Origin of the sequence: Amycolatopsis sp. FDAARGOS 1241, from assembly GCF_016889705.1 — a bacterium.
In the GTDB taxonomy this organism is placed as follows: domain Bacteria; phylum Actinomycetota; class Actinomycetes; order Mycobacteriales; family Pseudonocardiaceae; genus Amycolatopsis.
The window spans coordinates 4,234,176-4,345,435 of the sequence record NZ_CP069526.1; the positions used below are offsets into that span (position 1 = coordinate 4,234,176).

109 protein-coding genes and 10 pseudogenes (2 of these 119 cut by a window edge) are annotated in these 111,260 nt (G+C 71.8%); 44 read left to right on the plus strand and 75 right to left on the minus strand.

Annotation, left to right across the window (positions count from 1 at the left end):
- Positions 1-824 carry the 5' portion of an RNA polymerase sigma factor gene (locus tag I6J71_RS20810; protein WP_204096223.1) on the minus strand. It extends 529 nt beyond the left edge of the window, so the window shows 824 of its 1,353 coding nt (coding positions 1-824); its start codon is at positions 822-824; the stop codon falls past the left edge of the window.
- Between the two features lie 106 nt (positions 825-930).
- Positions 931-1,692 (minus strand): TetR/AcrR family transcriptional regulator, encoded by a 762-nt coding sequence (locus tag I6J71_RS20815; protein WP_204096224.1) that lies wholly within the window; start codon positions 1,690-1,692, stop codon positions 931-933.
- A 303-nt stretch (positions 1,693-1,995) separates the two neighbouring features.
- On the opposite strand from I6J71_RS20815, the gene I6J71_RS50890 reads away from it, so the two are divergent.
- Together I6J71_RS50890 and I6J71_RS50895 are read left to right on the plus strand one after the other, a co-directional pair.
- Positions 1,996-2,409, plus strand: coding sequence for a hypothetical protein (locus tag I6J71_RS50890; protein WP_370542172.1), 414 nt, complete (start codon positions 1,996-1,998; stop codon positions 2,407-2,409).
- Between the two features lie 50 nt (positions 2,410-2,459).
- A pseudogene (locus I6J71_RS50895) lies at positions 2,460-2,555 on the plus strand (SNF2-related protein); the annotation flags it as partial.
- A 294-nt stretch (positions 2,556-2,849) separates the two neighbouring features.
- On the opposite strand, the gene I6J71_RS20825 reads toward I6J71_RS50895, so the two are convergent.
- Entirely contained in the window at positions 2,850-3,632 is a 783-nt protein-coding gene (locus tag I6J71_RS20825; protein ID WP_204096225.1) for an SDR family NAD(P)-dependent oxidoreductase, read from the minus strand.
- Positions 3,633-3,870: 238 nt separating this feature from the next.
- Here I6J71_RS20825 and I6J71_RS48535 point away from each other — a divergent pair.
- Both I6J71_RS48535 and I6J71_RS48540 read left to right on the plus strand, forming a co-directional pair.
- Positions 3,871-4,044, plus strand: a pseudogene (locus tag I6J71_RS48535) (pyrroline-5-carboxylate reductase); the annotation flags it as partial.
- A 242-nt stretch (positions 4,045-4,286) separates the two neighbouring features.
- Positions 4,287-4,604 carry a hypothetical protein gene (locus tag I6J71_RS48540; RefSeq protein WP_239155665.1) on the plus strand — a complete coding sequence of 106 codons (318 nt, stop codon included), beginning with the start codon at positions 4,287-4,289 and terminating at the stop codon, positions 4,602-4,604.
- Here the strand turns inward: I6J71_RS48540 and I6J71_RS20835 are convergent.
- The 5 genes and pseudogenes from I6J71_RS20835 to I6J71_RS49810 all read right to left on the minus strand — a co-directional run bounded on the left by I6J71_RS20835 (position 4,601) and on the right by I6J71_RS49810 (position 8,155).
- Complete coding sequence (locus tag I6J71_RS20835) at positions 4,601-5,254, minus strand: bifunctional 2-polyprenyl-6-hydroxyphenol methylase/3-demethylubiquinol 3-O-methyltransferase UbiG (protein ID WP_204096226.1); 654 nt, start codon at positions 5,252-5,254, stop codon at positions 4,601-4,603. The two genes, I6J71_RS48540 and I6J71_RS20835, sit on opposite strands and share 4 nt — an antisense overlap.
- Positions 5,255-5,304: 50 nt before the next feature.
- Positions 5,305-6,921 carry an acyl-CoA dehydrogenase family protein gene (locus I6J71_RS20840; protein ID WP_204096227.1) on the minus strand — a complete coding sequence of 539 codons (1,617 nt, stop codon included), beginning with the start codon at positions 6,919-6,921 and terminating at the stop codon, positions 5,305-5,307.
- Positions 6,905-7,510: a TetR/AcrR family transcriptional regulator gene (locus tag I6J71_RS20845; protein ID WP_204096228.1), complete on the minus strand. Its 606-nt coding sequence runs from the start codon at positions 7,508-7,510 to the stop codon at positions 6,905-6,907. The genes I6J71_RS20840 and I6J71_RS20845 overlap by 17 nt, the downstream gene beginning before the upstream one ends.
- Before the next feature lie 164 nt (positions 7,511-7,674).
- Positions 7,675-8,033 (minus strand): annotated as a pseudogene (locus tag I6J71_RS50900) (WYL domain-containing protein); the annotation flags it as partial.
- Positions 8,030-8,155 (minus strand): hypothetical protein, encoded by a 126-nt coding sequence (locus tag I6J71_RS49810; protein ID WP_255570892.1) that lies wholly within the window; start codon positions 8,153-8,155, stop codon positions 8,030-8,032. The gene I6J71_RS49810 and the pseudogene I6J71_RS50900, both read right to left, overlap by 4 nt.
- A gap of 255 nt (positions 8,156-8,410) precedes the next feature.
- Here I6J71_RS49810 and I6J71_RS20850 point away from each other — a divergent pair, with 255 nt between their 5' ends.
- Positions 8,411-8,800 (plus strand): VOC family protein, encoded by a 390-nt coding sequence (locus I6J71_RS20850; protein ID WP_204096229.1) that lies wholly within the window; start codon positions 8,411-8,413, stop codon positions 8,798-8,800.
- 100 nt (positions 8,801-8,900) lie between these two features.
- Here the strand turns inward: I6J71_RS20850 and I6J71_RS20855 are convergent, their stop codons facing one another.
- The 4 genes from I6J71_RS20855 to I6J71_RS20870 all read right to left on the minus strand — a co-directional run bounded on the left by I6J71_RS20855 (position 8,901) and on the right by I6J71_RS20870 (position 11,563).
- Entirely contained in the window at positions 8,901-9,524 is a 624-nt protein-coding gene (locus I6J71_RS20855; RefSeq protein WP_204096230.1) for an aldehyde dehydrogenase family protein, read from the minus strand.
- Positions 9,524-9,697 carry a hypothetical protein gene (locus I6J71_RS20860; protein ID WP_204096231.1) on the minus strand — a complete coding sequence of 58 codons (174 nt, stop codon included), beginning with the start codon at positions 9,695-9,697 and terminating at the stop codon, positions 9,524-9,526. The genes I6J71_RS20855 and I6J71_RS20860 overlap by 1 nt, the downstream gene beginning before the upstream one ends.
- A gap of 307 nt (positions 9,698-10,004) precedes the next feature.
- Positions 10,005-11,147, minus strand: coding sequence for an RNA polymerase sigma factor (locus I6J71_RS20865; RefSeq protein WP_204097168.1), 1,143 nt, complete (start codon positions 11,145-11,147; stop codon positions 10,005-10,007).
- Between the two features lie 8 nt (positions 11,148-11,155).
- Positions 11,156-11,563 (minus strand): YciI family protein, encoded by a 408-nt coding sequence (locus I6J71_RS20870; protein WP_204096232.1) that lies wholly within the window; start codon positions 11,561-11,563, stop codon positions 11,156-11,158.
- Between the two features lie 702 nt (positions 11,564-12,265).
- On the opposite strand from I6J71_RS20870, the gene I6J71_RS20875 reads away from it, so the two are divergent.
- Complete coding sequence (locus I6J71_RS20875) at positions 12,266-13,261, plus strand: tyrosine-type recombinase/integrase (protein WP_204096233.1); 996 nt, start codon at positions 12,266-12,268, stop codon at positions 13,259-13,261.
- A 22-nt stretch (positions 13,262-13,283) separates the two neighbouring features.
- Here I6J71_RS20875 and I6J71_RS20880 read toward each other — a convergent pair whose 3' ends face one another.
- Complete coding sequence (locus tag I6J71_RS20880) at positions 13,284-14,891, minus strand: AMP-binding protein (protein ID WP_204096234.1); 1,608 nt, start codon at positions 14,889-14,891, stop codon at positions 13,284-13,286.
- 82 nt (positions 14,892-14,973) lie between these two features.
- Entirely contained in the window at positions 14,974-15,330 is a 357-nt protein-coding gene (locus I6J71_RS20885) for a hypothetical protein (RefSeq protein WP_204097169.1), read from the minus strand.
- 90 nt (positions 15,331-15,420) lie between these two features.
- Here I6J71_RS20885 and I6J71_RS20890 point away from each other — a divergent pair, with 90 nt between their 5' ends.
- Complete coding sequence (locus tag I6J71_RS20890; protein WP_204096235.1) at positions 15,421-16,209, plus strand: glycerophosphodiester phosphodiesterase; 789 nt, start codon at positions 15,421-15,423, stop codon at positions 16,207-16,209.
- A gap of 80 nt (positions 16,210-16,289) precedes the next feature.
- On the opposite strand, the gene I6J71_RS20895 is transcribed toward I6J71_RS20890, so the two are convergent.
- Positions 16,290-16,988, minus strand: a complete 699-nt coding sequence (locus I6J71_RS20895) for a transglycosylase family protein (protein ID WP_204096236.1) — start codon at positions 16,986-16,988, stop codon at positions 16,290-16,292.
- Between the two features lie 257 nt (positions 16,989-17,245).
- On the opposite strand from I6J71_RS20895, the pseudogene I6J71_RS20900 reads away from it, so the two are divergent.
- The 3 genes and pseudogenes from I6J71_RS20900 (at position 17,246) to I6J71_RS20910 (ending at position 19,999) form a co-directional block, all read left to right on the plus strand.
- A pseudogene (locus tag I6J71_RS20900) lies at positions 17,246-18,645 on the plus strand (MFS transporter).
- A gap of 34 nt (positions 18,646-18,679) precedes the next feature.
- Positions 18,680-19,426: a thymidine kinase gene (locus I6J71_RS20905; protein WP_204096237.1), complete on the plus strand. Its 747-nt coding sequence runs from the start codon at positions 18,680-18,682 to the stop codon at positions 19,424-19,426.
- 225 nt (positions 19,427-19,651) lie between these two features.
- Positions 19,652-19,999 (plus strand): RNA polymerase-binding protein RbpA, encoded by a 348-nt coding sequence (locus tag I6J71_RS20910; protein ID WP_204096238.1) that lies wholly within the window; start codon positions 19,652-19,654, stop codon positions 19,997-19,999.
- Between the two features lie 214 nt (positions 20,000-20,213).
- Here the strand turns inward: I6J71_RS20910 and I6J71_RS20915 are convergent, their stop codons facing one another.
- The 3 genes from I6J71_RS20915 to I6J71_RS20925 are packed head-to-tail and all read right to left on the minus strand — an operon-like array spanning position 20,214 to position 24,254.
- Positions 20,214-20,978 carry a polyprenol monophosphomannose synthase gene (locus I6J71_RS20915; RefSeq protein WP_204096239.1) on the minus strand — a complete coding sequence of 255 codons (765 nt, stop codon included), beginning with the start codon at positions 20,976-20,978 and terminating at the stop codon, positions 20,214-20,216.
- A gap of 23 nt (positions 20,979-21,001) precedes the next feature.
- On the minus strand, positions 21,002-22,627 hold the full coding sequence (gene lnt / locus I6J71_RS20920) for an apolipoprotein N-acyltransferase (RefSeq protein ID WP_204096240.1): 1,626 nt from the start codon (positions 22,625-22,627) through the stop codon (positions 21,002-21,004).
- A gap of 10 nt (positions 22,628-22,637) precedes the next feature.
- Positions 22,638-24,254 (minus strand): amidohydrolase, encoded by a 1,617-nt coding sequence (locus tag I6J71_RS20925; protein ID WP_204096241.1) that lies wholly within the window; start codon positions 24,252-24,254, stop codon positions 22,638-22,640.
- Between the two features lie 213 nt (positions 24,255-24,467).
- On the opposite strand from I6J71_RS20925, the gene I6J71_RS20930 reads away from it, so the two are divergent.
- The 3 genes from I6J71_RS20930 (at position 24,468) to helR (ending at position 29,797) form a co-directional block, all read left to right on the plus strand.
- Positions 24,468-25,886 carry an FAD-binding oxidoreductase gene (locus I6J71_RS20930; protein ID WP_204096242.1) on the plus strand — a complete coding sequence of 473 codons (1,419 nt, stop codon included), beginning with the start codon at positions 24,468-24,470 and terminating at the stop codon, positions 25,884-25,886.
- Between the two features lie 130 nt (positions 25,887-26,016).
- Positions 26,017-27,408 (plus strand): KamA family radical SAM protein, encoded by a 1,392-nt coding sequence (locus tag I6J71_RS20935; protein WP_204096243.1) that lies wholly within the window; start codon positions 26,017-26,019, stop codon positions 27,406-27,408.
- Positions 27,409-27,622: 214 nt separating this feature from the next.
- Entirely contained in the window at positions 27,623-29,797 is a 2,175-nt protein-coding gene (helR, locus tag I6J71_RS20940; protein ID WP_204096244.1) for an RNA polymerase recycling motor ATPase HelR, read from the plus strand.
- A 147-nt stretch (positions 29,798-29,944) separates the two neighbouring features.
- Here the strand turns inward: helR and I6J71_RS48545 are convergent.
- From I6J71_RS48545 to I6J71_RS20955, 4 genes and pseudogenes are all read right to left on the minus strand, one after another.
- Positions 29,945-30,127: pseudogene (locus I6J71_RS48545) on the minus strand (peptidase S12); the annotation flags it as partial.
- A gap of 195 nt (positions 30,128-30,322) precedes the next feature.
- Positions 30,323-31,054 carry a serine hydrolase gene (locus I6J71_RS48550; protein ID WP_239155112.1) on the minus strand — a complete coding sequence of 244 codons (732 nt, stop codon included), beginning with the start codon at positions 31,052-31,054 and terminating at the stop codon, positions 30,323-30,325.
- Positions 31,055-31,617: 563 nt separating this feature from the next.
- Positions 31,618-32,238 carry a hypothetical protein gene (locus I6J71_RS20950; RefSeq protein ID WP_204096245.1) on the minus strand — a complete coding sequence of 207 codons (621 nt, stop codon included), beginning with the start codon at positions 32,236-32,238 and terminating at the stop codon, positions 31,618-31,620.
- A 108-nt stretch (positions 32,239-32,346) separates the two neighbouring features.
- Positions 32,347-33,579 carry a S8 family serine peptidase gene (locus I6J71_RS20955; RefSeq protein WP_204096246.1) on the minus strand — a complete coding sequence of 411 codons (1,233 nt, stop codon included), beginning with the start codon at positions 33,577-33,579 and terminating at the stop codon, positions 32,347-32,349.
- A gap of 424 nt (positions 33,580-34,003) precedes the next feature.
- Here I6J71_RS20955 and I6J71_RS20960 point away from each other — a divergent pair, with 424 nt between their 5' ends.
- The 3 genes from I6J71_RS20960 (at position 34,004) to I6J71_RS20970 (ending at position 36,883) form a co-directional block, all read left to right on the plus strand.
- Positions 34,004-34,351: a YciI family protein gene (locus tag I6J71_RS20960; protein WP_204096247.1), complete on the plus strand. Its 348-nt coding sequence runs from the start codon at positions 34,004-34,006 to the stop codon at positions 34,349-34,351.
- The gene (locus I6J71_RS20965; RefSeq protein WP_239155113.1) at positions 34,352-35,569 is read left to right on the plus strand and encodes an RNA polymerase sigma factor; all 1,218 of its coding nucleotides are present in this window, start codon (positions 34,352-34,354) and stop codon (positions 35,567-35,569) included.
- Between the two features lie 234 nt (positions 35,570-35,803).
- Positions 35,804-36,883 (plus strand): GDSL-type esterase/lipase family protein, encoded by a 1,080-nt coding sequence (locus I6J71_RS20970; RefSeq protein WP_204096248.1) that lies wholly within the window; start codon positions 35,804-35,806, stop codon positions 36,881-36,883.
- A 6-nt stretch (positions 36,884-36,889) separates the two neighbouring features.
- On the opposite strand, the gene I6J71_RS20975 is transcribed toward I6J71_RS20970, so the two are convergent.
- The 3 genes from I6J71_RS20975 to I6J71_RS20985 are packed head-to-tail and all read right to left on the minus strand — an operon-like array spanning position 36,890 to position 37,714.
- Positions 36,890-37,189 (minus strand): hypothetical protein, encoded by a 300-nt coding sequence (locus I6J71_RS20975; protein WP_204096249.1) that lies wholly within the window; start codon positions 37,187-37,189, stop codon positions 36,890-36,892.
- Positions 37,176-37,403: a hypothetical protein gene (locus I6J71_RS20980; RefSeq protein ID WP_204096250.1), complete on the minus strand. Its 228-nt coding sequence runs from the start codon at positions 37,401-37,403 to the stop codon at positions 37,176-37,178. Before I6J71_RS20980 ends, I6J71_RS20975 begins: the two co-directional genes overlap by 14 nt.
- A 20-nt stretch (positions 37,404-37,423) precedes the next feature.
- A complete protein-coding gene (locus I6J71_RS20985; protein ID WP_204096251.1) occupies positions 37,424-37,714 on the minus strand; it encodes a hypothetical protein in 291 nt (96 codons plus the stop codon).
- An 833-nt stretch (positions 37,715-38,547) separates the two neighbouring features.
- On the opposite strand from I6J71_RS20985, the pseudogene I6J71_RS48555 reads away from it, so the two are divergent.
- From I6J71_RS48555 to I6J71_RS48560, 5 genes and pseudogenes are all read left to right on the plus strand, one after another.
- Positions 38,548-38,619 (plus strand): annotated as a pseudogene (locus I6J71_RS48555) (hypothetical protein); the annotation flags it as partial.
- Between the two features lie 473 nt (positions 38,620-39,092).
- Positions 39,093-39,161: pseudogene (locus I6J71_RS50905) on the plus strand (hypothetical protein); the annotation flags it as partial.
- A gap of 232 nt (positions 39,162-39,393) precedes the next feature.
- Positions 39,394-39,855 (plus strand): annotated as a pseudogene (locus I6J71_RS50910) (transcriptional regulator); the annotation flags it as partial.
- A 39-nt stretch (positions 39,856-39,894) separates the two neighbouring features.
- Positions 39,895-40,536, plus strand: a complete 642-nt coding sequence (locus I6J71_RS21000; protein ID WP_239155115.1) for a hypothetical protein — start codon at positions 39,895-39,897, stop codon at positions 40,534-40,536.
- Between the two features lie 108 nt (positions 40,537-40,644).
- Positions 40,645-40,860 carry a zinc-binding dehydrogenase gene (locus I6J71_RS48560; protein WP_239155117.1) on the plus strand — a complete coding sequence of 72 codons (216 nt, stop codon included), beginning with the start codon at positions 40,645-40,647 and terminating at the stop codon, positions 40,858-40,860.
- 40 nt (positions 40,861-40,900) lie between these two features.
- Here the strand turns inward: I6J71_RS48560 and I6J71_RS21005 are convergent, their stop codons facing one another.
- The 4 genes from I6J71_RS21005 to I6J71_RS21020 are packed head-to-tail and all read right to left on the minus strand — an operon-like array spanning position 40,901 to position 44,027.
- Complete coding sequence (locus I6J71_RS21005) at positions 40,901-41,353, minus strand: Lrp/AsnC family transcriptional regulator (RefSeq protein ID WP_204096252.1); 453 nt, start codon at positions 41,351-41,353, stop codon at positions 40,901-40,903.
- A complete protein-coding gene (locus tag I6J71_RS21010; protein WP_204096253.1) occupies positions 41,350-42,492 on the minus strand; it encodes a Xaa-Pro peptidase family protein in 1,143 nt (380 codons plus the stop codon). Before I6J71_RS21010 ends, I6J71_RS21005 begins: the two co-directional genes overlap by 4 nt.
- Positions 42,493-42,528: 36 nt before the next feature.
- The gene (locus I6J71_RS21015; RefSeq protein ID WP_204096254.1) at positions 42,529-43,140 is read right to left on the minus strand and encodes a CPBP family intramembrane glutamic endopeptidase; all 612 of its coding nucleotides are present in this window, start codon (positions 43,138-43,140) and stop codon (positions 42,529-42,531) included.
- Positions 43,140-44,027 (minus strand): NAD(P)H-binding protein, encoded by an 888-nt coding sequence (locus I6J71_RS21020; RefSeq protein ID WP_204096255.1) that lies wholly within the window; start codon positions 44,025-44,027, stop codon positions 43,140-43,142. The genes I6J71_RS21015 and I6J71_RS21020 overlap by 1 nt, the downstream gene beginning before the upstream one ends.
- A gap of 111 nt (positions 44,028-44,138) precedes the next feature.
- On the opposite strand from I6J71_RS21020, the gene I6J71_RS21025 reads away from it, so the two are divergent.
- Positions 44,139-45,083: a 5'-3' exonuclease gene (locus I6J71_RS21025; RefSeq protein ID WP_204096256.1), complete on the plus strand. Its 945-nt coding sequence runs from the start codon at positions 44,139-44,141 to the stop codon at positions 45,081-45,083.
- A 5-nt stretch (positions 45,084-45,088) separates the two neighbouring features.
- On the opposite strand, the gene I6J71_RS21030 is transcribed toward I6J71_RS21025, so the two are convergent.
- From I6J71_RS21030 to I6J71_RS21080, 11 genes are all read right to left on the minus strand, one after another.
- On the minus strand, positions 45,089-46,303 hold the full coding sequence (locus I6J71_RS21030; RefSeq protein WP_204096257.1) for a GNAT family N-acetyltransferase: 1,215 nt from the start codon (positions 46,301-46,303) through the stop codon (positions 45,089-45,091).
- 39 nt (positions 46,304-46,342) lie between these two features.
- Positions 46,343-46,732 carry a DUF4333 domain-containing protein gene (locus I6J71_RS21035; protein WP_204096258.1) on the minus strand — a complete coding sequence of 130 codons (390 nt, stop codon included), beginning with the start codon at positions 46,730-46,732 and terminating at the stop codon, positions 46,343-46,345.
- Positions 46,733-46,782: 50 nt separating this feature from the next.
- On the minus strand, positions 46,783-47,988 hold the full coding sequence (locus I6J71_RS21040; RefSeq protein ID WP_204096259.1) for a GNAT family N-acetyltransferase: 1,206 nt from the start codon (positions 47,986-47,988) through the stop codon (positions 46,783-46,785).
- Between the two features lie 51 nt (positions 47,989-48,039).
- On the minus strand, positions 48,040-48,894 hold the full coding sequence (locus I6J71_RS21045; RefSeq protein WP_204096260.1) for a DUF4333 domain-containing protein: 855 nt from the start codon (positions 48,892-48,894) through the stop codon (positions 48,040-48,042).
- 178 nt (positions 48,895-49,072) lie between these two features.
- Entirely contained in the window at positions 49,073-51,838 is a 2,766-nt protein-coding gene (locus I6J71_RS21050; RefSeq protein WP_204096261.1) for an RNA helicase, read from the minus strand.
- 67 nt (positions 51,839-51,905) lie between these two features.
- The gene (locus tag I6J71_RS21055; RefSeq protein ID WP_204096262.1) at positions 51,906-52,814 is read right to left on the minus strand and encodes a diacylglycerol kinase family protein; all 909 of its coding nucleotides are present in this window, start codon (positions 52,812-52,814) and stop codon (positions 51,906-51,908) included.
- A 6-nt stretch (positions 52,815-52,820) separates the two neighbouring features.
- Positions 52,821-53,786 (minus strand): twin-arginine translocase subunit TatC, encoded by a 966-nt coding sequence (tatC, locus tag I6J71_RS21060; protein WP_204096263.1) that lies wholly within the window; start codon positions 53,784-53,786, stop codon positions 52,821-52,823.
- A gap of 87 nt (positions 53,787-53,873) precedes the next feature.
- On the minus strand, positions 53,874-54,176 hold the full coding sequence (gene tatA / locus I6J71_RS21065; protein ID WP_204096264.1) for a Sec-independent protein translocase subunit TatA: 303 nt from the start codon (positions 54,174-54,176) through the stop codon (positions 53,874-53,876).
- A 33-nt stretch (positions 54,177-54,209) separates the two neighbouring features.
- Positions 54,210-54,422: a bacteriophage holin gene (locus I6J71_RS21070; protein WP_204096265.1), complete on the minus strand. Its 213-nt coding sequence runs from the start codon at positions 54,420-54,422 to the stop codon at positions 54,210-54,212.
- A 10-nt stretch (positions 54,423-54,432) separates the two neighbouring features.
- Positions 54,433-55,413, minus strand: coding sequence for a YafY family protein (locus tag I6J71_RS21075; RefSeq protein ID WP_204096266.1), 981 nt, complete (start codon positions 55,411-55,413; stop codon positions 54,433-54,435).
- Entirely contained in the window at positions 55,410-56,402 is a 993-nt protein-coding gene (locus I6J71_RS21080) for a YafY family protein (protein WP_204096267.1), read from the minus strand. Before I6J71_RS21080 ends, I6J71_RS21075 begins: the two co-directional genes overlap by 4 nt.
- 122 nt (positions 56,403-56,524) lie before the next feature.
- Here I6J71_RS21080 and I6J71_RS21085 point away from each other — a divergent pair, with 122 nt between their 5' ends.
- On the plus strand, positions 56,525-57,223 hold the full coding sequence (locus I6J71_RS21085; protein WP_204096268.1) for an SDR family oxidoreductase: 699 nt from the start codon (positions 56,525-56,527) through the stop codon (positions 57,221-57,223).
- Here I6J71_RS21085 and I6J71_RS21090 read toward each other — a convergent pair.
- Both I6J71_RS21090 and pafA read right to left on the minus strand, forming a co-directional pair.
- A pseudogene (locus I6J71_RS21090) lies at positions 57,220-58,281 on the minus strand (oxidoreductase). The gene I6J71_RS21085 and the pseudogene I6J71_RS21090 sit on opposite strands and share 4 nt — an antisense overlap.
- Positions 58,282-58,376: 95 nt before the next feature.
- Entirely contained in the window at positions 58,377-59,735 is a 1,359-nt protein-coding gene (gene pafA / locus I6J71_RS21095; protein ID WP_204096269.1) for a Pup--protein ligase, read from the minus strand.
- Between the two features lie 147 nt (positions 59,736-59,882).
- On the opposite strand from pafA, the gene I6J71_RS21100 reads away from it, so the two are divergent.
- Positions 59,883-61,382: a bifunctional phosphatase PAP2/diacylglycerol kinase family protein gene (locus I6J71_RS21100; protein WP_204096270.1), complete on the plus strand. Its 1,500-nt coding sequence runs from the start codon at positions 59,883-59,885 to the stop codon at positions 61,380-61,382.
- Between the two features lie 159 nt (positions 61,383-61,541).
- Positions 61,542-62,732 (plus strand): esterase family protein, encoded by a 1,191-nt coding sequence (locus tag I6J71_RS21105; RefSeq protein ID WP_204096271.1) that lies wholly within the window; start codon positions 61,542-61,544, stop codon positions 62,730-62,732.
- 66 nt (positions 62,733-62,798) lie between these two features.
- Here I6J71_RS21105 and prcA read toward each other — a convergent pair whose 3' ends face one another.
- From prcA to dop, 4 genes are all read right to left on the minus strand, one after another.
- On the minus strand, positions 62,799-63,590 hold the full coding sequence (gene prcA / locus I6J71_RS21110) for a proteasome subunit alpha (protein ID WP_204096272.1): 792 nt from the start codon (positions 63,588-63,590) through the stop codon (positions 62,799-62,801).
- Between the two features lie 67 nt (positions 63,591-63,657).
- Positions 63,658-64,524: a proteasome subunit beta gene (gene prcB, locus I6J71_RS21115; RefSeq protein ID WP_204096273.1), complete on the minus strand. Its 867-nt coding sequence runs from the start codon at positions 64,522-64,524 to the stop codon at positions 63,658-63,660.
- A 156-nt stretch (positions 64,525-64,680) separates the two neighbouring features.
- Complete coding sequence (locus I6J71_RS21120) at positions 64,681-64,875, minus strand: ubiquitin-like protein Pup (protein ID WP_204096274.1); 195 nt, start codon at positions 64,873-64,875, stop codon at positions 64,681-64,683.
- Between the two features lie 89 nt (positions 64,876-64,964).
- A complete protein-coding gene (gene dop, locus I6J71_RS21125; RefSeq protein ID WP_204096275.1) occupies positions 64,965-66,467 on the minus strand; it encodes a depupylase/deamidase Dop in 1,503 nt (500 codons plus the stop codon).
- A 40-nt stretch (positions 66,468-66,507) separates the two neighbouring features.
- Between dop and I6J71_RS21130 the strand changes: the two genes are divergently transcribed.
- Positions 66,508-67,020 (plus strand): NUDIX domain-containing protein, encoded by a 513-nt coding sequence (locus I6J71_RS21130; RefSeq protein WP_204096276.1) that lies wholly within the window; start codon positions 66,508-66,510, stop codon positions 67,018-67,020.
- On the opposite strand, the gene I6J71_RS21135 is transcribed toward I6J71_RS21130, so the two are convergent.
- The 3 genes from I6J71_RS21135 to I6J71_RS21145 form a co-directional block, all read right to left on the minus strand.
- Positions 67,011-67,625 (minus strand): hypothetical protein, encoded by a 615-nt coding sequence (locus tag I6J71_RS21135; RefSeq protein WP_204096277.1) that lies wholly within the window; start codon positions 67,623-67,625, stop codon positions 67,011-67,013. The two genes, I6J71_RS21130 and I6J71_RS21135, sit on opposite strands and share 10 nt — an antisense overlap.
- Positions 67,626-67,694: 69 nt before the next feature.
- Positions 67,695-68,618: an aldo/keto reductase gene (locus I6J71_RS21140; protein WP_204096278.1), complete on the minus strand. Its 924-nt coding sequence runs from the start codon at positions 68,616-68,618 to the stop codon at positions 67,695-67,697.
- Between the two features lie 92 nt (positions 68,619-68,710).
- Entirely contained in the window at positions 68,711-69,046 is a 336-nt protein-coding gene (locus tag I6J71_RS21145) for a hypothetical protein (RefSeq protein ID WP_204097171.1), read from the minus strand.
- A gap of 124 nt (positions 69,047-69,170) precedes the next feature.
- Here I6J71_RS21145 and I6J71_RS21150 point away from each other — a divergent pair, with 124 nt between their 5' ends.
- The gene (locus tag I6J71_RS21150; RefSeq protein ID WP_204096279.1) at positions 69,171-70,112 is read left to right on the plus strand and encodes a DMT family transporter; all 942 of its coding nucleotides are present in this window, start codon (positions 69,171-69,173) and stop codon (positions 70,110-70,112) included.
- Positions 70,113-70,237: 125 nt separating this feature from the next.
- On the opposite strand, the gene arc is transcribed toward I6J71_RS21150, so the two are convergent.
- Positions 70,238-72,040: a proteasome ATPase gene (gene arc, locus I6J71_RS21155; RefSeq protein WP_204096280.1), complete on the minus strand. Its 1,803-nt coding sequence runs from the start codon at positions 72,038-72,040 to the stop codon at positions 70,238-70,240.
- Positions 72,041-72,371: 331 nt separating this feature from the next.
- On the opposite strand from arc, the gene I6J71_RS21160 reads away from it, so the two are divergent.
- Both I6J71_RS21160 and I6J71_RS21165 read left to right on the plus strand, forming a co-directional pair.
- Entirely contained in the window at positions 72,372-73,391 is a 1,020-nt protein-coding gene (locus I6J71_RS21160; RefSeq protein ID WP_204096281.1) for a hypothetical protein, read from the plus strand.
- Positions 73,392-73,401: 10 nt separating this feature from the next.
- Positions 73,402-73,863, plus strand: coding sequence for a hypothetical protein (locus tag I6J71_RS21165; protein WP_204096282.1), 462 nt, complete (start codon positions 73,402-73,404; stop codon positions 73,861-73,863).
- 1 nt (position 73,864) lies between these two features.
- Here I6J71_RS21165 and I6J71_RS21170 read toward each other — a convergent pair whose 3' ends face one another.
- Both I6J71_RS21170 and I6J71_RS21175 read right to left on the minus strand, forming a co-directional pair.
- A complete protein-coding gene (locus tag I6J71_RS21170) occupies positions 73,865-74,695 on the minus strand; it encodes a tRNA (adenine-N1)-methyltransferase (protein WP_204096283.1) in 831 nt (276 codons plus the stop codon).
- Between the two features lie 82 nt (positions 74,696-74,777).
- Positions 74,778-75,935 carry a M50 family metallopeptidase gene (locus I6J71_RS21175; RefSeq protein ID WP_204096284.1) on the minus strand — a complete coding sequence of 386 codons (1,158 nt, stop codon included), beginning with the start codon at positions 75,933-75,935 and terminating at the stop codon, positions 74,778-74,780.
- Between the two features lie 710 nt (positions 75,936-76,645).
- On the opposite strand from I6J71_RS21175, the gene I6J71_RS21180 reads away from it, so the two are divergent.
- From I6J71_RS21180 to I6J71_RS21190, 3 genes are all read left to right on the plus strand, one after another.
- Positions 76,646-77,542, plus strand: coding sequence for a RecB family exonuclease (locus I6J71_RS21180; protein WP_204096285.1), 897 nt, complete (start codon positions 76,646-76,648; stop codon positions 77,540-77,542).
- A complete protein-coding gene (locus I6J71_RS21185; RefSeq protein WP_204096286.1) occupies positions 77,542-78,333 on the plus strand; it encodes a thioesterase family protein in 792 nt (263 codons plus the stop codon). The genes I6J71_RS21180 and I6J71_RS21185 overlap by 1 nt, the downstream gene beginning before the upstream one ends.
- A gap of 63 nt (positions 78,334-78,396) precedes the next feature.
- Positions 78,397-79,329, plus strand: a complete 933-nt coding sequence (locus tag I6J71_RS21190) for a ParA family protein (protein ID WP_204096287.1) — start codon at positions 78,397-78,399, stop codon at positions 79,327-79,329.
- A 279-nt stretch (positions 79,330-79,608) separates the two neighbouring features.
- Here I6J71_RS21190 and hisG read toward each other — a convergent pair whose 3' ends face one another.
- The 3 genes from hisG to I6J71_RS21205 all read right to left on the minus strand — a co-directional run bounded on the left by hisG (position 79,609) and on the right by I6J71_RS21205 (position 81,456).
- Positions 79,609-80,454, minus strand: coding sequence for an ATP phosphoribosyltransferase (gene hisG, locus I6J71_RS21195; RefSeq protein ID WP_204096288.1), 846 nt, complete (start codon positions 80,452-80,454; stop codon positions 79,609-79,611).
- Positions 80,455-80,489: 35 nt separating this feature from the next.
- Positions 80,490-80,753, minus strand: a complete 264-nt coding sequence (locus I6J71_RS21200) for a phosphoribosyl-ATP diphosphatase (RefSeq protein ID WP_204096289.1) — start codon at positions 80,751-80,753, stop codon at positions 80,490-80,492.
- Between the two features lie 64 nt (positions 80,754-80,817).
- Complete coding sequence (locus I6J71_RS21205) at positions 80,818-81,456, minus strand: HAD family phosphatase (RefSeq protein WP_204097172.1); 639 nt, start codon at positions 81,454-81,456, stop codon at positions 80,818-80,820.
- 395 nt (positions 81,457-81,851) lie between these two features.
- Between I6J71_RS21205 and I6J71_RS21210 the strand changes: the two genes are divergently transcribed.
- Entirely contained in the window at positions 81,852-82,766 is a 915-nt protein-coding gene (locus I6J71_RS21210; RefSeq protein WP_204096290.1) for a PAC2 family protein, read from the plus strand.
- 267 nt (positions 82,767-83,033) lie between these two features.
- Here the strand turns inward: I6J71_RS21210 and I6J71_RS21215 are convergent, their stop codons facing one another.
- The 4 genes from I6J71_RS21215 to I6J71_RS21230 are packed head-to-tail and all read right to left on the minus strand — an operon-like array spanning position 83,034 to position 86,636.
- Positions 83,034-83,981: a phosphotriesterase gene (locus tag I6J71_RS21215; protein ID WP_239155119.1), complete on the minus strand. Its 948-nt coding sequence runs from the start codon at positions 83,979-83,981 to the stop codon at positions 83,034-83,036.
- 2 nt (positions 83,982-83,983) lie between these two features.
- Positions 83,984-84,817: a metallophosphoesterase gene (locus I6J71_RS21220; protein WP_204096291.1), complete on the minus strand. Its 834-nt coding sequence runs from the start codon at positions 84,815-84,817 to the stop codon at positions 83,984-83,986.
- Positions 84,781-86,052 carry an MFS transporter gene (locus tag I6J71_RS21225; RefSeq protein WP_204096292.1) on the minus strand — a complete coding sequence of 424 codons (1,272 nt, stop codon included), beginning with the start codon at positions 86,050-86,052 and terminating at the stop codon, positions 84,781-84,783. The genes I6J71_RS21220 and I6J71_RS21225 overlap by 37 nt, the downstream gene beginning before the upstream one ends.
- Positions 86,049-86,636: a helix-turn-helix transcriptional regulator gene (locus tag I6J71_RS21230; protein ID WP_204096293.1), complete on the minus strand. Its 588-nt coding sequence runs from the start codon at positions 86,634-86,636 to the stop codon at positions 86,049-86,051. Before I6J71_RS21230 ends, I6J71_RS21225 begins: the two co-directional genes overlap by 4 nt.
- A 157-nt stretch (positions 86,637-86,793) precedes the next feature.
- Between I6J71_RS21230 and I6J71_RS21235 the strand changes: the two genes are divergently transcribed.
- Together I6J71_RS21235 and I6J71_RS21240 are read left to right on the plus strand one after the other, a co-directional pair.
- Complete coding sequence (locus I6J71_RS21235) at positions 86,794-87,279, plus strand: MarR family winged helix-turn-helix transcriptional regulator (RefSeq protein WP_204096294.1); 486 nt, start codon at positions 86,794-86,796, stop codon at positions 87,277-87,279.
- A gap of 155 nt (positions 87,280-87,434) precedes the next feature.
- On the plus strand, positions 87,435-89,060 hold the full coding sequence (locus tag I6J71_RS21240; protein ID WP_204096295.1) for an ABC-F family ATP-binding cassette domain-containing protein: 1,626 nt from the start codon (positions 87,435-87,437) through the stop codon (positions 89,058-89,060).
- Positions 89,061-89,117: 57 nt separating this feature from the next.
- On the opposite strand, the gene mshC is transcribed toward I6J71_RS21240, so the two are convergent.
- Positions 89,118-90,356 carry a cysteine--1-D-myo-inosityl 2-amino-2-deoxy-alpha-D-glucopyranoside ligase gene (gene mshC / locus I6J71_RS21245; protein WP_204096296.1) on the minus strand — a complete coding sequence of 413 codons (1,239 nt, stop codon included), beginning with the start codon at positions 90,354-90,356 and terminating at the stop codon, positions 89,118-89,120.
- 210 nt (positions 90,357-90,566) lie between these two features.
- Here mshC and I6J71_RS21250 point away from each other — a divergent pair, with 210 nt between their 5' ends.
- Positions 90,567-91,901, plus strand: coding sequence for a cytochrome P450 (locus I6J71_RS21250; RefSeq protein WP_204096297.1), 1,335 nt, complete (start codon positions 90,567-90,569; stop codon positions 91,899-91,901).
- A gap of 78 nt (positions 91,902-91,979) precedes the next feature.
- Here I6J71_RS21250 and I6J71_RS21255 read toward each other — a convergent pair whose 3' ends face one another.
- Positions 91,980-93,938 (minus strand): VWA domain-containing protein, encoded by a 1,959-nt coding sequence (locus tag I6J71_RS21255; protein ID WP_204096298.1) that lies wholly within the window; start codon positions 93,936-93,938, stop codon positions 91,980-91,982.
- Complete coding sequence (locus I6J71_RS21260) at positions 93,938-95,335, minus strand: ATP-binding protein (RefSeq protein ID WP_204096299.1); 1,398 nt, start codon at positions 95,333-95,335, stop codon at positions 93,938-93,940. The genes I6J71_RS21255 and I6J71_RS21260 overlap by 1 nt, the downstream gene beginning before the upstream one ends.
- 100 nt (positions 95,336-95,435) lie before the next feature.
- Between I6J71_RS21260 and I6J71_RS21265 the strand changes: the two genes are divergently transcribed.
- Positions 95,436-96,233 (plus strand): hypothetical protein, encoded by a 798-nt coding sequence (locus I6J71_RS21265; RefSeq protein WP_204096300.1) that lies wholly within the window; start codon positions 95,436-95,438, stop codon positions 96,231-96,233.
- A 57-nt stretch (positions 96,234-96,290) separates the two neighbouring features.
- Here I6J71_RS21265 and I6J71_RS21270 read toward each other — a convergent pair whose 3' ends face one another.
- Entirely contained in the window at positions 96,291-97,142 is an 852-nt protein-coding gene (locus I6J71_RS21270; protein WP_204096301.1) for a helix-turn-helix transcriptional regulator, read from the minus strand.
- A gap of 101 nt (positions 97,143-97,243) precedes the next feature.
- Between I6J71_RS21270 and I6J71_RS21275 the strand changes: the two genes are divergently transcribed.
- Positions 97,244-98,167: an SDR family NAD(P)-dependent oxidoreductase gene (locus I6J71_RS21275; RefSeq protein WP_204096302.1), complete on the plus strand. Its 924-nt coding sequence runs from the start codon at positions 97,244-97,246 to the stop codon at positions 98,165-98,167.
- Between the two features lie 21 nt (positions 98,168-98,188).
- Here the strand turns inward: I6J71_RS21275 and I6J71_RS21280 are convergent, their stop codons facing one another.
- A complete protein-coding gene (locus I6J71_RS21280; protein WP_204096303.1) occupies positions 98,189-99,232 on the minus strand; it encodes a ferrochelatase in 1,044 nt (347 codons plus the stop codon).
- Between the two features lie 85 nt (positions 99,233-99,317).
- Here I6J71_RS21280 and I6J71_RS21285 point away from each other — a divergent pair, with 85 nt between their 5' ends.
- The 3 genes from I6J71_RS21285 (at position 99,318) to I6J71_RS49815 (ending at position 101,527) form a co-directional block, all read left to right on the plus strand.
- A complete protein-coding gene (locus I6J71_RS21285; protein ID WP_204096304.1) occupies positions 99,318-99,902 on the plus strand; it encodes a TetR/AcrR family transcriptional regulator in 585 nt (194 codons plus the stop codon).
- Positions 99,903-99,977: 75 nt separating this feature from the next.
- Entirely contained in the window at positions 99,978-101,186 is a 1,209-nt protein-coding gene (locus tag I6J71_RS21290; protein ID WP_204096305.1) for a Cmx/CmrA family chloramphenicol efflux MFS transporter, read from the plus strand.
- A 125-nt stretch (positions 101,187-101,311) separates the two neighbouring features.
- On the plus strand, positions 101,312-101,527 hold the full coding sequence (locus tag I6J71_RS49815) for a leucine zipper domain-containing protein (protein ID WP_204097174.1): 216 nt from the start codon (positions 101,312-101,314) through the stop codon (positions 101,525-101,527).
- Between the two features lie 61 nt (positions 101,528-101,588).
- On the opposite strand, the gene I6J71_RS21300 is transcribed toward I6J71_RS49815, so the two are convergent.
- The 5 genes from I6J71_RS21300 to I6J71_RS48570 all read right to left on the minus strand — a co-directional run bounded on the left by I6J71_RS21300 (position 101,589) and on the right by I6J71_RS48570 (position 104,924).
- Positions 101,589-101,957, minus strand: coding sequence for an FAD-dependent oxidoreductase (locus I6J71_RS21300; protein ID WP_239155121.1), 369 nt, complete (start codon positions 101,955-101,957; stop codon positions 101,589-101,591).
- A 32-nt stretch (positions 101,958-101,989) separates the two neighbouring features.
- Positions 101,990-102,274 carry a hypothetical protein gene (locus I6J71_RS21305; protein WP_204096307.1) on the minus strand — a complete coding sequence of 95 codons (285 nt, stop codon included), beginning with the start codon at positions 102,272-102,274 and terminating at the stop codon, positions 101,990-101,992.
- Positions 102,271-102,774, minus strand: a complete 504-nt coding sequence (locus I6J71_RS21310; protein ID WP_204096308.1) for a flavin reductase family protein — start codon at positions 102,772-102,774, stop codon at positions 102,271-102,273. Before I6J71_RS21310 ends, I6J71_RS21305 begins: the two co-directional genes overlap by 4 nt.
- The gene (locus I6J71_RS21315) at positions 102,771-103,142 is read right to left on the minus strand and encodes a hypothetical protein (RefSeq protein ID WP_204096309.1); all 372 of its coding nucleotides are present in this window, start codon (positions 103,140-103,142) and stop codon (positions 102,771-102,773) included. The genes I6J71_RS21310 and I6J71_RS21315 overlap by 4 nt, the downstream gene beginning before the upstream one ends.
- A gap of 1,401 nt (positions 103,143-104,543) precedes the next feature.
- Entirely contained in the window at positions 104,544-104,924 is a 381-nt protein-coding gene (locus tag I6J71_RS48570) for an antibiotic biosynthesis monooxygenase (protein WP_239155123.1), read from the minus strand.
- Positions 104,925-105,095: 171 nt separating this feature from the next.
- On the opposite strand from I6J71_RS48570, the gene I6J71_RS21325 reads away from it, so the two are divergent.
- Positions 105,096-105,692 carry a hypothetical protein gene (locus tag I6J71_RS21325; protein WP_204096311.1) on the plus strand — a complete coding sequence of 199 codons (597 nt, stop codon included), beginning with the start codon at positions 105,096-105,098 and terminating at the stop codon, positions 105,690-105,692.
- 5 nt (positions 105,693-105,697) lie between these two features.
- The gene (locus I6J71_RS21330) at positions 105,698-106,087 is read left to right on the plus strand and encodes a helix-turn-helix transcriptional regulator (RefSeq protein WP_204096312.1); all 390 of its coding nucleotides are present in this window, start codon (positions 105,698-105,700) and stop codon (positions 106,085-106,087) included.
- A gap of 536 nt (positions 106,088-106,623) precedes the next feature.
- Here the strand turns inward: I6J71_RS21330 and I6J71_RS50915 are convergent.
- The 6 genes and pseudogenes from I6J71_RS50915 to I6J71_RS21355 form a co-directional block, all read right to left on the minus strand.
- Positions 106,624-107,085, minus strand: coding sequence for an LLM class flavin-dependent oxidoreductase (locus I6J71_RS50915; RefSeq protein WP_370542173.1), 462 nt, complete (start codon positions 107,083-107,085; stop codon positions 106,624-106,626).
- A gap of 31 nt (positions 107,086-107,116) precedes the next feature.
- Positions 107,117-107,230: pseudogene (locus I6J71_RS50920) on the minus strand (LLM class flavin-dependent oxidoreductase); the annotation flags it as partial.
- Between the two features lie 114 nt (positions 107,231-107,344).
- Positions 107,345-107,668 (minus strand): putative quinol monooxygenase, encoded by a 324-nt coding sequence (locus I6J71_RS21340; RefSeq protein WP_204096313.1) that lies wholly within the window; start codon positions 107,666-107,668, stop codon positions 107,345-107,347.
- Positions 107,669-107,738: 70 nt separating this feature from the next.
- Positions 107,739-108,764: an NAD(P)-dependent alcohol dehydrogenase gene (locus tag I6J71_RS21345; protein ID WP_204096314.1), complete on the minus strand. Its 1,026-nt coding sequence runs from the start codon at positions 108,762-108,764 to the stop codon at positions 107,739-107,741.
- Positions 108,761-109,513 (minus strand): iron-sulfur cluster assembly protein, encoded by a 753-nt coding sequence (locus tag I6J71_RS21350; protein WP_204096315.1) that lies wholly within the window; start codon positions 109,511-109,513, stop codon positions 108,761-108,763. The genes I6J71_RS21345 and I6J71_RS21350 overlap by 4 nt, the downstream gene beginning before the upstream one ends.
- Complete coding sequence (locus I6J71_RS21355) at positions 109,513-110,538, minus strand: amidohydrolase family protein (RefSeq protein WP_204096316.1); 1,026 nt, start codon at positions 110,536-110,538, stop codon at positions 109,513-109,515. Before I6J71_RS21355 ends, I6J71_RS21350 begins: the two co-directional genes overlap by 1 nt.
- Before the next feature lie 177 nt (positions 110,539-110,715).
- Here I6J71_RS21355 and I6J71_RS21360 point away from each other — a divergent pair, with 177 nt between their 5' ends.
- A protein-coding gene (locus I6J71_RS21360; protein ID WP_204096317.1) for a helix-turn-helix domain-containing protein crosses the window boundary here: on the plus strand, positions 110,716-111,260 show its 5' portion. It continues 883 nt past the right edge of the window; only the first 545 of its 1,428 coding nucleotides appear in the window; the start codon lies at positions 110,716-110,718; its stop codon lies off the right edge, out of view.

Consider the following 111,260-nt stretch of genomic DNA (forward strand, 5'->3'; position numbering starts at 1 on the left):
GCTTCGCTGTCCCAGCGGCCGCGGTCTTGTTCCTCCAGCGGCACCAGTTCGCCGGTCGCGCTGACGCGGGTGGCGCGGCGAGCGTGCTGGAGCAGCATGAGGGCCAGCAGGCCGGTGACTTCGGGTTCGTCGGGCATCAGGTGGGCGAGCACGCGGGCCAGGCGCAGCGCCTCGGTGGCGAGGTCGGGGCGTTGCAGGTCGGGGCCGGCGCTGGCCGTGTAGCCCTCGTTGAACAGCAGGTACAGCACGCCGAGCACGGCCGCGGTGCGTTCGGGCAGCAGGTGCGCGGGTGGGACGCGGTAGGGGATGCCGGCGGTGCGGATCTTGCGCTTCACCCGCACGAGCCGCTGGGACATGGTGGCTTCGGGGACGAGGAACGCGCGCGCGATTTCGGCGGTGGTGAGCCCGGTCAGGGTCCGCAGCGCGAGCGCGACCTGTGCTTCGACGGCGAGCGCCGGGTGACAGCACGTGAAGATCAGCCGCAGCCGGTCGTCGGTCACGCCGCTGTCGTCGGGTTCGGCGGTGTTCGGCTCTTCGTGGACGTTCATGCGGGCGGCCTCCCGGAGCTTGCCCGCGCCGACGGCGTCGCGGCGCAGCCGGTCGACGGCGCGGTGGCGGGCGGCGGTGGTGAGCCAGGCCCCGGGGCGGGCGGGGATGCCGTCGCGCGGCCAGGTGCGCACGGCGAGGGCGAAGGCGTCCTGGGCGCACTCCTCGGCGAGGTCCCAGTCGCCGGTGACCCGGATGAGGGTGGCCACAACGAGTGACCACTCCTCCCGGAACGCCCGGGCGACCGCGGCGTCGACGTCGGTGTGCCTCTCGTCCACCCCAGCTCCCTTCGGTTTGCCGGCTCGTACCCGCTCGACGAACGGCGTCCGGCGAAACCGACATCCGGCTCGAACCTAAACCGGGGGACCGACAGTCTCCACCGGGTCAGCGGCGCTCGACGAGCTGTTCCACCCCGTCGAGGATGCAGGCGAGCCCGAAGCGGAAGTGGTGTTCGGGGTCGGAGGCGGCGTTGTGGGCCTCGCCGGCGGCGGAACCCACGCGGCTGGCGCGCGGGAAGTTCGCGGCGTCGGCGCGGGGGATCTCGCCGAGGACGGGGGCGCTGCGAGCCCACCACTCGGCGTCGGTGAGGCCGCTGCGGCGCACGAGCCGCACCGCGTCGACCGATCCGCGGGCGGCGCCGTGCACGAACCCGGTCACGAGGGTGACGACCGCGTCGAGCTCGAGGTCGTCCAGGTCCAGCTCGTCGAGCGCGGTGAGCTCGCGTTCGTACTTGGCGAAGGTGTTCGGCCCGAGCGGCGGGCGGCCGGCGGTGATCTGCAGCAGCCACGGGTGGCGGTGGTAGAGCCGCCACTGGTCTTCGGCCACGGCGGTGATCGCGTCGCGCCAGCCGGTGTCGGGCAGTTCGGCGGTGAGCTCACCGTGAGCGGTGTCGAGCATGAGGTCGATGAGCTCGGCGCGGCCGGGTACGTAGGTGTAGATCGACATCGGGGCGACACTCAGCTCGTCGGCGACGCGGCGCATGGTCACCGCGTCGAGGCCGTCGTGGTCGGCCAGGCGCATCGCGGTGGTGACCACCTCGGCGACGGTGAGCTTGGGTTTCGGGCCGCGCCGGGGCGGTCCGGGCACACCCCAGAGCAGCTCGATCGTGCGCCGCGGGTCGCCGCCGCCGGTGTACTCCGTGCTCATCCCCGTATTCTGCCCCGTACTTCGCCGTACGCAGTACAGAGTTTAGGTGTCATCTCGGTACGACGCACGAAAACGGAGCCTTCGGTGATCATGGCGCCGGCAGCGCGGGGACTGTTCGGGAATCCGGTGGGAACAGGGAGTCGTGGGCGGTGCAGCACGCGGCGCCGATGTTCCTGCTGTCGCTGCGCCGGTACGGGAGGGGGCCGCTGAGCGCCGTGCTCGTCGGACCCGGGTCCGTGGTGTTCTGGTGCCGCGCCGGCGGTGGAGGTCGTGCTGCCCGAAGGGCTGCGCACAGTGCCAGCGGTGCGGCTGCCGGTCGCCAGTGCGCTCGCACCGCTGCGCGACCTGCCGGGTGCGTCCGCGCGGTGCTGGGCGCTCGCCGCGGACGAGGGCGCGCAGCTGGCCGAGGTGGGGTGGAACGGACCGCTGGAGCCGGACAAGGAGCGGTGGCTGCGCCGGCTCGCCGACGCAATGCCCTGCATGCGTACGCCGTTCCGCTTCCCGGTGACCTGGCTTACTGAGCAGTTCCCGCTGCTACGGCGGTTCCTCGACGGCGCCGTGAAGCCACTGACACCGCTCGACGCGGTAAGCGCGGTCCTCTCCGGGACGACCGAAGTGGACAGTGCCGAGATCGAGGTGATCAGCTCCGGCCGGCCCGCGGCGTTGCGCGGGCGGCTCACCCGAGCGCCGGACGTGGTGGAACCACCGGCGGGCTGACGGCGACGCTGCGGGACTACCAGCTGCGCGGTCTGCACTGGCTCGACACTGTGACCTCACTGGGGCTGGGCGGCTGCCTGGCCGACGACATGGGCCTGGGCAAGACGCTCACCCTGATCGCGCTGCACCTGCGCCGCGCGAGCGGGTCGACGCTGGTGGTGTACCCGGCCTCGCTGCTGGGCGCGTGGGAGGCCGAGATCCGCCGCGTGCCGCTGCTGCCGGGCATCGGCGACCTCGATCCGGAGTGCGAGCGCCGGATTCGAGCTGACGTGCCGGGGCGCGGCCGCGTTGGACCACCCATTCCTGCTGTCGCACGCGGCCGCACCGAGGTCGAAGTGCCGCCGGCACTCGGTGGCCGGCCGAGGGGGTGCTCGCCGCCGGCGCCTACGCCCGGGTGGTGCCGCCGTTGCCGGACTGGCCGAGTTCCGGCCGGTGCGGCGTCAGGCGTGGGTGCCGCCGTCGATGCGGATCTCGGTGCCGGTGATGAACTCGCCGTCGTCCGACGCCAGCATCGCCACGACGCCCGCGACCGACTCGGGCCGCCCGACCGGGTTGCCGACGGGGGTGGCGAGGTCGGTGGGCAGGATCGGCAGCAGCTTGCCGAACAGCGCCCAGTCGACGTCCTGGGGCATCCAGGTGCCCGCGTTGTCGGTGATGCCGCTCTTCACGCTGCCCGGGGCGACGCTGACCGCCCGCACGCCCTGTTTGCTGTACTCCAGCGCCAGCGAGTGGGTGAAGGCCTGGATGCCGCCCTTGCTCGCCGCGTATGCCGCCATGTAGGGGTGCGCGAACCCCGCCGAGGTCGAGCTGAAGTTGATCACCACGCTCTTCCCGGCGGCAATCAGCGCGGGCAGCGCTTCACGCGTGACCAGGAACGTGCCGGTGAGGTTCACCGCGACGATCTGGTTCCAGAACTGCAGCGACGTCTCGTGCGTGTGCGAGGCCTGCAGGATGCCGGCGGCGTTGACGAGCACGTCGAGCCCGCCGAGGTGCTCCACGGCCTTCTTCGTGCCCTGCACGACCGACTCCTCCTCGGCCACGTCCATCGCGTAGGTCGTGAGGTCGCCGTCGCCGGCGAGCTCGGCTGTGCCCGCGACGCCCTCTTCGGACACGTCGGTGGCGACCACCCGCGCGCCTTCCTCGAGCAGCCGCAGCGTCGTCGCGCGCCCGATCCCGGATCCGGCGCCCGTCACGAGGATCCGGCGTTCGTGCAAGCGGGTCATCGTCCTCCCTTCACTCGGTCCGACGATCACCGTACCGACTTCACCACTGCCTGCCACGCGTCAGTTTCGCCGGTTCCGGCGTCGACACGTCCCGATCCGGGACTGCACGAGGTCTTCGTCCGGAGCGGGCAGGGGGTTCTCGTAGTGCATCGCGTGCACGGCGACCTCTGATCGTCGGCCTCGCACTGCGACGACTCAAACCAGGACGACTCGGCACCGGGAGGCGGGGCATGCAGGCATGTTCATCGGAGCCGGCGAGATCACGGCGGCGATCGTGACCGGGGCTGAGCGAAGGTGTCGCCGAGCCGCCGCAGCTGTTCCTGTCACCGCGGGGCGGACGGTGGGCAGGCAGCTGGCGCAGCGGTTCTCCAACGTGCGGGTCTGTGCCGGCAACCAGGACGCGCTCGACAACGCGACCGTGATCGTCCTCGGGGTGCGGCCGGCGGTGGCGCGCGAGGTCGTGGGGGAGCTGCGGTTCCGGCCCCACACGGGGTTCTCAGCGCACTGGCCGGCATCCCACTGGCCACGCTGGGGGAGTTGGCCGCACCCGCGGAAACGGTGGTGCGGACCATTCCGTCGCCGCCATAGTCTCACCGCGTTCTATCCCGACGATCCGGTCGCGCGCGAGGTCTGCGAGCAGGTACGGGGTGTGGCGTGCCTGGTGACGAGGCGGCGCTGGACGCGTTCAGCACCGCGACGGCGACCTTCGCCGCGCACCTGGACTTCCTCGCCACCATCGCGGGCCGGCTCGCGGACCACGGTGTCGCACCGGAGCTGGCCGACGGCTTCGTGACCGACGCCTTCGGCCAGCTCGGCCAATCGCTGGGCACCGATTCGCTCGCCGCGATGACGGCGAAGCACACGACGCCGGGCGGGATCGGCGAACAGCTCAACACGGTCCTGCGGGAGGCGGGCGTGCCCGCCGCCGTGCGCCACGCGCTCGACGGGTGTGCTCGCCCGCCTCGCGGCTAGTTCTCCTTGGTGGCCAGCAGATACGCTTGCGGGGTCTGGTACGGCGGTTCCTCCTTGGAGATCAGCCGCGCATCGATCGTGAACCCGGCGTCGGTCAGCAGCCCGGCGACGAAGTCGGGGTCGAGCCGGTAGGCGTCGAGCGAGAGGTTGTCGTGGCCGTAGGCGTTGGTGATGTGCCGGCGTTCGGTACCGAGCTGGAACCCCGTGAGCAGCCGGCCGCCAGGCTCCAGCACGCGGGCCAGCTCCGCGACCAGCACCGGCAGCCGCTCCGGCGGTGTGTGGATCAGCGAGTACCACGCGAGCGCACCGGGCAGCGACGCGTCCGCGAGCGGCAGCGCGGCCAGCGATCCGACCTCGAACTCCAGTCCCGGGTACGACTGGCGCGCGACCTCGATCATGCCGGGGGAAAGGTCGATCCCGAACGCGTCGAGCCCGTGCGCGGCGAGGTATCCGGTGACCCGGCCGGTGCCGCACCCGAGGTCGCCGACGCGCGCGCCCGCACCGACGAGTTCGGTGAACGTGTCCAGCATCGCCCGCTCCCACGGGCTCTCGGCGAGGGAATCCATCAGCAGTTCGTGGTAGGAGACGGCAACGGTGTTGTACGCGGTCCGGGTGGCGGACACGTAATCTGCGTCGGAGGAGGTGGTCATGACCGCGCAACCTATCGCGGCCGGGCACCCGTGTCCGCCGAACGCGCCGGCTACACGCGCGCGCGGTCGATGATCGCGGAAGTGTCCGTGCCCGCGGGCAGCGTGCCGAAAGCGATCCCCCAGTCACCGGCGAACCGCGTGGCGCAGAACGCTTCGGCCACCGCGCGGTCACCGTGGCGCACGAGCAGGGATCCCTGCAGCACCAACGCCATCGACTCCACCACGCGCCGCGCCCGGAACTCCAAACCGTCCGAATCGGACAGTTCCTTTTTCAACCAGTCCATGGCGTCGTCCAGCCGCGCGTCCCCACCCGAAGCCTGCTCGACTTCGGTGAAGAATGCCGCCACCGACTCGGGCTGGCGCGCCATGGCGCGCAACGCGTCGAGCGCCGCGACGTTGCCCGAACCCTCCCAGATGGACATCAGCGGCGCCTCGCGGTAGAGCCGCGGCATGCCCGACTCCTCGACGTACCCGTTGCCGCCGAAGCATTCCAGCGCCTCGGCCGCGTGCACCGGCGCCCGCTTGCACACCCAGTACTTCGTCACGGCCAGGCCGAGCCGGCGGAACGCCTGCTCCTGCTCGTCCCCGGGCCGGTCGCCCGCGGCGGCTAGGCGCAGCGCGACCGTCGCGGCCGCGTCGGACTCCACCACGAGGTCGGCCAGGACGTTCGCCATCAACGGCTGGTCCACCAGCGCCTTGCCGAACGCGTGGCGGTGCGTGGCGTGGTGTACCGCGCGCACCGCCCCGAGCCGCATGCTCGACGCGCTCCCGAGCGTGCAGTCCAGGCGCGTGTTGTTGACCATCTCGATGATCGTGCGCACGCCGCGGCCCTCTTCGCCGACGAGCCAGCCCACCGCGTTCTCGTACTCGATCTCCGAGGACGCGTTGGACCGGTTGCCCAGTTTGTCCTTCAACCGCTGCAACCGGATCGGGTTGCGGGTGCCATCGGGCAATACACGGGGGAGCAGGAAGCACGACAGGCCGCCGGGCGCCTGCGCGAGGGTGAGGAACAGGTCCGACATCGGGGCGGAGGTGAACCACTTGTGCCCGACGAGCCGGTAGCTGCCGTCGCCTGCCGGCGTGGCCGTGGTGGTGTTGGCCCGGACGTCGGAGCCGCCCTGCTTTTCCGTCATCGACATGCCCGCGATCAGGCCGCGCTTGGTGCTCGGCTCCCGCAGCCCGAAGTCGTACTCGGTCGCCGCCAGCAACGGCTCGTACTTCTCGGCGAGCTCCGGAGTGGCCCGCAACGTCGGGATCGCCGCGTAGGTCATCGAAATCGGGCACGTGTGCCCGGCCTCCACCTGGCCCCACACATACAGCTTCGCCGCGCGCGCCGCGTGCGCCCCGGCCCGGCTGTCGCGCCACGGCGCACCCTGCAGCCCGTGTGACACGGCGACGGTCATCAGCTCGTGCCAGTACGGGTGGAATTCCACCTCGTCGATCCGGTGGCCATAGCGGTCGTGCGTGCGCAGCACCGGCTCGTTCTCGTTGACGATCCGCCCCTGCTCCTGCGCGTGCTCACTCCCGGCGAGCCGGCCGAGCTCGTGGATCTCCTCGGCCGCCCAGCCCGCGTCCGCGCGATCCAGCGCCGACAGCAGCGCCGGATCGTCCGCGACGTCGTAGACCAACGGCGGCACCTGGTTCGTCACTTCATGCGTGGTGGACACCGCTACCTCCCAAGGCTCGGACGACGAACGTCCGCAACTCACCGACATCACTCACGTCACCACTGGTCAACGGGCCGATCAGCACCTCGGCCGCCGCGCCCACGAGCGCCGCCGCGGTGAGCACCGCGTCCTGCCCGGGCAGGGCACCGGACCGCACACCCGCGGTCACGTGCTCGGCCACCACATCGCGGAACGCGCGCCGGAACTCCAGCCGCTCCGCGTCGATCAACGCGTCCACCGGCTCGGCCAGCAGCGCGTACGCCAAGCGTGGCGCCTTCAACGCGCGCGCCGCGAACGTCTCGAACACCGCCGCCACCCGCGCAGCCGGCTCGCCCGGCCGCGCCGAGGCCGCCCGCACCGCCTCGACCTCCCGCGTCACGACCTGCCGGAACACCCGGACGACCAGCTCGGCCTTGGTGGGGAAGTGGCGGTACACCGTGCCCACGGCCACCCCCGCGCGTTCGGCCACCGCGGCCACGGAACATCCCGCGTACCCGTGCTCGGCCAGCTGCTCGACCGCCGCAGCGACGATTGCGTCGCGCAGCGCGTCGAGGCGCTCCTGCACCTTCGGGGTCCGGCGGTACGGCACGCCAAGAAGTGAACCATCGATTCATTACTTCGGTCAACCGTAGCGCTCCACCAGCTCACGCCCGAGCCGCGCCAGCTCAACCCGCACCTCGACCGGCCACGCCGGCCGGCGATCTCCCGCGCCAGCAGCGCGGCCGTCGGCGCCCCGAGTGACACCCGCACCCGGTCTCCGTGCCCGCCGGCCACCTCACCCATCACCCGGCACTGCCGCCCGAACTGCCGGCGAAGCCAGAGGAGCAGCGCCGGCGCCACGAGCACCCCGATAGCCGCCCGGCCCCGATGCCCTTCCACCTCGGCCACGACCCGCGCCCGCTCGGCCGGCGGATCCCCGGCCTGCCGCGCCGCCGCGTCCGTCACGGTCACCGCCGAGAGCCGGTTCACCCGCAACGTCCGCCGGCTCCGCGCAGTGCCCGCCACGACGTGCCAGACCCCTGCTTGTCCACGAGCCCCCACGGATCGACCAGGCGCTCGACCGGCTCACCACCCCAGCTCACGTACTCCAGCCGAACCTTCCGCCGGCTCACGGCGCCCGCTGCAGCACGTCCACGAACTCGGGCCGGCTCCGCTCACCCGCACCCCACACCCCCGGATCGAGCACCACCGATCCGGGAGCGGCTTCCGCGTCGGCCCGGAACGTCTCCGGCAACACCCCGCACCAGCTTCCGCAACGCCGACCGCACGTCAGGGGACACCCGACCCGCGGACCCCGCCAGCACGAACAACGCCTGCGCCTCGGCCGCCGTCAGCCCGCTCGAATCCATCCACGCCCCATCGACAAGCGCCACCCGCAGCCGCGCCCCGCCTACGGGGACCCGGGAACCCGACGGTGGCTGAAAAAATGCTCAGTGGGTGAGCACGCTTGCCCGGCATCCTGAGTCCACCGAGTCGAGAGGAGCTCACGATGTTGCGAGGCATGGCCACCTTGAACTTCTCCGCCGACGACCTGCCGGCGGCCCAGCGCTGGTACACCGACGTGCTCGGCCTCGAGCCCTACTTCACCCGCCCCGGCTACATCGAGTTCCGTCTCGGTGACAGCCAGGACGAACTCGGCATCGTCGACCGCCGGTACCTGCCCCCGGCACCCGACAAACCCGGGGGCGCCATCGTCTACTGGCACGTCGACGACCTGCCCGGCGCGCTGGACAAGCTCCTCGCAGCCGGCGCCACCGAACTCGACGGCATCCGCGAACGCGGCCACGGCTTCGTCACCGCCTCCATCGTCGACCCGTTCGGCAACATCCTCGGCATCATGACCAACCCGCACTACCTCGAAATGCTCGACTTGGCGTGACGCGGACAGCGCTGTGCCCCGGACCGGCGGTTCGCGGATCCGGGGCACAGCGCTGTCCTGGCACAGGGGAGCGGCAGCCGCCTCTCCCGGGAAGGACAGTTCAAGCGGGCTCGACCACGCGGATCAGCTTCCGGTTGAGGGACTCGCCGATACCCAGCTCCGAGAGCTCCCGGCCGAACCCGGAGTTCTTCACCCCGCCGAACGGCATCCGCGGGGAGTCGAAGAAACACGAGTTGCTGTAGACCATGCCGGACCCGATTCGCGCCGCCACCTCCTTGGCGCGCTCGACGTCGGTGTCGAACACGTAGCCACCCAGCCCGTCCTTCGTCGCGTTCGCCAGCGCCAGCGCCTCCTCCTCGCTGTCCACCACGTAGAACGACAGGACCGGGCCGAACGCCTCGCATTGGTACAGCGGGTTGTCCGGCGCGATGTCGGTGACGATCGACGGGTCCAGGAAGAACCCCGGCCGGTCCACGCGATGGCCACCCACCACGACCCGCGCCCCCGCGGCTGTCGCGTCCGCGAGCTGGTTGAGCAGCGTGTCCAGCGCCCGCTCCATCGCCACCGGACCCAGCTGCGTCGCCTCAGCCTTCGGATCGCCCACCTTGATCGCCGCGAACCGCTCCGTCAGCGAAGCCGGCAGCTGCTCACCCCGCTCCCAGCCGATCACGATCACCCGCTTGATGTTCACGCAGCCCTGCGCAGAGTTGAACGTCCGGCCCATCACGATCTGCTCGGCGCGAACTGCAGATCCGCACCCGGCAGGATCAGCGCCGGATCACTGCCGCCCAATTCGAGCACCACCTTCTTCAGGTTCGTCAAATAGACGACGTATTCATCGCGCTTCTCCGGCAGGATGTCCGCCGCCCGCCCGATGATCCGGGCGCGTTCCGCCACCGGCCGCAGTTTCCAATCTTCTCGATACGCTGATCCGCCGTGGCCAGCGCCGCGAAGACCTCCTCATCCGATTGCAGGGAAAGCTCCTTCACGACTTCCCCCGTCGCCGGATTGACCGAGACGAAGCTCCTGGCCCACTCCTTTGTCCGCCCGTACTTTTCGAAACCCGGCCGCCCCCGAGTCGCACGTGGACGGTGCCGGGGAGCTGTGCCACGAGTATCGCGCCGTCAGCAGCGTCGAGCCTGTCCCTGCTGGGGCACACCACACGCTGCCGCGCCGAAAAAGGGGAGTGGTGCCGTTGTCCCGATCAGTGATCCGGCGCGTTGAACCGCGCCGCCTGCCGCAACAGGTGATCACGCTCGGGCAGGTTCGGCGCGTGCCGCGCCGCTTCGGTGTACAAGCGAGCCGCGGTGACGGGATCACCGTCGCGCTCGTGCAAGTACGCCGCCACCGCCGCATACCTCGGCAGCGCGGAGTCCAGCTCCGCCAACGCCGCCAGCCCGGCCCGGGCCCCATCTGCCTCACCGACGGCCACAGCTCGGTTCAACCGCACGATCGGACTGTCCGTCAGCCGCACCAGCTCGTCGTACCACTCGACGATCTGCACCCAGTCCGTCTCCTCGGCGACCGGCGCGTCCGCGTGCAGAGCCGCGATCGCCGCCTGCGCCTGGAATTCACCGAGCCGGTCCCGGGCCAGCGCCGCCTGCAGGATCTCGACCCCCTCCGCGATCAGGCCCGTGTCCCACAACGAACGGTCCTGCTCCGCCAGGGGCACCAGGCTCCCGTCCCGCGCGATCCGAGCGGCGCGCCGCGCGTGGTGCAACACCATGAGCGCCAGCAACCCGGCCACCTCGGGATGTTCGATCGCCGCCGCGAGCTGCCGTGTCAGCCGGATCGCCTCCGCCGCGAGGTCGACGTCACCGGAGTAGCCCTCGTTGAACACCAGGTACAGCACCCGCAGCACCGTCGCGACGTCGCCGGCCCGCGTCAGACGCACGTCGGCGACCGTGCGCTTGGCCCGGCTGATGCGCTGCGCCATCGTCGCCTCAGGCACCAGGTAGGCCTGGGCGATCTGCCGCGTCGTCAGCCCGCCGACGGCCCGCAACGTCAGCGCGACCGCCGAAGCCGGCGTCAGCGAGGGGTGCGCGCACAGGAAGTACAACTGCAACGTGTCGTCCGCCGCCGGCACCGGCCCGGGCTCCGGTTCCTCCTCCACGAGATCCTCACGACGACGGCGAGCAGCGTCCGCGCGCGTCGCGTCGAGGAACTTCCGCCACGCCACCGTGACCAGCCAGCCCTTCGGATCCCGCGGCGGGTCCACCGGCCACACGCGCAACGCCTCGACCAACGCGTCCTGCACGGCATCCTCTGCCGCCGCGAAGCCCGCCCCGCGGCGGCAGAGGATGCCGAGAACGTGCGGCGTGAGGCTCCGGAGCAAGACCTCGTCCATCGCCGAGGTCACTCCGTGATGGTGGGCGGCTCGGTGTAGAACGGGCGCACCTCGAGCCACTCGTGGATCGGCTTGCCGCCGGCCCCTGGCGCGGCCGACAGCTCCGCCGCCAGCTCGAGCGCACGCTCGTAGCTCTCGACGTCGATCACCATCCAGCCGGCGATCACGTCCTTCGTCTCGGCGAACGGACCGTCCGTGACCGGCGGGCGGCCCTCACCGTCGTAGCGGACGAACGTGCCGTCGGGGGAGAGCGCCTGGCTGTCGACGAACTCGCCGGTGCCTTCCAGCTTCTTCGCGAAGTCGCGCATGTACTGGATGTGGTTCGAGATCTCCTCGGGCGTCCACTGGTCCATCGGCACGTCGTTCACCGCAGCCGGCGCGCCGCGGTAGTGCTTCAGCAGCAGGTACTTGGCCATCGTCTGTCTCCTCAGAGCGGTCCGGCCCATTGTGGCCGTGTTCGCACCGGGGACGGAGCCACTTGGACGTTCTCGACACCGTGTCGCCGAAAAAGTCGGGGGGAGTTTGCGGATGAGCGGGTCCGCGTCAGTTACTTGACATAATGTACATTATCGGCACTTGGCTGACCTGCTGGAGGAAGCCCGGAGAGGGGCTCCGGAGACCCGGACCGGGCGTTGTCGTGACGTCGACGAAAGAGCAGCTCGCGAGGCGCCGCAAACCCTCGGACACTCTCGCCGTCTCGGCTCGTCCGAGCGTCGGATCTCACGCCGGCTGGGATCCTCCGAGGGACTTCGCCGGAGATCCCCGAGTTTCAGCCGTCTGACCTCCCGTCATCCGCGCTCGTTTCGTCACCGTGACGAATTGAACGTGACTGGCCGGACATCGAATTGACACACAACCGAAGTGTCCAGCAAGCCGTTGAGGCCTGGGCGGCGTCCAAGGCCCGCCCGAACAGGTTCCCGCGACCACTCGAACAGATGAACGCATGCCGTTGCACTTGCTCGCCGCGGTGTGAAACACCATCCCGGGCAGGGTTGATCAAGAGTAGAGAGAACCATTGTCCCCCAAGGGGATCCAGCGCCACTCTCGCCGTGTTTCATGCATAATTGCCATTATGCATCATATCGGATAACCATCCGGGTCGCGGAACTGTCGGTGCTGTGCGGTACAAGATCCACATGCTGGTTTCCGAGGCACAGCAAGCGTTCTTCGCGGCACGGCGGCCGCGCAAGGACTCGCCGCACACCACCGCCGCCTACCGCCGCGACCTCGCCGGGATCACCACTCTCCTGCTGGCCGAGCTCGGCCACATGCCGGAAACGCTTGCGGTGCACCACCTCACCGCGTCGGCGCTGCGCGCTGCGTTCGGCGCGTTCGCCGACGGCCACGCGAAGAGCTCGGTGCTGCGGGCGTGGTCGACGTGGAACCAGTTCCTCACCTTCTGCGTGTCCGACGGCTTGCTCGCGGGGAATCCGATGGGTGCTGTGGCGCGGCCGAAGACACCGCCGCTGACGCCGAAACCGTTGCGGGGGGAGGAAACCCCGGAGCGCCTGCTCGCCGCCGCGGCCGACGGTGCGCGGCGGGCGCGGGATCCGTGGCCGGAGCGCGACGTCCTGGTACTCGCGCTCGGGCTCGTCGCGGGCCTGCGGGCGGCGGAGATGCGGGCACTGACGCCGCGGTCGGTCGTGGGGCGCGACGGTGAGCTGCGGCTGCACGTCCACGGCAAGGGTAGCCGGGACCGGTCGATCCCGGTGCAGCCGGTGCTGGCGAGGCTGATCGAGGACTACACGAAATCGTGCCGGCGGCGGTTTCCGCAGGCGCGGTTCCCGGCGTCGGAGCCGTTGTTGCGTGATCGGGCGGGTGAGCCGATCGGGCGCGGAGCGCTGGAGTACCTGGTGAAGTCGTGTTACCGCTGGGCCGGCCTGCACGACCGGGTGCCGGCGGGGGCGAACCTGCACGCACTGCGGCACACGTTCGCGACGCGGCTCGCGGAGGACGGGGCGACGGCGTCGGAGATCATGACGTTGCTGGGGCACGCGAGCCTGGCGACGAGCCAGAACTACATCGAGGCGACGGGGCGGGAGCAGCGGGCCGCGGCGGCGAGCAACCGGACCTACCGCGCGCTGGACGGGCTGGGGGCCGACAGTGGCGGATGAGGGATCGTGGCGGGCGGCCGGTTCAGTGGGCGGCGAGGTAGTGGTCGCGGAGCACGTGTTTGCGGATCTTGCCGGAGCCGGTGAGCGGGAACTCGGTGACGAACTGCCAGACTTTCGGTGTCTTGTGCGGGGCGAGGTGGTCGCGGACGTAGTCGATGAGGTCCTGTTCGACCACGTCGGCGCCCGGGCGGAGCACGATGAACGCGCCGACTTGTTCGCCCCAGGTGGGGTCGGGGATGCCGATCACGGCGACGTCGGCGATGGCGGGGTGCTCGAGCAGGACGTGTTCGATTTCGCGGGGGTAGATGTTCTCTCCCCCGCGGATGATCATCTCCTTCACGCGGCCTTCGATGGTGAGGTAGCCGCGCTCGTTCATGCGGGCGAGGTCGCCGGTGTGGAGCCAGGCGCCGGTGTCGATGGCTTCGGCGGTCTGTTCGGGCATCGCGTGGTAGCCGGTCATGACGTGGTAGCCGCGGGTGCAGAGTTCGCCGGTCTCTCCCCTGGCGGCGACGCCGCCGGTGGCGGGGTCGATGATCTTGACTTCGCAGGCGGGCAGGGGCCTGCCGAGGGTTTCCGCACGGTCGTGGGCGGTGTCGCTGAGGCGGGTCATGGTGATGCCGGGTGAGGCTTCGGTCTGGGCGTAGATGATCGACATCGGCACGCCGAGGGCGGCTTCGACGCGGCGGACGAGTGCGGGTGGCACGGGGACGCCGCCGCTGAGGGCGTAGCGGACGGAGCTGAGGTCGGTGTTCGGGAAGGCGGGGTGGCCGAGCAGGGCGAGCAGCATGGTGGGGACGCCGCCGAAGACCACTCCCCTCTCCTGTTCGATGAGGGCGAGCTGGAGGCCGGGGTCGAACCAGGGCATGAGGACCTGGGTGCCGAGGGTGGCGATCGGGGCGAGGGTGGCGAGTACGCAGCCGGCGGTGTGGAACAGCGGCATGGGGTTGACGAAGTTCTCGCCTGGGCGCATGTCGAGGGTGCGGCAGTAGGAGAGGCGGGCGTTGTTGGTGATGCCGCGGTGGTTCAGGATGGCGCCTTTGGGGACACCGGTGGTGCCGGAGGTGTATTGGATCTGGGCGGGGTCGCCGGGTTCGACGTCCGGGAGGGGCTGGGTGGGGGTGCCGGAGGCGCGGAAGGCGGGCCAGTCTTCGAATAGGACGGCTTCGCGCAGGTGGGGCAGGTCGGCGCGGACGTGGGAGAGGATGTCGGCCATGGGGGTGCCGCGGTAGTCGCGGACGAGGAAGACGCCGGCGGCTTCGGATTGGCCGAGGACGTGGCGCAGTTCGTCTTCGCGGAGTGCGGGGTTGACGGTCACGAGGGTGAGGCCGGCGAGTGCGGCGGCCATTTCGAGGAGGATCCATTCGGGGATGTTGTTGGCCCAGGCCGCGACGTGTTCGCCGGGTTCGAAGCGGCCGAGCAGGGCGCGGGCGGCTTGTTCGGCTTCGTCGAGGAGCTGGGCGTAGGTCCAGCGGCGGCGCGCGGTGGGGTCGGGGACGCCTTCGACGAGCGCCGGTGCGTTGGGTGCCTGGTCGGCGGCGGTGCGGAGCAGGGTGCCGACGGTGAGCTCGTGGACGGCGTCGAGTTCGGTCGCGGGCGTGTAGGCGGCGGGCGCGTCGGTGGTTTCGGGCACGGTAGCCTCCCTCGCTCGGCCGGCGAGCGCGGTCCGCCGGCGTGTCCCCGGGTGACCTTTCGGACTGTAGTCCGCCTGCGGGTCAGCGGAGCTGCTCGAGGTCCTTCGCGGCGAGGGCGACTTCTTCAGCGAGCCGGCTGAGCTCGCCGGAGCCGGCGCCGTCCTGAGCGGCGGTGACGATGTCTTCGGCGGCGCAGCGCAGCTGGAAAAGGCGGTCTTGGAGGGCGGCGATTTCGGTGTCGGAGAGCACGACGGCGTCTTCGGGCAGGCCGCTGCGTTGCAGGGCGGTGCGGCGTTCGTAGGCGCGCTGGCGGCAGGACTGGCCGCAGTAGCGGCGGCGCCGGCCGACGTTGCCGCCTTCGGGCAGGCGGCGGCCGCACCAGCCGCAGTGCTTCGGGGCGCCTGTGCGGCGCGGTACGACGCGTTCGTCGCCGGTCATCGGCTGCTCGGCCAGTTCCCTCACCCGCCGGACTCTAGCTGGCCATCGTGTTCTCATGCCGGGGCCATGCCGGTGGTGGAGACTGTTCGCATGCGCCCACCGTTTCCGTACCTGGCCGATCCGCTCCCCCGTGCGTTCGCCCACCGTGGCTGGCACCTCGACGATCTGGCGGGGATGGAGAATTCGCTGCCGGCGTTCCAGCGGGCTGTCGCCGAGGGGTACCGCTACGTCGAGACGGACGTGCACGCGACGGCGGACGGTGTGGTGGTGGTGCACCACGACGGCACGCTGGATCGCACGACGGATGGTTCGGGGTTGATCGCGACGCAGACGTGGGAGCAGATCAAGCACGTCAAGATCGGCGGTCGGGTGGCGTTGTCCCGGTTGGAGGACGTGCTGGAGGAGCTGCCGCAGGCGCGGTTCAACGTGGACGTGAAGGCGAACAGCGCGGTGGAGCCGTTCGTGCGGGTGCTGGAGCGTACGGGTGCGTTCGACCGGGTGGCGGCGGCGTCCTTTTCGGACTCGCGGCTGGTTCGGTTGCGGCGGCTGGCGGGGCCGAAGCTGCTGACGGCGATGGGGCCGCGGTCGGTGCTGGCGGTGTGGGCGAACGGGTGGGCGCCGTTGCTGCCGTTGGGGCGGTTCGCGAGCGGGTACCTGGCGCAGGTGCCGGTGCGGCAGGGGCCGTTGACGGTGGTGGACCGGTCCTTCGTGAGGGCGGCGACGCGCACGGGGTTCGAGGTGCACACGTGGACGATCGACGATCCGGTGCAGATGCGGCAGCTGCTGGATCTGGGGGTGCACGGGATCGTGACGGACCGGCCGGATCTTCTGCGGGAGGTCTTGGTGGAGCGGGGGGTGTGGCAGCAGCAGGCCGGGTGAGTGTGGCGGTCCGGTGTGGTGGTCGCCGCGGCGACCACCACACCGGCTGAGCCCGTCCTCGGGCGGCGGGCCGAGGCGGGTCAGCGCGGGGGTTTGCCCTGCCAGGCGGCTTTCCACGTCTTGGGGCCGAGGCGGCCGGAGTCGTTGATGCCGTTGGCGCGCTGGAGGGCGAGCACGGCGGTCTTGGTCTTGTCGTAGTAGCAGCCGGTGCCGGTGAAGCCGTAGCCGAAGGCGTTCATGCGCAGCTGGAAGGTCCTGAGCGCGGGGGCGCAGTCGCCGTAGGCGTAGACCAGGCCGGGCCAGGCGGGCATGGGGCCTGAGGACGGTGGCGCGGGCTGGGGTTTGGGGGCCGGTGGGGCGGGCAGGCCGGTGCTGCCCATGTAGGCGGATTCGTCGTAGGACGGGATGCGTTTGCTGCGGGCGTCGGCGTCGCCGACGAGGTTGAGCATGGTGCCGCATTCCCAGGGTTGCCAGCCGCGCATGCGGTAGAGGTAGAGCGCGCGGTAGTCCTGCTCGCGGGGGCTGGCTTGGTCTGGCCTGCCTTGGCCGCCGACGCTGCGCCAGGTGGCGAGGTCGAACTGGTAGGCGCCGTAGTAGCCGTTGCCGGTGTTGATGGTGTAGCGGCCGCTGGATTCGCACATCCGCAGTTTGGCCCAGGCGCTGGAGGAGGGGTCCGCGGACGCGGCGCCGGTGGCGGCGAGCTGCAGTCCCACGACGGCCGCGGCGAGCAGCAGGATCCTCACCGCACTCCGGTGAGCAGTGCGAACGCGGTTGGTCATGGCTTGCACAGTAAGCAGGCGACCCATTGACCACAAGAGTCACACCACGAACACCAGTCTCACATGAATCGTCGAAGAATCACCGGAGCGACACGCGGAGAAGGGGTTCGAGCGCGATTCCGGACGCTGTTCGGCGCAGCCCGGATGATCAGTGGGCGACGAACCGGACACGGTTTACCCGTTCGGCGGTGCCGGGTGCGCCCGCGCCGATAGTGTGCCGCCCGACCTGGTGTTTCGCGACCGATGAGGAGCCGTGGATGACGCTGGCCGAGACCCGTGTCAAGAAGCGGGAACGGTGGGGCTGGTACTTCTACGACTGGGCCAATTCGCCGTTCTACTCGTCGGTGACGACGGTGTTCGGCGCGCTGTACATGAGCACTGTCGCGGCCGCGGACGCGAAACAGAACATCACCCTTAACGGGGACAACGCGTGCGTCGACGCGTCCGGTGTGGACGACAAGCTCCACAACTGCGACGTGTCGTTGTTCGGGTTGCACTTCCCTGCCGGGTCGACGTGGGGTTACCTGCTGTCGGTGGCGACGGTGGTGCAGGTGCTGGTGCTGCCGATCGCCGGCGCGGTGGCCGATCGCAGCCGCAAAAAGCGGCGGATCCTGGGCGCGTTCGCGTGGCTGGGCGCGGCGGCGTCGGCGCTGATGTTCTTCATGGCCGGTTCGAACTGGCAGCTCGGTGCGGCGCTGTTCATCGTCGCGAACATCGGCTACGGCGGTTCGCTGGTGGTCTACTACTCGTTCCTGGTCGACATCGCGGGGCCGGACGAGCGCGACGACGTGTCGGCGAAGGGTTGGGCGTTCGGTTACCTCGGTGGCGGGCTCGCGCTCGCGTTGCAGCTGGCGTTCTACCTCAGCCGCGACGCGCTGGGTGTGGACACCGCGACGGCGGTGCGGATCTGCTTCCTCACGTCGGGCTTGTGGTGGGCGGCGTTCACCGTGCCGACGCTGCGCGCGCTCCCCCGCCGGCACACGCCGACGGCGACGGAGCCGGGGGTGTCGGTGCTGCGGGCGGGGTTTCGGGAGCTGCGGCAGACGGTCGTGGCGGCGAAGGCGTTCCCGCTGACGCTGGCGTTCCTGGGCAGCTACCTGATCTTCGCGGACGGCATCTCGACCGTCGTGGCGTGTCGGCGCAGTACGGGAAGGACGAGCTGCTCTTCTCCGACGAGGTGCTGATCGTGACCGTGCTGGTGATCCAGTTCCTCGCCTACGTCGGCGGGGTGCTGCACGGGCTCGTATCGCGCCGGGCCGGGGCGAAGCGGACGATCCTCGGGAGCCTGGTGCTGTGGGTGGTGGTGCTGGCCGGCGCGTACTTCATCCAACCGGCTCAGCCGCTGCAGTTCTACGCGGTGGCGGTGGGCATCGGGCTGGTGCTGGGCGGGACGAACGCGTTGTCGCGGTCGTTGTTCAGCCAGATGATCCCGACCGGGAAGGACGCGCAGTACTACTCGCTCTACGTCGTGGGCGAGAAGGGCACCTCGCTGCTCGGGCCGCTGGTGTTCGCCGGAGTCGGGCAGGCGACGGGTTCCTTCCGGCTGGCGATCGTGGCGCTGGTGGTGTTCTTCGTGCTCGGGTTCGTGTTCGTGGCGCTCGTGCCGGTGCGTCGGGCGATCGTCGCGGCCGGGAACCGTCCGCCCGCCGTGCTGTGAGGCCCTCCACCCGGGCCGGATAGGGTCGATCGTCGTGACTGTCCTCGAAGACACTGGGCCCGACGACCCCACCGACGCCCTGTCCCCGGTCCCCGCCGTGGAGACCCGGGCCGGGCGGCTGAAGTTCTGCTACGGCCCGATGGACTGCGGGAAGTCGACCCTCGCGCTGCAGATCGACCACAACCACGCGCGCCAAGGCCGGCGCGGGCTGGTGCTGGTGCGCCACGACCGCTCGGGTGCGCCGCAGATCAGCAGCCGGATCGGGATCACGCGGCTCGCGACGGAGGTCGCCGCGGGCACGGATGTGCGAGACCTGGTGCGCGAGCGGTGGGCCGCGGGACAGCCCGTGGACTACATCATCGTCGACGAGGCGCAGTTCCTCTCCCCCGCACAGGTGGACCAGCTGGCGGAGCTGGCCGACGACACGGGCATCGACGTCTACTGCTTCGGCATCGCCACCGACTTCCGCAGCCGCCTGTTCCCCGGCGCGGCCCGACTGTTCGAGGTGGCCGACGAACTGCAGCCGGTGCAGGTCGAGGTGCTGTGCTGGTGCGGCCGCCCCGGCCGGTTCAACGCGAGGGTCCGCGACGACGAAATACTCCGTGAGGGCGACACCGTTGTCGTGGCAGATACCGAACAGTCCGTAGTTGAATCTTCAGCTTCGGCACGTTCCGATGCCGAACAAACTACGGTGCGTTATCAGGTATTGTGCCGCCGACACTTCCGGTTGGGGGATCTGGGCCCGGCGACGGCACACCACGGTCAGTTACGGTTGTCGTGAACGGAGCGTCAGTAGCCCAACTGGGGGATATCCGCACTTGGAAGGCGGTATCCGCGTCACGCCGGAGCGCGAAAGCTCTCCCACTAGAGGAAGCTGATGCCGAAGGGTGACGCAGCTCATCGTGAGCAACGACATGGTTACCCGGGAATCCCCCGGACGCCAGGATCGTTGCATAGGGTGAGCATCACCCTGGCTCCATCCGGAGCTGACTGAAAGGACCCCATCATGGCCGACCGTGTTCTCCGTGGAAGCCGGCTGGGAGCGGTCAGCTACGAGACCGACCGCAATCACGACCTCGCCCCGCGGCGCACCGTGCGCTACGCGTGCCCCAAGAACCACGAGTTCGAGGTGCCGTTCTCCGACGACGCCGAGATCCCGACCGTCTGGGAATGCCGCCTGCACGGCAGCGAGTCCGAGATCGTCGACGGCGGGCAGCCCGAGCAGAAGAAGGTCAAGCCCCCCAGGACGCACTGGGACATGCTGCTGGAGCGCCGCTCCATTCCTGAGCTCGAGGACCTGCTGAACGAACGTCTCGCCGAGCTCAAGGGACGCCGGACCAGCCGGTCCGCGTGAGCTTCGGCCCGTAGCTGGCTCCTACCACCGATCGAACGGCCCCCGCCACCTCCCCCGGCGGGGGCCGTTCGCCTGTCCGGGCCCGCGTGCGGAGAGTCCCGGAGCGGTCACAGGAAGCGGCTCGCCGCTCGTTGGGCGGCGGCGGAAGCGGTCCCCCGGCCACCCGCCGAGGAATCCACGACTACGTCTCGATGCGACCGCCGGTGCGAGTTCCTCAGCGGCGCAGGAGCCGGCGCAGCTGGCCGAAGCGGCGCTGCACGCCCCATTCGGCCACGCGGAAAAACGCCTCCCGCATGATGTCGCCGCTCATCTTCGACTGGCCGATCTCGCGGTCGGTGAAGGTGATGGGCACCTCGACGATGTCGAAACCCGCGTCGGCGGTGCGGCGGGTGAGGTCGATCTGGAAGCAGTAGCCGTGAGAGGCGATCTCGTCGAGCTCGAGCTTCTCCAGGACCGGGCGGCGGTAGGCGCGGAAGCCGGCCGTCATGTCCGAAACCTTCAGCCCCAGGGCGAGGCGCGAGTAGAGGTTCGCGCCGCGGGACAGGAGCTGGCGGCTCAGCGGCCAGTTGACGGTGCTGCCACCCGCGACGTAGCGGGAGCCGATCGACAGGTCGGTGTCCGCGACGGCGTCGAGGATGCGCGGCAGGTCCTCCGGCGCGTGGGAGCCGTCGGCGTCCATCTCGACGAAGGTGGCGTAGCCCTGGGCCAGGCCCCACCGGAACCCCGCGATGTAGGCCTTCCCGAGCCCGGCTTTCTCCGTGCGGTGGAGCACGTGGACGCGCTCGTCGGCCGCGGCGCGTTCGTCGGCGAGCTCACCGGTGCCGTCGGGGCTGCCGTCGTCGACGACGAGCACGTGGACGTCCGGGAGTGCCTTGTGGAGCCGGTCCAGAACCGGGCCCAGGTTGTCCCGTTCGTTGTAGGTCGGGATCACCACCAGCACCGGCTCGATACCTTCGGCCCCCCGCGGCGCCTGCGCCATCCGTCTCCTCCGAATCCGGCGGCTCACCCCGCCGCTTCCCCTGCTGTCGTGCCGGCGCGAGCGCGCCGAGTGCGAAAACGGAGTACGAATCCGCCGGCGACACCGGCGATCGCCAGTGCCAGCAGTCCGTACTCCGTCCACGCACCGAGTCGATCCGACAGCGTAGTCTGCGTCCGCAGCGGCACGCGCCCGACCAGGGCATCTGCGGTGAAAAGGCTGGTGGAGCGGGTGATCGTCCCGTCCGGGGCCACGATGGCGCTCACACCGGACGTCGCGGAGACCACCACCGCGCGCCCGTGCTCCACCGCCCGCAGCCTCGACATGGCCAGCTGCTGGTAGCTCATCTCCCCCGGCCCGTACCAGGCGTTGTTGGTGGGCACGACGAGCAGTTCGCCGCCTTCGTCGGTCGCGTCGCGGGCCGGGCCGTCGAACGCGGTCTCGTAGCAGATGAACACCCCGACCTTGGTGCCTGCGACCGACAGCGCCGCGTTGCTGCCGTCGCCGGGGCGCATGTCGGCGGTGTCGTCGACGAACGGGGTCACCAGCCGCGCGATGTCCCGGGCCGGCACGTACTCGCCGAATGGCACCAGGTCCTGCTTGGCGTAGCGCTGGCCCTGCCCGGTGCGCGGGTCCCACACGATCGCGGAGTTCTGCGCGGTGCCGTCGGGCAGCCGGTAGAGGGCGCCGATGACGGCGGGCACGCCGTAGGCGTTGACCATCTGGTCGAGCGTGGGGTCGTCGCCGTCGACGGCAGTGGCGGTCTCGGGCCACACGAGCAGGTCGGGTTTGGGGACCTGGCCGGTCTGGATCTGCGCCAGCAGCTTCGAGCTCTCGGCGAGGTGGTTCTGCCGCAGGACGTCTCGCCGGCCTTCCAGCGCGATGCCGATGTCGGGTGCGTTGCCCTGCACGGTCGCGACGGTGAGGGACCCGTCCTGCGCGGCCGTGCCGATGGTGGGCCACAGGGCGAGCCCGGCGACGACGGGCAGCAGCGTGCACGCCACAGGCGCGATGAGCCGGCGGTCACGCCACCGGCGCTGCTGCCACAGCCGCGCGGCGAGTGCCGCGAGACCGAACCCGCTCACCACCACGGCGAGACCCACGAGCGGCGCGCCGCCGACGGACGCCAGCGACAGGTACGCGCCTTCGGGCTGGCTGAACGCGACGCGGCCCCACGGGAACCCGCCGAGCGGGAACCACGTGCGAGGCGTCTCGAGCGCGACGAACACCAGCGCGCCCCACAGCGGCGCCAGTGGCAGCCGGGCCACCACGCGGATCAGGAGCGCGCCGAGTCCGAAGTAGAGCGACAGCGTCAGTGACAGGCCCAGCCACGGCCACGGCCCGAACTCGCGGCCCAGGAAGTCCTGCAGCCAGATCAGCAGCGCGAGGAAGAACGCCGCGCCGTAGACGAAGCCGTAGCCGAACGCGCCGCGCAGCGACCGTCCACGAAGGACCAGGGCGAGCGCGGCGAACGCGATCGGCGCGAGCCACCACAGCGGCCGCGGCGCGAAGCTGAGGTAGTACAGGTAGCCCGCGGCGCCGGCGGCGACCAAGCGCAGCAGCCAGGCGCGGGAGATCCGGCGTCGCTTCGGGCGCTTCGAGGTCGTTTCTTGCGGAGCGCCCGGTTCGGGGTCCGCGACAGTCACTGCCACTCCACGAACTCTAGGAGGCCGACGTGAACTCGTCGTGCAGGACTGCCCCGCCGCGCACGGTCCGCAGGCACTTCGGGAGCGGGGTGCCCGGGTCCAGGCGCGGCAGCGGCGGCACGCCGGAGCGCGGGTCGGTGGACCAGCGCTGCACGCGGGTGTCGGCCGTGGCCACGACGAGGTCATGCGCGTCCCAGATCGCGTAGTGCGCGGGCGCGCCGGGCACGAGACTTCCGGTGACGCCGTCGTTCACGCCGGCGGCGCGGTGGCCGGCGCGGGTGTGGGCGGTGAACGCGGCGCGCGCCGAAAGGCGCGCTTCGGGGGTGTGGTGGTGCACGGCCGCGCGGACGGCGGCCCACGGGTCCAGCGCGGTCACCGGCGAGTCGGAGCCGAACGCGAGCACGACCCCTTCGGCGGCGAGCGCGGCGAACGGGTTGAGCCCGGCGGCCCGTTCGCCGCCGAGGCGATCGGCGTACATACCCGACGGGCCTCCCCAGGCCTCGTCGAACAGGGGCTGGGCCGAAGCGACGACACCCCAGCCGGCCAGCGCCCGGGCCTGTTCGGCGGTGACCATCTCCAGGTGTTCCAGCCGGTGGTGGCAAGCGGCTAGCGCGCGCTGCCCCACCTGCTTCTCCGCAAGCCGGAACCCTTCCACGACCTCGGCGACGGCCGCGTCGCCGATCACGTGGAAACCGGCCTGCAGCTCCGCCTCGGTGGCGGCGGCGAGGTGCTCGGCGATCCCCGCCGCGTCGGCGTAGAGCGCGCCGGAAGTACTCGGGTCGTCGGCGTACGGGCTGGTGAGCGCGGCGGTGCGGGAGCCGAGGGCGCCGTCGACGAACAGGTCGCCGGCCACGCCGTGCGCGCCCAGCTCGCGGGCCGTGCCGATGGCGCCGAGCTCACCCCAGTAGCCGACGACCTGCGGCAGACCCGGCTCGTCGGCGAGGGCGAGCAGGCCGGTGAAGTCGTCGCGGCCGGCGATGTCCGGGCCGCCGCATTCGTGCACGGAGACGATGCCGCGGGCGGCGGCTTCGGTGAGGAAGGCACGCTGCGCGGCGCTGCGCCGGCCGGGGGTGATCGCGGCGCGCGCGGCGGCGCGGACGCGGTGGTGGGCGTCGCGGGTGAGCGGGCCCTCGGGCGAGAAGCCCGCGGCGCTGCGGGCCTCGGGAGCGAGGTCGACGAGCGCGGTGGACACCAGGGCGGAATGCACGTCGACGCGGCTGAGGTAGACCGGCGTCGCGCCGGCAGCCTCGTCGAGCTCGGCGCGGCTGGGCAGGCGGGGCTGCTCCCAGCCGGATTCGTCCCAGCCGTGGGCCAGCAGGACCTCGCCCGGCGCGGCGGCGACGGCGGCGCGTACTGCGGCGAGCAGTTCGGCGCCGCTGCGCGCGCCGGTGAGATCGAGTCCGGTCAGGTGCAGGCCGGTGGCGGTGGCGTGCACGTGGGCGTCGACGAAGGCGGGGGCGACGAACGCGCCGTCGAGGGCGACCACTTCGGCGTCCGGGTGCAGGGCGCGGGCCGGCGCGTCCTGCCCGACCCACACGACGGTGCCGCCGGAGACGGCGAGCGCGGTCGCGTCGGGTGAGGACGAGGTGTAGATCCTGCCGCCGAGCAGGAGCGTCGTGCTGTCGTTCGTCACGGTGTCGAGTCTCCCCCGCGCTCCCCGCCGGGCCCGGGCGGGGTCGCGCTCACTCACGGTCCGTCACCGCACACCAGATCTGTGAGCCAGGTCACCTGAACGGATTTCGCCGCTCGGCACGTGCTTGGGCGGTGAAGGGGGCGGCGCCGGCCGGCGCCCGCCACGGGGACGCGCGGCGGGGGCGAACCGCGGCGCGGGAGACAGGGGACTTCGATGAAGCAGAGCGTTGCGAGCCCGGCGACCGGGCTCATCCAGGCCGAAGACATCACCGACCTCGTCGCCGTGACCGACGGCGACGTGTTGTTGCCGGGCGAGCCCGGCTACGCCGCCGAGTGCGCCGGGTTCAACGTCAACAATCCGCTCGAGCCCGCGCTCGTGGTGGCCGCGGCGGGCACGGCCGACGTGCAGCACGCCGTCCGGTTCGCGCGCCGCCGATCACTGCCCGTGGCGATCAAGGCCACCGCCCATCAGGTCGTACAGCCCGCGCACGGCGCGGTGCTGATCACCACGAGCCGCATGACGGGCGTGACCGTGGACCCCGGGCGGCGTGTCGCACGGGTGGAAGCCGGGGCACGCTGGGCGCAGGTCATCGCCGAGGCCGCCCGGCACGGGCTGGCGCCGCTGGTCGGGTCCGCGCCGGGCGTCGGAGTCGTCGGGTACACGCTCGGCGGCGGCCTGAGCCCCACGCTCGGCCGGTCCCGCGGGTACGCGGCCGACCACGTGCGGCTGATCGAGGTGGTGACCGCGGACGGCGTCCAGCGGCACGCGACCGCCGAGACCGAGCGGGACCTGTTCTGGGCACTGCGCGGCGGCAAGGGCAACTTCGGTGTGGTGACGGCGCTGGAGTTCGACCTGTTCCCGGTGACCCGCTTCTACGGCGGCGGCCTTTACTACGCCGGGCAACACCTGGCCGCGGTGCTGCACGCGTGGCGCGAGTGGGTGCAGCAGCTTCCCGAGGACGCTACTTCGTCGGTGATGGTGCAGCGCCTGCCGCCCGCGCCGGAGCTGCCGGAGGTGCTGCGCGGCGCGTTCGTGGTGCACCTGCGCTTCGCCCACCTCGGCTCCCCCGCCGACGCCGAAGGGCTCCTCGCGCCGCTGCGCGCGGCCGCACCGGTGCTGCTGGACCTGATGGCGGACAAGCCGTTGACCGCGATCGGCGACATCCACCTCGACCCGGCCGACCCGCTGCCCTACTACGACCGCACCACCAGCTTGCGCGAGGTCACGGCCGAGACGATCGAGACGCTCGTGGAGCTGACGGGGCCGGATTCGGACTGCCCGCTGCTGGGCGTCGAACTGCGGGCGCTCGGCGGGGCGCTGGACCGGGAGCCGGCCGCGCCCAACGCCGTGCCGGTGCGCGGGGTGCCGTTCGTGGTGTTCGCGCTCGGAGTCGGCGGGCCCGACCGGGCCGGCGAACTGCGCGGGGCGCTGGACACCGTCGTCGGCGCGCTCGCACCGTGGGCGTCGGCCCGGCAGGCGCCGAACTTCCTCTCCGCCGACGAGGGCACCTCGGCCGCGGCGGTGCGCGCGATCTACGGGCCCGAGCGCTACGACCGGCTGGCCGCGGTGAAGAAGGTCTACGACCCGGGCAACCTCTTCCGCGTCAACCACAACATCCGCCCGGCCGCGTGAGACGAGGTGCCCGCGGCGCCCGGTTGCCGTGGGCACCTCGGCCGGCGCACCGTCATCGCGCAGAAAGATTTACGTCGTGGACACGTTGTGACAGGATATTTTTACGTGTTCCCGACGACTTGGAGTACAGATGACTGCGATCCAGGAACCTGTGCCCAGCGCCGCCGACGCTGGAGATCAGCCCTACGAGTACGTGCGCACGCAGCTGGTGGAACCCGACTGGCGCCGTTTCCCCGGCTGGCACGAGGTGACCGACGCCGAATGGCGTGACGCGCAGTGGCAGCGCGTGCACTGCGTGCGCAACGTCAAGCAGCTGCGCGCGCTGATGGGTGACCTGCTGCAGGACCGGTTCTACGAGGACCTGCTCGCCGACCAGCGCGAACTGGCCACGATGTCGATGCTGCTGCCCCCGCAGATGCTCAACACCATGGCGGCCGACGCCGGCAGCGACCCGGTGAAGGTCACCGAGGCGTTCTACGCCGACCCGATCCGCCGCTACATGCTGCCCGTGCGCAGCGACCGCGACCTCGTCTGGCCGAGCCACCCGCATTCCGAGCGCGACTCGCTGCACGAGGCCGAGATGTGGGTCGTGGAGGGTCTCACCCACCGGTACCCGACGAAGGTGCTGGCCGAGCTGATCTCGACCTGCCCGCAGTACTGCGGGCACTGCACCCGCATGGACCTCGTCGGGAACTCCACCCAGCAGGTCGAGAAGCACAAGCTCACGCTCAAGCCCGTCGACCGCCAGGACGCGATGATCGGCTACCTCAAGCGCACCCCGGGCGTGCGCGACGTCGTCGTGTCCGGCGGCGACGTCGCCAACGTGCCCTGGCCACAGCTGGAAGCCTTCCTGATGCGCCTGATGGACATCGAAACCGTCCGCGACGTTCGGCTCGCGACGAAGGCGCTCGCGGCGCTGCCACAGCACTGGCTGCAGCCCAAGGTGGTCGAAGGGCTCGAACGCGTGGCCGTCACCGCCCAGCGGCGCGGGGTGAACCTGGCCATCCACACGCACGTGAACCACGCACAGTCCGTCACGCCACTCGTCGCGGAAGCCGCGCGCACCGCCCTGGAGGTCGGCGTGCGCGACGTGCGCAACCAGGGCGTGCTGATGCGCGGCGTCAACGCCACCCCCGCCGCGCTGCTGGACCTGTGCTTCGCGCTGCAGGGCGAGGCGAACATCCTGCCGTACTACTTCTACATGTGCGACATGATCCCCAACGCCGAACACTGGCGCGTCGCTGTGTGGGAAGCCCAGGAACTGCAGCACGCGATCATGGGCTACCTCCCGGGCTACGCCACGCCTCGCATCGTCTGCGACGTGCCGTATGTCGGGAAGCGCTGGGTCCACCAGCTCGCGGAGTACGACCGTGAACGCGGCATCTCGTACTGGACGAAGAACTACCGCACCGGCATCGAACACGCGGACCCCGAGGCGCTGCGGCGCCGCTACCCGTACTACGACCCGATTTCGACGTTGCCCGGCAGCGGCCGGAAGTGGTGGGCGGAGCAGAACGGCTGAGCGCACGCGCACCCGGCTCCGGTGACCACGAGAGGTTCGGCAGAAGAGCTGAGCTCGGCGAACAGAACACACGCTTCCCCGCCACTATCAACGTATAACGCACCCCGGGGCTTGTGGCAAGACCCGGGTGATGCCGCACAATCACCGTCCTGATGCCCGCGACCTGCGGAAACGACGACCGCAGGAGCGGGCCGGGGTGATGGTGAGGGGTCTGTTGTCCGCTGAGGGGTACGAACGGGAACTGCGGTCCGAACGCGACTACGTCGCCGGGCTGTACGCGCGGCTCGACGCCGAGCGCGCGCGGGTGAAGAACGAATACGAGAAGGCGCTGGGGGCCGACGGCAGCTCGGTAATGGAACGCGACGTGTCCGTGCGCGCGCTCGACCGGGAAGTCCGGCGGCTGAGCGTGGTCGACAACGGGTTGTGCTTCGGCCGGCTGGACACCGTTGAGGGCGAAACGTCCTACATCGGCCGCATCGGGCTGTTCGACGAGGAGGACGAGTACCGGCCCGTGCTGCTGGACTGGCGCGCGCCCGCAGCTCGCCCGTTCTACACAGCCACCGGCGCGACCGCGGAGGGGATGCGGCGGCGCCGGCAGTTCCACACGCGCGGGCGCGCCGTGGCCGGGTTCACCGACGAGGTGTTCGGCCGGCCCGGCGCCGGCGAGGGCGGCGATGCCGCGCTGCTGGCCGCGGTCAACGCGCCGCGCGGCGAGGGCATGCGCGACATCGTCGCCACGATCCAGGCCGAGCAGGACGAGATCATCCGCCTCGAGCACCCCGGGGTGCTGGTGATCGAAGGCGGGCCGGGGACCGGGAAGACGGTGGTGGCGCTGCACCGCGTCGCCTACCTGCTCTACACCCAGCGGGAGCGGATGGAACGCCACGGCGTGCTCGTCGTGGGGCCGAACCCCGCGTTCCTCACCCACATCGGCCGGGTGCTGCCGTCGCTGGGCGAGACCGACGTGGTGTTCACGACGACCGGCGAACTCGTGCCCGGGCTGCGCGTCACGGCCGAGGACACACCGGAAGCCACGCGGCTGAAGGGCTCGCTGAAGATCCTCGACGTGCTCACCGCAGCGATCGCCGACCGGCAGCGGGTACCGGGCGAGCCCGTGCCGATCGACCTCGGCGGTGTCACGGTCCGGATCGACGCCGAAACCGCGCAGTGGGCGATCGAGGAAGCGCGCGCGAGCGGGTTGCCGCACAACGAGGCACGGGCGGTGTTCACCGAGATCGTCACCTACGTGCTCACGGAGCGGGCGATCAACCGCATCGGCCGCGGCTGGCTCTCGCGCGAGGACCGCGACGAGTGGGAGGACCTGCGCCGGACGCTGCTCAAGGAACTCGCCGAGGACACGCGGTTCACCGCGGCCGTCGACGAGCTGTGGCCGATCCTGACGCCGGAAACCCTGCTGGCGCCGCTGTACGAATCGGCCGACCGGCTGCGCGCGGCCGGCGCCGACCCGGCGCTGGGGCGCGCCCACGGTGCCGAGTGGACGGTGGCGGACGTGCCGCTGCTCGACGAACTCGTCGACCTGCTGGGCCGGGACAAGGCCGCCGACACCGCGGCCGAGCGTGCGGCCGAACGGGACCGCCGCGCCGAAGCCGCCTACGCCGACCAGGTGCTGGACCAGCTCAAGCTCGATCGGGAAGAGCAGGACGAGGACGTGCTGCTGGCCGCGGAGAACCTGCTCTACGGCCAGGACCTGGCCGGCCGGTTCGTCGAGGAGGACACGCGGTCGCTGGCCGAGCGCGCCGCGGCGGACCGGGACTGGACCTACCGGCACGTGGTGGTCGACGAGGCGCAGGAGCTGTCCGAAATGGACTGGCGGGTGCTGATGCGACGGTGCCCGGGGCGTTCGTTCACCGTCGTCGGTGATCTCGCGCAGCGCCGGTCGGAGGCCGGAGCGCGCTCGTGGGGCGCGATGCTGGACCGGTACGTGCCGGGCCGGTGGCTCTACCGCTCGCTGACGGTCAACTACCGCACACCCGCGGAGATCATGGCCGTCGCCGCCGGCGTGCTGGCCGGGTTCGCCCCGGGCGCGAACCCGCCGGAATCGGTGCGCGCCAACGGGATCCGGCCCTGGGCCCGCTCCGTCACCGACGCCGGACTGACCGCCGCGATCGAGGAGTTCGCGCACGACGAGGCCGGGCGTGAGGGCACCAGCGTCGTGATCGGTCCCCCGGGGGTGCCAGGCACGACACCGGCGGCCGAGACGAAGGGCCTGGAGTTCGACGCGGTGCTGGTGGTGGATCCGGCGCGGATCCTCGCTGACGGCCCGCGTGGCGCGGCCGAGCTCTACGTCGCCCTCACCCGCGCCACGCAACGGCTCGCGGTGCTGCACCGTGATCCGCTGCCGCCGGCGCTCGCGGCGCTCGGCGGGTAGGGGCCAGGGGCGGGAGGGCAGCACGCCGACAGCGAGCTCGAAGATCTCTCGCAGCCGCCCGAACAGCGGCGGCCCGGTCGTCGGGGTGATCTGCGCGGTGATCGACACCGCGACACCGCCCCGCCCGTCCGGCGTCGCCGCGGTGAACTGCGTGTAGCCCGGGGTGTTTCCGGTGTGGCCGTAGACGGTGCCGTACCGGGTGTCGTAGCGGAACAGCGCCGGTCCCGCGGAGTTCGTGCCCGGGCCCGGCGGCTCGGAACCGCCCGAGCGGAACCGGAACCGGGCCGCGCGGGTCTTGCGGTCGGTCAAGGCGCCGACGTAACCGCGCATGAACCGCACCAGATCCGCCGGCGTCGAGACGACTCCGCCGGAGGCCCAGCTCCACCCGGTCGGCGATCGTGCTCGTCACGTCCTCGGGTGCGCCGGAACCGGTGGTGTCGTAGCCGTGCAGGAACGGCGCCGGCATCGCGGCGCCGCGCGGCAGGATCGTGTCGCGCAGGCCCAGCGGCCGCAGCACCCACCGGCTCAGCACGTCTTCGTAGCGGCTGCGGTCACGGCCTCGCACATGAGCCCCACGACGATGTTGTCGGAGTTCGAATACTCGTACCGGCTGCCCGGCCGGAACGCGAGATCAGCGTCGGCGACGAACGACGGTAATTCTCGCGGCGGCGGCGGATTCAGCAAGTTCGCAACGACGGTGTCGCGGAATTCGCCGGTGCCGCTGAAATCGGGAATGCCGCTCGTGTGGCCGAGCAGCTGGCGAAGCGTCACGTCCGAGAACTGCCGGGGCAGCCCGCGCACCGTACGCCCGATCGTCGCGTCCAGCGACAGCCGGCCGCTGCTGACGAGCGCGAGCACGGCGGCTCCGCTGAACGCCTTGGCCACGCTCGCGACCCGCATGTGGTCCTCTGTCCGGGGTGTGCGCCGCGTGCCCAGCTGCGAAGACCCTGCGGTGTACACCGTCAGCTCCGCGCCGCGCCCGACCGCGACGACGACCGCGGGCTCGTCCGGGCTGTCGTGCAACCGCCGGACCGCACCGCGCCACTCATCGTCGACGCGCGGCCGGCCCCCGGCCATCGCGGCCGGAGCCGCCCCCATCAGACCACCCGCCGCGGCCATCGTGGCACTGGCGAGAACCGCACGCCGGGACATCATCGCACCACGGTAGCCGCGTGAATTGGTCGAGCCAATATGTTTTCTGAATCTCCCGGAATGGGCGCGGAAAGCAGGTGATTGATTCACCGCCTCGGTGAACACGGAAATGCTGATCAGGGCAGCTTCTCGCGGGCGGTCTGCCACATGCTCAGCCGATCTTTGTCCGGACCTTTCCGCACAAAGCCGACGAGCACCCCGACAGGGGCGGTCAGGTTCTTGTGCCACCGCAGCTCTCGTTTCCGGTCGGCCGCAAGCGCACCAACCGGCGGCCAGGGCGGCGGCGACGGCCGGAGCGAGCGACAGCGCAGCGAGAGTGTCGGCAGCGCGGGACTTCGGGTCCGGCGCGGGTCCGACGTGTTCGGCGACTCAGGTGCGCCAGAGCGAAGTCCTGGTATCGCTGCCGGATCCGGCCCGCGGGCACGCGCGTGCCGGCCGCCAGGGCCCGCTTCACCCCCCCACGCCCGCCGCGCCGCGTCAGGTTCGCCGGCGCGGTAAGCGCGCGACGGGGTGGTCAGCCGGACCCGGTCGAGTTCGAGGTGACCGTTGCCGATCGAGGCGCGCGCACGACCAGGTGCGCGGGTCCGGTCCAGCGGGTCACAGCCGTCGGTCACTGGTTCCCACGGCGGGCTCCGGATGAGCCGAGCCCGCCGGTGCAAGAGAACCGCTCACGCCATCTCGGGCACGTTCAGGTGCGCGATTGCCAGCTCGAACTCACGGGTGTCCAGCCGCTCGGCACCGGCTTCGCGCAGGGTCGCCGTGCGGAGCGCGGAAGCCTTCTCGGCCAGGCGGCGCATGGCGTCCGCGCTGTCGTAACCGATCGAAGCCACGCCCCGGCCCGCCGAGCGGTCCAGCATCAGGCTGGCGCTGGCGAACCCGTCGAACTCGGCGAGTGCGGGCAGGGTCGTCATCTTGAAGATGTCGACCACCCGGTCGAGCTGCTCGGGCTTCACGCGCAACCAGGTCGCCCGCACCGCGGCGCCGTCGTGGGCGCGGTGCTCGCGGTGTACGAGACCGATCTCCCACTCCTCCACCGTCGGCTCACCGCCGAACATGTCGACGACGCGCTGGCGCACCACACCCATCGCCTGAGCACTGGCGTGCATCAGCTCTTCCGACCGCCACGCTGTGGTCACGATGCACCGGCCGTCGTTGCGGGAGGCCAGCATCGAAAGGCCGACGCAGCCGTCGGTGGCGAGCGCTTCGGGCAGCACCGAGTCGCGGACGTGCGTGATCGCGTCGTCGATCGACGCCTGCCGGATCTGGATCGTCGTGGAACGCGCGAACACGGTCCACCTCCTGCCGGAAGGGGCGGCGCCCCGGTGACGCCACCGGTACCCCCAACCCTCCTCCGGCACCTCAGGAGGTCACAACGGGCCGAATTTCACCCCGGAACCCTAGAAAGCGCCCGCGCCGTTCGGGGTGCCCAGCCCGGTCGGCCCGTCGTACCCGGGGCCGGCCGTGCACAGGTACGAACCACCGCACTTGCCGTTGTTGCCCGAGACCACGTCGAACAACTCGCCCGGGTGCGCGTACGCCTGGGCTCCGGACGTCACGGAATTCCCGGCCAGCGCGTAGATCGACGCGACGACCGGCGAGGACAGGCTCGTGCCACCGACCTGCACCCAGCCATCGGCGCCCTGCGCGAGCCCGAGCTGCAGCAGCAGGTCGCACGCCGCGCCGCCGCCGCAGCTGTTGTAGGTGTCGTACACGCCGAGGCCGGTCTTCGGGTCGGCCACCGCGGCGACGTCGGCGACAGTCCGCTTCGCGCACGCGGTGTCGTGCTGCCACGCGGGTTTCGGCTCGAGCGCGGAGCACCCGCTGCCGCTGCCCGACCACGTCGACTCGCTCCAGCCGCGCGTGGTGCCGACGGCCTTCGTCAGCGTCGTGCCACCCACCGCCGTGACGTAGGGCGAAGACGCCGGCCAGCTCACGCCGTAGCCCGAGTCACCCGACGACGCGGTGATCGCGATACCCGGGTGGTCCAAGTGCGCGTCCGCCGCCTTGATCGTGGAATCTTCCGCGCCGCCGTAGCTGTTGGAGATCGCCACGACGCCCGGGGTTGCCGCGGCGGTGTCGACAGCCGTCATCAGCGGGTCGGTGTCGGGCGAATCGGCCTCCACCAACAGGATGTGGCAGTCGGGGCAGGTCGCGGACACCGCGTCGAGGTCGAGGCTGATCTCCTCGGCCCACCCGTAGTCCGGCTTCGGCAGCGGGCTCGCCGCGCCGTGCTGGTTGACCTTGCGGAAGCAGCCGTTGGCCGTCGTGCACGGCGACAAGCCACGCGCGGCACGGTAGGTCGCGAGATCCTTCTCGGCGGTCGGCGCGTCCATCGCGTCGACGATCGCGACGGTCCGGCCGCTGCCGTGCAAGCCGGAAAGCCCGTAGGCGGAACGGATTTCCGCCGGGCCGTACCCGACCGGGGTCGAGACCACCTTCGGCCCGGGCCCCTTCGGGGATTTGATCGCTTTGCCCAGGCAGTGCAGCTGCCCGTGCGTGGCGCACCCGAAATCGACCAGGCCACCGGTGAGGCGCGACGTGGCATCCGCGCTGCTCGAGGTGGCCAGGGCGAGCGGTACAGCCAGCACGAACGCCACCAAGACCCGGGTCAGGGACTTCAGTCGCACCATCGCGGCCACCTCCGATCACTCAGTGACAGCGAATGGTGCCACGCAACCCCTTCGGGGTCACCCCTCTGAATGAAAGAAATTTCCACACCGTATCCAGATTGATGCAGACAGCCGTCGCCATGACATGACCCCACACGGCGGCGCGGTTACCTTGGCGTGAACTGCAACGATTCCGACCGGTGGTCCGGGTCGCAGACCGCGCCGCTGCCGGTAGCCGACGAGATTCGGCAGCGTTCGTGCCCGACGGGATTCGGCACCGGTTTCGCCGACGACGTGGATGATCGAACCCGCGTCTTGAGCGACACCGTGAGCCGGCGTGACGGCTCTCCTCGTGGAGGGTCGTCCGGTTTCCGGCCGCACGGTGTCGAAGCGGGCATTCGCCGTTCGTGTAGAGGGCGAACCCACTTCCGGAGAGGATCGAGCCATGAAGCAGTACCTGCTCAGCGTCTACCAGCCCGACGGCCCCACGCCCCCGGCGGACGTGCTCGCCAGGATCAGCGGCGAGCTCGAGGCTCTCAACGCCGAACTGCGCGCCGCCGGCGCGTGGGTGTTCTCCGGCGGCCTCCACGCGGCCGCGTCCGCCACTGTCGTGCGCGCAAAAGACGGGGACGTGCTGATGACCGACGGCCCGTTCACCGAGGGCAAGGAGCACCTCGGCGGCTTCACGATCGTGCGGGCGCCCGACCTCGACGTCGCCCTCGGCTGGGCCGGGCGGATCGCGGAGATCACCACGCTGCCCGTGGAGGTCCGGCCCTTCCTGGGTGCCGAGTAGGTGTCCACTGTGGATGCGGCCGTGCTCGCGCGGGTGTTCCGCGCAGAGTACGGCCGCGCCGTGGCCGTACTGGTGAAGGTGTTCGGCGACGTCGACCTCGCCGAGGACGCGGTGCAGGAGGCCTTCGCCGTCGCGGCGAGCCGCTGGCCGGGCGAGGGACTGCCGCCGAGCCCGGCCGGCTGGCTGGTGACGACCGCACGCAACCGCGGCATCGACCGGCTGCGCCGCGAAGCCGCCCGCGCGGACCGGCACGCCCAGGCCGCGCTGCTGCACGCCCGCGCCGAACCCATCGAGGAGGGACCCGTGCGCGACGAACGGCTCCGGCTCGTCTTCACCTGCTGCCACCCGGCGCTCGCCCTCACCGCTCGCGTCGCCCTGACCCTGCGGCTGCTGGGCGGGCTCACGACCAGCGAGATCGCGCACGCGTTCCTCGTGCCGGAGCCGACGATGGCGCAGCGTATCTCCCGCGCCAAGGCGAAGATCCGCGACGCGGGCATCCCCTACCGCGTGCCGTCCGATGCCGACCTGCCGGCCCGGCTCAGCGCCGTGCTCGCGGTGCTGTACCTGATCTTCACCGAAGGCCACACCGCCACCAGCGGCCCCGCGCTGGGCCGGCCTGATCTGGCCGCCGAGGCGATCCGGCTCGCCCGGCTGCTCGCGGACCTCATGCCCGACGAACCCGAGGCACTGGGCCTGCTGGCGCTCATGCTGCTCGTGGAAGCCCGTCGCCCCGCCCGCACCAGCGAGGACGGCGAAGCCGTGTTGCTGCGTGACCAGGACCGCACTCGCTGGGACACCACGCTCATCACCGAAGGCCAGGACCTCGTGCGCCGCTGCCTGCGCCGCGACCGGCCCGGGCCGTATCAGCTGCAGGCCGCGATCAACGCCGTCCACAGCGACGCGGCCACGGCCGAAGCCACCGACTGGCGGCAGATCACCCAGCTCTACGACCACCTGCTCACCCTCGCTCCGACGCCAGTGATCGCACTCAACCGCGCCATCGCGATCGCCGAGGTCGACGGCCCCGGACCGGCGCTGGCGCTCGTGGACGGGCTGGCTCTCACCCGGTACCACCTGTTCCACGCCGTGCGCGCCGACCTGCTGTCCCGGCTCGGCCGCACCGCGGAGTCCGCCGAGGCCTACACCCGGGCCATCGACCTCGCCGGAAACGTGGCGGAGCGCACGCTGCTGGAACGCAAACGCGCCGCGCTCGGCTGAGCGCGCCGGTCCACCTCGCGGTGTGCCGGCGGCACAGAACCGTCCAGTGTGGACAGGTCACCGCGTGCGCGGCGAGCCGGTGGCGCGCATGCCGTCACCGCGGACCGCCGGCCGCTGCGATCGTCCGTCTCCTGCCCGTGCGCGGCCTCCGCTCCTTTCGGGGTGGTGACCGACGTCCCAGCGTGGGCCAGGGAGCCTCCGGGTTCTCACGGTGCTGGCTAGACTCGGGCGGCGATGCGACGATTCCGGTGGTGGTGGGGGGCGCTGGTCCTGGCCTGCGTGGCGGTGCTCGTGGGCTTTTTCGTGTTCTCCGGCCCCGGCAGCAAGAACGGGCTGCCACTGCCGCGCAAGGGCCCGCCCGGCACGGGCCCGCTGACGGTGGTGGCGATCGGCGACAGCACCGTATCCGGTGAGGGCGCCGGCCACTACACACCCGACACCGACGGCCGCAACGGCGACTGGTGCCACCGCTCGGCCGACGCGTTCGTGCAGAAGGTCCGGATCCCCGGTGTGACGGCACGGGTGAACCTGGCGTGCTCCGGAGCGCCCGCGGAGCAGGTGGCGCTGGGCGGGGTGAAGCAGTGGGGCGAGCCGTCGCAGGCGCAGCAGCTCGCCGCGGTGGTCAAGAACCACCGGGTCGCGGCCGTGGTGATCGCCGTCGGCGCCAACGACGACCCGCAGTTCTCCGCGCAGGTGTCCGCGTGTTTCAAGGCCTGGTTCACCGCGGGCGCGCCGTCGTGCAGCTCGGCCCTTCGAACCACCTGGAAATCCAAAGTGGACGCAATGGTGCCGAAGGTCGTCAACGCGGTCGGCGACGTGAAGAAGGTGCTCGCACAGGCGGGGTACGTGCCGGCCGACTACCAGCTGGTGCTGCAGTCCTACGCCACCCCCGTCGCCCCGGACATCCCGGCGAACCTGCAGAACCTCAACGGCTGCCCGTTCCGCACCGACGACCTGCAGTGGATCTCCACCACGGGCATCACCACGCTGTCGGCCGGCCTGAAGCAGGCGGCCGTGCAGTCGGGCGCGCGGTTCCTCGACCTGGCGCGCGCGGGCGAGCACCACGAAGCGTGCAGCGGCGGCCCCGACCCCGCCTCGGAGTGGTTCACGCGGCTGACGCTGCACCTGAACGACCTGGGTCAGGCGGACCGGGCGCAGCACGCGCTGCAGGAGTCGTTCCACCCCAACGCCGCCGGCCACGCCGCGATCGCCGACTGCCTGTCGGAGTTCCTCGCGGTCCGCGACGGCAACGCCACGTGCCTGGCCGGACCGGACGGCAACCTGCACGCCGTGCCGGAGATCCTGAGCCGCTGACCCCGCTCAGAGGTCCAGCGCGGCCCGCAGCGCGACGTCGATGTGCTCCTGCACCTCGTGGTCGATCTCCGCGATCCGCTCGGCGAGCCACGGCCGGTACAGGCGGGTGAGGTTGAGGGTGGACACCCAGTAGCGCGCATCGATCGCCACACCCAGGATGTCCTGTGGGTCGCGCTCGAGCAGCTCAGTGCCGAGCAGCCAGGGGCGTTCGGACTCGTTGACCCCGTCGGAGGACAGGAGCACCACCGTCCGTTCCCGGGCCGGTTCGGTCGGGGGGTGGTACGTCCAGACTTCACCCCTGCGCACGCATGTCCTTTTCGGCCTCCGAACGCTCCGCTTCGTCCGCCTCGGCCGCCGGCTTCACCGGCGTCCGCTGCGGCGTGTAGCCGGTCCTGACCGCCTCGCGCCGGGCCGCCTTCGACAGCCAGGAGGAGACTGAGATCCCGTGCGCGCGAGCGGCCCGCTCGGCGAACTCGAGGGCACCGCTGTCGAGCGAAAGTGTCACCTTACGTGTTGCCATACCTTTTATCGTACCAGCCGTCAGGCGGTCGGAGGCGCCACGAGGACACCACCTCGCCGGCGCGGGCGGCGTGCAGGGGGTTCGCCCGGGTCGGCCGCTTTGCCGTGCCGCGGTGCGGTGTCGAGCCGGGTGGCCACGCGCAGGCCGGCACCGTCGATGCCGCTGAGCAGTTGGGCGTGGGTGCGCGCGCCGAGGTGCTCGGCGAAGTCCGAGAGCACCAGCCGGCCTTCGCCTCCGGGTGTCAGGTGGGCGCAAAACGCGGTCGGGAACCCGTGCAGCATGCGGCTGCCCGGGTCGTAGACACCTTCCACCAGGGCCGAGACCGGGTTCTCGGGCAGCGACGGCGGGTTGGCGAGGACGAGGTCTGCGCTTCAGGCCGGGTAGAGGGCGGGGGCCGCCACCTCGATCTCGATCAGGTGGGCGAGGCCGAGCCGGGTGGCGTTGTCGCGCGCGCAGTCGAGCGCGCGCGGATTGCGGTCGGTGGCGACGATCCGCCCCGCGCCGGGCCAGCACGGCGGCGAGCGCCCTGGTGCCGGTGCCGAACGCGGTGCCCACCCGCGCGGGTAACGGCGTCCGGGCGACGAGGTCGACTTACTCGCTCCTGATCGGCTAGAAGACGCCGTAGTGGGGGGTAGATTCGCTCGCCCAGCGCTGCGACCGGTATCCCGCGCAGGCGTGCCATTGGTGGGCGCCGAGGGCCTCGAGCAGTTCGCTCAGGGGCAGCGCCGAGGCCCCTCAGCGGGGCCGAAAGCCTCCCGGCACGCTTCGCGGACGTCCGGGCGCGGCGCAGGTCGAAACCGTAGTCCGCATCGAGGGCGACCAGGAGGTGGCTGAGCACCCGGGCGCGGTGCCGGCGCGCGCGGCGGTGCCGGTGGAAGGCCTCGGCCGGGTCGTCGGCCGGGCGGGGCTGGTGCCGGTCGAGGCGGCGGCCCAGGGCGGTGAGCGGCCGTCTCGCGTGGGGGTAGTCGCCGCGCCAGCGCAGGGCGGTGCCCTCGCCGGCGAGACGGTGTGCGGTGGCGTCAGGGGTTGTCGGCGGGCACCAACCGCGCCGGCAGGTGAGCAGGGGGAACCTCGGGCTCCTGGTGTTCGGACGGCGGACACGCTGGGCGGCATCACCCCCAAGACGCTGACCCAGCGGCTGCGGGTGCTGGAGCACGAGCGGATCGTCGTCGCCGACCGCGAGCCGGGGCGGCGCGAGGTCTGGTACGGGCTCACGCCCGCCGGGCAGGAGCTCGTCCCGGTGCTGGAGCAGCTCGCGCGGTGGGGCCTGCGCAACGCGTTGCGGCCACCCGAGCCGGACGAACCGACGCATCCGGAGCACCTGCTGTGGGCGCTGCGGCTCACGCTCGAGGACGCCGGCGCGGCGATCGGCCCGGTGCGCTGGCTGGTGCGCGTCGCCGGTGAAGCCCACGTGCTCGCCTTCGACGGGCGAACGCTGGAGGCTGACCCGGGGCGAGACGAGCGATCCGGACGTGACGGTCACGGCCACCCGGCCGGCGCTGGCGAGGTTCCTGACCGGCCCGCCCGCGGCGCGTGCGGCCGAACAGCCCGGCCTCACCGTGACCGGCGGCCCGCCGCTCTAGGGTGGGTGCGTGAGCACAACCGTCCGTCTGCCGGGACCGGCGCCGCGCCGAGCTGTGGGAGTTCCTGCGCAGCCGCCGCGAGCGGGTCACACCGGCTGACGTCGGTCTGCCCGACGCGGGGCGGCGGCGCACGCCCGGGTTGCGGCGGGAGGAAGTCGCGGTGCTGGCCGGGGTCGGGGTGTCCTGGTACACGTGGCTGGAGCAGGGCCGCGACATCAAGGTGTCCGACGACGTCCTGGGACTCGGTGGCGCGGGCGTTGCTGCTCGACGAGGTCGAGCGGGCTCACCTGTACCGGCTCGCCGGGCTCAACCCGCCGCAGCGGTACGCCGCGCCGTCGGTGCCGCCTTCGCCGCAGCTGCAGCGGCTGCTGGACGCGTGCGCGCCGCGGCCTGGGTACGTGCGGGACCGGCACTGGAACTTCGCCGTGGTCAACGAGGCCGCGCGGGTGGTGTTCGGCTATGGCGAGACCGACCACAGCTGCCTGGTGTCGTTCTTCACCAACGCCCGCTACCGCGCGGTGCACTGGCACTGGGCCGAGACCGCCCCCCAGGTCGTGGCGGGGTTCCGCGCCGACGCCGCGCGGTATCCCGACGATCCCGAGTTCGACCGCGTCGCTGCGGATCTGGCCGAGGTCAGTCCCGACTTCGCCGCGCTGTGGGCGCGCCACGACGCCGCCGCGCACACCAGCGCGGTCGTAACGGTCGACCACCCGCGGGCCGGTTTGCTGGAGTTCGATGCGCCCTTGTTCCCCGTGCCGGCACACCCGGGGCACCACCTGGTCCTGCACGACCCGCGCCCGGGCACCGCCGAGCGCCTCGAGGAACTGATGCGCGCGGTGCCTGGTGGTGGCACACCCACCACGAGCTGACACTGGCTCCCCCGCCGCCGGGACCGCAGGATCAGTGCCATGAACCCCACCACGGCGACCAGCACGCGGATGCAGGCGATCACCATTCCCGAGTTCGACACCGCGCAGGTACTGCGCTTCGCCGAACTCGACGTCCCCCCAACCCGGCCCCGGCCAGGTGTCTCTCGACGTGACCCACGCGGGCGCGAACTTCGCCGAGGTCCTCTGCCGGCGGGGGATGGTCGACGTGCCGCTGCCGTTCGGGTCGCCGGCCGGATCCGCGCCCTCGGCCCCGGTGTCGACGGGCTGCGGGCCGGGCAGCCGGTCGCGGCACTGACCATCGTCGAGGCCACCAGATCCGCCGAAGTGGCGGTCACTTCGGCGGATCTGGTGGTCCCGCTCGACGACGTCGGCCTCTCGCCCGCTCTCGCAGCCGCTCTGCCGTCCAACAGCACCACGGCTTCGCTCGTGCTGGACCGGATCGCGCGGATCGAGCCCGGGGAGAGCGTGCTGGTGCACGCCGCCGCGGGCGGGGTCGGCAGCCAGCCGGGTCAGGCGGCGCGGCTGCTGGGACGGGCCGCGTCGTCGGCACTGTCGGCAGCGCAGCGAAGATCGACGTCGCCCGGGGCTTCGGCTACGACGAGGTCGTGCTGCGCGACCGGCTCCCCGGGGCCGGTGAGTTCGACATCGCCGTGGACATGATCGGGGACGGCACGCGCCGGACGGGCTGGCGCCCCTGGGCCGCCTGGTCGTGATGGGCAACGCCTCGGGCGCCGACGACGTCGGGATGCCGGCCAACGAGCTGTGGTTTTGAACAAGACGGTGTCCGGGTTCAACCTCGCCGCGTTCGCCGCGGCGCGCCCCGTGCAGACTGGGCGCGCGCTGCGCCGCGCGGTGGCCGCCGCTGCGCGCGGGGACCTGCGGGTGCAAGTGGAAACCGTACCCTGGGAACAGGTCGCCGACGTCCACCGCCGCCTCGAAACCGGTGCCACGACGGGCAAGATCGTCCTGGAGGTCGGGCGCTGAGGTGGTGGTGCCCGTACTGAGGAGGGCACCACCACCGTGGCTACAGCGTCGGCGACCGGCCCTCGAACGGGGTCGAGAGGACCACCGTGGTGCGGGTCGAGACCTTCGCGGCTTCCCGGATCCGGCGCAGCAGGTCCTCCAGCCCGAGCGGGGACGCGACGCGCACCAGCAGGATGTAGGACTCGTCGCCGGCGACCGAGTAGCAGGACTCGATCTCGGTGATGTGCTGGATACGTTGCGGGTAGTCGTCCGGTGCGGCGGGATCGTTCGGGGTGAGCGAGATCAGCGCGGTGAGCGGCAGGCCGATCTGCTCGCCGTCGAGGCGGGCGGTGTAGCCGAGGATCACGCCGCGCTGTTCGAGGCGCCGCACCCGCTGGTGGACGGCGGACACGGACAGCCCGACGCGTTCGGCGAGGTCGGTGAAGCTGCGCCGTCCGTCCGCCGCGAGTTCCCGGACGATCGCCTGGTCGAGCGGTTCGAGGGGGCCGCTCATGCGTCGAGCACGACGAGTTCGTGCGGCCGCCTGTTGACGGCCTCCACCCCGGTCTCGGTCACCACGACGATGTCCTCGATGCGGGCGCCCCAGCGGCCCGGCTGGTAGATGCCCGGCTCGACGCTGAAGGCCATGCCCGGTTCGAGCGCCAAGGTGTTGCCGGCGATGATGTAGGGCTCTTCGTGCACGTCGAGGCCGATGCCGTGGCCGGTGCGGTGGATGAAGTACTCGCCGAAGCCGGCGGCCTCGATCACGTCGCGGGCGGCGGCGTCGATCGATTCGGCCGTGGCGCCCGGGCGGACCGCGTCGACCGCGGCCTGCTGGGCCTGCTGCAGCACGGCGTAGGTGGCGGCGACGTCGGCGTCGCGGGGTTCGCCGACGGCGTAGGTGCGGGTGGAGTCGGAGTTGTAGCCCTCGGGCAGGGGGCCGCCGATGTCGACGACGACCACGTCACCACGTTCGATCACGCGCTCGGACACGTCGTGGTGAGGGCTGGCGCCGTTGGGGCCGGAGCCGACGATCACGAAGTCGGCCACCACGTGGCCCTCCTCGACGATCGCGGCGGCGATGTCGGCACCGACCTCGGCTTCGGTCCGGCCGGGGCGCAGCCATTCGCCGACGCGGGCGTGGACGCGGTCGATCGCGGCGCCGGCGGCGCGCAGAGCGGCGAGCTCGGTAGCGTCCTTGCGCATCCGCAGCTCACGCACGACCGGGCCGGCCAGGGTCTGCTCGGCGTCGCCGAGGGCGGCACGCAGCGCGAGCACGTGCAGGGCGGGTGTGAAGTCGCTGACCGCGACGCGGGCGGGCTTGCCGAGCCGGTCGGCCACGAGCCGGTACGGGTCGTCGCCGTCGACCCAGGTCACGACCTCGACGCCGAGGTCGGCGGTGGGGACGTCGCTGTAGCCGGGGGCCTCCAGCTTGGGCACGACCAGGGCGGGGGTGCCGTCGGCGGGGATCACGAGCGTGGTGAGCCGTTCGAACGAGCCGCCCGCCTGGCCGAGCAGGTAGCGCAGGTCGGATCCGGGGGCGATGAGCAGGGCATCGGTGTCCGCGGCGGCGGCCGCCTGCGCGGCGCGGTCAAGGCGGGCGCGGAGCGCGGCGGCGTCCGGAGCGGGCGTGTGGAGGGATCGGCGCGACATGCGGCTGAGCCTAGTACCGGCGTGCGCGGCTGCCCGTCACCCGGGCGCGGCCGGAGTTTCGAACAGCGCCTGCAGCGCGGTGAGCATGAGCGCGGACCACACGAGGTGGGTCAGCAGCGGCGCCTGGATCCCGCCGGTGGCGCGGCGCTGCAGCCCGAACAGTGTGCCCATCCCGATCGACGCGAGCACCAGCGCGGGGTTGCGGGTGGCCACAGTGGACAGCGCGTACACGGCGGTCGACGTGGTGACCGGGGCGCGGGTGACCGAGCCTTGTAAGACGCCGCGGAAGAAGACCTCCTCGGCCGCCCCGGTGACCAGGGCGGCCGCGTAGACCGCCGGCCCACAGCCGCGGTGGGCGTAGGCGAGCACCCCGGACAGGGCGCGCGAGAGCGTCGGGATGCGCCGTGCAAGCAGCGCGCAGCCGTAGAACACGCCGAACGCGCCGGCCGCGAGCGCGACCGGTCCGGCGACGGGGTGGCGGGACCGCCCACGCGGGGGTGGCCCGGCGGCGAAGCCACCCGCGAACCAGGTGGCGGCGACGGCGCCGGTCAGCACCGGGAAACGGCGCGAGCCCGGTTCGGTCGAGAGCGACCAGCCGAGCAGGCCGGTCCCGGTCGCGGTGACCGCGGCCAGCAGCCGGCGGCGCATCAGGCCGCCCGGGCGCGTTCGGCGAGCGCCGCCAGCGCCGCGGAGTCGAAGTCCATGGGTTCGAACGGTACGACGTCGCGGATGGCGTCGTCGCGCACCACCACTTCGTTGACCATCGAGTCGACGAGCGTGCGGCCGGTGGCGACGTCGACGTCGGTGACGAGCGCGAGCCAGTAGGACGAGAGCCGTGGGGTGAGCAGCGGGATCGGCAGGATCACGGGGTGGCGGCCTTCGAGCCGCGCGACGCGGCGCAGCATGTCCAGGTAGGCGAGTTGTTCGCTGCCGCCGATCTCGAACGTCCGCCCTTCGGCCGCGGCGGGTTCGAGCACGCCCGCGAGGTAGCGCACGACGTCGGCGATCGCGATCGGCTGGGCGCGCGTGCCGGCCCAGCGCGGGGTGACCATGGCGGGCAGGTGCTCCACGAGCTGGCGGGTTATCTCCCACGAGATGCCACCGTGGCCGATCACGATCCCGGCGCGCAGCACCGTCACCGGCACGCCGGTGGTGGCCAGCAGGTGCTCGACCTGGCGGCGGCTGCGCAGGTGCGCGGACAGCTGGTCGGAGTCTTGGCCGAGCCCGCCGAGGTAGACGATGCGGCCCACGCGTGCGTCGCGGGCAGCGTGGGCGAACGCGCGGGCCGCGGCGGCGTCGCGCCGTTCGAAGTCGCGCGCGTCGAGCGAGTGCACGAGGTAGTAGGCCGCTTCCACTCCGGTGAGAGCCTGCTCGAGCGAGGCGCGGTCGTCGACGTCGCCGTACACGGCGGCCCCGGCGCCGCGGTAGCCGCCCGGGTTGCGAGTCATGGCCCGCACGTCGTGCCCGGCACCGGTCAGCGACTCGGCCAGGCGGCTGCCCACGAAGCCGGACGCCCCGGTGACCAGTACGCGCACGCCGCTCCCCTCTCCTCGATTCCTGCCGCGGGGATACCCGAGACGGGCGGGCGGAAACCGGGCGGCGCGTCACGTGCCGTGCGCGGTGGCCGGACGTGGCAGGCTGGGCCCGTGACCGGACCACTCGCCCTCCTCGACTCCGCGAGCCTGTACTTCCGCTCGTACTTCGCGCTGCCCGATTCGATGACCGCGCCCGACGGCACGCCGGTCAACGCAGTGCGCGGCTTCACCGACACGCTGGCGCGCATCCTCACCGACCGGCGCCCCTCGCGGCTGGTCGCGTGCCTGGACGCGGACTGGCGCCCGAAGTTCCGCACCGACTTGTTGCCGAGCTACAAAGCGCACCGGGTCGCCGAGCCGGGTGACGGTTCGCCCGACGTGGAGGAGGTGCCGGACACCCTGACGCCGCAGGTGCCGGTGATCCTCGACGTGCTGGCCGCGTTCGGGTTCGCCACGGCCGAAGCCGCCGGCTACGAGGCCGACGACGTGATCGGCGCGCTCGCGACGCGCGAGACCGCCGTGCCGGTCGAGGTCATCACGGGTGACCGCGACCTGTTCCAGCTGGTGCGCGCGACGCCGACCCCGGCCTCGGTCGTGTATGTGGGCAAGGGCTGGGCGAAGGCCGAGGTGCTGGGACAGCGGGAGATCGCCGAGCGCTACGCTGTGCCGGCCGAGAACGCGGGTCCGGCGTACGCGGACATGGCCGCGCTTCGCGGGGACCCCTCGGACGGACTGCCCGGGGTCGCCGGGATCGGCGAGAAGACGGCCGCGAAGCTGATCACGCAGTTCGGGTCGCTGGAGGACCTCGTCGCAGCCGCGGAGTCGGGCGATTCGCGGCTGCCGCTGAAGATGCGGCTGAAGCTGAAGGACGCGGCCGGCTACCTCGCCGTGGCGCCGAAGGTCGTGCGGGTGGCCGTCGACGCTGAGGTGGCGCAGTCCGGGCCGGACGCGGTGCCGGCGAGCCCCGCGGACCCGGACCGGGTCGTGGAGCTGGCCGAGCGGTGGAACCTGGGCAACTCCGTCAAGCGGCTGCTGGCGGCGCTGCCGAAGGAGTAGGCGGCTCAGAAGTAGGTGCCGCACCAGGGACGCAGCCCGGTGGTGAACAGCGTGTCGGCGCGAGTGAGCGCCGCCGGGTCCGCCGCGGTGATGCGCCCGGCGTGGGCCAGGGTCGTCGCGCGCCACTCGCCGAGGTAGAGCATGGCGAGGGTGTCGACGTCCAGCTGGAAGTCCGTGGGGGCGTCGGTGCGTTCGGCGCCTTCGGGACCGACGCGGTAGCGGCCGGCGTTGGCCGGCAGCAGCCGGTCGGCAACGTCGAGGACCACCGGCTGCGCGGCGCCGTAGCTGCGGGCGGCCAGTGCGGCGGGCACGTCGACCAGCCGCACCCACAGGTCGTCTTCGAGGGCGGTGGTGCGGGCGCGCCGGTAGTCGGTGAGCAGGGCCGCGACGGGTTCGTCGGCCGGCCGGTAGCGGGCGCGCACCGTTGCGACGAGGTCGATCGTGAGCACGAACCCCCACAGCGCGGTGATCGCTTCGGGGTTCGCCCCGTGCAGGTCACGCACGTCGAGCAGCGCTCCGCGTTCGGGGTCGGCCGCGGTGGTCTGATCCAGGCTGGTGAACAGCGCGAAGCCGTCGTCGCCGTCGGGTCCGGTGTGGACGGCCACGCGGTAGCCGCCGTCTCGGGTGACGCGGCGGTTGTGCGCGATGGGCCACCACGGTGCGGGGCGGGCGATCATGCCCGGCCGGTGCAGCCCGATCCGGTGGTACAGCGCGGGAATCAGGTCGCGCGCCTCGTCCGGGTCGAGCAGGCGCACGGCCCCGCCGGACGCGGCGCCGTCGCGCAGATGCGCGGGGCGGGTGACTTCGACGGTCGCGCCCAGCGCGGCTGGGCCGTAGCCGAACCGGCCGTAGATCACGGCTTCGCTGGCGTGCAGGCACGCGATGGTAGTGCCGCTCGCCGCGAGATCGGTCAGCTGCGCGGACATCAGCGCGGTGAGCACACCGCGGCGGGTCCAGTCCGCGCGCACGCCGACCCCGTCGACCGCCGTCGCGGACACCGTTGCGCTGCCGGGAACGCCGATCCTGGTGGGGAACCCGCTGGCGATCCCGATCGGACGGTCGGCGGCGAAGGCGCCGAACTTCCCAGGCGCGGCCCAGGAATCTCCGAATTGCGCCCACGCATCGTCCGACGGCAGCGGCGAGTGCAGTGCCTGCAGCAGCAAGTCGAACGTGGGCCGGCGCTCGTCTTCGGTGATCGGCCGGACGGAGAAGTCGCTCATGCGGCGATCCAACCAAGCTCGCCGCGCCCGCGCACGCGGTTATCGCGGGGGGTCGACGCGGTAGTCACCGTCGGTGCCGGTGACCGTGATGGGCACGCTTTTGGGCTCCCCCGCGATCTCGACCACGCAGTGGAACGTGGAGCCGTCGGTGACGGCTTGCCGGTCAGGGCAGCTGACCTCGCCGACGTCTCGCAGCTGGTAGGTGCCGGTGAGGATCTTCGCGACGGCGGCGTCCATCGCCTTCGCGTCGAACACCCGTCCCGGCCCCGTGGCCGACGGCGCGCTGCTGCCGGTGCTGCCCGGCGACGCGCCGGCGGGCGCGGTGACGGTCACGGTTTTCACGGGCGGCTCCGGTTCGGGGCTTGTCGAGCAGCTCGTGGTGAGCAGCAGCCCGAGGCCGCACAGACTCAGCACCGCCACGGCGCGCATGTCCCCGCTCCTCCGCCCCCCGTAGCCCGGTTCCGGGCGCTTGGTCAAGGTCAGAAGAAAGTACCGCACCACGAGGCGCGGCGCGTCCCGAACAGCGTGTCCACGTGCGCCGGGGCGGCCGCGTCGAGGACCTCGATCCGGCCGGTGCCGGCGAGGTCGGACGCGCGCCACGCTCCGAAGTAGAGCATCGCCAGCGAAGCGGCGTCGAGGCGCAACGCGGGTTCGGAGTCGCTGCGTTCCGCGCCGTCGGCGCCCACGCGGTAGCAGCCGTCATTGGCGGGCAGGTGCGGGTCCCGCACCTCGAGCACCACCGGTTCGGCCGGGGCGTAGGTGCGGGCGGTGAGCGCGGCCGGGACGTCGACCACGCGCAGCCACAGCTCGTCCTCCACGCCGGTGACCTTGACCGCGCGCGGGTCGGTGAACAGCAGCTCGGCCGGTTCGTCGAGCGGGCGGGCGATCGCGGAGATCTCGTCGACGAGGTCGACCGACAGCAGGAACCGCCACAGCCCGGCGAACGCGGCCGGGTTGGTGTACTGGAGCTGCAGCACGGTCATCTTCTGGCGGCCCGCGTCGCGGTTCACGTGGTAGACGGCGAAGCCGTCCACGCCGTCCTGACCGCGGTGCACCGCGGTCTCGATCGGGCTCGACTCGCGGCGCAGGTAGTTCTCGTGCGGGGGCCAGTAGTACGGGGGCCGGGTCATCGTGCCGGCGCGGGTCGGGCTCGTGGCGGCGTAGAGGTCGGGCCACTGGATCGCGGCCTGCTCGAGGCCGAACACGTTGACCTCGCCGCCGGCCGGAACGTGTGCCCGCAGCCGGGCGCGGTGGCGGTCGACGGTGAGGTCGCGGCTGAGGGTCGCGACGCCGTAGCCGTAGCGCCCGTAGATGACGCCTTCACTGGCGTGCAGGGTCGCGAGCGTGACACCGCGTTCGGCGAAGTCCTGCAGCTGCGCGGTCATCATCGAGCTGAGTACCCCGCGGCGGGTCCGGCCGGCCCGGACTCCGACGCCGGTGACGGCCGCGAGCGGCACGCGTGCACCGCCGGGCACGACCGTTTCTGCGTCGAACGCGTACACCGTGCCGATCAGCTCGGGGTCGTACGCGCCGAACCGGCGCGACCCCGGGGCCTGGAGCGCATCGGCGACGCGCTCCCATTCCTCGTCGCTGCCGGCTTTGACGTGCAGGGCCGAACGGAACAGGTTCCAGGCCGCGCGGTGCTCGTCGGCGGTCTTCAGGAGCCGTACGGTGTGGTCGCTCATGGCCGGATCATCCTGTGCCGCGCGCGGGGTGGTCCACCGATTTACCGCGGGTCAGCCGGCGGCGGGTGGTGAGACCTCGTAGTTGCCGTCGGTGCCCTTGACGGTGATCTTCACCTGCTGCGGCTTGCCGTTGATGGTCGCGGTGCACTCGAACGTGGCGCCGTCGGCGACCTTCTGCTCGGCCGGGCAGGTGACGCCGCCGACGCCTTCGATCTTGTAGGTGTCGGTGAGCAGCTTCGCGACGTCGGTCTGCATCTGGGTGTTGTTGAAGACCTCGGTCTTGAAGAAGCCCGGCGCGACGAACCCGAGGATCGCGACCACCGCGACGACCACGACGAGCGCGCCGACGCCGATGAACAGGCCCTTCTTCGACTTCGGCTGCTCTCCGGAGCCTCCGGCGGTCTGGGCCACGGCGGTGGCCTGGCCGTAGTCGTACTGGCCGGGTGGCTGCTGGCCGTAGGCGGGCTGGGCGTGCGGGCCGCTCGGGGGCTGCTGGCCGTAGAGCGGCTGCTGCTGCGGCCCGCTCTGCGGGTAGCCACCGCCGGGCTGCTGCCCGTATGGGGGCTGCTGCTGGCGGTTGGGGTCGTAGGGCTGCCCGTACGGCTGCGGGGGCGGCTGCTGGCCCCACTGCGGCTGCTGCGGTGGGGTGAAGCCGCCGGGCTGTTGCCCGTACTGCGGTTGCTGGCCGTACTGGGGCTGCTGCTGGGGTTGCTGGGGTTGAACCCACTGGGTGGGCTGCGAGTCGTAGGTCTGGGGCTGCTGCTGGCCGTACTGCTGCGGGTTGTAGGGCTGCTGCTGTTCCTGCGGCCCGCTCGGCGGGTAGGCGCCGCCCGGCTGTTGCCCGTACTGCGGCTGCTGCCCGTACTGGGGCTGCTGGGGGTCGTTGCCGCCATACGGCGTGCTCATCGCTTGCCTCCGCCTTGTTCTCCTGCCGCAGCAGTTCCGCCCGGCCCGGGAGGGGCTGCTGCCCACGGTGTCGTGCGCGATCCAACCACAGGTCGGGGCCGAGCACACGCGTCCACGCACACCCTGTCCGACCGGTGACCTTCGCGTGCCCGCGAGCGCCTTTCGGGTAACGCGGATTTCACGCGCCACCGGCCGCGACGACGCCGCGGCGCAGGGCGCGCACGGCGTCCGCGGCGGTGGCGCCGACGGGATCGGCCTTGCCGAGGACGTCGCGGATCTGGTCGAGCAGGTCGATCACCTGACGTGACCAGCGCACGAAATCACCGGCCGAGAGCTCCTGGCCGTTGGTCTCGGCGGCGGTGAGGACCTTTTCGAGCGATTCGCCGCGGGCCCAGCGGTAGACCGGCCAGGCGAAGCCGGCGTCGGGTTCGCGGGTGCGCTCGAGGTGGTGGCGGCGTTCGTCCTCGGTGAGGTCCACCCACAGCTTGGTGGTCTCCTCCCAGGCTTTGGGCACGGCGCCGCCGGGCAGCCGCGGCTCCCCCGCCGTGTCGCGGCGGGCTTCGAACACGAGCGTGGAGACCACGGCGGCGAGTTCGGCGGGGCCGAGGTTCTCCCACACGCCGTGGCGGATGCATTCGGCGGCGAGCAGGTCGGACTCGCTGTAGAGGCGGGCGAGGCGGTGGCCGTGCTCGGTGACGCGGTCCTCACCGGTGCCGGGGCCGAGGTAGCCGCGTTCGCCGAGGAGGGCGAGGATGCGGTCGAACGCGCGGGCCAGTGAGTGCGTGGTGGCGGCGACCTTGCGTTCGAGCTGCTCGGTTTCGGCCTGCAGCCGCTGGTAGCGCTCGACCCAGCGCAGGTTGGCCTCGCGTTCGGCGAGGCCGTGGCAGGGGTGGGCGCGCAGGGCGCGGCGCAGCGAGTTCAGCTCGGCGTCGTCGCCCGCGCCGGGGCGGCGGCGCGGGCGGCCGGGCAGGGCGATGCCGGCGTTGCGCAGCGAGGACGCGATGTCGCGGCGGGTTTTGGGCGAGCGCAGCTCGATGTGCTTGGGCAGGCGGATGCGCCCGAGCGGCTCGACCGGCGACGGGAAGTCCGCCACCGACAGCGGGCCCGACCAGCGGTCTTCGGTGACGACCACGGGCCGGGGTTCGCGGATCGGGTCCAGGCCCGGGTCGACGACCACGGCGAGGCCGGCGCGGCGGCCCGCGGGCACGGCGATCACGTCGCCTTTGCGCAGCTTCTCCAGCGACTCGGCGGTGCCGGCGCGGCGGGCGGCGGTGTTCTGGCGTGACAGCGCCTTCTCCCGCGCCGAGATCTTCGCGCGCAGCTCCACGTATTCCAGCATCTCGTCGAACTCGCCGGTGACCGCGCCCGCGTAGCCCTTGAGGGCTTCCTTGTTGCGTTCGATGCGCCGGGCGGTGCCGACCACGGAGCGGTCGGCCTGGAACTGGGCGAAGGACTGCTCCAGCAGCTCGCGGGCGGCGTCGGCGCCGACCTGGGCGACGAGGTTGACGGCCATGTTGTAGCCGGGCCGGAACGACGAGCGCAGCGGGTAGGTGCGGGTGGAGGCCAGGCCGGCGACCTGCTTGGGGTCCACGCCCGGCTGCCACGCGACCACAGCGTGGCCTTCGACGTCGATGCCGCGGCGCCCGGCGCGGCCGGTGAGCTGGGTGTACTCGCCCGGGGTGAGGTCGACGTGAGCTTCGCCGTTGTACTTGACCAGCCTCTCGAGCACGACGGTGCGGGCGGGCATGTTGATGCCGAGCGCGAGGGTCTCGGTGGCGAACACGACCTTGACCAGGCCGCGGACGAACAGTTCCTCCACGGTCTCCTTGAACGCGGGCAGCAGCCCGGCGTGGTGGCCGGCGAAGCCGCGTTCGAGGGCTTCGCGCCACTCCCAGTAGCCCAGCACCCCGAGGTCGCCCTCGGGCAGGTCGGCGGTGCGTTCGTCGATGATCCGGCGGATTTCCTCGACCTGTTCGGGTCCGTTGAGCCGCAGGCCCGAGCGCACGCACTGGGCGACGGCGGCGTCGCAGCCGGCGCGGGAGAAGATGAACACGATCGCGGGCAGCAGCCCAGCCGCGTCGAGCCGTTCGGTGACGTCGACACGGGAGGGCGGGCGGAACCGCGGCGGGCGGGGTGCGCCGCGGCGGCCGCCGCGGTTGCCGCGCAGGGCCGCGGGCGCGAAGCGGCCGATCTCCTCGGTGCGGCGCAGGAGGCCGGGGTTGATCTTCAGCTCGGCGCCGGGGTCGGCTTCGTCCTGGCCGGCGAACAGGTCCAGCAGGCGGTTGCCGACGAGCATGTGCTGCCACAGCGGGACGGGCCGGTGCTCGTCGACGACGACGGTGGTGTCGCCGCGGACTTCCACGAGCCACTCGCCGAACTCCTCGGCGTTGCTCACGGTGGCCGACAGCCCGACCACGCGGACGTGTTCGGGCAGGTGGAGGATCACTTCCTCCCACACGGCGCCGCGGAAGCGGTCGGCGAGGTAGTGGACCTCGTCCATCACGACGTAGCCGAGCTCCGGGATGCTGGAGCTGCCGGCGTAGAGCATGTTCCGCAGGACCTCGGTGGTCATCACGACCACCTGGGCGTTGCCGTTGATGGAGGTGTCGCCGGTCAGCAGGCCGACGGCGTCGGTGCCGTAGCGGCCGACGAGGTCGGCGTACTTCTGGTTCGACAGCGCCTTGATGGGGGTCGTGTAGAAGCACTTGCGGCCTTCGGCCAGCGCCAGGTGCACCGCGAACTCGCCGACGACGGTCTTGCCGGCGCCGGTGGGCGCGCACACGAGCACCCCGTGGCCGTCTTCGAGGGCTTCGCAGCCACGGACCTGGAACTCGTCGAACTCGAAGGACACCTCGCCCGCGAAGCGCGTCAGCTCGGGGTACTTGCCGCGGCGGCGCGAGACCGCATAGGCCTCGGCCGGGGATGGTGAAGGGCTACTGGCCACCCACTCAGGGTTCCACACGGCACCGACAGTCCGCACGCGGCGTGCCGACCGTTCGGTGACCGGCCGGTTACGGGGTCGGTGCGACGACGGTGAGCGCGCCGGGCACGCAGGTGGCGGTGACGGGGGTGCTGCCCTGCGATTCGCCGTCGGCGTAGGCGGGCCAGCCGGCGCTTTCGGGGGTTTGCGGGCCGTCGATGCTGAGGGTGCGGGTGCGCAGGGTGCGTACGGCGGGGTGGTCGAGGTGGGCGCCGGTGCGCAGGCCGGGCAGCAGGCGCAGCAGCTGCAGGCGGCCGGCTGCGCCGATGATCGTGACGTCGAACAGGCCGTCGTCGGGGGTGGCCCGGGGGCAGATGGGGACGCCGCCGCCGTAGTAGGGGGTGTTGCCGACGGCGACGAGGGTGGCGTCGAGTTCGAGGGTCTCCTCGTCGGTGCGGAGGGTGACGGGGCGGGGCTTGAACGCGGCGAGCTCGGCGAGGATGGCGACGTCGTAGCGGAGCGGTCCGGCGGGCCAGCGGAGGCTGTTGGCACGGGCGTTGACCGCTGCGTCGAAGCCGGAGCACAGGACGGTGGCGAACCAGGCGGCGCCGGTGCGGCCGAGGTCGAGCCGGCGCCGGGTGCCGGCCCGCAGCGCGGCGGCAAGGGCGTCGGTGGCCCGGATTGTGTCGGGTGGGGTGCCGAGGGCGCGGGCGAAGTCGTTGCCGGTACCGGAGGGGATGAGGCCGAGGGCGACGTCGTGGTCGGCGCAGAACTGCACGCCCTGGTGGGCGGCGCCGTCGCCGCCGAGGACGACGAGCACGTCGAGGCCCTCGGCGTGGGAGGAGCGCATGAGGGCGCGGGATTGCTCGACGCTGGTGGCGACGAGCACGTCGAGCCGGTCGACGGCGGGACGCAGCCGATCGGCGACGGCGTCGGCGATCCGGGCCGCGGCTCCGTGGCCGGAGGCCGGGTGGACGGCCAGCGCTGCGTTCACGCCCACGGGCGGCTACGTGATGTCGTCGGTCGTGGTGGCGCGCGGCGAGGTCGCGGGCTCGTCGTCGATGGTGCTCGGGGTGTAGTTGAAGGGCGCCGCTTCGTCGTCGGCGAGCTTGTCCCAGCCCTCGTCTTCGCGGACCTTGTTGCGTTTGCGGTCGTGGATGCGCGCGATCTGGATGGCGATCTCGAACAGGATCGTGAGCGCGCCGGCGAGGCCGAGCATCGAGAACGGGTCGGAGCCCGGGGTGGCGAAGGCGGCGAACACGAACAGTGCGAACAGGATGCCGCGGCGCCACTTGCGCAGCTGCCGGTATTTGACGACGCCGACCATGTTGAGCATGACGATGATCAGCGGTAGCTCGAAGCTGACGCCGAAGATGACCAGCAGGGACAGGATGAACGAGATGTACTTGTCCGCGGTGAGCGCGGTGACGAACTGTTCCTGGCCGAATCCGGCGAGCAGGGCCAGCGCGTGGGGCACGAGCAGGTAGGCGAGCACGGCGCCGGCGATGAACAGCACGGACGCGAAGCCGACGAAGGTGAGCGCGTACTTGCGTTCCTTCGAGTACAGGCCCGGGGCGATGAAGGCCCAGAACTGGTAGAGCCAGAAGGGGGAGAGCAGGACCGCGCCGGCGGCGATGCCGATCTTGAGGCGGATCGTGAACGCTTCGAACGGCACGGTCTGAAGGAGCCGGCAGCCGCCCTGGTCGCCGCCGAACCGCTGGGAGGGGGGGATGGCGCAGTAGGGCTGGGTGACGATGTTGCCCAGTGACGGGATCGGCCCGAGGTGCTGCTCGAACCAGATGAAGCCGAAGATGCCGCCGATGACCACGAACAGCAGGGCGAAGCCCAGCCTGCGGCGGAACTCGTAGATGTGCTCGATGAGCGTCATCGTGCCGTCGGGGTTCTTCCGACGGCTGCGCCTGGTCCGCTTGCTGCTGCGGCCGGCACCTGCGCCGTTGGCGGCTTCCGCCACTGGTCTTTCCGTTCTCGTCATAGCCCGCCGGAGCGCACCGGGTTCAGCGCGCTCCGCGGACCGGGGACCGGGTGGTGCGGGTGGGGCTCAGCTGGCGTTCTTCTGCGGCTGGTCGGCCGACGAGGCCTGCTGCTTCTTCAGCTCGTCGAGCTGGCGCTGGAGGTCGGCGACCTGCTGGTCCTGTGCCGGGGCCGTCGACTGCGGGAGCTGGCGGGTCTCGGCCTCCTCGGCCTCGGCCTTCTGCTCGCCCGTGAGGTCCTTGGTCTCGGCCTTGAAGATCTTCATGGACTTGCCGATGGAGCGGGCGGCGTCCGGAAGCCTCTTGGCTCCGAAGAGCAGAACCACGACGAGCACCAGCAGGATGATGTGCCACGGCTGCAGCGCGTTCATGGGTGGCCTCCTTGTTTCGAGTCGTTGCCGATGTTACTGGTTTTCCGGTGCCTCGCGGCGCTGCGCCACGGCCACGCGAAGTGCTGCCGACCGGGCCCGGATCAGTCCGGTCCGGTCCTGGGTGTCCTCAGCCACCATGCTCACCGTGCGGCGGAAGCCGCGCAAGACTCTGATCGTCCGCACCAGCAGGAGGATCAGGACGAGCAGGCCCGCCGCGAGCAGCACGTAGGTGGGCAAGTACGACACGTGGGTTACCTTAACGGCCGTAGGTTGACGGTAGGTGACGGGATCGGGCCACCGCGTCGGCCGCGCGCCGTCGAACGGCGTCCGCCAGTGTGACGGGGCTCTCCACCTGCGCATCTCCGCCGAGCCCGAGGACCAGGCGGACCATCCAGGACTCGTCCGCGTAGCGCATCCGGATCCGCAACCGGCCGCCGTCGAGCTCGTCGAGCTCTTCGCACGGGTAGTACTCGGCGACCCAGCGCGCGTCGGGGTCGAGCACGAGCTCGGCCTCCTGCTGGTCGGGCCGCACGGAGAACACGCCGTCGGACAGGTCGGTGGGGCGGGCGTGCGCGGGCGGCGCGGCGGGTTCGTCGAGCACGGTCAGCTCATCGATGCGGTCCAGCCGGAACAGCCGCACCCCCTCGACGCGGCGGCACCACGCTTCGAGGTAGCCGACGGCCTGCACGATCAGCAGCCGCATCGGGTCCACGGTGCGTTCGGTGACCTGGTCCTTGGACGCGGTGTAGTAGCGGATCCGCAGGGCGCGCCCGGCCTGCAGCGCGGCCGCGACCTGCTCGCGGGTCTTCGCGGCGCGTTTTCCCTCGCGCACGCCGCCGCCGACGACGACACCAGCGGGCTGGGCCTGCCCGGCCGCGTCCTCGATCTTGGCGCTGGCGCGACGCACGGCGTCACCGTCGACCACGCCGGGGGTTTCGGCGAGCGCGCGCAACGCGACGAGCAGGGCGGTGGCCTCGCCGCCGGTGAGGCGCAGGGGCCGGCTCATGCCGGCGTCGTGGGTGACGACGATGGTGTCGCCTTCGAAGGACAGGTCGATGAGGTCGCCGGGGCCGTAGCCGGGCAGACCGCACATCCACAGCAGCTCGAGGTCCTTGCGCAGCTGCCGGGGGGTGACGTCGAAGTCGTGGGCCGCCTCGTCGACGCGCACGCCGGGACGCGCGAGCAGGTAGGGCACGAGTGCGAGCAGGCGCGGCATGCGCTCTCCGGATCCACTCACCGGGCGCTCCCCTGCTCGGCGCGGGCGAGGACGGCCTCGAGCCGGTGCTGCACGGATTTGGCCAGCACGTCGGGTTCGAGCACGAGCACGTCGGGGCCTTGGGCGGCGATCCAGTCGGCGGCCGATTCGGGGAAGTACAGGCCGATCTCGACGACGTCGCCCTCTTCGCCGCCGATGGTTTCGCGGCCGACGACGGCGGCTCGGCGGCGGACGCCCGCGGCGCGGCCGTCGGCGATCCAGAGCCGCGCGGTCGTGACGGGGTTCTGTTCGTCGCCGCTGTCGGTGACCGAGACGAGTTTGAGCAGGTTGACGCCCTCCGGCCGCGTCACGGCGCCGGGCGGGCCGATGGGCGTGACCGTGCCGGTGACCCGCGAGAGGCGGAAGCAGCGGGTGGCGCCGCGGTCGCGGTCGTGCCCGACGACGTACCAGCGGGCGCGCCACGACACGACGCCCCACGGTTCGAGCTCGCGCATCCGGCGCTCCGGGGAGCCACTGCGGCGGTATTCGAACCGCACGGCCTGGCCGTTCTGCACGGCGGCGAGCAGCGGTCCGAACGCCGGTTCGGCGCGCACGCGGGGTTCGATCACGGTGTTGGCCTGGTCGTCGACCTCGACGCCGGCGGCGCGCAGCTTCACGAGAGCGCCCTGGGCCTGGCCGGTCAGCTCGGGCGAGTCCCACAGGCGCACCGCGAGGCCGACCGCGGCGGCTTCGTCGGGGGCCAGGTCGATCTCGCCCAGCTCGTAGTCGCGGCGGGCGATGCGGTAGCCCTCGATGGGGTCGAAGGCGGAGTTGCGGCCGGTCTCCAGCGGGATGCCGAGCTCCCGCAGCTCGGTCTTGTCGCGTTCGAACGTGCGGAAGAAGGCCTCGTCGCTGGCCGCGTCGGCGTACCCGGGCACGATCCCGCGGATCCGCTCGGCGGTGAGGTACTGCCGGGTGGACAGGAGGGCGAGCACGAGGTTGACCAGCCGTTCGGCGCGTGCGGTGGACACCCGTCAACCCTAGCTCTCCTCCCCGTTCTCTTTCGTGAGGTTCCCCGAACACGCCGTCGGCGTGCCTCGGCGGCTTTTTCGCCGGGTCTCGTTCGCGCGCGGGCGGCCCTAGCCTGGGTGGCATGACTGAACGTGTGCTTCTGGTGACCGGAGCGTCGCGGGGGATCGGTGCGGCGACGGCGAGACGGGCCGTCGCCGCCGGGTTCCGCGTGGGGCTCGTCGCGCGCAACGCCGGCTCGGTGGGACCGCTCGCGGCGGAGCTCGGCGAGGGGCAGGCGCTGCCGCTGGCCGCCGACGTGGCGGACTGGCCGAGCATCTCGGGTGCGGTGGAGGCGGTGCTGGCGCGCTTCGGCCGGCTCGACGCGGTGTTCGCCAACGCCGGCATCGGGATGGGGGTGTCGTTCTTCGGTGACGGCGGTGCGGAACCCGAACGGTGGCGGGAGCTGGTGCTGACCAACGTCTACGGTGCCGCGCTCACGGCGCGCGCGACGTTGCCGGCGCTGGCCGCGTCGGGCGGGCACCTGGTGCTCACGGGTTCGGTCGCGGGCCGATACCCGCGCAAGGGGAGCCTGTACTCGGCGACGAAGTGGGCGGTCAGCGGGATGGCCGCGGGGATCCGCGAAGAGGCGGTGGGCACCGGGGTGCGGGTGACGCTGGTGCAGCCGGGCATCACCGACACCGGCATCCTCACCGAGGAGCAGCGGCGCAAGCCCAAGCTCGAGGCCGACGACGTGGCCCGCGCCGTGCTCTACGCGCTGGAGCAGCCGCCGACGGTCGACGTCAACGAGATCATGGTCCGCCCGACCGGGCAGGTCCTCTAACGCACCAGCCGGGCGACGCGGCCGCCGGTGCCACTGGCCCAGCAGCTGCCGAGCGGGGTGCAGTCGACGGTGTCGAAGCTGCCGGTGTCGAAGGGGCTCCAGTGGCGGCCGCCGTCGCGGCTGAGGTCGCTGCCCGGGACCGACGGCGATGACCGACCCGCCGAGCCACGCCGGCCCCGACCGGTAGCCCGCCGGGTACTGCGGCGGGGTGCGCCAGGTGCGGCCGCGGTCGCCCGAGAGCGCGACGGCCGGGCCGGGCGCGGTGGGGTCGGCGAAGTCGCCGCCGATGGCGACGCCCCGCCACGGGGTGTGGAACGCGAGAGGGCGAACACCCCGGCCGAGGCGCTGCTGGGCAGCGGCGTGGCGGCGACGGTCCAGTGCTGGCCGGCGTCGCCGGTGTGCAGCACTCGGGCGGTGGTGGCGCCGCCGGTGGCGAGCCACCCGTCGGCCGGGCCTGAGGCGGTCAGGCACCGGCCGCTCGCTGCGAACCCGGCCTCCCCGGGCAGCGCGGGCGGGAACGCGGCCGCGGGCAGCTGCCGCCAGGTGCGGCCGCCGTCGGCGCTGGCCTGCGCGCGGAACTTCCCGTCGACGGGGTCGCTCATGGCCAGCCCGCGCCGGGGGTCGAAGAACGCGACGCAGTCGAAGAACGCGACGCAGTCGAAGAACGCGGCCGGGTCGGGGTTGCGGAAGGTCTCGCGCCAGTGCCGGCCGGCGTCGTCGGTGCGGTAGATCCGGGAGTCGGTGCCGGGACCGATGGCGAGGACCACGGCGTGGTCGGCGTCGAAGGCCTCGATGTCGCGGAATTCCAGGGTCCCCGTGCCCGGCGGGCCGACCGGCGTCCAGGTCCGCCCGCCGTCGGTGGTGCGCAGCACCGTCCCCTGGGTGCCGCTGACCCACGCCACCCGGCCGCCGACCGCCGAAAGCCCGCGGAACTGCGCCGTGGTCCCGGTCGGCGTGAGTTGCCACGACGGGAGCCGTTGGGCCGCGGTCGCGACGCCACCGGCGGCGAGCGGGAGGACAGCACCGAGCAGGACCAGCAACGCACGCACGACACGCATGCGCCGATCCTGCCGCACCCCGGCGGCGGCTTTCGTCAGGAACGCCGGAGGGGCCCTCCCCCAGCGCGGGAGGGCCCCTCCGGCGGCAGTACGGGTTACAGCGAGCTGATCAGGCGCTCCACCCGCTCGTCGACCGAGCGGAACGGGTCCTTGCACAGCACGGTCCGCTGCGCCTGGTCGTTGAGCTTCAGGTGCACCCAGTCGACGGTGAAGTCGCGCCCGGCGGCCTGCGCGGCGGCGATGAAGTCGCCGCGCAGCTTCGCGCGGGTGGTCTGCGGCGGGGTGTCCTTGGCCGCCTCGATCTCGCCGTCGTCGGTGACGCGGCGGACCAGGCCCTTGCGCTGCAGCAGGTCGAAGATGCCCCGGCCGCGGCGGATGTCGTGGTAGGCCAGGTCGAGCTGCGCGACGCGCGGGCTGGACAGGTCCAGGTCGTGCTTGGCGCGGTAGCGCTCGACGAGGCGGTGCTTGATCGCCCAGTCGATCTCGGTGTCGATCTTGCTGAAGTCCTGCTGTTCCACCGCCTCCAGGGCGCGGCCCCACAGCTCGACGACCCGCTCGTTGGCCGGGGTGGAGCCGTTTTCCTTGAGGTGCTGCACGGCCCGGGCGTGGTACTCCCGCTGGATGTCCAGCGCCGACGCTTCGCGGCCGCCGGCGAGCCGGACCTGACGGCGGCCGGTGAGGTCGTGGCTGATCTCGCGGATCGCCCGGATCGGGTTGTCCAGCGTGAAGTCGCGGAACTGCACCCCCGCTTCGATCATCTCCAGCACGAGGTTCGCGGAGCCGATCTTGAGCATCGTGGTCGGCTCGGCCATGTTCGAGTCACCCACGATCACGTGCAGGCGCCGGTAGCGCTCGGCGTCGGCGTGGGGCTCGTCGCGGGTGTTGATGATGGGCCGCGACCGGGTGGTGGCGCTGGAGACGCCCTCCCAGATGTGCTCGGCGCGCTGCGACAGGCAGTACACGGCGCCACGCGGGGTCTGCAGGACCTTGCCCGCGCCGCAGATCAGCTGGCGGGTGACGAGGAACGGCAGCAACACGTCGGCGATCCGGGAGAACTCGCCGGCGCGGGTCACGAGGTAGTTCTCGTGGCAGCCATAGGAGTTGCCCGCGGAGTCGGTGTTGTTCTTGAACAGGAAGATGTCGCCGCCGATGCCCTCGTCGGCCAGCCGCCGCTCGGCGTCGACGAGCAGGTCCTCGAGGATCCGCTCACCGGCCTTGTCGTGGGTGACCAGCTGGGTGAGGTCGTCGCACTCGGCCGTCGCGTACTCGGGGTGCGACCCGACGTCCAGGTAGAGCCGTGAGCCGTTGGACAGGAACACGTTCGACGAGCGTCCCCACGACACGACCCGCCGGAAGAGATACCGCGCGACCTCGTCGGGTGAGAGCCTGCGCTGACCGTGGAAGGTGCACGTGACCCCGAACTCGGTCTCGATGCCAAAGATCCGCCGCTGCATCCCACCAGAGTAGGCGCTGCACCCCCACCTGAGGTGCGCCGATCGGGCGGCGACACGCGGTCGGTACGTTGCAACGCGAGAAACACCGCGCGAAACCGGCCTGAACCGGGCGCGGCGCCACCCCCGGCGAAGGAGAGGTCAGCGACGGTGTTCCACCAGCTCAGCCGCCCATTCCGGAAGGTCGGGCGCACCGATCGGGCCCTCATCGCGCGCAGTGCCGCGCTGCCTCGAACACGCGGCGACGACGTCCTCGGCTGGCTTTCGAAATCCGCGAACAAATCCCGGTTGTGGTGGGCCGTGGCGGGTCTGCTGGCCACGCGCAAGGGGGCGACGCGGCGGGGTGCGCTGCGCGGGGTCGCGGCGATCGCCGGGGCGAGCGCGGCGGCGAACCTGCTCGGCAAGCCCCTGTTCCCGCGGCGGCGCCCGGCCGAGGACGAGGTCCCCGAGCACCGGCGGCTGCGCAAGCGCCCGACGTCCTCGTCGTTCCCGTCTGGCCACGCCGCGTCCGCGGCCGCCTTCGCGACGGCCGTGGCGATGGAGTCGCCACGCGCCGGGCTCGCCGTCGCCCCGCTCGCCGGCGCGGTGGCGTACTCGCGCGTGCACACCGGTGTGCACTGGCCCAGCGACGTCGGAGCCGGCGTGGTCATCGGTGTCACCGTCGCGACGCTGACACGGCACTGGTGGCCCCTGCACCCGGACGTGCCCGCCCGCACCGCCCACACCGCCGAGGCGCCCGAGATGCGCGACGGCGAGGACATGCTGGCCCTGGTCAACCCGCACTCCGGTGTCGACGGCCAGGACCTCACCGAAGACGTGCGCTTCGCCTGGCCGAAGGCGACGCTGCTCTACCCCGACGCGCGCCGCGACTTGCGCGAACAGCTCAAGTCCGAGATCGACGCGCGGGGCGGGACCGTGCGCGCGCTCGGCGTCGCCGGAGGTGACGGCACGGTCGCCGCCGTCGCGTCCGTCGCCGCCGAACGGGGGCTGCCGCTCGCGCTCATCCCCGCCGGCACGCTCAACCACTTCGCCCGCGACGTCGGCGTGCGCTCCATGCCCGACGCCGACGCCGCCACCGAAGCGGGCAACGCGGTCGGCATCGACCTGGGTGAGGTCGAAGTCCACGGAGCAGGCGAGACCGAACACCGCTGGTTCGTCAACACCGCGAGCCTCGGCGGCTACCCCGAGATGGTGCGGCTGCGCGAAAAGCTGCAGGAGAAACACCCGAAGTGGCCCTCGGCCGCGCTTGCGCTCGCCCGCGTGCTGCGCCGCGCCAAGCCGCTGCCGGTCCTGCTCAACGGCGAACGCACCGAGGTCTGGCTGATCTTCGTCGGCAACGGCACCTACTCCCCCAAGGGGTTCGCACCCTCCCGGCGTCCCGCGCTGGACACCGGCGTGCTCGACGTGCGCTACCTGCGCGCCGACCTGCCCTACTCACGGGCCCGGTTCCTGCTGGCGATGATCACCAACAGCCTCAACGCCAGCCACGTCTACCAGCAGCTCGACGTGTCCGAACTGCGCGTGGAACTGTTCGACGGCAACCGTCGCGTCGCCACCGACGGCGAAGTCGGGCCGCTGGGCAAGGAGTTCGTGTTCCGCGCCCGCCCCAGCGCGCTCACGATCTACCGCAACCCCGACGACCGGGATTGACCAGCGCTTTACCCGCTCTCAACGAATCCACAGCGCCGCGCCCGTACGTTGATCTTGCCAGCTGCGGGCGAACCCTGCCCGCTCCCGTACCCGGCAGGGACCCCACGTGCGTTTCCCCTCCCGCGGCGCCGCGCGCCGCCCCCGCCCCGCGGCGCCGCGATGACCCCGCACGCCGCCGCCTCCGATCCCGTGCTGCCGCCCGACATCACCGCCCACGCGCGCGACCTCGGGCCACTCGAATCGCCACTGATCTGGCTCACCGCCGCCGGTGCGGCGGTCGCCGTGCTCGCCGTGACCATCGCCCTGGCCCACCACCGCCGCGCCCGCCGCTGGGGCACCGCGGGCGCGGTGACCCTCTTCCTCGTCGCCGCCGTCACGGCCGTCAACGGCTACGTCGGCTACGTCCGCACGCCCGACGACCTGCGCCGGCTGTTCGAACGCGGCTCCGGAGCGGCCGACGCCGTGGGCATGCTCCTCGACGACGGCATCGACGAACCCGACGCCGCCCCAGACAGCGCCGCGGCTCCCCATCCGGGCCCGGCGAGCAGCAGCGACCACATCGACGTGCTGAGCCTGCCCGACCCCGCCCACGCCGTGCCCTCCGGCGAGAACTACGTGATCCTCCCGCCCGGCTACACCGACCCGGCCAACGCCGCCCGCCGCTACCCGGTCGTCTACCTCATCCACGGCTACCCCTACGGCGGCCCCCTCGACTGGCTCACCTCCGGCGCCGCCCCCGACACGCTGCGCAGCCTCGAAACCGAGCACGTGATCGCCCCGATGATCACCGTCAGCGTCGACCTCACCGCCGGTACGCCCAGCAAGGACTGGGAAGGCGTCGACGTACCCGGCGGCCCCCAGCTCGAGACCTACCTGGCGAAAACGGTCGTCCCAGCGGTCGACCACCGCTACCGCACCATCCCCGACCGCCGCCACCGCGCCCTCGGCGGCATGTCCGGCGGCGGCTTCGCCGCCCTCAACACCGGCCTCCACCACCTCGATGAGTTCGCCACCCTCGTCATCGCCCTGCCCTACGACGACCTCAACAACTCCATCGGCATCCTCGACGGCCACGCAGGCGCCATCGCCACCAATACCCCGCGCCGCTACCTGCCGACCATGGCCTTCCCCCAGCCCATCGCCGTCATGCTCGCCGTCGGCACCGGCGCCCCCACCGACGTCGCCACCGCCCGCCGCATCGCCGACGCCCTCCACCGCCGCGGCCAGGAAGCCGTCGTCCACAGCGAACACGGCTTCAACCACACCTGGCACACCGCCCGCGCGACCCTGCCCTACCTGCTCGCCTTTGCCGACGAACACTTCCGCCCCACCAACATCCCCGCATCCTGACCAACCCCGAAACGCCAGGTGGGCCGCCCGGAAACCCGGACGGCCCACCCGACACACTTCGCAGCATCACTCCTTCGCGGAGCCACCCTCATCCGACGACCCCGACGACCCCGACGACTCAGCCGGCTTGTCACCCTCGTCCTTCACCGGCGGCTCCGGCAGCAACGCGTCCAACGCCGCACCCGTCAACCGGCGGAACGCACGCCGCGGCCGCGCCCGATCCAGCACCGCCACCTCGAGCTTGATCTGATCCGGCTCCGACCCGCCGTTGTTGCCGTTCGACGACGACGCGCTCGCCCGCAACCCCTCGATCGCCGTCGCCAGCGCCGTACGCAGATCGTTCTCCGGATCCACCGTGTCCTTCAGCTTCGACCCGATCGGCTCCGTCTGCCCACCCATCACCACGAACGGCGACTCGTCGAAGATCGACCCGTCGTAGGTCAGCCGGTACAGCTGATCCTCCGCCTGGCTCGCCCCGACCTCCGCTACGCACACCTCCACTTCGAACGGCTTCAGCTGCTCGGTGAAGATGCTGCCCAACGTCGCCGCATAAGCGTTCGCCAGCGCCCGCGCACTCACATCACGCCGGTCGTACTGGTAACCCTTCAGATCCGCGTGCCGGATCCCCGCCACCCGCAAGTTCTCGAACTCCGAATACCGGCCCACCGCGGCGAACCCGATCCGGTCGTAGATCTCCGACACCTTGTGCAACGTCGCCGACGGGTTCTCCGCCACGAACAGCACTCCACCGGAGTACTTCAAGACCACCACGCTCCGCCCCCGCGCAATACCCTTGCGCGCCAGCTCGGAACGCTCCCGCATCAACTGCTCGGGAGAGGCATACAACGGCATCGTCACGGTGTCGGCTCCACGTTCTCCGGTGTACCGGCGGTCGAAGGTTCAGCGTTCGGGAAAGTCACGGCACTCAGCTCTGCCGGTGGTGGTTGCGCTCGGCCCGGCCCGCGACCACGGCCTCCGCGACAGCACCCGTCTGCTCCGCGGGCAGCTGCACCGCACCCTGCTCCGCGGTGATCGTGATGACGCTCGGGAAGATCCGCCGCACCAGGTCCGGCCCACCACTCGCGGTGTCGTCGTCCGCGGCGTCGTACAACGCCTCCACCGCGGTCCGCACCGCCGCCTCGACGTCCGCATCCGGGTCGTACAGCTTCTTCAGCGCCGACTTCGCGAACAACGAACCCGAACCCACCCCCGCGTAACCGGCCTTCTCCTCGTACCGGCCACCGGCCGCGTCGTACGACACGATCCGGCCCGCGTGCTTCGCGTCCTCGGCCTCGAGGTCGTACCCCACGAACAGCGGCACCACGGCCAGCCCCGCCATCGCCATCTCCAGGTTGGACTTCACCATCCCGGCCAGCTTGTTCGTCTTGCCGTCCAGCGACAGCGACACACCCTCGATCTTCTCGTAGTGCGCCAGCTCCACCGCATACAAGCGCACCATCTCCACGGCCAGGCCCGCGGTCCCCGCGATCCCCACCGCCGAGTACTCGTCCGTGACGTGCACCTTCTCGATGTCCCGGCTCGCGATCAGGTTCCCCGACGTCGCCCGCCGGTCACCCGCGATCAGCACACCCCCGGCGAACGTCAGCGCCACGATCGTCGTCCCGTGCGGCACCCCGAGCTCACCCGCGCCCTGCGACGGCACCCGCCGCGCCGGCAACAGCTCAGGCGCCTGCTCCCGCACGAAGTCCGCGAACGACGACGACGCCGGCGAGAAATACGACGCAGGCAGGCCCGGGCCCGAAAAACCCGCCCGAGGGGAGGTGTTGTCCATACGTGCTCTTGGTTCCCATCTGTGCTGTGCACCCGTCCTGTGAACACCCGGGCGCGCTGTGCCGACACCGTGCCACGACACCGCCACGAACCCGCAGCGGCACGCCGACCGGCGCCGTCCCCGGCACACCCGGGGACGGTCACCGGCCGCGAACGACTACTCGCCGCCCTTCTGCACGTAGGCGCGAACGAAGTCCTCGGCGTTCTCCTCCAGCACGTCGTCGATCTCGTCGAGGATCGTGTCGACGTCCTCGCCCATCTTCTCGCGCCGCTCCTGGCCCGCCGCTCCGGTGGCCTCGAACTCCTCGTCGGAGTCGCCGCCGCCGTGTTTCTCGATCTTCTCCTGCGCCATCTCGCCTCCCGGTGTGGCCGATGATTCCTAGCCTACCCAGCGGCCCCGACATTCGGGGCAACACCGCGGTCCCGATCCACCACCCCGGCCTAGTCCGAACCGGTGATGGCCTCGACCAGCTCCTCCGCCGTCGCCGCCGCGTCCAGCAGCTTCCCTACGTGCGCCTTCGTCCCCCGCAACGGCTCCAGCGTCGGAATCCGCACCAGCGACTCCTTGCCCACGTCGAAGATCACCGAATCCCACGACGCGGCCGCGATCGACGTCGCGTACTTCTCCAGAGCCCGGCCCCGGAAATACGCCCGCGTGTCCGACGGCGGCGTCGTGATCGCCGCCTGGACCTCCTCCTCCGTGACCAGCCGCTTCATCGAACCCCGCGTCACCAGCCGGTTGTACAGGCCCTTCGCCAGCCGCACGTCCGAGTACTGCAGGTCCACCAGCCGCAACCGCGGCGCACCCCACGCCAGCTGATCCCGCTCCCGGTACCCCTCCAGCAACCGCAGCTTCGCCGGCCAGTCCAGCCGGTCCGCGCACTCCTGCGGATCCCGCGCCAGCGCGTCCAGCACCTCGCCCCAGACCCGCAGAACCTCCTTCGAAGCCTCGTCCGCGCCCGTGCGCTCCAAATTCGCCGCCGCGATCTCGTGGTAGGCGAACTGCAGGTCCAGCCCCGTGAACTTCTTCCCGTTCGCCAGCTCGACCTTCGTCTTCAACGTCGGATCGTGGCTGATCTTGTGCACCGCCCGCACCGGCTCGTCCAGCTTCAGCTCGTCGAACCGGATCCCCGACTCGATGAGGTCCAGCACCAGCGCCGTCGTCCCCACCTTCAGGTACGTCGAGTACTCCGCCAGGTTCGCGTCACCGACGATCACGTGCAGCCGCCGGTACTTGTCCGCGTCCGCGTGCGGCTCGTCGCGCGTGTTGATGATCCCGCGCTTGAGCGTCGTCTCCAAACCGACCTCGACCTCGATGTAGTCCGCGCGCTGCGAGAGCTGGAACCCGGCCTCCTCGCTCTGCTGCCCGATCCCCACCCGGCCCGAACCGCACATGACCTGCCGCGACACGAAGAACGGCGTCAACCCGGCGATCACCGCCGTGAACGGCGTCGACCGCGCCATCAGGTAGTTCTCGTGCGTGCCGTAGCTCGCACCCTTGCCGTCCACGTTGTTCTTGTACAGCTGCAAAGCCGGCTGCCCGGGCACGGTCGCCGCCTTCACGGCGGCCTCCTCCATCACCCGTTCCCCGGCCTTGTCCCAGATCACCGCGTCCCGCGCGTTCGTGACCTCCGGCGCCGAGTACTCCGGGTGCGCGTGGTCCACGTACAGGCGCGCACCGTTCGTCAGGATGACGTTCGCGGCCCCCAGGTCCTCCACGTCCGGGTCGTGTCCCGGCCCGCCCGGCCCCGTCAGGTCGAACCCGCGCGCGTCGCGCAACGGCGACTCCACCTCGTAGTCCCACCGGGCCCGCCGGGCCCGCGGAATGTCAGCAGCCGCCGCGTAGGCGAGCACGACCTGCGTCGAGGTGAGCACCGGGTTCGCCGTGGCGTCCCCGGGCACGGCGATCCCGTACTCGACTTCGGTTCCCATGATCCGACGCATACCCACACCCTACGGGGTGCGCGCGTGCGACGATGCCCCCATGCCAGGCAGTGACGAACTCGTTGCCCTCTATGACCGGACCGGCCACGCCGTCGGGCACGCACTGCGCTCCCGCGTGCGCGCCGAAGGACTCTGGCACGCCGCCGGCGTCGTGCTCGTCCGTTCGAGCGACGGGAAGTCCGTCTACGTCCACTTGCGCACCGCGGACAAGGACATCTTCCCGTCCACCTGGGACTGCTGGGCCGGCGGCGTCGTCGCCGCGGGCGAAACCCCCGCCGAGTGCGCCCGCCGCGAACTCGCCGAAGAACTCGGCGTCCACGGAGTGGAACCGGAACCATTGTTCACCAAGATCTACGACGAAGGCACCGTCCACTGCCACAACTTCGCCTTCGAAGTCCGCTGGGACGGTCCCATCCGCCACCAGCCCGAAGAGATCGCCGAAGGCCGCTGGATGCCACTCGCCGACCTCCGCGCCTGGGTCTTCGACCCTGCCAGCCCGTTCATCCCCGACGGCCGCGCCGGCGTGCAGGAGTGGTTCCACCGCTACGGCTGAGCCGCCAGCTTCGCCACGACCCGCGGGAGCAACCGCTTCGCCGCGTCCGCCGCCCGCGCCGGCGTGCTCGCCACCACGCTCAACGCCGACACCAGCTCACCCTTCGCCGCCAGCACCGTGCACGTCGAACCGTCGCACCACGCCCGCAACCCCGTCACACCCGGCTGCGCCGGCACCGACAGCACCTGACCCGCACACTCCGTCGCCGCGACCACCTCGGCACCCGACCGGCCCGGGTACGCCGTGACCTCGTGCGTCAACCCCGAGCCACTCGGGTACACCCAGCTCGCCGACCGCCGCTCCCCCGGCGCCAGCCCCGACAGGCATCCGGACGCCTTCCCCGGACCCGGCGCGACCCCTTCGTCCGCAACGTCCTCATCGGACAGCAGCGCCGCCGACGCCGCGGCACGCGGATCCGGCACGGACGGACTGGGCGGCGCAGGGTGTTCTGCCGGCGGCGGAACGACCGGCGCGGCCGAGGCCGCGTCGCCCGCCGGCGCCGGATCGTCGTAGTACGTCTCGAGGTTGTTGGGCCGGTGGCCGCACCCTGCCGTGAGCCCCACGAGAGCCACCGCCGCCACCGCGAGCACCTGCCGATGACGCACCTGCCGCCCCTCCGGAAGATCCGCGGCCCACCGGTCGGAGCCGCGATGCAGCGAGGGTAGTGCAGCCCTTCAGTCCCACCCGAGGTGGGACCGGTGCCGCCAGTACTCCTCCGGCGGCTCGGCCAGCCCCGCCAGTTCGGCGATCTCCTCCGCCGTCAGCGAAACCCGCGCGGCGTCCAGGTTCGACGCCAGCTGGTGCGTGCTCGAAGGCCCCACGATCGCCGTCGACACCCAGCCGTTCGCGAGCACCGCTGCCACGGCTACCGCGTCCGGCCCCACACCGCGCGCCGCGGCGATGCGCGCCACCGGCTCCGGCGCCTCCACCACCAGCCGCCCGTTCGCGACCGTCTCCTTGACCAGCACCCGTTTTCCCGCCGAGCGCGACTCCGCCAGCGCCGCGCCCACCGACGGTTCGAGCACGTTCCAAGTGGACTGCACGGACGAAAACACCGGCCGCCCGGCCACCTCCAGCTCGAACGCGCGCCGCACGGCGTCGGCCTGGGCCGGGCCGGACGTCGAGAACCCCACCTCCACACCCTCCTCCGCCAGTGCCGCCAGCCCGTCGATCAGCGCTTCGTCTGAGAACAATGGACTGTCCACAGTGAGCGAATGCACCTGGTACAGCCGCACGCGCTCCCCCAGCAGCGCCCGGGTTTCCGCCCATTGCTCGGCGAACCGCGCGGCCGAGTGCTCCTTCACCTCGTGCACCGGCGCGTCCAGGCGCCACTCGCCGACGTAGCGGTAACCCCACTTGCTCGACACGGTCACGTCGATGTGCCCGGTCTCCGCGAACCAGCTCGCCAGGAAGTCCTCGGCCAGCCCGTACGACCGCGCGACGTCGACCCAGCGAACACCGCCGGCGTAGGCGGCGTCGAGCACCTCGTGGGTCGCCGCACGCATCGCCGGCACATCGCGCGTGCCCGGTAGTTCCCGGCCGAGGTTGATGTAGGCGGGCCGGCCGAGTGCAGCGAGCCCGACCGCGATGCGCTCCATGGTGAGGTTCCTCGTCTGTGCTGAGTTTGAGTGGTGACGCGAACGCGTTATCAGGCGGCGGTTTTGTTGACGATGGCCCAATGTATAGGTCGTTATACATTTTGTTTGTGCCTGAGGATCGCGAGCCATTGGCCCGAGTTCTGGGCCTGGCGGTGGAGTTTTTCGAGGCGGGCGGCCGGGGCGCGGACGTAGCCCTTGCCGAAGACGGGGGCGATCTGGCGGAGGCTGGCGCCCTCTTCGCGGGCGGCCAGCAAGGCCCAGTCGGAGGCGTCGGCGCAGGCAGCGGAGGCGCGGCGCAGCTCCCCCAGGAGGTCGATGAGGTCGTTGGCGTTGAGCTCCCCCGCCTGGACGGCGGCTGCGGCCGTCTCGAGCCAGGCCAGGACGTCGGCTTCGGTGATCGGGGCGCGCGGGCGCGGGGCGTCGTCGATGCTCACAGCCAGAAAGTATAGGTCGTTATACACCAGCGTCGAGTGACGTGACCGAAAACCGCTGGCCGTACGGCGTGGCGGGTCCGTTGACTGGCCGGTGTCCGACGCGAGCGAGTGGAGGGTCATGGCCGGCAGGTTCGGCATCGCCGCGCGGTTCGTCGCGCTGGCGGTGGTGTGGGGTTCGAGTTTCCTGTCCATCAAGGTCGGCTTGCAGGGCCTCTCCCCGGCCCAGGTCGCGCTGGCCCGCGTCGCGTTCGGGGCCCTCGCGCTCGCCGTCGTCCTGGCGGCCCGGCGCCGGCCACTCCCCCGCGACCCGGCACTGTGGGGCCACCTCGCGGTGGTGTCCGTGCTGTTGTGCGCCGCGCCGTTCCTGCTGTTCTCGTGGGCCGAACAGTACGTCTCGTCCGGCCTGGCCAGCATCTTCAACGCGACCACTCCGCTGCTGACGGTGGTGTTCGCCGCCGCGGCCCTGCCCGCGGAACGGCTCACCGCGCCACGGGTCGCGGGGCTGCTGCTGGGCTTCGCAGGCGTGCTGACCCTCGTGGGCGTGTGGCAGGGCGTGGACCTGTCCCACCAGCTCACGGCGCAATTGGCATGCCTGGGCGCCACGACGTGTTACGGCGCGGCTTTCGTGTACCTGCGCCGGTTCGTGTCACCGCGGGGCGCGGATCCCGTCGTGGTGGCCTTCGGGCAGACGGCGTCGGCGACCGTGCTGCTCGCCCTGCCGGCATCGGCGATCGCGGTCCAGCCGATGCACCTCACCGCCGCCGTCGTGCTCAGTGTGCTGGCCCTGGGCGTGCTCGGCACCGGCCTCGCGTACGTGTGGAACACGGCCGTCGTGTCCTCCTGGGGCGCCGCGCACGCGTCGTCGGTGACGTACCTCACACCCGTCGTGGGTGTCGTGCTCGGCGTCCTCGTGCTGCACGAACCCGTGCACTGGAACGAACCCGCCGGCGCGGTACTCGTCGTGCTCGGAATCCTGGCCTCACACGGAAAACTCGCCCCCGGCGCCGCAAGCTCCAGCCGGAGCTCACCGCTTCGAGGTGACGGGCCCGCACGAGGGTGATCACCACCCGGGGGGCCGGGGGCTCGCCCCCGGGCGGGGTTTGGGGGTTGCCCCCCAAAGACACGGCGGGTGAGGTTCGGCTTGCGCTCTCCGCAAGCCGGACCTCACCCGCCGCAGCCGACTTACTACAGGTACTGACCCGTGTTGGTGGCGGTGTCGATCGCCCGCCCCGAGTCCTGGTTCTTGCCGGTGACGAGGGTGCGGATGTACACGATCCGCTCCCCCTTCTTGCCGGAGATCCGGGCCCAGTCGTCCGGGTTCGTGGTGTTCGGCAGGTCCTCGTTCTCCGCGAACTCGTCGACTATCGCGTCCAGCAAGTGCTGCACGCGCAGGCCGGGCTGCTTCGTCTCCAGCACCGACTTGATCGCCGACTTCTTGGCCCGGTCCACGATGTTCTGGATCATGGCGCCCGAGTTGAAGTCGCGGAAGTACAGGACTTCCTTGTCCCCGTTGGCGTAGGTGACCTCCAGGAACCGGTTCTCGTCGCTCTCCTCGTACATGCGCTCGACGGTGTGCTGGATCATCGCGTCGAACGTGGCCTTCTGGTCCCCGCCGAACTCCGCCAGGTCGTCGGAGTGGATCGGCAGGCCCTCGGCCAGGTACTTCGAGAAGATGTCCTTCGCGCCTTCGGCGTCCGGACGCTCGATCTTGATCTTCACGTCGAGCCGTCCCGGTCGCAGGATCGCCGGGTCGATCATGTCTTCGCGGTTGGAGGCGCCGATGACGATGACGTTCTCCAGGCCCTCGACACCGTCGATCTCCGACAGCAGCTGCGGCACGATCGTGGTCTCCACGTCGGAGGACACGCCCGAGCCACGGGTGCGGAAGATCGAGTCCATCTCGTCGAAGAACACGATGACCGGCGTGCCCTCGGAGGCCTTTTCCCGCGCCCGCTGGAAGATCAGCCGGATCGACCGCTCGGTCTCACCGACGAACTTGTTCAGCAGCTCGGGACCCTTGATGTTGAGGAAGTAGGACTTGCCGTCCGCCTTCTCACCGCGGGCCTCGGCGACCTTCTTGGCCAGGGAGTTGGCCACCGCCTTGGCGATGAGCGTCTTCCCGCAGCCGGGAGGCCCGTACAGCAGCACGCCCTTGGGCGGGCGCAGCTGGTACTGCTGGTAGAGGTCCGCGTGCAGGAACGGCAGCTCCACGGCGTCGCGGATCTGCTCGATCTGCCGGGCCAGGCCACCGATGTCCTCGTAGCGGACGTCCGGCACCTCTTCCAGCACGAGGTCCTCGACCTCGGCCTTCGGCACGCGCTCGTACGCGTACCCGACCTTCGAGTCGACCAGCAGCGAGTCGCCTGGCTTGAGCGGCTGCTCGGTCAGCGGATCGGCGAGCAGGACCACCCGCTCCTCGTCCGCGTGCCCGACGACCAGTGCACGGGGGAGACCACCCTCGTCCTCGGGCGCCAGCACTTCGCGCAACGCGCACACCTCGCCGGTGCGCTCGAAGTCGCCGCCTTCGACGACCGTGAGCGCCTCGTTGAGGCGCAGGGCCTGACCTCGGCGCAGCGACGAGATCTCCACAGCCGGCGACACCGAGACCCGCATCTTGCGGCCCGCGGTGTAGACGTCCACCGTGTTGTCCTCGTACGAGGCGACGAAAACCCCGTACCCGCTCGGCGGCTGGGCCAGGCGGTCGACCTCCTCGCGGAGGGCGAGCAACTGGCCCCGCGCCTCGCGCAGGGTCTCGACCAGTTTCGTGTTGCGTTCGGTGAGCTGGCTCACCCGTTCGGTCGCCTCGGCGAGGCGCTGTTCCAGAACTCTGTTCTGGCGCGGTGAATCGGTGAGTTTGCGACGCAAGAGCGCCACTTCTTCCTCGAGAAAGCGGATCTGCCGGGCTTGCTGCTCAGGCGTCTGCCCAGCTCCGCTCGTTGCTGAAGGGTCGGCCTCCTCGCGCCGACCTCCGGGAAGGTCATGATGCATCGGGCACCTCCTCGGAGTGCTTTTCATTCCACGGTACCGGCGATCACCGACAAGAAAAGGCCTTTCCGCATCACAAGATCGGCGCGTCGCGATTTCCGCACCCGCTCAGCACGGTCGGCGCCGCAGCGCAAGCGGCCGAATCGGTGCCCGGACACCGAGGGCCGTCACGCCCGGTTCCACCAGGCGAAAGCGAGCACGCTCGAAGTACCCCGGCACCGGTGCCGCCAACCGTCCCCGGCGCCGGATTCCGGCCTGAGCGCACGGATCCCGGCTGCCCTGGCTAGCATCCGGGACCAGGTCGTACTCCGAAGAACGTCAGGGGGCTCCACACATGACCTACCCGCCGCAGCAGCCCGGTGGTCACGGCCAGCAGGGCGGTGGCTACGGAGGTTACGGCCAGCAGCCGAATCCCTACGGACAGTCCCAGCCCGGCGGTGGTCAGCCCCAGTCCGGCCCGCAGCAGCAGCCCGGTTACCCCGGCGGGCAGCCGCAGCAGGGCCAGCAGCCGTACCAGCCACAGCAGGGCGGGTGGGGACAGCAGGGCGGCTACCCACAGAGCGGGCTGCAGCAGCAGCCCGGGTACCCCCAGCAGCAGCAACCGCCCCAGTACGGGCAGCAGGATCCGTACCAGCAGGGCGGAACGCAGCAGTTCGGACGGCCCGAGCCCTACCAGCAGCCCGGTGGGACGCAGCAGTACGGACAGCCGGAATCGGTCCAGCAGGGCGGGTTCGGCGACCAGTACGGCCAACCGGGTGGTTACCACGAATGGGGCGGTTACGGCGAGGAACCGCCCAAGAAAAAGAAAACCGGCCTGATCATCGGGATCGTCGTGGGCGTCGTCGTGGTGGTCGGCGCCGCCGTCGGGCTCATCATCGGGCTGTCCGGTGGCGACAAGGGCAAAACGGACACCGCAGCCCCGTCGGCCGCGCCCGCGCCGACCAGCGCGCCGAACAGCGGCGCGCCTACGCTCCCCAGCGCGAGCGCCGGGTCGAACCCCTCCACGGGGTCGACCGGTTCGACGGGCTCGACCGGTTCGTCCGGTGGTCCCGCCGCACCCGCGCCCGGCGGCAAGCCGAGCGCGCAGGAGCTGTTCCAGGCCGCCGCGGCCGACTTCAGCGCCGGCGACGGCGCAGCGCTCGCGAACCTCGCGTGCCGCAGCCTCTACGACGGCGGCGCGGTGCAGATCCAGACGATCCAGGTCCAGCTCACCGGTACCGCACAGGAGAACGGTGACAAGGCGTCCGTGCGGTACCGGGCGACCCAGGGCACCAAGCAGGCGAACGGGACGATGACCTCCAAGCGTGAGGCCGGTGTCTGGTGCCTCGTCGACGCCCAGGCGGACAAGCAGTGAGACCCCGGCGGTGAGTCGCCGACTCACCGCCGGGCTCGTCGTGCTCGGCGCACTCGTGGCCGGGGCGGCGCTCGGCCTGGTGCTCGTCGCACCGGCCGGGCCGTCCGCACCATCGCCCTCGCCACCGGTTTCCCCGCCGGTTCCGCCGGCGCACAGCACGACTGCGACTTCCGCGAGTGACGCCGACGTCTCCGCGACGAACGTCCTCGCGAACGCCATCGCCGACGCCATCCGGCACGCCGACGCCAAGGAGTTCGGCCGCCTCACCTGCCGAGCGCAGACCTCGCAGGCCCTTGCCGACCTCCAGGCGAAGTGGGACGCCGCGGGACCGCTTACCGTGAGCCTGGCCGGGCCGCCCGTCGTCGGCGGGGATTCGGCCGGGGTGACCGTGCACGTGGAAGGCCCGGGCGGGCGCAAGGACACGCCGTTCCCGATGCACCGTGAGAACGGGCGGTGGTGCGTCCCGGGTTAGCTCAGCCCTTGCCCTTGCTGGGGCGGCGAGACACGCGCGGGGACACGGTGCCGTCGGCGAGGCGGCGCGCGGTGAGCAGGAACGCCGTGTGCGCGACCATGCGGTGGTCCGGGCGCACCGCGAGACCGACGACGTGCCAGGGGCGCATGAGCGTTTCCCACGATTCGGGTTCGGTCCAGCACTGCTGTTCCCGCAGCGACTCCGTCACGCGCGAAAGTTGTGTGACAGTGGCCACATACACCGTGAGGACCCCGCCGGGCACGAGGTGCTCGGCCACGTTCGGCAGCTGGTCCCACGGCGCCAGCATGTCGAGCACCACGCGGTCGACTTCACCGGCATGCGTGGCGAGGTCGGCGACGGTCAGCGTCCAGTTGGCCGGCTTCTCGCCGAAGAACTTCACGACGTTGCGCTCGGCGTGCTCCGCGTGGTCTTCGCGGATCTCGTAGGAGAACACGTGGCCGGCGGGGCCGACGGCACGCAGCAGCGAACACGTCAGCGCACCCGAACCGGCGCCGGCCTCGAGCACCCGCGCGCCGGGGAAGATGTCGCCCCACATCACGATCTGCGCCGCGTCCTTGGGGTAGATGACCTGCGCGCCGCGCGGCATCGAGAGCACGTAGTCGGGCAGCAGGGGCCGCAGCGCCAGGTAGGTGCTGCCGCCGGCCGAGGTCACGACGGAGCCTTCGGGACGCCCGATGAGGTCGTCGTGCGCGAGCGCGCCGCGGTGGGTGTGGTACTCGCCGCCCTCGGCGAGCGTGAGGGTGTAGTGCCGGCCCTTCGAGTCCGTCAACTGAACCCGGTCTCCTGCGCGAAACGGTCCGCTGACCGACAACTGCTTCCTCCACCCTCACACGCGAAACGCTGGCGTCAGATCCTCGCAGGTCGTCCGCGCGGGTCCCCGGTCGGGTGCACTCTCAGTAAGCGCGGCGGCCCCGGACGAGGGCCGCGCGCAGATCTTCCCGCCGCAGCACACCCGCCGGCCTGCCTTCGTCGTCGACCACGAGGAACTGCCAGGCGGGCGTTTCGCGCACGCGCTCGGCGATCTCCTCCCCCGGTTCGGAGGCCAGGAGCACCGTCTCGGCGCGGATGGGTTCGGCGGCCAGTTCCGCCGGTGCGTGCGGGTGGGTGCCGGCGAGCTGCTCGGCCGCCTGCTCGTCGAGCAGTCCCGCGGCGACGCCGTCGGCGCGCACGAGCACCACCCCGCGCCCGGCCGAGGCGGCGAGCGCGTCCGACACCGGGCTCTCCGCGGGCAGCTGCAGGACGGGGCGGACGAGTTCGGTCAGCTCGAGGCCATCGGGCCAGCTGCGCCGCGCCTCGGCCGCGAGTTCCGAGCGGGCGCCGAGGATCACGAACCACGCCGTGACCAGGCACACGCCCAGCCGCAGCCAGCGGTCTTCGCTGGCCGTCGCGAGGCCCCACAGCGCCCACACGATCAGGCCGGTCGCGACGAGCGCGCCCCCGGCCACCGCGGCGCGCGTGCCCTTGGCCCGCAGGCCCGTCGCGGCCCAGACGCCGGCGCGCACGAGCCGCCCGCCGTCGAGCGGCAGGCCGGGGAGCAGGTTGAACACGCCCACCGCGAGGTTCGCGACAGCGCACTCGGCCACGAGCAGCCACACCGCGCCCGCAGGCGGCACCGCGAACATCAGCAGCGCGCAGAACCCGCCCAGCACCAAGGAGACCGCCGGCCCGGCAGCCGCGACGAGCCCTTCCTGGCCCGGTCGCCGCGGCGTGCGCGCGACCTCGGACAACCCGCCGAGCAGGAAGAGCCTCAGCCGGCGCACGGGGATCCCGAGCCGCAGCGCGACGAGGCAGTGCCCGAGCTCGTGCGCCAGCACGGAAAGGCCCAGCAGCACCGCGAACGCGGCCGCCAGCAGCCAGGAGGTCGGCGTCGACGCCTCCGGCAGCAGGCGGCCCACCAGCGGTGCGTAGAGGACGACGATGATCAGCGACCCGATCCACCACGAGGGCGACAGCAGCACCGGCACCCCGGCGACGCGGAACAGCAGCAGCCCGCCGTCGCCGGGCGAGGCGCGCCGGGACGGCCCGGCACCGTGCTGTCGGGTCGCGGCCATGCGGGAAGCGTAGAGGGCCGCGTGTGGGAAGCGGGTGATCCGGGCTTCCCGGACGAGTGGTGTCGGTCATCCGCCGCCGGCTTCTCGCTACCCCTGGGCCCGCAGCACCCCGCCACGAGATCACTCCCGCACCGCAGGCCCGGCAACCCGACCACGCTCTCGGCGCCGGCTTCGTCCCTGCCCCGCGGGCGCCACAACCCGACCTCGAGATCCCCCGGCCCCGTCCCACGCGACGGACCCCGCGCAACCCCACCCGCGAGATCACGACGGCTTCGCCCCTCCCCAGGGCGCGCAGCCAACCCCACCCCGGGAACGCCCGGGCCTCGTCCTACGTCACGAGGTCGCCGCAACCCGACCCGTGGGCCGCCGACTTCCCCCCCCCAAGGCCCGCAGCAAACCCCACCCCGAGATCGCCGCACCTCAGGTCTGCAGCGACCTGCTGCGGGAACGCGCTGCCCTTTCCTCGCCACGGGATCGCGGCCACCCCACCGCCGGATCGCGCCGCCCGTTTCATCCCCGCGGGGCCGCACGACCACGGGATCGCGCCGACTTCGTCCCCCACCACGCGCTCTCAGCAGCCCCACCTCGCCGACGGCCTCGTCCCACGCCACGGACCCCACTCGCGGGATCGCGCCGCTTTGCCGAAGGCGAAGCAATCGAACACAGCGAGGCAATCAGATCCTGTCGGTGGGCGGCGTTACCCTCTGGCCATGCCCGACACCGCTACAGTCACCACCCCACCGGAAACCGGTGACGAGCCCGTCCGGAGACGTCCGGCGCTGTCGCCTTCGCGTGCGAGCGACTTCAAGCAGTGCCCGTTGCTCTACCGCTTCCGTGCGGTCGACCGGTTGCCCGAGGTTCCCACGAAGGCGCAGGTGCGGGGCACACTCGTGCACGCCGTGCTGGAGCGGCTGTTCTCGCTGCCCGCGGGCGAGCGGGTGGCACCGCGGGCGAAGGACCTGCTGGGGCCCACGTGGGAAGAGCTGTCGGCGGCGAGTCCGGAGTGGACCGACCAGCTGTTCGCCGGTGAGGACGCCGAGGAGACCGGCAAGTGGCTGGCGTCGGCGGAGAAGCTGCTGGACGCGTACTTCGAGCTGGAGGACCCGCGTCGGCTGGAGCCGGAGGCGTGTGAGCTGCACGTGGAGATCGAGCTGGGCTCCGGTGTGCTGTTGCGGGGCTACATCGATCGCGTCGACGTCGCGCCCACCGGCGAGATCCGGGTGGTGGACTACAAGACCGGGGCCGCGCCGCGCGAGATCGGCGAGGCCAAGGCGATGTTCCAGATGAAGTTCTACGCCGTGGTGCTGTGGCGGTTGCGCGGCGTCGTGCCGCGCCAGCTGAAGCTGATGTACCTCACCGACGGCCAGTCGCTCGCCTACACACCCGACGAGGCGGAGCTGGTGCGGTTCGAGCACACGCTCGAGGCGATCTGGCAGGCGATCCTCAAGGCGGGCAAGACGGGTGACTTCAGGCCCAATCCCGGCAAGCTCTGTTCGTGGTGCGACCACCAGGCGCACTGCCCGGAGTTCGGTGGCACGCCCCCGGAGTACCCCGGCTGGCCGGAGCCGGATGGCGGCGAAGAGTCCGCGCTGGACCGGGCCGACTGATGGCCGACGCGTTCTACGTCCCCCTCGGTGACGAGCGCTACGCCGCCACGGAGCACACCAGCGGGCCCTGGGCGCCGGGTGCGCAGCACTTCGGGCCGCCGTCCGCACTGCTCGTGCGCGGGCTGGAGCGGCTCGAGGCGCCGCACCCTTCGCTCATCGCGCGGGTGACCGTCGACATCCTCGGTCCGGCGCCCGTCGCCGAGCTCGCCCAGCGCTCGTGGGTCGAGCGGCCTGGCCGCTCCGTCGAGCTGCTCCGGTCGGAGCTGTCGGCCGGCGGGAAGCTCGTCGCGCGGGCGACCGCGTGGCGCATCGCCACCTCGGACACCTCGGCGGTCGCCACCGACGCGGGGCCGCTGCTGCCGAGCGCCGATGCCGGCACCGAAACGGCGTTCCCGGAAGACTGGACCGGCGGCTACCTGAACGCGGTCGAGTGGCGCGCCGTGCGGGGCGGGATCTCCGCGCCGGGGCCGGCCGCGGTGTGGGGCAGGCAGCGTGTGCCGCTCGTCGACGGCGAGGAACCGACCGGGCTGCAGCGGCTGTTCGCGATCGCGGACTCCGGCAACGGCGTGTCGCACTTCCTGCCCGGTCGTGAGTGGTTGTTCATCAACTCGGAGCTCACGGTCCACCTGCGCCGCGTGCCCGAGGGCGAGTGGATCGGCCTCGACGCGGTCTCGCTGGTCGGGCCACACGGCGTCGGCACCGCTACGAGTACCCTGCACGACGATTCCGGTCCGGTCGGCACCGGCGCGCAGGCTCTGCTCATCCGGCCGCGACAGGCCGAAGGCGGATAACCGCGCACCCGCGCCCCGGATCCAATAGCCTTCGCGGAACGATCGACAAGGGAGCGCTCCGGCATGCAGATCACCTCGGTGGTCAACCAGAAGGGCGGGGTCGGCAAGACCTCACTGAGCGTGGGCGCGGCGGCGGCGCTGGCCGAGCGCGGCCGGCGCGTGCTGCTGATCGACCTCGACCCGCAGGGCCACGCCACCACTGAAATGCTCGGCCTGGCCGAGGTGCCCGACGACGCACCCAGCCTCGCGAAGGCGCTCACGAAGCTGTGGAAGGGCCCGATCGAGGAACTCGCGGTGCCGCACCCGCGCAGCAACCTCGGCCGCGGCGGCGCGTTCGACGTGGTCCCGACGTCGCCGGGCATGTTCGACCTGATCCGCCGCCTGGACCAGTTCCGCGTGCCGGGCTGGCAGCTCGCCCGTGTGATCCAGTTCGCGAACTACGACCACGTGGTGATCGACTGCCCGCCGGCGCTCGACGTACTCACCAACAACGCGCTCGCGGCGTCGCACGGCATCCTGGTGCCCGTGCAGCCGGACAAGACGAGCATCCGCGCACTGCGGCTGCTGTCGGAGCAGGTTCGGTACGTGGAACAAACCACGGGCCGCTCGCCGATCGCGTGGTTCGGGATCGTGCCGGGCCTCTACCGCCGGCCGATTTCGCACTACGCGTCGGCGGCGCTGCAGGAGATGACCGAGTTCGGCGTGCCCCTGCTCTCGCACGTGCCGCTCGGGGTGGTCATGAACGAGGCGGCCGCGAACGGCGTGCCAGTGACCACGTACGCACCCGAGACGTTGCAGGCGCTGTCGTTCCGCGAGATCGCCGAGACGCTCGACAGCTACCTCGGCCAGAACCTCGGCCCCACCGAGGTGCCCGCCGACGACGAGTTCGTCTTCGAGGACTTCATCTCCGAGGTCGCGATGACCCGCAACGCCAACGACAACGGCGCGCGCAAGAAGCTCTACGACCTCATGCCGAAACGGCCGCGGCCTCGCTGATGTCGCTGTGTTTGCTGTCTCGGCTTCGCCGAGACGGCGAGATCGCTTTTGAGCCGGTTTCTGGATGGCGACGGTCGGATCGGCCGGGGGCCGATCGCAACACCCCCATCCAGAAACCGGCGCGATCTCGCGGTGGGTTTGCTTCCGGCCTACGGCACTCGGACGAGGCTGGCGCTGGGGCGTAGTGGCGGTGGTCTGGCAGTCCGCTGTGGACTGGTCCACTGTGGATCGACAGAAAGGGCGCTTCCCAGGTGGGGAAGCGCCCTTTCTGTCGATTGGTTACAGCCGGCAGGAGCGGATGTCGGAGGCCAGGACGGCCTTGGCGCCGGTCTCGGCGAGCTCGTCCATGATGCGGTTGACCTCCTTGCGCGGCACCATCGCCCGCACCGCCACCCAGTCGTCTTCCGCGAGCGGCGCGACGGTGGGCGATTCCAGGCCGGGTGTGATCGCGATGGCCTGCTCCAGCAGCGACCGCGGGCAGTCGTAGTCGAGCATCATGTACTGCTGCGCGAACACCACGCCGCGCAACCGGGCCGCGAGCTGGGTCTTCGCCTTCGCCGCGTCGCTGCCCGCACGCTGCAGCAGCACCGCCTCGGACACGCAGATCGGGTCGCCGAAGGCCACCAGGTTGTGCTGGCGCAGCGACCGGCCGGACTCGACCACGTCGGCGATCGCGTCGGCCACACCGAGCTGGATCGAGATCTCGACGGCTCCGTCGAGCCGGATCACCTCGGCCTCCACGCCGTGGCGCTTGAGGTCTTCACGGACCAGGCGCGGGTACGAGGTGGCCAGCCGCTTGCCCTGCAGGTCGGCGGGCTTCCAGTCCTTGCCCGCCGGGGCGGCGTACCGGAACGTCGAGCCGCCGAACCCGAGCGCGAGCACCTCTTCGACCGGCGCGCCCGAGTCGAGCGCGAGGTCGCGGCCGGTGATGCCGAGGTCCAGCTCGCCGGAGCCGACGTAGATCGCGATGTCCTTGGGTCGCAGGAAGAAGAACTCGACCTCGTTGACCGGGTCGAGCACCGTCAGGTCACGCCCGTCATGTCGCTTGCGGTAGCCCGCCTCGGAAAGCATCTCGGCCGCCGCCGCGGCGAGGGCTCCCTTGTTCGGCACGGCAACACGCAGCATTTCGCTCTCTCCTCGATCTCCGGTGCGCGAGCGCGTCACAGGTAGCGGTACACGTCCTCGGTCGAGATCCCCCGGCCGAGCATAAGCACCTGGACCCGGTACAGCAGTTGCGAGATCTCCTCGGCGAGGCGATCGTCGGACTCGTGCTCCGCAGCGATCCACACCTCGCCGGCTTCCTCGAGCACCTTCTTGCCCTGCGCGTGCACCCCGGCGTCGAGGGCGACGACGGTGCCGGACCCGTCGGGACGGGTGCGGGCGCGCTCGGCAAGCTCCGCGAACAGCTCATCGAAGGTCTTCACGGCTGCCGATCCTTCCATCCCGCGCGCGCGGGCGCCGCCCCGGGTGACCCGGATGCCGCCGGAGTCACATTCCGGACAGCAACCCGGCGAGCACCGGCACGTCGACGCCGACGAGCGAGCCGCGGAACACGCGCCGTTCCCCCTCCGGGACCTCGACGTCGTTCGGGATCACGAGCACGGCGCAGCCCGCGCGGGCGGCCGACTCCGCGCCTGGTGGCGAGTCCTCCACGGCGACGCAGCGGTGCGCCGGCACGCCGAGCAACTCGGCGGCCTTGAGGTAGGGCCGCGGGTGAGGCTTGTTGAGGCCGTCGACCTCGTCGCCGCACACCGTGACGTCGAAGAACTCGCGCCCGATCGTGTTCAGCGCCAGCTCCGTGAGCGCGCGTTCCGTGGACGTGACCAGCGCGGACCGCAGGCCGGCCGCTTTGACCGCGGCCAGCGCCTCGCGAGCGCCGGGGCGCCAGGGCAGCGCGTCGTCGAACAGGCCCGCGGTGCGGCCGCGGATCCACGCGCCGGTCTCGGCGACGGATTCCGGGGTGACGTCCCGGCCGGTCACCTCGAGCAGGAAGGTGGCGGTGGCGTCCATGTTGGACCCGACGAGCGTCATCCGCTGCTCTTGCGACAGCGTCCCCCCGAGCGCTTCCGCGCATTCGTAGAGCGCGACGTCCCAGAGCTTTTCTGAATCGACGAGCGTGCCGTCCATGTCCCACAGGACGGCCGCCAATCCGTCCGAAGAGGACGGTGCAGTCACGGTTTCTCCTTGCCGGTGCGTCGGTCGGTGCTGCGTGCGGAAAAGCCCCGGACGGCGCGCGGCGGCCGGCGCGACCCGCGAAACGCCCCGAAAGTGTGGCGTTTGCGCCGTGCCGGCACCGGCCCCGGCGAACGGACCGGGGGAACCGGGCACGGCGACGGGCCGGATCTTCTCCAGTATCCCATCGCCCGCCGGACCCGCCGACGGCCGTCCACGGGGTCGTGAGCTGCGGTGGCGGTGAGCGTCCCGGTCACCGGAACCCGCGCCGCCGTGCGGCCGGGCCGAGGTGGCGCCGCGCCGCCGGACACGCTGCGCACGGAAGGGGCCGATGGTCGTAGGCTGGCCAAGTGAGTGAGCCAGTCGACGAGACCCAGCGACCCGCTGACCCGGATCGCGCCCGCCCGGAAACGAACCGCCCCCTGATGGTGGTGGCCTTCGAAGGCTGGAACGACGCTGGTGACGCGGCCAGCCGCGCGATCGAGCACCTGCAGCTGAACTGGGACGCCACCCCGCTGGCCGAGCTGGAGCCGGACGACTACTACGACTTCCAGGTCAGCCGCCCGACGATCCGCATGGTCGACGGCGTGACCCGGCAGGTGGACTGGCCGACCACGCGGCTGTCGATCTGCCGGCCGGAGGGCCTGGACCGCGACGTGGTGCTGGTCCAGGGCCCGGAGCCGAACATGCGGTGGCGGGCGTTCTGCGCGGAGCTGCTCGAGCACATCATGCAGCTCGACGTCGACACGGTGGTCGCGCTCGGCGCGCTGCTGGCCGACACCGCCCACACGCGCCCCGTTCCGGTCACCGGCACCGCCTACGACAAGGACACGGCCGGGCGGTTCCGCCTCGAGCTGAACAACTACCAGGGCCCGACCGGCATCGTCGGCGTGCTGCAGGACTACTGCGTGCAGGCCGGCATCCCCGCCGTGTCGATCTGGGCGGCGGTGCCGCACTACGTGTCGCACCCGCCGTCGCCGAAGGCGACCCTGGCGCTGCTGCACAAGCTCGAGGACGTGCTCGACGTCGAGATCCCGCTGGGCGCCCTGCCCGAGCAGGCCGAGGAGTGGCAGCGGACCGTCAGCGAAATGGCCGACGAGGACGAGGAGATCAGCGAGTACGTTCGCAGCCTCGAGGAACGCGGCGACGCCGAAACCGATTTCACCATGGAGGAGGTCTCCGGCGACAAGATCGCGGCCGAGTTCGAGCGGTACCTGCGCCGGCGCCGCCCGGGCCAGGAAGGCGGCGGCTTCGGCCTCCGCTGAACGCGGGACCGGACCAGGCCCCTGCCGCACTCCGCGGCGGGGGCCTGGTCCGTTTCCCCTGGTCAGCTCCACGGCCACACCATTCGGTCCAGCCGAGAGGCGCGCGCCGGGCGCGAGCGAGCCTCGCTGCCACCGGCGGCAGCGCTCGGCTGAGCCCGTGTGCAGCCGAGACAGCGACAGCGTCCACCGTCGGTGCCGTGGTCACTGAGGTGAAACGCGACCCCGAACCCTGGGCGCCCAGCGTCGGGTCTTGACGGCTCGCCTTGGTCAGCGCCGCCAACGGGCGGCGAAGGCGCGTGCCGGGTTGCGGTGGAGCATCGATTCCACCGCGTCGGCGCCGAGCGCGCGGGTGAGGCGGGGCCGCAGGGTCGTGAGCAGGTACGGGATGCCCGGACCGCCGCCGGAGGAGAAGCGGGCCGCGGCGGTGGTGGTGTCGCCGCCGAGCAGGAGCTGGGCGGTGTGGCCCGCGGTGACGAGCTCGTAGAGCAGGTCGGTCAGGCGCCAGTCGGTGGCGTGGTTCGCGCGGGACGGACCGTCGAAGCCCAGGTAGACGCCGGTGGCGGCGACCTCGCGCAGCACGCGCGGGTCGGGGTTGCGGTTGAGGTGACCGAGGATCACGCGCGAAGGCGGCACGGCCAGCTCGCCGCACAGCAGGTCGGCGACCTCCCGCGCCGCGGTGCCCAGTTCGAGGTGCACGGCGATGGGCGCGCCCGTCTCGTGGTGGGCCTGCGCGGCGGCGACCATGGTCCAGCGCGCGTGCCGGTCGACGACGTGGAAGGCGCCCGCCACCTTGATCAGCCCGGCGCGCGGGCCGGTGCGCTCGGCGTCCGGTTCGTCACCGGCGGGCGTGCCCTCGAACAGATCCGACACGAACAGCTCCGCGAGCCGGTCCGCGACGCGGTCGACCAGGGCCGGCGGGTAGTGCTCGGCCCGGTGGAAGCCGGTCGCTGCCACCACGTGCACGCCCGTGACCGCCGACAGCGCGACGAGGTCCGCCGTGCGCCGGTTGAGGCCGAACGGCGTCCACTGCACGACGGCGCGCCCGCCGGCCGCGGCGAAGGCGCGCAGTTCGGCCTCGGCCGCCGCGACGTCGTCGAGCTCCTGGCCCGGGAGCAGCCGGGACGCGAAGAACAGGTGGTCGTGGGAGTCGCACACCTCGAGCTCGGCGGGTTCGACGTCGCCGAGCACGGTGCGGACGCGGGGATCGCCGGGCACCGTCAGCCCGCCGTCAGCAGCTTGCGGATCGGCACGGCTCCGCGAGCGCGGCGGCTCCACTCACGCGGGTAACCGAGCGACACCTCCTCGAAGCGGACGCCGTCGGCCGACGTGGTGCGCGGGATGTGCAGATGCCCGTACACGGCGAGTTCGGCGCGGTAGCGCAGGTGCCAGTCCTCGGTCTCGCTGCTGCCGCACCAGAGCGCGAAATCGGGGTAGTGCAGCGGTGCGGTCGGGTGCCGGTGCAGCGGCCAGTGCGACATGAGGATCGTGCCGTGCTCGGCCGGGATCGCGTCGAGCCGTTCAGTGCTGATCTTGAGCCGCTCGGCGCACCAGGCCTGCCGGCTCGGGAACGGGTCGGGGTGCAGGAAGTACTCGTCCGTGCACACCACGCCGTTCTCGCGGGCGATCGCGAGCGCCTCGTCGATGGACTTGCCCTCGGCCCCCGGCGTGCGCCAGCTGTAGTCGTAGAGCACGAACAGCGGCGCGATCGTGAGCGGCTTCGGCCCGTGCTCCCACACCGGGAACTCGTCCTCGGGGGTCAGCACGCCGAGCTCGCGGCACTGCTCCACCAGGAACTCGTAGCGTGCCTGCCCGCCCAGCTGCGACTCGTCCTTCGGGGTGGTCCACAGCTCGTGGTTGCCGGGCACCCACACGACCTTCGCGAACCGCTCGCGCAGGGTGGCGAGCGTGGCGCGGATGACCGACGAGCGTTCAGCGACGTCACCCGCCACGAGCAGCCAGTCTTCCGGCGAGTCGGGCACGACCCGGTCGAGCATCGGGCCGTTGCCCTCGTGGGTCACGTGGAGGTCGCTGGTGGCGAAGAGAGACGGCACTCCTCCACCGTAGCCAGTCCGGGACCGGCAGATCCCCCGAACCGGCCCTTACCCCGCCCCAGCAGCACCAGCGCAGCCAGCACGTAGACGCTCGCCTGCACGTCGAGCAGCAGCGCAGGCCCGGTCACGGCGACCAGCGCGCCCGCGAGCAGCGAACCGGCCGCCTGACCCGCCGCCATGACAGCGAACACCGTGCTCAGCACCCGGCCGGCCCGCGCGGGCGCGGCGACGCTCTGCACGTGAGCCAGCAGCCCAGCGCCGGTGACCACCGCGGGCCCGCCCGCCACCGCGAACAGGCCCACGTACACGCCGAGCGTGGTCGTGACCGCCGCCAGGTTCCAGATCAGCGCCGAGATGAGTCCGACCGCCAGCGCGCCCCACGCGAGCAACTGCGCGCCCGGTACGCGCCGGGCGAGCGAGGCGAGCGCGACGCCGGCGGCGAGCCCGCCGATCGCTTGCACTCCGCGCAGCAACCCCGCATCGGCCTCGCTGCCGCCGAGAACCTCGAGCACGAAGACCACGAACAGCACCAGGAACATGCCCTGCGCCACGGAGGTGAGCACCGTCGCGACACCCGTGGCCCGCAGGCGCCGGTCACGCGTGAGGTCCCGCAGGCCGGCGAACCAGCCGCCGGAAACCGGCTCCCGGCGCGCGGCCCCACGGGGGACCGCCCTGCCGGGGAACGGCCGAGCGAGCAACACCGCGGCGATCGCCAGCGCCGCGAGGTAACCGAGCACCACCCGGCCGAGCCCGCCCCAGCCCAGCAGCGCGCCGCCGGCCCAGCCGCCTGCCAGCCGCGCGACGCTGCCGATCACGCTCATCAGGCCGTTGGCACCGGTCACCTCCGCGACCCCGACGAGCTGCGGCACCAGCGCGTTGCGCGCGGGCTCGAACACCGACGCCAGCGCGGCCTGCGCGGCCATCACGACGTACACCACGGCGACCGGCACGCCCGAGCCGGCGAGCAGCGGCAGCGCCACGACCGCCTGGCCGGCACACACGACGGCCAGCACCGCCCGCCGGTTCCAGCGATCCGCGACGACACCGGCGACGGGACTCAGCAGCACCGCCGGCAGCAGGCCCAGCACCACGCTCAGCGCCGTCGTCGCGGCCGAACCGGTCGTCGCGAACAGGAACACCGGCAGCGCGACCTGCAGCATCCACTCGGCCGATTCGCTGAAGAACGCCGCGACCCACAGCCGGACGAACGACGGCATCCCCAGCAGCGCTCTCACGACACCGGCTCCCCGTCCGGCCCCAGCCGCGGGAACGCCCGCAGTCCCAGGTGGACCGGCAGCGCGCCAGCCGGGGCGTCTTCACGGATCGCCCCGACGTATGGGCGCACGAGCGCGTCGATCGCGTGCACCAGGCGCTCGAGTTCGGCCGGCGTCACGCGCAACGAGTAGGAGTTCAGCCCGCCCGCGACACGCCAGTCCGGGTCCAGCCCGTCGAGGCCGTCGAGGTATCGGCGGGTCAGCTCCTGCTCCTGCGCCAGCTGCGTACCCACCACGGCGAGCTGCGCCCGGCTCAGCACCGGGTCCTCCCCCGGTTCGCCGAAGTCGAGCCCGACCTGCAGCGCCCGCCACGGCCGTTCGCGGCCGTCGGTTGCCTCGGCGCGTTCGACGAGCCCGTGCTGCGCCAGGCGGCGCAGGTGCCAGCTGCAGTTGGACGCGGTCGAGCCCACGGCCTCGGCGCACTCGCTCGCCGTGCGCGGCCCGACGGCCATCAGGTGGTGCAGCAGCGCCGAGCGCAGCGGATGGGCCAGGGCTCGCAGCAGCTCGGCGTCGTCGACGCGCTTGCGTGGAGGCAGCTCGGCCATGGGACGCCCCAATTCTGAAGGACTTCTTTCGAAACTTCTCTTTCAGAATTGCAGGCGCTTGACCTGCAGTCAACCGGCTCCGCTACCATCACGCACAGTTACTGCTCGCTGCAGTCGTTGTGCCCGCCAGCCACCTGTCACCCCAGGGACGGTCCGCTTGCCCCATCAGCGAGAACTCGCGACCGCCGCCGCGCTCGCCCTGCCCCGGTTCGTCAGCGCCACCGTCCGCTTCCACACGGCGGTGGCCGACCGGCTCGGCGTGACACCGGCCGAGCTGCACTGCCTGCAGCTCGTGCACAGCGGCACCACCGACTCCCCCACGGAGCTGGCGCGGCTGCTCGGCATGACGACCGGCGCGTTCACCCGCATGCTCGACCGCATGGAGCGGGCCCGGCTCGTGGAGCGCGCGCCCGACCCGGCCGACCGGCGCCGGCTGCGCGTGCGCGCACTGCCCGATCGCATGGGCGAGCTCACCGAGCTCTACGCCCCACTCGCCCAGCGTTTCGGCGCGCGCCTCGCGGGTTTCGACCGGCGCCAGCTGACCGCGCTCGTCGCGTTCCTCACCGACGGCGAACACGCCGCCGACCTGGCCACGGCTCAGGTCACCGACCCCACGCAGCCGCCGCGCGAAATTCGTGGTTGACTAACCCTACTGGCGTTGCATTAAACTGCACGCATCATGGACAACTGAGCCCAGCCCCTCCCCGCACCGAGGCGGCTCCCGGTCGAGCCCTGCTCCCGCGAGCCGCGAGTCCCGTCGGGGAACCCGTTGCATACACCCAGGGCCGGTGATCCCCCATGTCTCTTTCCCTGCAAGCCACCGACATCGTCTTCGGCTACGGCGCCACGACCGTGCTCGACGGCGTCTCCCTCACCGCGTCGGCCGGACGCCGGCTCGGCCTCGTCGGCGAGAACGGCTCGGGCAAGTCCACGCTGCTGCGGCTGCTCGCCGGGCTCGAGCAACCGCGTTCAGGCGACATCGTCCGCGGGGACGACCTCGGATTCCTCCTGCAGGAGCTGCCGTTCCCGGCGTCCGCGTCCGTTGGCGACGTCATCGACCACGCCCTGACCGAGATCCGCGCGGCCGCCGCCCGGCTCGACGAACTCACCGCGTGGATGGCCGACCGGCCCGACGACCCGGCGGTGCTCGACGAGTACGGGAAGCTCCTGGAGTGGGCCCAGGTCCACGACCTCTGGGACGCCGACCGGCGCGCCGAACTGGTGTGCGAGGGACTCGGGCTCGGCGCCGTCGCGCGTGACCGGCAGCTGGGCGCGATGTCGGGCGGGCAGCGGTCGCGGCTGGGGCTGGCGGCCCTGCTGATCCGGCGACCGGCCACGCTGCTGCTCGACGAGCCGACGAACCACCTCGACGACACCGCCATGGAGTTCCTCGAACACCACCTCGCGGAGCTGTCCGGCATCGTCGTGCTGTCCTCGCACGACCGCGTGTTCCTCGACGCGGTGTGCACCGACATCGTCGACCTCGACCCGGCACCGGCCGACCGGCTCGTGGGCGGCGCGACCCGCTACGGCGGCACCTACAGCGACTACCTCGACCAGAAACGCGCCGAACGCGCACGCTGGGAACAGCGTTACGCCGAAGAGCAGGACGAGCTGAAGGAGCTGCGGGAGTCCGTTGCGGTCACCGCGCGACGGGTGGCGCACAACCGCGCGCAGTCCGACGGGGACAAGAACCTCTACCGCTTCAAGGGCGGCCGCGTGCAGAAGCAGGTCTCCCGCCGCGTCCGCAACGCCCAGCTGCGCCTCGAAGAGCTCGAACGCGACCAGGTACGCAAACCGCCTGCGCCGCTTCGGTTCCGCGCGTCGCTCACGGCGGCACCGGCAGGTGACGGGCCGGCGATCTCGGTGCGGGACGTCGACGTGCCGGGCCGGCTGGCGCTGGCTCAGCTCGACGTCGGCGGTACGGGCCGGCTGCTCGTGACCGGCGGCAACGGCGCCGGCAAGTCCACGCTGCTCTCGGTGCTGGCGGGACTTCTCACGCCCGCGACGGGCACCGTCCACTTCGGCCCCGGAGTGCGAGTGGGACTGCTTGAGCAGGACGTGGTGTTCGCCGACCCGGCGAAGCTCGCCCACGAGGTGTACCGCGCTGCGCTCGGAGCGGACGCACCGCCGTTGTCGCGGCTCGGCCTGCTGTCCCCGCGGGATCTCCGGCGGCCCGCCGGCGAGCTGTCGGTGGGCCAGCGGCGCCGGCTCGCGCTCGCGGTGCTGCTGGCCGACCCGCCGGACGTGCTCCTGCTCGACGAACCGACCAACCACCTGTCACTGACGCTGGCCGAGGAACTGTTCGCGGAACTCGACGACACGCCGGGCGCCGTCGTCATCGCGTCTCACGATCGATGGCTGCGCCGGAGCTGGCGGGGTGACCGGCTCGAGCTGACGACGGCCGAACCCGCTACTGTATAGGCCGTTATACAGTAGTCGCCGGCCCGCGGAGGCACGGGCCGGCGACTACCGGCGACCTCAGAGGGCGATGCCCAGCAGGGCGTCGGCCGCGATGCGGATGAGGCCGGACGCCGTGGTGTCGGTGCCATCCCGGCGCAGCGCGGCGGTGACCCAGGCGTCGATCGCTTCGAGTGCCTTGGGGGTATCGAGGTCGTCGGAGAGGTGATCGCGCACGCGGGCGAGGGTCTCGGTCGCGTCGGGGCCCGCGGGCAGGGCCACGGCCTCGCGCCAGCGGCCCAGGCGCTCCTGCGCCTCGGCGAGCAGCGTGTCGGTCCACGGCCGGTCTTCGCGGTAGTGGCCGGCGAACAGCGCCAGGCGGATGGCGGCGGTGTCGACGCCGTCAGCGCGCAGCCGCGAGACGAACACCAGGTTCCCACGCGACTTCGACATCTTCTCGCCGTCGAGGCCGATCATCCCGGCGTGCACGTAGTGGCGGGCGAACGGGTGGTCACCGGCGGCCGCCTCCGCGTGGGCCGCGCTGAACTCGTGGTGCGGAAACCGGAGGTCCGAACCACCGCCCTGCACGTCGAACCCGAAGCCCAGCCGGTTCACCGAGATCGCGCTGCACTCGATGTGCCAGCCCGGGCGCCCGGCCCCCAGCTCCGACTCCCAGGACGGCTCGCCGTCACGGGCGACGCGCCACAGCAACGCGTCGAGCGGGTGGCGCTTGCCCGGGCGGTCCGGGTCTCCCCCGCGCTCGGCGAAGAACTTCGCCATCGTCGGCTCGTCGTAGTTCGACTCGTAGCCGAACCGGCCGGTCGCGGAGTGGTCGAAGTACACGTCGGGGTGCTGCGCGTCGTCCACTCGATACGCACTGCCGTTGGCGACCAGCTTCGCGATGACCTCCACGATCTCGGGGATCGCCGCCACGACGCTCACGAACTGCCGCGGCGGCAGGACGCGCAGCGCCTCCATGTCCTCGCGGAACAGCGCCGTCTCGCGCATGCCGAGCACGACCCAGTCGTCGGAGTCGCGTTCGGCACGCTCCAGCAGCGGGTCGTCGATGTCGGTGACGTTCTGCACGTAGTGGACCTCGTGCCCGTTGTCCCGCCACACGCGGTTCACCAGGTCGAACGCCAGGTAGGTGGCCGCGTGGCCGAGGTGCGTGGCGTCGTAGGGGGTGATGCCGCAGACGTACATCCGGGCGGTGGCGCCGGGTGCCGTCGGGCGGATCTGCCCGGTCGACGAGTCGTGGAGCCGGAGCGGGCGAGGCGTGCCCGGCAACCGGGGCACGTCGACGGAGGACCAAGTCTGCATAGTCCGACTGTATCTTTGGCCGCGGCTTCGCCGCGGCGGGCGAGATCGCTGTTGAGCCGGGTTCCGGAGTGAGCGATCGGATCGGCCGGGGGCCGATCGCATCACTCATTCCGGAACCCGGCGCGATCTCGCAGCGTGGTCAGCTGACGGCGTGGTGGACAAGGCAGGTTACGCGCGAGTAGGAACGTCCGTGTGGGTCTGCCTACTGTGATGAGAACCTCGTCCCCGCTCCCGCCCGGTCCGCACCTGCCTGTGTTCGCGCAGACGGTGCTGTTCGGTGCGTTCCGGCACAAGTTTCTCCCCCTGCTGCGCCGCCGCTACGGCGACCTCGTGCGGCTGCGGATCTACCCCGAACGCAACGTGGTGCTGGTCGGCGATGTCGAGCTGATCCGCGAGGTCTTCTCCGGGCCCGTGGAGACCTTCCACGCCGGTGAGGGCAACGTGGTGCTCAAGCCGATCATGGGTGAGCACTCGGTGCTGCTGACCGACGAGCAGGAGCACCTGCGCACCCGCAAGCTGCTGATGCCCGCGTTCCACGGCGCCGCGCTGCGCGGCTACCGGGCCATGGTCACGGACCTGACCAGGGCCGAGCTGGACAGCTGGCAAGCCGACCGGCCGTTCCGCGTGCACGAGCGCATGCAGGCGCTGACGCTGGAGATCATCTTGCGCGTGGTATTCGGCGTCGGCGAGGGACCCCGTCTGGAGGAGCTGCGCAAGCTGCTGGGCCACGTCATCGACGTGGGTGCGCTGGACATCTTCGGCTGGCACAGCCCGGTGCTGCAGAAGCTCGGACCGTGGCGGCGCAACCGCGAGATCGCCGTGCGGGTCGACGAGCTGATCCACGCCGAGATCGCCGACCGCCGGACGGCGCCCGACCTCGAGAACCGCACGGACGTGTTGTCGCGGCTGCTCACCGTGCCCGGTGACGACCCGCTGACCGACACGGAGCTGCGCGATCAGCTCGTGACGCTCCTGCTCGCCGGCCACGAGACCACCGCGACGGCACTTGCGTGGTCGCTGCACGAGCTGGCGCGCAACCCCGTTGCCGCCGCGGCCACCACGAAGGCGGCTGACGAGGGCGACGAGCGCTACCTCGAAGCCGTCGCGAAGGAGGCGATGCGGTTGCACCCGATCATCTCCGAGGTCGCGCGCCGGCTGACCAAGGACATCGAGTTCGGCGGCTACCGGATCCCGGCGGGGCACACCGTGCTGCCGTCGATCTCGATGGTCCACGCCGACCCGGCGCACCACCCCTCCCCCGAGGTGTTCGACCCGGCGAGGTTCCTCGGCGGCGGCCCCGCCACCGGCACGTGGTTCCCGTTCGGCGGCGGCGTCCGCCGGTGCTTGGGCGCCGGCTTTTCGTTGCTGGAGGCCACGATCGTGCTCGAGGAGCTGTTCCGCCGCTACCGCTTGACGCCCGCCGCACGCAAGCCCGAACGCACCAAGACCCGCCACATCACCCTCGTCCCCGGCGACGGCGCACGCATTGTTGTCCACAATCGTGAACTGCCTCGGCTTCGCCGAGGCGTGCGAGATCGCCTTTGAGCGATCTCGCGCTGTGGTCAGGTTAGAGGAAAGGCCGGGAGGGAACCGTACGATGCGATTTCGCGGGGCGCCGGAAAATCAACTCCGCCGCTTGCGGAGGTAGTCGCCGACGACGGCGGCGCCCAGGCCGTCGAGGTCGGGTGCCACCACGCGCCCGCCGGAGCGGCGGGCGATGGTGTCCACGAACGCCTCCAGCCGCGGGTCGTCCCCGAGCCGGAACACCGTGACGGACGCGCCCATCTTCGCGATCCGGTCCACTTCGGACAGTGTCTTGTAGATGGTCCGCGGGTCCGGCGGGTAGTCGAACACCGCCTCGCCGTCGGGTTCCAGATGCGCCGTCGGCTCGCCGTCGGTCACCATCAGGACCACCGGCTGCGCGTCGGGGTGGCGGCGCAGGTGCTGACCGGCCAGCAGCAGCGCGTGGTGGGCGTTCGTGCCCTGCTCCCACGTGCCCTCCAGGCCCACCAGCTCCGGCAGGTCCACCTTCGTCGCGTAGCGGCCGAAGGTGATCAGCTGCAACGCGTCGTTGCGGAACCGCGTGGAGATCAGCTGGTGCAGCGCGAGCGCCGTGCGCTTCATCGGCAGCCAGCGGCCCTCCTGGATCATCGACCACGACGTGTCCACCAGCAGCGCCACCGCCGCGCGGGAGCGGTGCTCGGTCTCGACGACCTCCACGTCCTGGACGTCGAGCGTCACCGCCCGCGAGCCGACCGAGGTCGAGCGCAGCACGGCGTTGCGGACCGTCCGCGGCACATCCCAGGGCTGCATGTCCCCGAACCGCCACGGCCGGCTCGACCCCGTGGGTTCACCCGCGGCGCCCGCCGACTCGGTCTCTCGCTCGCCCGTCTTTCCGCGCAGCGAGTTCACCACATCGGACAGCGCCGTCTCACCCAGACGCCGCAACGCCTTGGGCGACAACCGGAGTGAGCCGTCGGCCGCGCGTTCGAACAGGCCCTGGCGGCGCAGCTCCCGCTCCAATTCGGACAGCCGCTGTGCGTCGACGCCGGCGTCGGGTCCGAGCTGGCGCTGCAGCGCCTCCAGGTCGATGTCCTCCAGCCGGGCGCCCGGATAGGACTGGCCCAGCTGCTCCGCCAGGTTGTCCAGTTCCGCGAGGTCCTGCATCGCCTGCGCGCCTTCGCCCATGCCGAGCGGGTCCTGGCCTCGGAAGCGCTCCGACGATGTCCAGTCCTCCCCTGGCCGCAGCGCCTGCAGCTGGGCGTCCAAAGCGGACAGCTGCTGGGCGATGCGGGGGTCGCCGAACGCCTGTTGCGTCAGTTCCATCAGCTCGGCGCGCTGCTCGGCGGACATCGAGTTCATCATCCGCTGCGCGGCCGCCGACCGGGCGGCGAGCGCGTCGATCAACTCGTCCACGTTCTGCGGGTTCTCCGGAAAGAACTCGCCGTGCCGGCGCATGAACTCGGAGAAGCGCTCGTCGATGTCCTCCGCGCCCTGCGCGTGCGCCTGCAGGAGCGCGTTGAGGTCCGAGAGCATCTGGTTGACGCGTTCGACGTCCTCGGGCCCGGCGTTCTGCAGCGCCTCCTTCATGCCCTGGAACCTTGCGTCGAGCGCCTCCCGGCCGAGCAGTTCGCGGATCTGCTCGTACTTGTCCCGGCCCTCCGAGGAGCGCCAGTCGTAGTCGCTCAGCTCGCGCACGGCCGCGGCGGTGCCCGGCGGCAGGGCGTCGAGCTGCGCCTCACGGAAGCGCGCCTCGTCGTCCGGGTCCGGGAACAGCTCGCGGCGCTCGGCGTCCAGCGCCTCGCGCAGCAGCTGCTGCACCTCCTGCAGCGTGCCGTCGAGACGGTGCCGGCGCTGGATCTCCGAGCGGCGCTGCCACAGCCGCCGCGTCAGCTCGTCCAGGCCCGCCGTGCGTTCGGTGCCTCGGCGCAGCAGCTCTTCCAGCGCCGAGCGCGGTGACGCACCGCCCATCACGTCGCGGCCGATCTCGTCGAGCGCGTCGCGCAGGTCCGCGGGCGGCGCCAGCGGGTCCGGCCCGTCGTGCCACGGGCCGTAGGAGTACCCCTCCGGAAGCAGCGGCATTACTGCCCGTACACCGTGGTGTGGTCGTCGGAGTCCTTCGCCAGCCGGCGGGCCAGGTACAGCGACTCCAGCGCGAGTTCCACCGCGGCCGCGATGCGGCCGGCCGGCTCGTCGGAGGACACCCCGGCACGCTGGGCGACCTCGTGGAGCACCGGCAGCTCCGGCAGCGCGGCCAGCACGTCCCTGCCCGGCACCCGCTCGCCGGTGGCCACGAGGTGGCCGTCGGCGACGGCGTCGGACAGCGGACGCAGGTCCAGCCCGGCGAAGCGCTCCCGCGCGGTTTCGGCGATGGCCCGGCGCAGCAGGTGCACGAGGTGCTCGACCTCCCGGCCCTCCTCGCCCGGCTCGAACTCGATCTTGCCGCGCAGCACGGCGGGCACCGCGTCGAGGTCGACCGGCCGGGCCACGGCCGGCTCCTCCCCGGTGAGCGCCGCCCGGCGCAGCGCCGCCGCCGCGACGGTTTCGGCCGCGGCCACGGCGAACCGGGCGGACACACCCGAACGCTGGTCGATCACCGGCGATTCGCGCAGGTTGCGCACGAACCGGGCCAGCACCTCCAGCAGCGGCTCGCCCACCTCGGCCACGAGGTGCGCTTCCTGGCGCACCACGGCGACTTCGGCGTCGACGTCGAGCGGGTAGTGGGTGCGGATCTCCGCGCCGAAGCGGTCCTTCAGCGGCGTGATGATGCGCCCGCGGTTGGTGTAGTCCTCCGGGTTGGCGGTGGCGACGAGCAGCACGTCCAGCGGCAGCCGCAGCGTGTAGCCACGGACCTGGATGTCGCGCTCCTCCATCACGTTGAGCAGCGCGACCTGGATGCGCTCGGCCAGGTCGGGCAGCTCGTTGATCGCCACGATGCCGCGGTGCGCGCGGGGGACGAGCCCGAAGTGGATCGTCTCGGGATCACCGAGGCTGCGGCCTTCGGCCACCTTCACCGGGTCGACGTCGCCGATGAGGTCGCCGACGGACGTGTCCGGTGTCGCGAGCTTCTCGGTGTAGCGCTCGCTGCGGTGGCGCCAGGCCACCGGCAGGTCGTCGCCCTGCTCCGCCGCGCGGCGGAGGGACGCGGGGGTGATCGGGGCGAGGGGGTGCTCGCCGAGCTCGGAGCCCTCGATCACGGGGGTCCACTCGTCGAGCAGGCCGGCGAGGGTGCGCAGCAGGCGGGTCTTGCCCTGGCCTCGTTCTCCGAGCAGGACGACGTCGTGGCCGGCGAGCAGCGCGCGCTCGAGCTGCGGCAGCACAGTGCGGGAGAAGCCGACGATGCCGGGCCACGCATCGCGGCCCTCCTTCAGCGCCGTGAGCAGGTTGTCGTGGATCTCCTGCGCGATGGGACGCGGGGTGTACCCGGCGGCGCGGAGCTCGCCCGCGGTACGGGGAAGTGAGTCTGGAACAGCGGTCACCCCGACGACGCTACTTACCGTTCCGCCATACGTCGACGTGGAGCGACTCCAGCGTGGGCGATCGTCCACGAAGTGTCGAGTACCGGTAAAATAGAGCGTCGTGTGCCGTCCCAGTGCGACCCTCGCCGTCTGGTCCTCCGCGTGGCTGAACGGAGCCGCCGCTTCCGACGATGTGCTCGACGCCCTCGCTGCCTGGGGCGAAGCCCACGACGTCGTCGCGGCCGACGCCCCCGCGGCCGAGGCCTTCGACCTGCCGCTCGCGTTCAACCGCGCGGCCACCCCCGTCCAGCTCCTCGTGGCGCTGCGCGCGCAGGGGGCCAAGAGCGCCCAGCTCGTGCTCCCCGTGCCCGGTGACGTCCGGGGCCTCGGCGGGGGCGGCCCGTTCGCCGAAGCGGCTCTGCGCTGTGGTGACGCGACGGTGCTGACCGAGCTCGGGTTCGGCCTCGTGCCCGAACCGATCGCGGAAGGCCTGGTGCGCTGGACCGTGTACTCGCTGGCCTCGGCGATCCCGCTGGAGTACCAGCCGCTCGCCGACGCCGAGCACGGGCTCACCGACGCCATCCGCGCGAGCGCCGGCGCGCTGCAAACGCTCGACGTGGCCAGCGACCGCCCCGGCGTGCGCGCGGAGCTGTCGGCGCACCTGAGGTCGCGCCCGCAGGTCGAATGGCCGGCCGGCACGCCCGCCCGGGCGCTGCGCGTGCTGCAGCGCGCGGAAGAGATCTCGGCGATCCTGGCCATCGCGCAGACCGACGACCCGGGCGGCGCCCTGTCCGCTTCGGCCGCGACCCGTCGCGCGGAAGCGTTGCGGCCGCTGTCGGACGCCGTCCGCACGGCCCGGACCGCGGCGGTCAACGAAGCGGTGCGGGTGTTCGCGGAGCAGGCCGACCGCCAGCCGTGAGCGGTTCAGCTCACCGCGAACAGCCGTCGGCTCAGCTGTGAGCGAACGCCGAGTGCGTCAGTCGCGCTGGCTGCGGGAGGCCGGGCTGTCGCGGACTTCGCCGGGCGCGCTGAGCATCGCGAGCAGCTGCAGCCGTTCTTCGGTCTCCGAACCGGGCTCGGCGTGGTAGGTGATCAGCGTCTGTTCGCTGCCGGGCACCACGAGCTTCTCGTAGTGCAGCTGCAACGGGCCGGCCTGCGGGTGGTTGAACCGCGTGGCCCCGGTGCTCTTGCGCTTCACGTCCTGGCGCGCCCACAGCGTGCTGAACCGTTCGCTGCGCAGCGTCAGCTGGCCGAGGAGCTCGACCAGTCTGGGGTCCTCGGTGTCCGCGCCGTCGATCGCGCGCAGGTACGGGACCACCCGCGCGGTCATGTCCTCCCAGTCTTCGTACAGCTCCCGCATCTCCGGTTCGAGGAACGCCGCCAGGATGCTGTTGTACCCCGGTGCGTTGAACGGCGACAGGGCCACGGCGAGCCGGTTGGCCGCGAGCACGTCGAGGTAGCGGCCGTGCACGTAGGCCAGGGTGAGCGGCCAGCTGTCGATGAGGGTGCGGATGCCCTCGCTCGCCTGCTCAGGCCGGGGCGCGCGACGGCGGTGCGCGGGCGGGTTCGCCAGCTGGAGCAGGTACCGGGTGGCGTCTTCGTCCAGGCGTAGCAGCCGTGCGATGCCCAGCAGGACCTGTTCGGACGGGTGCCGGTCGCGGCCCTGTTCCAGGCGGACGTAGTAGTCGCCGCTCACACCGGCGAGGAACGCGACCTCTTCCCGCCGCAGCCCCGGCACGCGGCGGTGGCCGTGACCGGGCAGGCCGGCTTCCGCCGGGGTGAGGCGCTCCCGCCGGGTCCGGAGGTAGTCACCGAGCGCGTTCGTCACCCCGCGAGTCTAGGTGCGCTGCGCCGGATGTGGGTGGCCCTGCCGGTCCTGGTGTCAGGCGATCCTGCCTGGTCGCCGCGGTCGTGCGCACGCTGGAGGGCATGAGTGGACTTCTGAAGACGCCGTTCGGCCGCACGACGACCGCGACCGACGTCACCGACGGTGTCGACCTCGGCGGCCGGCGGGCGGTGGTGACCGGGGCCGGTTCGGGACTCGGGATCGAAACGGCTCGGGCGCTGGCGGCCGCCGGCGCCGAGGTGACGCTCGCGGTGCGTCGGCCCGACGCCGGGCAGCCGATCGCGGCCGAGCTGCGGAGCAAAACGGGCAACGACGCGATCCACGTCGCCCGGCTGGACCTCGCCGCCCTGGACTCCGTGAACGCGTTCACCGGCGGCTGGCGCGGGCCGCTGCACATCCTCGTCGGCAACGCCGGGATCATGGCGCTGCCCGAACTCGAGCGCGGTACGCACGGGCAGGAACAGCAGTTCGCGACCAACTACCTCGGCCACTTCGCGCTCGCCCTCGGCTTGCACGACGCGCTCGCGCGAGCCGGGTCCGCCCGCGTGGTCTCGGTGTCGTCGGCCGGTCACCTGTTCTCCCCCGTGGTGTTCGACGATCTCGCGTTCCGCTTCCGGCCCTACGACCCGCTCACCGCCTACGGCCAGTCGAAGACGGCGCAGGTGCTCTTCGCCGTCGAAGCGGACTGCCGGTGGGCGGCCGAGGGGATCCGGGTGAACGCACTGCACCCCGGTGCCATCGCGACCAACCTGCAGAAGCACACGGGCGGGCTGAAAACGCCCGAGCCGTACCGGAAAACGGTGGAACAGGGTGACGCGACGGCGGTGTTCCTCGCCGCGTCACCGCTCGCGGACGGCGTGGGCGGCCGGTACTTCGAAGACGTGGCCGAGGCCCCCGTGGTGACCGAACGGCCTGCGGAGTTCGGCGTGCCGGGGGTCGCGACCTACGCCCTGGATCCGGACAACGCGGCGCGGCTCTGGGCCGTGGCCACGGATCTGGTGCGCTGAGCTCGCAGCGGACCCGTGGCGTCAGCGAGCCGGGCGCGTCGCCGGTTCGCAGCAGCCGGGAGCACAGGGCGCGCCGTTGACCGTGCACCCGGCGGCCGGGAATGGCGAAAGCTTGCGCGCCGGCGCGCCGGACACGTGCTCACGCACCAGTTCGACCACCAGTTCCGCGAAGCGCGGGTCCACGTCCGGCGTCGCTGCGCGGGCGAAGGCCATCCCGTGCTCGGCGGCGCGCTCGGCAGCTTCGTTGTCGAGGTCCCAGATCACCTCGAGGTGGTCGGACACGAACCCGATGGGGCTCACCACCACCGACTTCACCCCGGCCTCGTGCAGCGCGTCGAGGTGGTCGACGATGTCCGGCTCGAGCCACGGCACCTGTGGCGGCCCGGACCGCGACTGCCACACCACGTCGTACTCCGTGAGGCCCGCCTCGGCGGCCACGAGCCGGGCGGCTTCGGCGATCTGGCGGGAGTAACGGTGGCCCCCTTCGTCCGGCGGGCCGGCGGCCACGTCGGCGCTCACGGGTACCGAGTGCGCGGTGAACACGGTGCGCGTGTCCGGCCGGTCGCCGAGGCGGGCGTGGGCGGCGCGCACGGCGTCGGCGACCGCGGAGATGAACAGCGGGTGGTCGAAGAACTGGCGCAGCTTCACGATCTCCGGCGCACCGGCCCCGACAGCGGCACGGGCGCGCTCGATGTCCTCGTCGTACTGCCGGCACGCGGAGTAACCGCCGTACGCACTGGTGGGGAACGCGAGCACGCGCTGCACGCCGTCGGCCTTCATCCGCGCGACCGTGTCCTCGACCATGGGCTGCCAGTTGCGGTTGCCGAAGTACACTGGCAGGTCGAGCCCTTCGGCCACCAACTGCTTCTCGACCGCCGCGATGGCCGCCCGGTTGAGCCGGTTGATCGGCGACACCCCGCCGAAGTGCTGGTAGTGCTCGGCGACCTCGAGCAGCCGCTCTCGCGGCACCCCCCGGCCCCGGGTGACGTTCTCCAGGAACGGCATCACCTCGTCGGGCCCTTCCGGACCGCCGAACGAAAGCCATAACAACGCGTCGTAACCCACGGTGCCATCTTGCTCCTGTGGCGGCGCGCACGACGGGCCGGGCTTATTGTGTACTGCTCTATCCAAAACCTGGTACGGTGGCGGCATGCCCAGGCCACGCGAGTTCGACGAGACCCAAGCCCTGGAAGGCGCCATGAACGCCTTCTGGGCCCGCGGTTACGAGGCCACCTCGACCCAGGACCTGTGCGCCGCGACCGGGCTGGGCCGCAGCAGCGTGTACAACACCTTCACCAGCAAGGAAATCCTGTTCCGGCGCGCGCTCGAGCACTACATCGAGCGCGGCGTCCAAGGGCGCGCGGCAGTGGTGGCACAAGCCGAGGACGGTCTCGACGGGATCCGCCGGCTGCTCGCGTCCGTGATCGACGACGAACTCACGAACGGGCGCCGCGGCTGCCTGATCGTGAACACCGTCGCCGAGTTCGGCACCGCCGACGCCGAAATCCGCGCAAGGGTCGACGCCGACACCGAAGCACACCTGGCGTCGCTCACCGAGTGCGCCCGCCTCGGCCAGGCCGACGGCAGTGTCACCCGCGACCGGAATCCGCGCGACATCGCGGAATTCGTGCACAGCACTGTGAGCGGGCTGCGGCTGATGTCCCGCCGCGGCGCACTGCGCCCGGCGATGACGGCGGTGGCCGACATCGCCGTCGCCGCACTCGCCCGCCGCTGACCGACCCACCCGCCATCACCGTCGATGCTTCACGGGCTCATTGTGTACTGATCAATCCAAAAGGAGTGACTAACCGTGCCGCTGGCCGTATTCGTGCTCGGGCTCAGCATCTTCGCCCTCGGCACCTCGGAGTTCATGATCACCGGCCTGCTGCCCGGGATGGCGGCCGATCTCGGGGTCAGCATTCCCGACGCCGGCCTGCTCATCTCGGCGTTCGCCATCGGCATGGTCGTCGGCGCGCCGCTGCTGGCCGTCGGCACCCTGAAACTCCCGCGCCGGGCGACCCTGCTCGCGCTCCTCGCGGTGTTCGCCGGCGCGCACGTCGCCGGGGCACTGGCCCCCGGCTACGGCCTGCTGTTCGCGACGCGCGTCGTGAGCGCGCTCGCCTGCGCCGGGTTCTGGGCCGTCGCGGCGGCGACCACCGTCTCGCTGGTGCCCGCCGCGCGCCGCGGGCGCGCGCTCGCCGTGCTGGTCGGCGGGCTGACCGTGGCGAACATCGCCGGCGTCCCCGCCGGCACGTTCCTCGGTCAGCACGCGGGCTGGCGCACGGCGTTCTGGGCGGTGGCCGCGCTGACCGTGATCGCGGTGGCCGGGGTACTCGCGTTCGTGCCGCGCACCATCGCGGATTCGTCGGCTCTGCGCGTGCGGACCGAACTGCGGGTGTTCCGCAGGGGCCGGTTCTGGCTGGCGCTCGGGGTGATCGCGCTCGCGCAGGCCATGGTGTTCGCGGCGTTCAGCTACCTCGCCCCGCTGCTCACGATGACCGACGGCGTGGGCTCGTCGTGGGTTCCGCTCGTACTGGTGCTCTTCGGCGCCGGTGCGCTGATCGGCATCCTCGCGGGCGGCAAGCTCGCCGACGCCCACCCGTTCGCGACGCTGTACGGCAGCCTCGGCCTCGCCGTCGCCGCCCTCGTCACCCTGGCCCTCGCCTCGCACGCGACGGTGGCCGTGATCGCGGTCCTCGTGCTGGGCGCCGCCGCGTTCGCCGCGAACCCGGCGCTGAACGTCCGCGCGTACACCGTCGCCGGTGGGTCTTCCCCGCTGGTCGGCGCCAGCACGACCTCGGGCTTCAACGTCGGCAACACCGCGGGACCGTGGCTGGGCGGGGTCGCGCTCAACGCGGGCCTCGGGTTCCCGAGCGTCGCCTGGGTGGGCGCGGTGCTCGGCGGGCTGGCGCTCGCCGCCGTCACCTTCGCCCTGCGCCTGCAGCGGTCCGACGACGCCCGCACCGATTCCGTCGCCCGCGGTTCGGCGCGCTCCCCCGAGGCGGCCGCGGCGCGCTAGGTGTTGTGCCCATGGACGTGGTTGAGGGGTGAGCGGCGCGACGGGGTGACCCTGCACGGCCGACGGTTGCTGGTCGAGCGCGTTCACGCGCGACATCCGGTGGCCCACGTCGCCGCCGAACCGGCATCTCACGCACGACCGGGCACAAGTGGGTCCGCCGGTACCGCGACGAAGGCGAGGCCGGTCTGCTCGATCGCGGCAGCAGGCCACACCCCTGCCACGCTCCTGTCCCCGACCGGACCGAGCAGCGGATCGATCATCCGGCCGCGACGCACCCGGCGCCTGGTCCCCGCCTCGACGGGATCCTCGGCCTCCACGCCTCTACGGTGCACGGGTCCTGACGCGCCGCCACATAGCGGAGCCGGCCTGACCGGACCGCCCGACCGGACAACCACTCCGCCGCTACGAGGGCGACCGCTGGCAACCACACGGACGCGACAGCCTCCAACGACGCCACGCCCGCCCGGGAACCGGGTCGGCTACGACTATGTCCACTGCGCCATCGACGACCAGACCCGCATCGCCTACGCCGAAATCCACCCTGCCGAGCCCGTGCCGGTGCAGTTCCTCGCCGAGCGCCGCGTAAGCGCCGCCGGAAACGAACAACGGGTGCCACGAGGAGAACGTGTCGTGGACGTAACCCGGCAGCGTGCGGTCCTCGCTGGCGATGAACCCGCCGAGCCGGTCGTTGCGCTCCACGAGCGTCACCGACCACCCGGCGCCGGCCAGCTCGGCCGCGGCGACGAGGCCGTTGACCCCGCTGCCGATCACGATCGCGTCCCCGCGCGCTCCTGTCCCGTGTCTCAGACGATGTGGGCGCGCACGGTCTTGTGCTCGGCGTCCGCCCAGCCCTTCGAGGCGGCGTAGTGGATCATCTTCGCGAACCCGGCGGGCCATTCGGCGTCGCCGGCCGGGCCGCGGGCGCGCAGCCACGCGATGGACAGCCACGCGTGCTCGTCCGCGGCGCTGCCGGCGCCGGCCGCGCGCAGCACCGCGTCGACGTCCGCCTCGCCGCGACGTTCGACCGACAGCGAGGTCAAGTCGGCCGCCTCCACCAGCTCCGCGTCCGTGCCGACGACAACCTTCACGAGCGTGCCTCCTCCGGGAGATGGGTTCCGAACGCCCGATTGTGGTACGTCAGCGGTTCGGCCGGCCGCGGCGCCGCCGACGTGACGGGCGCGAACGTGACGACATGATCGCCGACCGGCACCAGGTCCGCAACGGTGCAGGCCAGCCAGCCGGCCCGGGCAGCCGTGGGAGCCCGTCGTCGAGGATCCAGTCGACGTCCGCGAACTTGTCCGCCGCCTTGCTCGCGAAGCTCAGCGCGAGGCCCGAGTGCTCCCGCGTCAGCACGTTGACCCCCGATCCGCCCGGTGGCGTGGACCCGGGCGAGCAGCCGCGATCCGGAGTCCGGCGCGACGCTCACCAGCGGCCGATCGGCCGACAGCGCCGCGAACGCGCTGACCGTCGTCCCGTGCGGACGGCCTTCGTGCAACGTCGTCACGACGGACACCGGCGCGCACACGCCCGCCATCGCTTCGCGGAACAGCTCCCCGTCAACTCCGGCAGGCCCCGTGGTGACGGTCATGGCACTCCTCTTCGGACATCCCCGATGTCTGCCTCACTTTCCCGCCGAGAGCGCTGTGGGACCGACGATCGTGGTGAACGCCTCTTGCCGCAGTACATGGCGGATTCGGGGCAGACCGCCGCGAGGGCGAGCCGTCCGCCGCAGCCCGTGGGTTCGAGCGCGACCGAGCAGCACCACAGTCCGTTGTGGACCTCCCGCCGCTCGAAGTGCAGGCCGCCCTTGAGCCCGGCCTTGATGACGCTGTTGATCCCCGCCGGGTCGAGCGGGGTCGCGTCGGTCAGCCGGGGCGCGGGCTCGCGCGGCAGCAACCGGCGCCATTGGCGGACGGCAAGCTGCCCAGCAGCGCCCGGCCACTCGCGGTCGCCCACAGCGGGTACAGGCTGAGCACCACGGCGCCGATGCCTTCCCGCCGCCGCGGCTAGTGCCACAGCAGCGGGATCTGCCCGTCGCCCAGCCGCTGGCTGACCACCACGATCTCGCCGGTCTGGTCCGCAACCCGGATCGCCGGGCCCAGCGCCGCGTCGCGCAGCCGGCGCAGCCAGTTCGTGGCCGGCGGCAGGGACCGGACGCCGACCGTGTAGCGCGGTCGGGAGTCCGGGCGGCGTAGGCTCCCTCGCCCAGCATCGTGAGCACGCGCGACGCGGTTGCCGGGCTGGCCTCGAGGTGCCGGGCCAGTCGGCGACGCGCACCGCTCGCGGTGCCGACGCGACCAGCACGTCGAGCGCGGCGAACGCCCGTCGCACCGACTGCAGGTCGGGTTCGCCGATCCGGCCCGGCGCCTCGGGCACCCCACGCCACCGGGACGGGCTGGATCACGTGTTCGCCGAACAAGCCGATGGTGTCCGGCCTGCGCCGGTGCTCCACCGCGCCGGCGCAGGCGATGAACACGAGGTACTCCAGCCCGAACTCGTCCTGGAGCCGCTGCACCTGCTCACCGACGTCGTCGGGGGTGCCGACCAGCAGCATCCCGGCTTCGACGAGCTGTTCGAGCGTGCGGGGCACCGGCTCTTCCTGCCCGAGCAGGCGCCAGGTCTCGAAGAAGCCGAACGCGCCGAGCCAGTCGCCTATGGATGCGAGGCTCTGACGCGCGCTCCGAGGCCTCCTCGTGCATCTCGGCGACCGCGACGAGCCGGCACAGCGCGACGCCTTCAGGCCGGCACTCGCCGGGCCGGGCCGTACGGCCGTGCTTCGCCGCCGCGTCGGCGTAGGTCCGTGACGATGGAGCTGCCCACCTTCGCCGCCCATTCGATGCTCGCGGCGCTCTTGGTGACGTCGTGAACACCGGCGGATGCGGCAGCTGCAGCGGCTTCGGGACGGTGGCGAGCTGCGCTACCCGACCGTCGGCGACCCCGGCGCCGAGCCGGGTCGAGATCCTGTGCGCCCACCGCAGCCCCGCGGGCGGCACCTGGATGAACTCGTCCTCGCCGACCACAGGTCCTCGGTTCACGAGCGCTGCATGACGTCGAACCACTCTTCGAACCCGCGCCGGTTGCGCGCGTCCGTGGCTTCGGCGCCCGCCGAGGACGCGCCGACGTGCTGCGCGAGGACCCCGACCGACCGTGCATGGTAACCGTGCGGCCTGCCGTCGCCGAGGAAACACCTGCGGGAGTTCCGCCTGCGCCGGCCCACGACGAACTGATCGCGAAGGGCCCGGAGGACACGACCGTGACGGCCGTGGCGCTGCAGTGGGGATTCAGCAACGCCCACCGCTTCACCGCGCTGCACCGGGAGCACTACGGCACGTCACCCGGCCAGGCGCTGGCCGGCCCTCAGGACGCCGGCGCCCGGCGCAGCCCCGCCACGATCTCGTCCGCGGCGCGTTCGTCGGCCGCCGTGGGCTCGAACGTCGACGATGCCTTCGTGTACGCCCGTTTCAGCTCGAGGACCTCGATCGTGTAGTCCTCGAGGATTTCACGGTGTCCCAGGGTTTCCACGGCGCGGTGCTCGGGATCGTCGTACCAGGCGCGCATCTGCTCTTCGGTCTCGAAGTACGCGACAGCCAGCTCACGACCGTCGGGCACGTCGAGCTTGTGCAGCGCGACGAACCCCGGCATCGCCGAGGCGCGCTCGAACATGCGCCCGCCGATCGCCGCGTAGTCGTCGTTCTGCCACTCCGGCCTGACTTTGCCCCAGAAAAGCGCGACGTACATCCCGACCTCCGTAACCGGTCCGCTCTGACCCGCGAGCAGCGTAGAGCATCTGTGCCGACCGTCACAAGAACGCAATGCCCATCGCGCACCCTTTGCTCAGGAAGTGCTGCCGCGCCCCGAGGGCCGCGGGATCCGGGCCCCGCCGGCTGAGGACGGCGAAGTGAACCGCCAGTGACCGCGACGACGGGGTTCACGCGACGCTGCGCCCAGACGACGCTGCCGGGGCCGTCCCTGCGGTCCACCCGGCTGACCGACCTGCGCGAACGGGTCCTTGCCGCGACGATCGTCCACGGAATCGGGGTCCGGCACGGCCGGCCGGACGGCACGGTCGCCGTGGCGGGGCTTGGTGAGCTGAACCTGGTCGTCGTGCGCTACGGCGCCGAGGGCACGGTCGACGCGTTCCCCACGCGCAACCGTTTCGCGCTCACCGTGCCACTCGGACCGATGCGGCTGCTCGCCCCCGAGGTCACCAGCGAGCTGCTGACCTCGGGTTTCGCACTCGCCGGCGACGCCCACACCGTGATGCGCCCGGACCAGCACGCGGGCGCGCTGGTGATCTCCACGAAGATGACCCGCGTCGAGGAGCACCTCGGCACGCTGCTGGGCCGACCGCAGCGGACCGCGCTGTGGTCGCTGCCGCCGAGCGCCCCGTCCGCCGCCCCGGTCGCTGTGCTCGACACCGCCTGGGGCAGTGCGTGCCTCGCCCTCGCCGGCGCACAACCCCGCTCGAGCCGACCGTCCTGCGGGCGCTGGAAGACCAGCGGCTGACCGCGGTGCCGCTCGGCCCGCCGCACACGTCGAGCACCGAACTGATCGCGGGCCGCACGGAACAACCCGCGGACGTCGTCGAGCAGGCGCGGCGGTGGCTCGAAGACCACACCGAACCGGTGACCGTCGCCGACGTCGCCCGCGCGGCCGGGGTCGGTCTCCGGCAGCTGCGGGCGCAGTTCCGGCGCAAGCTCGACACCACGCCGACCGCGCTGCTGCGTGACATCCGGCTCGGCCGCGCTCACCGGGCGCTGCTCGTGACCGGCGGCGGCGAAACCGCCGCGGAGATCGCGTACTCGTGCGGGTTCACGCACCTGAGCCGGTTCGCGCAGGAGTACCGCCCGCGCTTCTGCGAGTTGCCGTCGGAGACGGTTCACCGGCACCGCCCTCGGTGAACCGCCGCGGTAGAGCAGCGACCCCGTCGGGCAGCGCGCCCGCACGTGCTCGATGCGCAGCCGGAAGTCGGAACCGGTGTCCACGTCGGCAGTCCGGTCGAGCCCGACGGCGGGCGCGACCAAAGTGGACAGTGGCGGCGTCGGCCGCTCCCCGCGACGGTCAGTCGGCGGCGACGTGAGACCGGCCGGCCGCGCCTATGCGCTGCGCGAGCCGCCTGTCCGCTGTCGCGATCGCGGCCGGGAGTTCGCAGGAACGGCGTCGGTCGGCGTGGTCGAACACCGGAGTGGTCACCTTGAGCTCGGCCACGCCGGTGCGGTCGAGCAGGTCTCGCCGACGCGCGCACCGTATCGGGGGAGCTGACGACCAAGTGGGCCCAGCGGGCCGCGAGTTCGGCTCGATCGTCCGCTGTGCGCGGGTAGCCGGCCGCGGTTTCCGGGTCGGGCGGGAGGATCCGCCGTCCGTGCAGCCGGCTGAGGACCTTGAGCCGGGCCGGTCCCCCGAGCCACCCCAGCCCGCTCGTCGGTGTCGGCGACGATCACCAGCGCAGCACTGGCGTTCCGGTACGTGCCGAGCGCTTCTTCGGCGCTTCCGGCGTTGAGGTGGTGCGCGAACGCGTACGGGAGGTTCCACTCGCGAGCCACCTGGGCGGTGCTCGTCCCGGAGCCGAGCAGCCACACCTGGGCCGGTGGCCGAGTGCCGGCACAGCCCGGATCCTTCCGTCTCCGTCTGCGAAGTACCCGATGAGCTCGTCGACCTGTCCCGGAAAGTCTTCACCGCCGCGGCGCACTGCTTCCGCAACATACGCCGGCCCGCCGAGCGCTCGGCCCAGCGAGAGGTCGATCCGTCCCGGGAAGAAGGCTTCCAGCGTGCCGAACTGTTCCGCCACCACGATCGGCGCGTGGTCGGGCAGCAGCACTCCCCCGGCACCCACGCGGATCCGGCGGGTCACCACCGCGAGCCGGCCCGCCCACGACCGCGGGCGCGAAGCTCGCGACACCGCGCAGCGAGTGGTGTTCGATCACCCAGTACCGGTGGAACCCCAGGCGGTCCGCGAGCACGGCGAGGTCCACCGTCCGCTCCAGCGCTTCCCGCGCCGTGACACCCCCGGACGATCGGGGACGTGTCGAGCACCCAGAGCGCACCCGCGCTCTCCACCACGGACGACTGCGCGCGGCCCGCTAACCCGCACCAGCTCCGCGAAAACGGCGGTGCACCCCGTGCGGGGCACACCGCCGTTGTCCCGGCCCGGGCCTACTTCACTTCCCGACCTTCATCTCGCCCAGCTCCGACCAGGAGTCCTGGTCGAGGGTGGTGTTGATGATGTCGGGGGTCTTCTGCAGGTACTGCGGGAAGTCGGCCTGGGCCTTCTTGAAGTGGTCGGCCGTGACGTGCGCTTCCGCGGCGTCGTCCTCGAAGGCCTCCACGAGCACGTACTCGTTCGGGTCCTCCAGGCTACGGGACCAGTCGAACCACTTGTTGCCCGGCTCCGCGCGCGTGGCCTCGGTGAACGCCCGCGAGAGCTCCGGCCACTGGTCCGCGTACTCCGGCTTGATCTGCCACTTCACGGTGATGAAGATCATCTGCTCCTCCTCCTTCGTGCCGTCAGCAGCCTATCGCCGCCGCGGGTGCGTCCGCTGTGGACGCACCCCCTCACGGGACCAGGATCGCCCGGCCGCGGATCCGGCCGGCGTCGAGGTCGTCGAGCGCCTGCTGGAAATCGGCCAGCGCGTACTTCGAGGTGTGCAGCTTCACCTTGTCCTGCGCCGCCAGCACCATCAGCTCGCACAGGTCGGTGTAGGAACCCACGAGGTTGCCGATGAAGTTGATCTCCGTGGAAATCACGTCGATCGTCGGCACGTTGATGTTCTCGCCGTAGCCCACCACGTGGTAGTCGCCCGCACGGCGCAGCATCGCCACGCCGTCGGCCGTCGCCCCGCCCTCGCCGACGAAGTCGACCACGACCTCCGCGCCGTTGCCACCGGTCAGGTCCTGCACCGCGGCCACGTGACCGCCGTCGGCGACCACACCGTGGTCCGCACCGATCGCTTGGGCGAGCTTCACTGCGTCCGGGTTGCGGTCGACCACGATCAGCTCCGCCGCCGTCATCGCCTTGAGCACCTGGATGCCGATGTGCCCGAGCCCGCCGGCGCCGATCACCACGCACTTGTTGCCCGGGCGCAACCGGCGTGCCGCCTTCGCCGCCGCGTGGTAGGCCGTCAGCCCCGCGTCGGCCAGCGCCGCGACGTCGGCGGGCTCCAGCGAATCGTCGAGCTTCACGACGCTGCGCGCCGACGTCTTGAGCAGCTGCGCGTAACCGCCGGCGGTGTCGATGCCGGGGAACTGGCTGTTCTCGCAGTGCACGTCGTCGCCGCGGCGGCACGCGGGGCAGAGCCCGCACGTGATCAGCGGGTGCACGATCACCTTGTCGCCCTCGGCGACGTTGGTGACCGCGCTGCCGACCGCGTGCACCCAGCCCGCGTTCTCGTGCCCGATCGTGTAAGGCAGGGTGACGCCGGACTTCTCCGCCCACTGCCCCTCGAGGATGTGGAGGTCGGTGCGGCACACGCCGGCGCCGCCGATGCGCACGATCACGTCGTGCGGCCCCGTGACCTCCGGCGACGGGACGTCGGTCATCCGCAGATTTTCGCCGTATCCGACAACCTGGACTGCCTTCACGATGCTCGTGCCTCCTCGCCGGCGACGGCCGAAACGGACGGGTCGTGGGGCCGGGCCGTCTGGTCGGCCTCGGACCCGGGGTAACGCGTGCGGAGCAGGCCGCGGCAGAAGTGCGCGTTGCCGTCGATCGAGATCCGGATCGAACGGGCGAACCGCAGCCGCAACGGCACCTCCTCCCGCGGGTAGGGCGCGCCGTGCTCGTCGACGAGCACCGGTTCGCCCGGCTCGACGCTCAGCCCGAGGGCCGCCCGCCGGCGCACCAGCGCGTCGGTGGTGCGTCCCGGCGGCAGGTCGCCGAGCGTCACGTCGTGCAGTTCCTCTTCCCGCAGCGACTTGTCCGCGCGCAACAGCCCGGTCAGCGCCCGTTCCATCGCGGCGGTGTGCGCTTTGCGGCGGAACGTCAGGCGCAGCTCGTCGAGGTCCTTTTCGGCCTCGGAGCCGAACGTGCCGCGGTAGCCGGCGTCGGCGGCGAGGCCGCGGTTGATGAGGTCGGAGTCGTGGTGGTCGTCGAGCCGCACCACCACGCGCCGTGCGCCCGGCAGGGCGGTGAGCACGTCCTTCGCGTCCGAAGCCATGAGGTACGCGAAGTTGGGTGAGCAGAACGACGTCGGCAGCCGCAGGTGCACGGTCAGCTCGCCCTCGCAGGCCGCCACGGACCGGACGAACCCGAGATCGGTGATCGGTTCGTCCAGTTCCGGGTCGTACACCTGCCCGAGCGCCCCGCGCGCCAGTTGTTCGAGGTCCGGCATCAGGCAACCGCCGCGGCTTCGGGCTTCGCGTCCGCGGGCGGGTTCTTCACCTGCAGCTCTCCGGGCACCGGGATGTCGTACATCGCGGCGGCGTTGAGGCCGAGGATCTTCTTCTTGATGTCGGTGGTCAGCGGCGCGTATTCCGTCATGTCCTCGGGGATCTGGAAGTCCACGAACTTCTCGACGAGCCACTTCGGCGTCCAGATCGCGTAGTCGCTGGAGAACTGGATGCGGTTCTCGTCGAGCCAGTACAGCAGCTCGCCGATGATCTGCGCGAAGTAGCGCGGCCGGGTGTGGATGAACGGCATCGCGACGGCCAGGCCCGCGTGCACGTTCGGCTCCTGCGTGGCGATCCAGCAGAAGTCCTCCAGCCGCGGCAGGCCGCAGTGCTCGATCACGAAGTTCAGGTCGGTGAAGTCGGTGGCGACCTTGTCCACGTCGGCGACGTCGAACGCGTCGCGGTCGAGCGGGCGGATCGTCGGGCCCTTGTGGATGTGGATGTTCTTGATCCCCAGCTCCTGCGCGGCCTCCAGGTAGCGGTAGCTCCACTTGTCGTCGAGCTTCCAGCCGCGCGAGTCGCCGAACCACTCGGCGGTGTAGAGCTTCACGCCCTTGAGGTTGAACCGCTTCGCGTCCTCGCGCAGCTGCTTGAGGCCGTCCTCGCCGAAGCGCGGGTCCCAGCAGTGGTTGTAAGTCAGCTTGTCCGGGTGCTTCTGCGCCAGGGCGAACGCCTCGTCCGTCTGGCCGAAGTTGTTGGTGTAGAAGGCAGGCAGGGCCGCGGGCTGGAAGATCGCGTGATCGACGTAGCCGTCTTCGAAGAGGTCCTTCATCAGCCGGTCACCGCCGTAGTAGAGGTAGTCCTCGTACGGCCACACCTCGGACTCGGGGCTGAGGTTGCGGTGGTAGTCGTAGAAGCAGTCGATGAACTGCTTGCCGTGGATGTTGCGCTGGTTCTCCGGCCGGGCGTCCCAGAGCGCGATGTGCGCGTCGAGGATGAAGTACTTCTCGCCGTCCTTGGTGTACATGATCTTCCTCCGCATTCGTGACCGCATCGGCACGTCAGGCACGGACCGTAGGACGATCTTGGCTGGTCAGCGATGGGGGTGCTGTCTCGATATGAGACATCCTGGGGCTGCGGCGCCTATGCTGGTGCGCCTAGCCTGACCGAGCCGGACGCAGAGCGGCGTCTTGCGGGAGGTGGCATGACACGCGGTGAGGGGCTCGAGGCCCGCGGCGGCGCTGCCCCGAGGCTGCGGGCCTCGTGGCAGCGCAGCGCGAACTACGGTGTGCCCGGTGACGAGGTGAAACCCGTGTTCACGGCGTCGGTCGACACCGGCTCGCTGCTGTACGAATGCGGCAGCGAGGTGCTCCAGGGCCTGCACGCGACGCTCGCGAACGAGCCGATCAGCCTCATGCTCACCGACAGCGAAGGCCTCGTGCTGAGCCGCGTGTGCGGCGACCCGGGCATCACGCGTTCACTGGATCGGGTGCACCTCGCACCGGGTTTCTCGTACGCGGAGAGCAACGCGGGCACCAACGGCCTCGGCCTCGCCCTCGCCGACCGCGCCCCATCGCTCGTCCGCGCGGACGAGCACTACTGCACCAGCCTGCGTGGCTACACCTGCGCGGCCGTGCCCGTGCTCGACCCGCTCACCGGCGCGCTCGCCGGCAGCGTCAACCTCACGACGTGGTCCGACCAGTCGTCGGACCTGTTGCTCGCGCTCGCGCAGACGGCGGCCGGGCACAC

What these genes read in the sequence shown, in the direction of transcription:
- I6J71_RS20815 (WP_204096224.1), bottom strand. Translation starts at nt 1,692, where the DNA reads ATGAGCACGGAGTACACCGGCGGCGGCGACCCGCGGCGCACGATCGAG.
- I6J71_RS20825 (WP_204096225.1), bottom strand. Translation starts at nt 3,632, where the DNA reads ATGACCCGCTTGCACGAACGCCGGATCCTCGTGACGGGCGCCGGATCC.
- I6J71_RS20835 (WP_204096226.1), bottom strand. Translation starts at nt 5,254, where the DNA reads ATGACCACCTCCTCCGACGCAGATTACGTGTCCGCCACCCGGACCGCG.
- I6J71_RS20850 (WP_204096229.1), top strand. Translation starts at nt 8,411, where the DNA reads ATGTTGCGAGGCATGGCCACCTTGAACTTCTCCGCCGACGACCTGCCG.
- I6J71_RS20855 (WP_204096230.1), bottom strand. Translation starts at nt 9,524, where the DNA reads ATGGGCCGGACGTTCAACTCTGCGCAGGGCTGCGTGAACATCAAGCGG.
- I6J71_RS20865 (WP_204097168.1), bottom strand. Translation starts at nt 11,147, where the DNA reads ATGGACGAGGTCTTGCTCCGGAGCCTCACGCCGCACGTTCTCGGCATC.
- I6J71_RS20870 (WP_204096232.1), bottom strand. Translation starts at nt 11,563, where the DNA reads ATGGCCAAGTACCTGCTGCTGAAGCACTACCGCGGCGCGCCGGCTGCG.
- I6J71_RS20885 (WP_204097169.1), bottom strand. Translation starts at nt 15,330, where the DNA reads ATGACCGGCGACGAACGCGTCGTACCGCGCCGCACAGGCGCCCCGAAG.
- I6J71_RS20890 (WP_204096235.1), top strand. Translation starts at nt 15,421, where the DNA reads ATGCGCCCACCGTTTCCGTACCTGGCCGATCCGCTCCCCCGTGCGTTC.
- I6J71_RS20895 (WP_204096236.1), bottom strand. Translation starts at nt 16,988, where the DNA reads ATGACCAACCGCGTTCGCACTGCTCACCGGAGTGCGGTGAGGATCCTG.
- I6J71_RS20910 (WP_204096238.1), top strand. Translation starts at nt 19,652, where the DNA reads ATGGCCGACCGTGTTCTCCGTGGAAGCCGGCTGGGAGCGGTCAGCTAC.
- I6J71_RS20915 (WP_204096239.1), bottom strand. Translation starts at nt 20,978, where the DNA reads ATGGCGCAGGCGCCGCGGGGGGCCGAAGGTATCGAGCCGGTGCTGGTG.
- I6J71_RS20930 (WP_204096242.1), top strand. Translation starts at nt 24,468, where the DNA reads ATGAAGCAGAGCGTTGCGAGCCCGGCGACCGGGCTCATCCAGGCCGAA.
- I6J71_RS20935 (WP_204096243.1), top strand. Translation starts at nt 26,017, where the DNA reads ATGACTGCGATCCAGGAACCTGTGCCCAGCGCCGCCGACGCTGGAGAT.
- I6J71_RS20955 (WP_204096246.1), bottom strand. Translation starts at nt 33,579, where the DNA reads ATGGTGCGACTGAAGTCCCTGACCCGGGTCTTGGTGGCGTTCGTGCTG.
- I6J71_RS20960 (WP_204096247.1), top strand. Translation starts at nt 34,004, where the DNA reads ATGAAGCAGTACCTGCTCAGCGTCTACCAGCCCGACGGCCCCACGCCC.
- I6J71_RS20970 (WP_204096248.1), top strand. Translation starts at nt 35,804, where the DNA reads ATGCGACGATTCCGGTGGTGGTGGGGGGCGCTGGTCCTGGCCTGCGTG.
- I6J71_RS20980 (WP_204096250.1), bottom strand. Translation starts at nt 37,403, where the DNA reads ATGGCAACACGTAAGGTGACACTTTCGCTCGACAGCGGTGCCCTCGAG.
- I6J71_RS21000 (WP_239155115.1), top strand. Translation starts at nt 39,895, where the DNA reads ATGAACCCCACCACGGCGACCAGCACGCGGATGCAGGCGATCACCATT.
- I6J71_RS21005 (WP_204096252.1), bottom strand. Translation starts at nt 41,353, where the DNA reads ATGAGCGGCCCCCTCGAACCGCTCGACCAGGCGATCGTCCGGGAACTC.
- I6J71_RS21010 (WP_204096253.1), bottom strand. Translation starts at nt 42,492, where the DNA reads ATGTCGCGCCGATCCCTCCACACGCCCGCTCCGGACGCCGCCGCGCTC.
- I6J71_RS21015 (WP_204096254.1), bottom strand. Translation starts at nt 43,140, where the DNA reads ATGCGCCGCCGGCTGCTGGCCGCGGTCACCGCGACCGGGACCGGCCTG.
- I6J71_RS21030 (WP_204096257.1), bottom strand. Translation starts at nt 46,303, where the DNA reads ATGAGCGACTTCTCCGTCCGGCCGATCACCGAAGACGAGCGCCGGCCC.
- I6J71_RS21035 (WP_204096258.1), bottom strand. Translation starts at nt 46,732, where the DNA reads ATGCGCGCCGTGGCGGTGCTGAGTCTGTGCGGCCTCGGGCTGCTGCTC.
- I6J71_RS21040 (WP_204096259.1), bottom strand. Translation starts at nt 47,988, where the DNA reads ATGAGCGACCACACCGTACGGCTCCTGAAGACCGCCGACGAGCACCGC.
- I6J71_RS21045 (WP_204096260.1), bottom strand. Translation starts at nt 48,894, where the DNA reads ATGAGCACGCCGTATGGCGGCAACGACCCCCAGCAGCCCCAGTACGGG.
- tatA (WP_204096264.1), bottom strand. Translation starts at nt 54,176, where the DNA reads ATGAACGCGCTGCAGCCGTGGCACATCATCCTGCTGGTGCTCGTCGTG.
- I6J71_RS21085 (WP_204096268.1), top strand. Translation starts at nt 56,525, where the DNA reads ATGACTGAACGTGTGCTTCTGGTGACCGGAGCGTCGCGGGGGATCGGT.
- pafA (WP_204096269.1), bottom strand. Translation starts at nt 59,735, where the DNA reads ATGCAGCGGCGGATCTTTGGCATCGAGACCGAGTTCGGGGTCACGTGC.
- I6J71_RS21105 (WP_204096271.1), top strand. Translation starts at nt 61,542, where the DNA reads ATGACCCCGCACGCCGCCGCCTCCGATCCCGTGCTGCCGCCCGACATC.
- prcB (WP_204096273.1), bottom strand. Translation starts at nt 64,524, where the DNA reads ATGGACAACACCTCCCCTCGGGCGGGTTTTTCGGGCCCGGGCCTGCCT.
- I6J71_RS21120 (WP_204096274.1), bottom strand. Translation starts at nt 64,875, where the DNA reads ATGGCGCAGGAGAAGATCGAGAAACACGGCGGCGGCGACTCCGACGAG.
- dop (WP_204096275.1), bottom strand. Translation starts at nt 66,467, where the DNA reads ATGCGTCGGATCATGGGAACCGAAGTCGAGTACGGGATCGCCGTGCCC.
- I6J71_RS21130 (WP_204096276.1), top strand. Translation starts at nt 66,508, where the DNA reads ATGCCAGGCAGTGACGAACTCGTTGCCCTCTATGACCGGACCGGCCAC.
- I6J71_RS21140 (WP_204096278.1), bottom strand. Translation starts at nt 68,618, where the DNA reads ATGGAGCGCATCGCGGTCGGGCTCGCTGCACTCGGCCGGCCCGCCTAC.
- I6J71_RS21150 (WP_204096279.1), top strand. Translation starts at nt 69,171, where the DNA reads ATGGCCGGCAGGTTCGGCATCGCCGCGCGGTTCGTCGCGCTGGCGGTG.
- arc (WP_204096280.1), bottom strand. Translation starts at nt 72,040, where the DNA reads ATGCATCATGACCTTCCCGGAGGTCGGCGCGAGGAGGCCGACCCTTCA.
- I6J71_RS21160 (WP_204096281.1), top strand. Translation starts at nt 72,372, where the DNA reads ATGACCTACCCGCCGCAGCAGCCCGGTGGTCACGGCCAGCAGGGCGGT.
- I6J71_RS21175 (WP_204096284.1), bottom strand. Translation starts at nt 75,935, where the DNA reads ATGGCCGCGACCCGACAGCACGGTGCCGGGCCGTCCCGGCGCGCCTCG.
- I6J71_RS21180 (WP_204096285.1), top strand. Translation starts at nt 76,646, where the DNA reads ATGCCCGACACCGCTACAGTCACCACCCCACCGGAAACCGGTGACGAG.
- I6J71_RS21185 (WP_204096286.1), top strand. Translation starts at nt 77,542, where the DNA reads ATGGCCGACGCGTTCTACGTCCCCCTCGGTGACGAGCGCTACGCCGCC.
- I6J71_RS21190 (WP_204096287.1), top strand. Translation starts at nt 78,397, where the DNA reads ATGCAGATCACCTCGGTGGTCAACCAGAAGGGCGGGGTCGGCAAGACC.
- hisG (WP_204096288.1), bottom strand. Translation starts at nt 80,454, where the DNA reads ATGCTGCGTGTTGCCGTGCCGAACAAGGGAGCCCTCGCCGCGGCGGCG.
- I6J71_RS21205 (WP_204097172.1), bottom strand. Translation starts at nt 81,456, where the DNA reads ATGGACGGCACGCTCGTCGATTCAGAAAAGCTCTGGGACGTCGCGCTC.
- I6J71_RS21230 (WP_204096293.1), bottom strand. Translation starts at nt 86,636, where the DNA reads ATGGCCGAGCTGCCTCCACGCAAGCGCGTCGACGACGCCGAGCTGCTG.
- I6J71_RS21240 (WP_204096295.1), top strand. Translation starts at nt 87,435, where the DNA reads ATGTCTCTTTCCCTGCAAGCCACCGACATCGTCTTCGGCTACGGCGCC.
- mshC (WP_204096296.1), bottom strand. Translation starts at nt 90,356, where the DNA reads ATGCAGACTTGGTCCTCCGTCGACGTGCCCCGGTTGCCGGGCACGCCT.
- I6J71_RS21250 (WP_204096297.1), top strand. Translation starts at nt 90,567, where the DNA reads ATGAGAACCTCGTCCCCGCTCCCGCCCGGTCCGCACCTGCCTGTGTTC.
- I6J71_RS21255 (WP_204096298.1), bottom strand. Translation starts at nt 93,938, where the DNA reads ATGCCGCTGCTTCCGGAGGGGTACTCCTACGGCCCGTGGCACGACGGG.
- I6J71_RS21275 (WP_204096302.1), top strand. Translation starts at nt 97,244, where the DNA reads ATGAGTGGACTTCTGAAGACGCCGTTCGGCCGCACGACGACCGCGACC.
- I6J71_RS21285 (WP_204096304.1), top strand. Translation starts at nt 99,318, where the DNA reads ATGCCCAGGCCACGCGAGTTCGACGAGACCCAAGCCCTGGAAGGCGCC.
- I6J71_RS21310 (WP_204096308.1), bottom strand. Translation starts at nt 102,774, where the DNA reads ATGACCGTCACCACGGGGCCTGCCGGAGTTGACGGGGAGCTGTTCCGC.
- I6J71_RS48570 (WP_239155123.1), bottom strand. Translation starts at nt 104,924, where the DNA reads ATGTACGTCGCGCTTTTCTGGGGCAAAGTCAGGCCGGAGTGGCAGAAC.
- I6J71_RS21340 (WP_204096313.1), bottom strand. Translation starts at nt 107,668, where the DNA reads ATGATCTTCATCACCGTGAAGTGGCAGATCAAGCCGGAGTACGCGGAC.
- I6J71_RS21350 (WP_204096315.1), bottom strand. Translation starts at nt 109,513, where the DNA reads ATGCCGGACCTCGAACAACTGGCGCGCGGGGCGCTCGGGCAGGTGTAC.
- I6J71_RS21355 (WP_204096316.1), bottom strand. Translation starts at nt 110,538, where the DNA reads ATGTACACCAAGGACGGCGAGAAGTACTTCATCCTCGACGCGCACATC.